The organism is Tolumonas osonensis, from assembly GCF_014202415.1.
In the GTDB taxonomy this organism is placed as follows: Bacteria; Pseudomonadota; Gammaproteobacteria; order Enterobacterales; family Aeromonadaceae; genus Tolumonas; species Tolumonas osonensis.
This window is the reverse complement of the sequence record NZ_JACHGR010000003.1, coordinates 1-115,343: the sequence shown is the minus strand read 5'-3', so window position 1 is coordinate 115,343 and position 115,343 is coordinate 1. Positions and strand designations below refer to the sequence as shown.

Annotated in this window: 106 protein-coding genes, 4 tRNA genes, 1 pseudogene and 2 CRISPR repeat arrays (1 of these 113 running past the window's edge); of the genes and pseudogenes, 71 read left to right on the top strand and 40 right to left on the bottom strand. The window is 50.6% G+C overall.

From position 1 onward, the window contains the following. Window positions 1-452, bottom strand: partial view of an SPFH domain-containing protein gene (locus HNR75_RS05020; RefSeq protein WP_188025917.1) — the 5' portion only. 472 nt of this gene lie to the left of the window's left edge; 452 of the gene's 924 nt are visible here — the first part of the coding sequence; the start codon lies at window positions 450-452; its stop codon lies off the left edge, out of view. Window positions 453-554: 102 nt separating this feature from the next. Between HNR75_RS05020 and HNR75_RS05015 the strand changes: the two genes are divergently transcribed. The 5 genes from HNR75_RS05015 (at window position 555) to cysC (ending at window position 5,674) form a co-directional block, all read left to right on the top strand. Next, window positions 555-890, top strand: a complete 336-nt coding sequence (locus HNR75_RS05015; RefSeq protein ID WP_188025916.1) for a DUF1289 domain-containing protein — start codon at window positions 555-557, stop codon at window positions 888-890. A 150-nt stretch (window positions 891-1,040) separates the two neighbouring features. Then, window positions 1,041-2,447: a siroheme synthase CysG gene (cysG, locus tag HNR75_RS05010; protein WP_188025915.1), complete on the top strand. Its 1,407-nt coding sequence runs from the start codon at window positions 1,041-1,043 to the stop codon at window positions 2,445-2,447. 54 nt (window positions 2,448-2,501) lie between these two features. Next, window positions 2,502-3,410, top strand: coding sequence for a sulfate adenylyltransferase subunit CysD (gene cysD / locus HNR75_RS05005; RefSeq protein ID WP_188026132.1), 909 nt, complete (start codon window positions 2,502-2,504; stop codon window positions 3,408-3,410). Window positions 3,411-3,447: 37 nt separating this feature from the next. Further along, entirely contained in the window at window positions 3,448-4,863 is a 1,416-nt protein-coding gene (cysN, locus tag HNR75_RS05000; protein ID WP_188025914.1) for a sulfate adenylyltransferase subunit CysN, read from the top strand. A 211-nt stretch (window positions 4,864-5,074) separates the two neighbouring features. Further along, window positions 5,075-5,674: an adenylyl-sulfate kinase gene (gene cysC, locus HNR75_RS04995; protein WP_188025913.1), complete on the top strand. Its 600-nt coding sequence runs from the start codon at window positions 5,075-5,077 to the stop codon at window positions 5,672-5,674. Window positions 5,675-5,990: 316 nt separating this feature from the next. Here the strand turns inward: cysC and ppa are convergent, their stop codons facing one another. Beyond that, the gene (gene ppa, locus HNR75_RS04990) at window positions 5,991-6,524 is read right to left on the bottom strand and encodes an inorganic diphosphatase (protein WP_188025912.1); all 534 of its coding nucleotides are present in this window, start codon (window positions 6,522-6,524) and stop codon (window positions 5,991-5,993) included. A gap of 155 nt (window positions 6,525-6,679) precedes the next feature. Between ppa and mpl the strand changes: the two genes are divergently transcribed. Both mpl and HNR75_RS04980 read left to right on the top strand, forming a co-directional pair. Next, entirely contained in the window at window positions 6,680-8,050 is a 1,371-nt protein-coding gene (gene mpl / locus HNR75_RS04985; RefSeq protein ID WP_188025911.1) for a UDP-N-acetylmuramate:L-alanyl-gamma-D-glutamyl-meso-diaminopimelate ligase, read from the top strand. Window positions 8,051-8,052: 2 nt separating this feature from the next. Further along, window positions 8,053-8,655: a flavin prenyltransferase UbiX gene (locus tag HNR75_RS04980; RefSeq protein WP_188025910.1), complete on the top strand. Its 603-nt coding sequence runs from the start codon at window positions 8,053-8,055 to the stop codon at window positions 8,653-8,655. 79 nt (window positions 8,656-8,734) lie between these two features. On the opposite strand, the gene HNR75_RS04975 is transcribed toward HNR75_RS04980, so the two are convergent. Beyond that, entirely contained in the window at window positions 8,735-9,232 is a 498-nt protein-coding gene (locus tag HNR75_RS04975; RefSeq protein WP_188025909.1) for a hypothetical protein, read from the bottom strand. Window positions 9,233-9,352: 120 nt separating this feature from the next. On the opposite strand from HNR75_RS04975, the gene HNR75_RS04970 reads away from it, so the two are divergent. Then, window positions 9,353-9,835, top strand: coding sequence for a GNAT family N-acetyltransferase (locus tag HNR75_RS04970; RefSeq protein ID WP_188025908.1), 483 nt, complete (start codon window positions 9,353-9,355; stop codon window positions 9,833-9,835). A gap of 8 nt (window positions 9,836-9,843) precedes the next feature. Here HNR75_RS04970 and modF read toward each other — a convergent pair whose 3' ends face one another. From modF to HNR75_RS04955, 3 genes are all read right to left on the bottom strand, one after another. Then, complete coding sequence (modF, locus tag HNR75_RS04965) at window positions 9,844-11,295, bottom strand: molybdate ABC transporter ATP-binding protein ModF (protein ID WP_188025907.1); 1,452 nt, start codon at window positions 11,293-11,295, stop codon at window positions 9,844-9,846. A 324-nt stretch (window positions 11,296-11,619) separates the two neighbouring features. Further along, window positions 11,620-13,044 (bottom strand): DUF1254 domain-containing protein, encoded by a 1,425-nt coding sequence (locus HNR75_RS04960; RefSeq protein WP_188025906.1) that lies wholly within the window; start codon window positions 13,042-13,044, stop codon window positions 11,620-11,622. 118 nt (window positions 13,045-13,162) lie between these two features. Continuing rightward, window positions 13,163-13,933, bottom strand: coding sequence for a DUF3313 domain-containing protein (locus HNR75_RS04955; RefSeq protein ID WP_188025905.1), 771 nt, complete (start codon window positions 13,931-13,933; stop codon window positions 13,163-13,165). Window positions 13,934-14,258: 325 nt separating this feature from the next. Between HNR75_RS04955 and HNR75_RS04950 the strand changes: the two genes are divergently transcribed. Together HNR75_RS04950 and HNR75_RS04945 are read left to right on the top strand one after the other, a co-directional pair. Next, on the top strand, window positions 14,259-16,028 hold the full coding sequence (locus HNR75_RS04950; RefSeq protein WP_188025904.1) for a PAS domain-containing sensor histidine kinase: 1,770 nt from the start codon (window positions 14,259-14,261) through the stop codon (window positions 16,026-16,028). Beyond that, complete coding sequence (locus tag HNR75_RS04945) at window positions 15,994-16,629, top strand: response regulator transcription factor (RefSeq protein ID WP_188025903.1); 636 nt, start codon at window positions 15,994-15,996, stop codon at window positions 16,627-16,629. The genes HNR75_RS04950 and HNR75_RS04945 overlap by 35 nt, the downstream gene beginning before the upstream one ends. A 28-nt stretch (window positions 16,630-16,657) precedes the next feature. Here the strand turns inward: HNR75_RS04945 and HNR75_RS04940 are convergent, their stop codons facing one another. After that, window positions 16,658-17,515 (bottom strand): hypothetical protein, encoded by an 858-nt coding sequence (locus HNR75_RS04940; RefSeq protein ID WP_223157780.1) that lies wholly within the window; start codon window positions 17,513-17,515, stop codon window positions 16,658-16,660. Between the two features lie 229 nt (window positions 17,516-17,744). On the opposite strand from HNR75_RS04940, the gene HNR75_RS04935 reads away from it, so the two are divergent. The 9 genes from HNR75_RS04935 to HNR75_RS04895 all read left to right on the top strand — a co-directional run bounded on the left by HNR75_RS04935 (window position 17,745) and on the right by HNR75_RS04895 (window position 26,775). After that, on the top strand, window positions 17,745-18,125 hold the full coding sequence (locus HNR75_RS04935) for a response regulator transcription factor (RefSeq protein ID WP_188025902.1): 381 nt from the start codon (window positions 17,745-17,747) through the stop codon (window positions 18,123-18,125). Between the two features lie 63 nt (window positions 18,126-18,188). Then, window positions 18,189-18,587 (top strand): YidH family protein, encoded by a 399-nt coding sequence (locus HNR75_RS04930; RefSeq protein WP_223157779.1) that lies wholly within the window; start codon window positions 18,189-18,191, stop codon window positions 18,585-18,587. A 140-nt stretch (window positions 18,588-18,727) separates the two neighbouring features. After that, window positions 18,728-19,321, top strand: a complete 594-nt coding sequence (locus tag HNR75_RS04925) for a hypothetical protein (RefSeq protein ID WP_188025901.1) — start codon at window positions 18,728-18,730, stop codon at window positions 19,319-19,321. 55 nt (window positions 19,322-19,376) lie between these two features. After that, the gene (locus HNR75_RS04920) at window positions 19,377-19,724 is read left to right on the top strand and encodes a hypothetical protein (RefSeq protein ID WP_223157778.1); all 348 of its coding nucleotides are present in this window, start codon (window positions 19,377-19,379) and stop codon (window positions 19,722-19,724) included. Window positions 19,725-19,818: 94 nt separating this feature from the next. Then, window positions 19,819-21,210 (top strand): anaerobic sulfatase maturase, encoded by a 1,392-nt coding sequence (locus HNR75_RS04915; protein WP_223157777.1) that lies wholly within the window; start codon window positions 19,819-19,821, stop codon window positions 21,208-21,210. A 147-nt stretch (window positions 21,211-21,357) separates the two neighbouring features. After that, window positions 21,358-22,098, top strand: coding sequence for a hypothetical protein (locus HNR75_RS04910; RefSeq protein WP_188025899.1), 741 nt, complete (start codon window positions 21,358-21,360; stop codon window positions 22,096-22,098). A 223-nt stretch (window positions 22,099-22,321) separates the two neighbouring features. Continuing rightward, complete coding sequence (locus tag HNR75_RS04905; protein ID WP_188025898.1) at window positions 22,322-23,491, top strand: hypothetical protein; 1,170 nt, start codon at window positions 22,322-22,324, stop codon at window positions 23,489-23,491. Beyond that, the gene (locus HNR75_RS04900) at window positions 23,488-24,486 is read left to right on the top strand and encodes an Lnb N-terminal periplasmic domain-containing protein (protein ID WP_223157776.1); all 999 of its coding nucleotides are present in this window, start codon (window positions 23,488-23,490) and stop codon (window positions 24,484-24,486) included. Before HNR75_RS04905 ends, HNR75_RS04900 begins: the two co-directional genes overlap by 4 nt. 66 nt (window positions 24,487-24,552) lie before the next feature. Beyond that, the gene (locus tag HNR75_RS04895; protein WP_188025897.1) at window positions 24,553-26,775 is read left to right on the top strand and encodes a patatin-like phospholipase family protein; all 2,223 of its coding nucleotides are present in this window, start codon (window positions 24,553-24,555) and stop codon (window positions 26,773-26,775) included. 76 nt (window positions 26,776-26,851) lie between these two features. Here HNR75_RS04895 and HNR75_RS04890 read toward each other — a convergent pair whose 3' ends face one another. The 3 genes from HNR75_RS04890 to HNR75_RS04880 all read right to left on the bottom strand — a co-directional run bounded on the left by HNR75_RS04890 (window position 26,852) and on the right by HNR75_RS04880 (window position 29,029). Continuing rightward, window positions 26,852-27,163 (bottom strand): DUF2845 domain-containing protein, encoded by a 312-nt coding sequence (locus tag HNR75_RS04890; RefSeq protein ID WP_188025896.1) that lies wholly within the window; start codon window positions 27,161-27,163, stop codon window positions 26,852-26,854. A 119-nt stretch (window positions 27,164-27,282) separates the two neighbouring features. Then, window positions 27,283-28,425, bottom strand: coding sequence for a guanitoxin biosynthesis MBL fold metallo-hydrolase GntH (gene gntH / locus HNR75_RS04885; RefSeq protein WP_188025895.1), 1,143 nt, complete (start codon window positions 28,423-28,425; stop codon window positions 27,283-27,285). Window positions 28,426-28,516: 91 nt separating this feature from the next. Then, window positions 28,517-29,029 carry a glycine zipper domain-containing protein gene (locus tag HNR75_RS04880; protein ID WP_188025894.1) on the bottom strand — a complete coding sequence of 171 codons (513 nt, stop codon included), beginning with the start codon at window positions 29,027-29,029 and terminating at the stop codon, window positions 28,517-28,519. Between the two features lie 384 nt (window positions 29,030-29,413). On the opposite strand from HNR75_RS04880, the gene HNR75_RS04875 reads away from it, so the two are divergent. Beyond that, complete coding sequence (locus HNR75_RS04875; RefSeq protein WP_188025893.1) at window positions 29,414-31,780, top strand: arylsulfatase; 2,367 nt, start codon at window positions 29,414-29,416, stop codon at window positions 31,778-31,780. 154 nt (window positions 31,781-31,934) lie between these two features. Next, the gene (locus tag HNR75_RS04870; protein ID WP_188025892.1) at window positions 31,935-32,702 is read left to right on the top strand and encodes a bestrophin-like domain; all 768 of its coding nucleotides are present in this window, start codon (window positions 31,935-31,937) and stop codon (window positions 32,700-32,702) included. Between the two features lie 94 nt (window positions 32,703-32,796). On the opposite strand, the gene HNR75_RS04865 is transcribed toward HNR75_RS04870, so the two are convergent. Both HNR75_RS04865 and mltB read right to left on the bottom strand, forming a co-directional pair. After that, window positions 32,797-34,215: a DUF2252 domain-containing protein gene (locus HNR75_RS04865; RefSeq protein WP_188025891.1), complete on the bottom strand. Its 1,419-nt coding sequence runs from the start codon at window positions 34,213-34,215 to the stop codon at window positions 32,797-32,799. 100 nt (window positions 34,216-34,315) lie between these two features. Then, window positions 34,316-35,443 (bottom strand): lytic murein transglycosylase B, encoded by a 1,128-nt coding sequence (gene mltB, locus HNR75_RS04860; RefSeq protein ID WP_188025890.1) that lies wholly within the window; start codon window positions 35,441-35,443, stop codon window positions 34,316-34,318. Window positions 35,444-35,873: 430 nt separating this feature from the next. Between mltB and HNR75_RS04855 the strand changes: the two genes are divergently transcribed. From HNR75_RS04855 to HNR75_RS04835, 5 genes are all read left to right on the top strand, one after another. Beyond that, window positions 35,874-37,097 (top strand): tyrosine-type recombinase/integrase, encoded by a 1,224-nt coding sequence (locus tag HNR75_RS04855; RefSeq protein WP_188025889.1) that lies wholly within the window; start codon window positions 35,874-35,876, stop codon window positions 37,095-37,097. A gap of 37 nt (window positions 37,098-37,134) precedes the next feature. Then, window positions 37,135-38,052 (top strand): hypothetical protein, encoded by a 918-nt coding sequence (locus tag HNR75_RS04850; protein ID WP_188025888.1) that lies wholly within the window; start codon window positions 37,135-37,137, stop codon window positions 38,050-38,052. Between the two features lie 71 nt (window positions 38,053-38,123). Beyond that, entirely contained in the window at window positions 38,124-38,303 is a 180-nt protein-coding gene (locus HNR75_RS04845) for a helix-turn-helix transcriptional regulator (protein WP_188025887.1), read from the top strand. 160 nt (window positions 38,304-38,463) lie between these two features. Next, window positions 38,464-38,958, top strand: coding sequence for a helix-turn-helix domain-containing protein (locus HNR75_RS04840; RefSeq protein WP_188025886.1), 495 nt, complete (start codon window positions 38,464-38,466; stop codon window positions 38,956-38,958). Window positions 38,959-39,376: 418 nt separating this feature from the next. After that, on the top strand, window positions 39,377-39,775 hold the full coding sequence (locus HNR75_RS04835; protein WP_188025885.1) for a hypothetical protein: 399 nt from the start codon (window positions 39,377-39,379) through the stop codon (window positions 39,773-39,775). Window positions 39,776-39,800: 25 nt separating this feature from the next. Here the strand turns inward: HNR75_RS04835 and HNR75_RS04830 are convergent, their stop codons facing one another. Beyond that, entirely contained in the window at window positions 39,801-40,094 is a 294-nt protein-coding gene (locus HNR75_RS04830; protein ID WP_343043255.1) for a type ISP restriction/modification enzyme, read from the bottom strand. A gap of 233 nt (window positions 40,095-40,327) precedes the next feature. On the opposite strand from HNR75_RS04830, the gene HNR75_RS04825 reads away from it, so the two are divergent. The 10 genes from HNR75_RS04825 (at window position 40,328) to HNR75_RS04780 (ending at window position 57,918) form a co-directional block, all read left to right on the top strand. After that, window positions 40,328-41,164, top strand: coding sequence for a BrxR family transcriptional regulator (locus tag HNR75_RS04825; RefSeq protein ID WP_223157775.1), 837 nt, complete (start codon window positions 40,328-40,330; stop codon window positions 41,162-41,164). Window positions 41,165-41,334: 170 nt separating this feature from the next. After that, window positions 41,335-43,914: a CRISPR-associated helicase Cas3' gene (cas3, locus tag HNR75_RS04820; protein ID WP_343043254.1), complete on the top strand. Its 2,580-nt coding sequence runs from the start codon at window positions 41,335-41,337 to the stop codon at window positions 43,912-43,914. A gap of 3 nt (window positions 43,915-43,917) precedes the next feature. Then, on the top strand, window positions 43,918-45,441 hold the full coding sequence (gene casA / locus HNR75_RS04815; protein WP_188025883.1) for a type I-E CRISPR-associated protein Cse1/CasA: 1,524 nt from the start codon (window positions 43,918-43,920) through the stop codon (window positions 45,439-45,441). A 13-nt stretch (window positions 45,442-45,454) separates the two neighbouring features. Continuing rightward, complete coding sequence (gene casB / locus HNR75_RS04810; RefSeq protein WP_188025882.1) at window positions 45,455-46,021, top strand: type I-E CRISPR-associated protein Cse2/CasB; 567 nt, start codon at window positions 45,455-45,457, stop codon at window positions 46,019-46,021. Then, a complete protein-coding gene (cas6e, locus tag HNR75_RS04805) occupies window positions 46,014-46,661 on the top strand; it encodes a type I-E CRISPR-associated protein Cas6/Cse3/CasE (protein ID WP_188025881.1) in 648 nt (215 codons plus the stop codon). The genes casB and cas6e overlap by 8 nt, the downstream gene beginning before the upstream one ends. 31 nt (window positions 46,662-46,692) lie before the next feature. Beyond that, on the top strand, window positions 46,693-47,727 hold the full coding sequence (gene cas7e, locus HNR75_RS04800; protein WP_188025880.1) for a type I-E CRISPR-associated protein Cas7/Cse4/CasC: 1,035 nt from the start codon (window positions 46,693-46,695) through the stop codon (window positions 47,725-47,727). An 11-nt stretch (window positions 47,728-47,738) separates the two neighbouring features. Next, a complete protein-coding gene (gene cas5e / locus HNR75_RS04795; protein ID WP_188025879.1) occupies window positions 47,739-48,455 on the top strand; it encodes a type I-E CRISPR-associated protein Cas5/CasD in 717 nt (238 codons plus the stop codon). A gap of 6 nt (window positions 48,456-48,461) precedes the next feature. Then, window positions 48,462-49,331: a type I-E CRISPR-associated endonuclease Cas1e gene (gene cas1e / locus HNR75_RS04790; RefSeq protein ID WP_223157774.1), complete on the top strand. Its 870-nt coding sequence runs from the start codon at window positions 48,462-48,464 to the stop codon at window positions 49,329-49,331. Beyond that, window positions 49,309-49,590 carry a type I-E CRISPR-associated endoribonuclease Cas2e gene (cas2e, locus tag HNR75_RS04785; protein WP_188025878.1) on the top strand — a complete coding sequence of 94 codons (282 nt, stop codon included), beginning with the start codon at window positions 49,309-49,311 and terminating at the stop codon, window positions 49,588-49,590. The genes cas1e and cas2e overlap by 23 nt, the downstream gene beginning before the upstream one ends. Window positions 49,591-49,643: 53 nt before the next feature. After that, window positions 49,644-56,687: direct repeats of the CRISPR family, unit length 28 nt; unit sequence GTCGTCCCCACGCCCGTGGGGGTGTTTC. 68 nt (window positions 56,688-56,755) lie between these two features. Further along, window positions 56,756-57,918, top strand: a protein-coding gene (locus HNR75_RS04780) for an IS3 family transposase (protein WP_188025877.1) whose coding sequence is annotated in 2 segments (ribosomal slippage) — window positions 56,756-57,011 and window positions 57,011-57,918 — 1,164 coding nt in all. Because the reading frame shifts where the segments join, the coding sequence is not laid out codon by codon here. Window positions 57,919-57,961: 43 nt separating this feature from the next. After that, window positions 57,962-60,247: direct repeats of the CRISPR family, unit length 28 nt; unit sequence GTCGTCCCCACGCCCGTGGGGGTGTTTC. A 189-nt stretch (window positions 60,248-60,436) separates the two neighbouring features. Here HNR75_RS04780 and fis read toward each other — a convergent pair. The 7 genes from fis to aroQ all read right to left on the bottom strand — a co-directional run bounded on the left by fis (window position 60,437) and on the right by aroQ (window position 66,594). Next, window positions 60,437-60,736 carry a DNA-binding transcriptional regulator Fis gene (gene fis / locus HNR75_RS04775; RefSeq protein WP_024871317.1) on the bottom strand — a complete coding sequence of 100 codons (300 nt, stop codon included), beginning with the start codon at window positions 60,734-60,736 and terminating at the stop codon, window positions 60,437-60,439. 18 nt (window positions 60,737-60,754) lie between these two features. Next, window positions 60,755-61,723, bottom strand: coding sequence for a tRNA dihydrouridine synthase DusB (gene dusB, locus HNR75_RS04770; protein ID WP_188025876.1), 969 nt, complete (start codon window positions 61,721-61,723; stop codon window positions 60,755-60,757). 169 nt (window positions 61,724-61,892) lie between these two features. Then, window positions 61,893-62,771: a 50S ribosomal protein L11 methyltransferase gene (prmA, locus tag HNR75_RS04765; RefSeq protein ID WP_188025875.1), complete on the bottom strand. Its 879-nt coding sequence runs from the start codon at window positions 62,769-62,771 to the stop codon at window positions 61,893-61,895. An 86-nt stretch (window positions 62,772-62,857) separates the two neighbouring features. Continuing rightward, complete coding sequence (locus HNR75_RS04760) at window positions 62,858-64,177, bottom strand: PTS sugar transporter subunit IIB (protein WP_188025874.1); 1,320 nt, start codon at window positions 64,175-64,177, stop codon at window positions 62,858-62,860. Window positions 64,178-64,305: 128 nt separating this feature from the next. Beyond that, window positions 64,306-65,646 carry an acetyl-CoA carboxylase biotin carboxylase subunit gene (gene accC / locus HNR75_RS04755; protein WP_188025873.1) on the bottom strand — a complete coding sequence of 447 codons (1,341 nt, stop codon included), beginning with the start codon at window positions 65,644-65,646 and terminating at the stop codon, window positions 64,306-64,308. A gap of 11 nt (window positions 65,647-65,657) precedes the next feature. Beyond that, complete coding sequence (accB, locus tag HNR75_RS04750) at window positions 65,658-66,104, bottom strand: acetyl-CoA carboxylase biotin carboxyl carrier protein (protein WP_188025872.1); 447 nt, start codon at window positions 66,102-66,104, stop codon at window positions 65,658-65,660. 31 nt (window positions 66,105-66,135) lie between these two features. After that, window positions 66,136-66,594 (bottom strand): type II 3-dehydroquinate dehydratase, encoded by a 459-nt coding sequence (aroQ, locus tag HNR75_RS04745; RefSeq protein WP_188025871.1) that lies wholly within the window; start codon window positions 66,592-66,594, stop codon window positions 66,136-66,138. 314 nt (window positions 66,595-66,908) lie between these two features. On the opposite strand from aroQ, the gene glyA reads away from it, so the two are divergent. The 9 genes from glyA to HNR75_RS04700 all read left to right on the top strand — a co-directional run bounded on the left by glyA (window position 66,909) and on the right by HNR75_RS04700 (window position 74,176). After that, entirely contained in the window at window positions 66,909-68,162 is a 1,254-nt protein-coding gene (gene glyA, locus HNR75_RS04740; protein WP_188025870.1) for a serine hydroxymethyltransferase, read from the top strand. Between the two features lie 115 nt (window positions 68,163-68,277). After that, window positions 68,278-68,727, top strand: a complete 450-nt coding sequence (gene nrdR / locus HNR75_RS04735; RefSeq protein ID WP_188025869.1) for a transcriptional regulator NrdR — start codon at window positions 68,278-68,280, stop codon at window positions 68,725-68,727. Then, window positions 68,728-69,846 carry a bifunctional diaminohydroxyphosphoribosylaminopyrimidine deaminase/5-amino-6-(5-phosphoribosylamino)uracil reductase RibD gene (gene ribD, locus HNR75_RS04730; protein WP_343043247.1) on the top strand — a complete coding sequence of 373 codons (1,119 nt, stop codon included), beginning with the start codon at window positions 68,728-68,730 and terminating at the stop codon, window positions 69,844-69,846. 2 nt (window positions 69,847-69,848) lie between these two features. Next, window positions 69,849-70,508, top strand: a complete 660-nt coding sequence (locus tag HNR75_RS04725) for a riboflavin synthase (RefSeq protein ID WP_188025868.1) — start codon at window positions 69,849-69,851, stop codon at window positions 70,506-70,508. Between the two features lie 17 nt (window positions 70,509-70,525). Beyond that, a complete protein-coding gene (gene ribBA, locus HNR75_RS04720) occupies window positions 70,526-71,632 on the top strand; it encodes a bifunctional 3,4-dihydroxy-2-butanone-4-phosphate synthase/GTP cyclohydrolase II (protein WP_188025867.1) in 1,107 nt (368 codons plus the stop codon). Window positions 71,633-71,723: 91 nt separating this feature from the next. Then, window positions 71,724-72,194: a 6,7-dimethyl-8-ribityllumazine synthase gene (gene ribH, locus HNR75_RS04715; RefSeq protein WP_015879565.1), complete on the top strand. Its 471-nt coding sequence runs from the start codon at window positions 71,724-71,726 to the stop codon at window positions 72,192-72,194. Between the two features lie 13 nt (window positions 72,195-72,207). Then, window positions 72,208-72,624 (top strand): transcription antitermination factor NusB, encoded by a 417-nt coding sequence (gene nusB / locus HNR75_RS04710; RefSeq protein ID WP_188025866.1) that lies wholly within the window; start codon window positions 72,208-72,210, stop codon window positions 72,622-72,624. 87 nt (window positions 72,625-72,711) lie between these two features. Then, window positions 72,712-73,698, top strand: coding sequence for a thiamine-phosphate kinase (gene thiL, locus HNR75_RS04705; RefSeq protein ID WP_188025865.1), 987 nt, complete (start codon window positions 72,712-72,714; stop codon window positions 73,696-73,698). Continuing rightward, complete coding sequence (locus HNR75_RS04700; RefSeq protein WP_188025864.1) at window positions 73,673-74,176, top strand: phosphatidylglycerophosphatase A family protein; 504 nt, start codon at window positions 73,673-73,675, stop codon at window positions 74,174-74,176. The genes thiL and HNR75_RS04700 overlap by 26 nt, the downstream gene beginning before the upstream one ends. A gap of 53 nt (window positions 74,177-74,229) precedes the next feature. Here HNR75_RS04700 and HNR75_RS04695 read toward each other — a convergent pair whose 3' ends face one another. Continuing rightward, the gene (locus HNR75_RS04695) at window positions 74,230-74,616 is read right to left on the bottom strand and encodes a type IV pilin protein (RefSeq protein WP_188025863.1); all 387 of its coding nucleotides are present in this window, start codon (window positions 74,614-74,616) and stop codon (window positions 74,230-74,232) included. A gap of 124 nt (window positions 74,617-74,740) precedes the next feature. Here HNR75_RS04695 and HNR75_RS04690 point away from each other — a divergent pair, with 124 nt between their 5' ends. From HNR75_RS04690 to HNR75_RS04655, 8 genes are all read left to right on the top strand, one after another. Next, the gene (locus tag HNR75_RS04690) at window positions 74,741-75,250 is read left to right on the top strand and encodes a GspH/FimT family pseudopilin (protein WP_188025862.1); all 510 of its coding nucleotides are present in this window, start codon (window positions 74,741-74,743) and stop codon (window positions 75,248-75,250) included. Next, a complete protein-coding gene (locus tag HNR75_RS04685) occupies window positions 75,232-75,975 on the top strand; it encodes a PilW family protein (protein ID WP_188025861.1) in 744 nt (247 codons plus the stop codon). Before HNR75_RS04690 ends, HNR75_RS04685 begins: the two co-directional genes overlap by 19 nt. Beyond that, the gene (locus tag HNR75_RS04680) at window positions 75,959-77,167 is read left to right on the top strand and encodes a pilus assembly PilX N-terminal domain-containing protein (protein WP_188025860.1); all 1,209 of its coding nucleotides are present in this window, start codon (window positions 75,959-75,961) and stop codon (window positions 77,165-77,167) included. Before HNR75_RS04685 ends, HNR75_RS04680 begins: the two co-directional genes overlap by 17 nt. Window positions 77,168-77,176: 9 nt before the next feature. Continuing rightward, window positions 77,177-79,237 (top strand): type IV pilus modification PilV family protein, encoded by a 2,061-nt coding sequence (locus HNR75_RS04675; RefSeq protein WP_188025859.1) that lies wholly within the window; start codon window positions 77,177-77,179, stop codon window positions 79,235-79,237. A 424-nt stretch (window positions 79,238-79,661) separates the two neighbouring features. Beyond that, window positions 79,662-81,413 (top strand): dipeptide ABC transporter ATP-binding protein, encoded by a 1,752-nt coding sequence (locus HNR75_RS04670; RefSeq protein ID WP_188025858.1) that lies wholly within the window; start codon window positions 79,662-79,664, stop codon window positions 81,411-81,413. An 18-nt stretch (window positions 81,414-81,431) separates the two neighbouring features. Further along, window positions 81,432-82,988 carry an ABC transporter substrate-binding protein gene (locus HNR75_RS04665; RefSeq protein WP_188025857.1) on the top strand — a complete coding sequence of 519 codons (1,557 nt, stop codon included), beginning with the start codon at window positions 81,432-81,434 and terminating at the stop codon, window positions 82,986-82,988. A gap of 67 nt (window positions 82,989-83,055) precedes the next feature. Continuing rightward, window positions 83,056-84,033 (top strand): ABC transporter permease, encoded by a 978-nt coding sequence (locus HNR75_RS04660; protein WP_188025856.1) that lies wholly within the window; start codon window positions 83,056-83,058, stop codon window positions 84,031-84,033. Window position 84,034: 1 nt separating this feature from the next. Further along, a complete protein-coding gene (locus HNR75_RS04655; RefSeq protein WP_188025855.1) occupies window positions 84,035-84,970 on the top strand; it encodes an ABC transporter permease in 936 nt (311 codons plus the stop codon). Window positions 84,971-85,057: 87 nt separating this feature from the next. On the opposite strand, the gene HNR75_RS04650 is transcribed toward HNR75_RS04655, so the two are convergent. Next, window positions 85,058-85,864, bottom strand: coding sequence for a DUF1189 domain-containing protein (locus HNR75_RS04650; RefSeq protein ID WP_188025854.1), 807 nt, complete (start codon window positions 85,862-85,864; stop codon window positions 85,058-85,060). A gap of 184 nt (window positions 85,865-86,048) precedes the next feature. On the opposite strand from HNR75_RS04650, the gene HNR75_RS04645 reads away from it, so the two are divergent. The 3 genes from HNR75_RS04645 (at window position 86,049) to arsC (ending at window position 87,813) form a co-directional block, all read left to right on the top strand. Next, window positions 86,049-86,984 carry an AEC family transporter gene (locus HNR75_RS04645; RefSeq protein ID WP_188025853.1) on the top strand — a complete coding sequence of 312 codons (936 nt, stop codon included), beginning with the start codon at window positions 86,049-86,051 and terminating at the stop codon, window positions 86,982-86,984. A gap of 72 nt (window positions 86,985-87,056) precedes the next feature. Further along, a complete protein-coding gene (locus tag HNR75_RS04640) occupies window positions 87,057-87,365 on the top strand; it encodes an ArsR/SmtB family transcription factor (protein WP_188025852.1) in 309 nt (102 codons plus the stop codon). Window positions 87,366-87,387: 22 nt separating this feature from the next. Continuing rightward, window positions 87,388-87,813 (top strand): glutaredoxin-dependent arsenate reductase, encoded by a 426-nt coding sequence (arsC, locus tag HNR75_RS04635; RefSeq protein ID WP_188025851.1) that lies wholly within the window; start codon window positions 87,388-87,390, stop codon window positions 87,811-87,813. A 63-nt stretch (window positions 87,814-87,876) separates the two neighbouring features. On the opposite strand, the gene dxs is transcribed toward arsC, so the two are convergent. The 3 genes from dxs to xseB are packed head-to-tail and all read right to left on the bottom strand — an operon-like array spanning window position 87,877 to window position 90,917. Next, window positions 87,877-89,760, bottom strand: a complete 1,884-nt coding sequence (gene dxs, locus HNR75_RS04630) for a 1-deoxy-D-xylulose-5-phosphate synthase (RefSeq protein WP_425506760.1) — start codon at window positions 89,758-89,760, stop codon at window positions 87,877-87,879. Continuing rightward, window positions 89,760-90,650, bottom strand: a complete 891-nt coding sequence (gene ispA / locus HNR75_RS04625; protein ID WP_188025850.1) for a (2E,6E)-farnesyl diphosphate synthase — start codon at window positions 90,648-90,650, stop codon at window positions 89,760-89,762. The genes dxs and ispA overlap by 1 nt, the downstream gene beginning before the upstream one ends. Continuing rightward, window positions 90,651-90,917, bottom strand: a complete 267-nt coding sequence (gene xseB, locus HNR75_RS04620) for an exodeoxyribonuclease VII small subunit (RefSeq protein ID WP_188025849.1) — start codon at window positions 90,915-90,917, stop codon at window positions 90,651-90,653. Window positions 90,918-91,071: 154 nt separating this feature from the next. On the opposite strand from xseB, the gene thiI reads away from it, so the two are divergent. Both thiI and manA read left to right on the top strand, forming a co-directional pair. After that, window positions 91,072-92,529 (top strand): tRNA uracil 4-sulfurtransferase ThiI, encoded by a 1,458-nt coding sequence (gene thiI, locus HNR75_RS04615; RefSeq protein ID WP_188025848.1) that lies wholly within the window; start codon window positions 91,072-91,074, stop codon window positions 92,527-92,529. A gap of 189 nt (window positions 92,530-92,718) precedes the next feature. Further along, window positions 92,719-93,918 (top strand): mannose-6-phosphate isomerase, class I, encoded by a 1,200-nt coding sequence (gene manA / locus HNR75_RS04610; protein ID WP_223157773.1) that lies wholly within the window; start codon window positions 92,719-92,721, stop codon window positions 93,916-93,918. Between the two features lie 20 nt (window positions 93,919-93,938). Here manA and msrA read toward each other — a convergent pair whose 3' ends face one another. After that, entirely contained in the window at window positions 93,939-94,583 is a 645-nt protein-coding gene (gene msrA / locus HNR75_RS04605) for a peptide-methionine (S)-S-oxide reductase MsrA (RefSeq protein ID WP_188025847.1), read from the bottom strand. A gap of 168 nt (window positions 94,584-94,751) precedes the next feature. Here msrA and rpsF point away from each other — a divergent pair, with 168 nt between their 5' ends. From rpsF to HNR75_RS04580, 5 genes are all read left to right on the top strand, one after another. Next, window positions 94,752-95,129, top strand: a complete 378-nt coding sequence (gene rpsF / locus HNR75_RS04600; protein WP_024871282.1) for a 30S ribosomal protein S6 — start codon at window positions 94,752-94,754, stop codon at window positions 95,127-95,129. Window positions 95,130-95,155: 26 nt separating this feature from the next. Beyond that, window positions 95,156-95,386 carry a 30S ribosomal protein S18 gene (gene rpsR / locus HNR75_RS04595; protein WP_024871281.1) on the top strand — a complete coding sequence of 77 codons (231 nt, stop codon included), beginning with the start codon at window positions 95,156-95,158 and terminating at the stop codon, window positions 95,384-95,386. Between the two features lie 40 nt (window positions 95,387-95,426). Continuing rightward, entirely contained in the window at window positions 95,427-95,876 is a 450-nt protein-coding gene (gene rplI, locus HNR75_RS04590) for a 50S ribosomal protein L9 (RefSeq protein ID WP_188025846.1), read from the top strand. 71 nt (window positions 95,877-95,947) lie between these two features. Beyond that, a complete protein-coding gene (queE, locus tag HNR75_RS04585) occupies window positions 95,948-96,625 on the top strand; it encodes a 7-carboxy-7-deazaguanine synthase QueE (RefSeq protein WP_188025845.1) in 678 nt (225 codons plus the stop codon). Between the two features lie 85 nt (window positions 96,626-96,710). Beyond that, on the top strand, window positions 96,711-97,628 hold the full coding sequence (locus tag HNR75_RS04580) for an AEC family transporter (RefSeq protein WP_188025844.1): 918 nt from the start codon (window positions 96,711-96,713) through the stop codon (window positions 97,626-97,628). Window positions 97,629-97,668: 40 nt separating this feature from the next. On the opposite strand, the gene HNR75_RS04575 is transcribed toward HNR75_RS04580, so the two are convergent. From HNR75_RS04575 to rsgA, 7 genes are all read right to left on the bottom strand, one after another. Further along, a complete protein-coding gene (locus HNR75_RS04575) occupies window positions 97,669-98,712 on the bottom strand; it encodes a GMP reductase (protein ID WP_188025843.1) in 1,044 nt (347 codons plus the stop codon). Between the two features lie 111 nt (window positions 98,713-98,823). Beyond that, the gene (gene frdD, locus HNR75_RS04570; RefSeq protein WP_188025842.1) at window positions 98,824-99,174 is read right to left on the bottom strand and encodes a fumarate reductase subunit FrdD; all 351 of its coding nucleotides are present in this window, start codon (window positions 99,172-99,174) and stop codon (window positions 98,824-98,826) included. Between the two features lie 14 nt (window positions 99,175-99,188). Then, complete coding sequence (locus HNR75_RS04565) at window positions 99,189-99,593, bottom strand: fumarate reductase subunit C (protein ID WP_188025841.1); 405 nt, start codon at window positions 99,591-99,593, stop codon at window positions 99,189-99,191. A 2-nt stretch (window positions 99,594-99,595) separates the two neighbouring features. After that, entirely contained in the window at window positions 99,596-100,336 is a 741-nt protein-coding gene (locus HNR75_RS04560; RefSeq protein ID WP_188025840.1) for a succinate dehydrogenase/fumarate reductase iron-sulfur subunit, read from the bottom strand. After that, window positions 100,336-102,105, bottom strand: coding sequence for a fumarate reductase (quinol) flavoprotein subunit (frdA, locus tag HNR75_RS04555; protein ID WP_188025839.1), 1,770 nt, complete (start codon window positions 102,103-102,105; stop codon window positions 100,336-100,338). Before frdA ends, HNR75_RS04560 begins: the two co-directional genes overlap by 1 nt. A 348-nt stretch (window positions 102,106-102,453) precedes the next feature. Next, the gene (gene asd / locus HNR75_RS04550) at window positions 102,454-103,329 is read right to left on the bottom strand and encodes an archaetidylserine decarboxylase (RefSeq protein ID WP_188025838.1); all 876 of its coding nucleotides are present in this window, start codon (window positions 103,327-103,329) and stop codon (window positions 102,454-102,456) included. Window positions 103,330-103,402: 73 nt separating this feature from the next. Continuing rightward, window positions 103,403-104,437, bottom strand: a complete 1,035-nt coding sequence (rsgA, locus tag HNR75_RS04545; RefSeq protein WP_343043245.1) for a small ribosomal subunit biogenesis GTPase RsgA — start codon at window positions 104,435-104,437, stop codon at window positions 103,403-103,405. A gap of 77 nt (window positions 104,438-104,514) precedes the next feature. Here rsgA and orn point away from each other — a divergent pair, with 77 nt between their 5' ends. From orn to HNR75_RS04515, 6 genes are all read left to right on the top strand, one after another. Continuing rightward, on the top strand, window positions 104,515-105,060 hold the full coding sequence (gene orn / locus HNR75_RS04540) for an oligoribonuclease (RefSeq protein WP_188025836.1): 546 nt from the start codon (window positions 104,515-104,517) through the stop codon (window positions 105,058-105,060). A gap of 103 nt (window positions 105,061-105,163) precedes the next feature. Continuing rightward, window positions 105,164-105,239, top strand: a tRNA-Gly gene (locus tag HNR75_RS04535). Window positions 105,240-105,265: 26 nt separating this feature from the next. Beyond that, a tRNA-Gly gene (locus HNR75_RS04530) sits at window positions 105,266-105,341 on the top strand. A gap of 27 nt (window positions 105,342-105,368) precedes the next feature. Further along, a tRNA-Gly gene (locus tag HNR75_RS04525) sits at window positions 105,369-105,444 on the top strand. 25 nt (window positions 105,445-105,469) lie between these two features. Then, window positions 105,470-105,545 (top strand) — tRNA-Gly (locus tag HNR75_RS04520). Window positions 105,546-105,770: 225 nt separating this feature from the next. Beyond that, entirely contained in the window at window positions 105,771-107,705 is a 1,935-nt protein-coding gene (locus tag HNR75_RS04515) for a tyrosine-type recombinase/integrase (protein WP_188025835.1), read from the top strand. A gap of 37 nt (window positions 107,706-107,742) precedes the next feature. Here HNR75_RS04515 and HNR75_RS15595 read toward each other — a convergent pair whose 3' ends face one another. The 3 genes from HNR75_RS15595 to HNR75_RS04505 form a co-directional block, all read right to left on the bottom strand. Beyond that, window positions 107,743-108,324 (bottom strand): Dyp-type peroxidase, encoded by a 582-nt coding sequence (locus tag HNR75_RS15595; protein WP_281364924.1) that lies wholly within the window; start codon window positions 108,322-108,324, stop codon window positions 107,743-107,745. Window positions 108,325-108,349: 25 nt separating this feature from the next. Next, window positions 108,350-108,703 carry a Dyp-type peroxidase domain-containing protein gene (locus tag HNR75_RS15590; protein WP_223157772.1) on the bottom strand — a complete coding sequence of 118 codons (354 nt, stop codon included), beginning with the start codon at window positions 108,701-108,703 and terminating at the stop codon, window positions 108,350-108,352. 169 nt (window positions 108,704-108,872) lie between these two features. Then, window positions 108,873-109,526 carry a substrate-binding domain-containing protein gene (locus HNR75_RS04505; RefSeq protein WP_012112376.1) on the bottom strand — a complete coding sequence of 218 codons (654 nt, stop codon included), beginning with the start codon at window positions 109,524-109,526 and terminating at the stop codon, window positions 108,873-108,875. Window positions 109,527-109,688: 162 nt separating this feature from the next. Between HNR75_RS04505 and HNR75_RS04500 the strand changes: the two genes are divergently transcribed. After that, window positions 109,689-110,729, top strand: a complete 1,041-nt coding sequence (locus tag HNR75_RS04500) for an IS630 family transposase (RefSeq protein WP_011882900.1) — start codon at window positions 109,689-109,691, stop codon at window positions 110,727-110,729. A gap of 24 nt (window positions 110,730-110,753) precedes the next feature. After that, window positions 110,754-111,047, top strand: a complete 294-nt coding sequence (locus HNR75_RS04495; RefSeq protein ID WP_012112375.1) for a helix-turn-helix domain-containing protein — start codon at window positions 110,754-110,756, stop codon at window positions 111,045-111,047. Window positions 111,048-111,070: 23 nt separating this feature from the next. Here HNR75_RS04495 and HNR75_RS04490 read toward each other — a convergent pair whose 3' ends face one another. The 4 genes and pseudogenes from HNR75_RS04490 to HNR75_RS04475 all read right to left on the bottom strand — a co-directional run. Then, the gene (locus HNR75_RS04490) at window positions 111,071-111,961 is read right to left on the bottom strand and encodes a LysR family transcriptional regulator (protein WP_113934390.1); all 891 of its coding nucleotides are present in this window, start codon (window positions 111,959-111,961) and stop codon (window positions 111,071-111,073) included. A 186-nt stretch (window positions 111,962-112,147) separates the two neighbouring features. Next, window positions 112,148-113,665 carry a thymidine phosphorylase family protein gene (locus HNR75_RS04485; protein ID WP_046482877.1) on the bottom strand — a complete coding sequence of 506 codons (1,518 nt, stop codon included), beginning with the start codon at window positions 113,663-113,665 and terminating at the stop codon, window positions 112,148-112,150. After that, window positions 113,662-115,020, bottom strand: coding sequence for an MBL fold metallo-hydrolase (locus HNR75_RS04480; protein WP_046482875.1), 1,359 nt, complete (start codon window positions 115,018-115,020; stop codon window positions 113,662-113,664). The genes HNR75_RS04485 and HNR75_RS04480 overlap by 4 nt, the downstream gene beginning before the upstream one ends. Before the next feature lie 35 nt (window positions 115,021-115,055). Beyond that, window positions 115,056-115,343: pseudogene (locus HNR75_RS04475) on the bottom strand (phosphoketolase family protein); the annotation flags it as partial.

Sequence of the window (115,343 nt, the reverse complement as noted above, 5' to 3'; positions counted from 1 at the left end):
TTGGTTGCCGCATCGACGGTTATCAGCAGCTTTTCGTTGATGGTGTCACGTTGTGACAGCATATGATCCAGCTCCATCGCGCCTAATACGGTACGGATATTGGTCATGGTCAGATTGCGGATCGCCAGCATCAGGTCATTGACTTCATAGGCGGCTTTGTGTGCCTCGATCACCTGTACAAAACTCACGGCGTCAATGGTGACGTTCGCGTTATCGCGGGAGATGACCTCCTGTGGCGGAATATCGAGCACCTGTTCCATCATATTGATTTTATGGCCAATACGATCGATAAACGGGATGAGCAGATTCAAGCCGGGAGTCAGCGTGCGCGTGTAGCGGCCAAAACGTTCAACCGTCCAGTTATAGCCTTGTGGAACCACCTTGATGATCGAACTGAGCGTCACGAATACCAGTACGATAAAGACAAAAAGCAGCAATAAACTTAAATCCATAGCGATCTCCCTGAAGTTACTTTCTGATTATATTTTTTCACATACAATCAAAAGTATAGAACATTAGCATGACGGACGAATTGATATGAACAGGAAGGTTGTATGACAGTGGGGTCGCCTTGTCGTGGCATCTGTCAGCTTGATGCTGGCGGAAAATTCTGCACGAGTTGCCAGCGGACGCTGGACGAGATTGCCGGCTGGCCGCAGTTCGGTGAAGAAGAAAAGCAACGGATATGGGCCCGGCTGCTGAGTCTGCCGTTACCGGTCAAAGAAAAATCCTGTTCACAGTGTGGACAGCATTTTGTGTGTGGCAGTGGTGGCAAACAGGGTGGATGCTGGTGTCAGGATCTGCCAAACCAGGCACCGCTGGCGGGCAGTATCGGCGATTGTCTGTGTCCTGATTGTCTGACAAAAGCCCTGCATGAAACAACCAAATGAGTCCGTTTGTCATTCAAAAAATCACATCATTTTCTATATCTAATAATCAGATATACATATTACTTTTTAGCCATAGAAAGTGCCTTTTTAGTATTTTACATCTTATACATACATGTCTATATTCACATTTCAGAAATAGGGGGAATCATCATGGATTATCTGCCGTTATTTGCCAGATTAAATAATCGTGCGGTACTGCTGGTCGGCGGTGGCGATATCGCCCTGCGCAAAGCACGTTTATTGCTGGATGCCGGCGCCCGTCTGACCGTGGTAGCTCCTTCGCTGCACGAAGAGCTGACTGAATTGCTGGTTGGACATACCTATATTCCATCCCGTTTCCATGCAGAACATTTAACGAACCAGATGCTGGTTATTGCCGCAACGGATGATGAACAGGTGAATGCCGATGTCGCCGCTGCTGCCGACACCGCGAATATCTGGGTGAACGTGGTGGACGATCCGGATCGCTCCAGCTTCATTTTCCCGTCGATTATCGATCGTTCACCGATCATGGTGGCGGTATCGAGCGGCGGAAAGGCACCGGTACTGGTGCGCATGCTGCGCGAACGTTTAGAAGCGCTGCTGCCAAAACACCTCGGTGCACTGGCTACTTTGTCCGGTGAATGGCGCGACCGTATCAAAACCACGTTATCGCATATCACGGCCCGTCGCCGTTTCTGGGAGAAAGCCTTTGCCTCGCCGCAACTGGCTACGTTACTGGAAACCGAACAGCACGAAGCGGCAGAACAGTGGATGGCGCAGCAACTGGATGCGGAAGATTACGCCGGTGGCGAAATTGTGCTGGTAGGCGCCGGTCCGGGCGATGCCGGCCTGCTGACGCTGAAAGGGTTGCAACAAATCCAGCAGGCCGAAGTGGTGCTGTATGACCAACTGGTATCGCCGGAAGTGATGAATCTGGTTCGCCGCGATGCCGAACGCATCAGCGTCGGTAAAAAAGCGGGCGCACACAGTGTGCCGCAACATGAAATCAACGAATTGTTATTAAGCCATGCCCGCGCCGGTAAACGCGTGGTGCGTCTGAAAGGCGGTGATCCGTTTATGTTCGGTCGCGGTGCGGAAGAGCTGCAGGCTGCGAGAGCAGAAGGTATTCCGTTCTCCGTCGTGCCGGGCATTACCGCAGCGGCAGGGGCAACGGCGTATGCCGGTATCCCGCTGACCCATCGTGACAGTGCGCAAAGCGCCGTGTTTATCACCGGCCACTGCAAACAGGATGGACAGGAGCCGGACTGGGCGGCACTGGCCGCCAGCAATCAGACTCTGGTGATTTACATGGGCCTGATTGGTTCGCCAACGATCACAGAACGACTGATCGCGCATGGCCGTCGTCCGGAAACACCGGTGGCGCTGATTGAACGTGGTACGACCGTCAGACAACGCGTGTTGCGCGGTACGCTGCAGGAATTACCTGAACTGGCCAAAGATGCACACAGCCCATCACTGATTGTGATTGGTGAAGTAGCAGCATTGGCTGACACATTAAGCTGGTTTGGTGGTGCTACCGCCTCCGGTAAAGAACATTTGATCAATCTTGCCTGATCACTGTCTGCACTGTCAGGCAAAGGCGTAAACAGGAGTAGTAAGCATATGCAACTGGACACCGCACGATTAACCCATTTAAAGCAGTTGGAAGCGGAAAGTATCCATATCATCCGTGAAGTTGCCGCCGAATTTCAGAATCCGGTGATGCTCTACTCCATTGGTAAAGACTCCTCCGTCATGCTGCATCTGGCTCGTAAGGCCTTCTATCCGGGGACCTTGCCATTTCCGCTGCTGCACGTGGATACCACCTGGAAATTCCGCGAGATGATCAAGTTTCGTGATGAGACCGTGAAAAAATACGGTCTGGAATTGCTGGTGCATATTAACCCGGATGCGGTTGCGATGAACCTGAACCCGTTTGAACACGGCAGCTCGAAACACACCGATATCTGGAAAACCGAAGGCCTGAAGCAGGCGCTGAATAAATACGGCTTTGATGCGGCTTTCGGTGGTGCGCGTCGTGATGAAGAGAAGTCGCGTGCGAAAGAGCGTGTGTACTCCTTCCGCGATAAAAACCATGCGTGGGATCCGAAAAATCAGCGTCCTGAACTGTGGCGTCTGTATAACGGTCAGGTGAACAAAGGGGAGAGCATCCGCGTATTCCCGTTGTCCAACTGGACCGAACTGGATATCTGGCAATACATCTATCTGGAAAACATTGAAATTGTTCCTCTGTACTTCGCGGCGAAACGGCCGGTGGTGGAACGCGATGGCGTGAAGATCATGGTGGATGATGATCGTATGCCGCTGAATCCGGGCGAAGAACCCAAACTGGAGTCTGTGCGTTTCCGTACGCTGGGCTGTTACCCACTGACCGGGGCGGTCGAATCTGAAGCCTCAACCCTGCCGGAAATCATCGAAGAGATGCTGGTGTCCACGACCAGTGAACGGCAAGGGCGTCTGATCGACAGCGATCAGGCCGGCTCGATGGAGCTGAAAAAGCGTCAGGGTTATTTCTAAGGTTTGCGGGTTACAGAAACGGATTAAGGAACAGAAAATGAATACAACTATTGCCGAAGCAATCAAAGAAGAAGGTATCGAAACCTACCTGAAAAAGCAGCAGCACAAGAGCCTGCTGCGCTTTCTGACTTGCGGTAGTGTGGACGATGGCAAAAGTACGCTGATTGGTCGTCTGCTGCATGATTCCCGTCAGGTGTATGAAGATCACCTGAATACGCTGAAATCAGAGAGCCAGAAGATTGGCACCACCGGTGAGAAACTCGATTTCGCGTTGCTGGTTGATGGTCTGCAGGCTGAACGTGAGCAGGGCATCACCATTGATGTGGCGTACCGTTATTTCTCCACGGCAAAACGCAAGTTCATCATTGCCGACACGCCGGGCCATGAGCAGTACACCCGTAACATGGCGACCGGTGCGTCGACCTGTGATCTGGCGATCATCCTGATTGATGCGCGCCGCGGTGTGCTGGAACAGACCCGTCGTCACAGCTTCATTGCCAGCCTGCTGGGGATCCGTCAGTTCATCGTGGCGGTGAACAAGATGGATCTGCTTGGTTTCGACGAAGCGGTATTCAACCGGATCAAAACAGAGTATCTGGAATTCGCGGCCGGTTTGCCGAAAATCGACATCAAAGTCGTGCCAATTTCAGCACTGGATGGTGACAACCTGGTTAGCAAGAGCGAGCAGACACCTTGGTATGACGGTGAACCGCTGCTGACATTGCTGGAAAACGCCGAAGTCGGCACCCGTGATGCTGATCTGCCATTCCGCATGCCAGTGCAACTGGTATCGCGTCCTAACCTCGACTTCCGTGGTTATATGGGCACGATTGCGGCCGGTGTGGTGAAACCCGGTGATGTGGTCAAGGTGTTGCCGTCCGGCAAAGAGAGCAAGGTCAAACGCATTGTCACCTTTGATGGCGATCTCGATTACGCGCTGCCGGGCGAAGCAGTTACCATCACGTTGGAAGATGAAATCGATATCAGCCGTGGTGATCTGCTGGTGGCACCGGATGCGGATACGCAGGTTACACAGCGTGTGCTGGCCAATGTGGTCTGGATGACCGAAGAGCCGTTGCAACCACACCGTCAGTACGACATCAAACTGGCTACCCGTAAAACCCGGGGCCATGTCGATGCCATTCGTCACCGGATTGATGTGAATACACTGGAACATCATGAAGCGACCGAACTGAAACTGAATGAAATCGGGCTGCTGGAATTGTCACTGACCAACGCAGTCGGCGTGGATCCTTATGATGCAGTACACGATACCGGCAGTTTTATCATCATCGATCGCCTGAGTAACGTCACCATTGGTGCCGGTATGGTGGTCGACGCGCTGGCAGATAAAACCACCAAAACCCAGTTCAGCGAATTTGAGCTGGAGCTGAATGCACTGGTGCGGAAACACTTCCCGCACTGGCAGGCGCTGGATATCAGCAAGCTGTAATGTTCGAAGAGGTAGCCAATCTGGTTACCTCTTTAGTTTTAATGATTGGAATTAGAGAGGATAAGGGGAATCATTCTGGAGGCCCTCCGCGTCATGGATGACGCGGCGGAGCCCCCATGGATGGGTTTACGGCGTGCCGGAAGAATGAATCTCCTTGTCCGTATTCAACGTGGTTAACTTGCCTCAGTTGCATTGAATAGGTTCGGAAAGAATGAACAAAGATATCGTCTGGCATGAACATGCCATTGATAAAGCGGCCCGGGCAGAACAAAAAGGCCATAAAGCATTTCTGCTGTGGTTCACCGGCTTGTCCGGCTCCGGCAAATCCACCATCGCCGGCGCACTGGAACAGGAACTGTTCCGCCGCGGGGTGCATACCTATCTGCTCGATGGCGATAACGTCCGTCATGGCTTATGCAAAGGGCTGGGTTTTTCTACTGAAGATCGGCAAGAGAATCTGCGTCGCGTCGGTGAAGCGGCCAAACTGATGGTGGATGCGGGGTTGGTGGTCCTGGCGGCGTTTGTTTCTCCTTACCGCGCCGATCGTGATGCCATCCGTGCCTTGTTCCCGCAAGGTGAATTTGTCGAAGTCTTTGTTGATACACCTCTGGCCGAATGCGAGCAACGCGACCCGAAAGGCTTGTATAAGAAAGCCCGCGCCGGGGAGATCAAGCACTTTACCGGTATTGATGATCCCTACGAAGCGCCGGCACAACCCGAAGTACATATTCACAATCATGGCCGCTCTGTTGACGAGGCTGTTGCCGAGTTGTTGACTCAGTTGCAGGCGCGTGGACTGTTATCAGTATGAGTTGCTGAATCGTTCTGGCCAGGCTGTGAGTCAGATCAGCAATTAACAATAGTCATATTAACTGTACGGATAGAGTTAACAAAATTGTTATGCTATTGTTAACCGGTAGGCCAGCTGCGAGGTCTGCGAGGATGTAGCATAATGAAAAATGACAATAAGATGCCGAAGACAAAATTACTCGTTTTGCTGCTGGTGTACATTGCGCTGGTAATCGGGTTAGCGGTTTATCTGTATTTGTAACAACACATGATAATTAAAGGATCTTCAGGTCCTGAGACAAAAAAGCCATGCAATGCATGGCTTTTTGTTTTAACAATTATTTGCTTTCTTCGTAACGAACTAAAGACGCCTGGATTTCAGCGATGGCTTCAGCTTTGTCGCCCCAGCCTTCTACTTTAACCCATTTGCCGTGTTCCAGTTCTTTGTAACGCTCGAAGAAGTGTTTGATCTGGCCTTTCAGCAGTTCTGGCAGTTCGTGTACGTCAGTGATGTGATCGTACAGTTTGGTCAGCTTGCTGTGCGGAACCGCAACCAGCTTCGCGTCCTGACCTGCTTCGTCGCTCATTTTCAGAACGCCAACAGGGCGGCAACGGATCACTGAACCAGGAACCAGCGGATACGGAGTCGGAACCAGTACGTCAACCGGATCACCATCCAGAGACAGGGTGTTGTTGATGTAACCGTAGTTGCATGGATAGAACATCGGAGTTGCCATGAAACGGTCTACAAATACAGCACCTGACGCTTTGTCGATTTCATATTTGATTGGATCAGCGTTCTGCGGAATTTCGATGACAACGTAGATATCTTCCGGCAGATCTTTGCCAGCAGGAACCAAATTCAAGCTCATGGCGTTTCCCTTTTAAAAGTAATAGTAAGTTGCAGCGCTCTATTATAACCACGCCGCGATAAATCGCTACCAACCAGCACCGCAGAGTGATGGCACAAAAAGCATTGCTTCATTAGAATCAGGGTTTTAGTTTCCTTAAATTCAGGTAGTCCTGTATGCATATTCACATTCTGGGCATTTGCGGTACCTTCATGGGCGGTATTGCGGTGCTGGCAAAACAGTTGGGTCACAAGGTAACAGGCTCAGATCTCAATGTTTATCCGCCGATGAGCACTCAGTTAGAGGAGCAGGGGATTGAACTGATTCAGGGGTATGATCCATCCCAGCTGGATCCGGCGCCAGACATGGTGGTGATCGGGAATGCCATGAGCCGGGGTAACCCTTGTGTGGAATATGTGTTAAACCGGAATCTGCCATATACTTCCGGTCCGGAATGGCTGCGTGACAATGTCCTGCAGCAGCGCTGGGTATTGGGTGTTGCCGGTACGCACGGCAAAACGACGACAGCCAGTATGGTGGCGTGGATTCTGGAGCATGCCGGTCTGGAACCGGGTTTCCTGATTGGTGGCGTACCGGGCAACTTCCCGTTTTCCGCGCGTCTGGGGAAGGCGCCATTTTTCGTTATTGAAGCTGACGAATATGATTGCGCCTTCTTCGATAAGCGTTCCAAATTTGTGCATTACCGTCCGCGCACACTGATCATGAATAATCTGGAATATGACCATGCCGATATCTTCCCGGATCTGGCAGCCATTCAGCGTCAGTTCCATCATCTGGTGCGAACGGTACCGGGTAATGGTCGTATTCTGATGCCGGCGCATGATCCGGCACTGGCCGAAGTGCGTACTATGGGATGCTGGAGCGAAGTTGAGCTGGTAGAAGGCGACGGTGCCAATTGGCAGGCAAAACTGCTGAAAGAAGACGGTTCTGCATTTGAAGTCGTACTGAATGGGGAAGTGCAGGGCGAAGTGCACTGGAGCGGACTGGGCCGTCACAGCGTGCATAATGGCCTGATGGCGATTGCCGCGGCGCGGCATGCCGGTGTCCGGGTTCAGGATGGCATTGCGGCTCTGAATGAGTTTGTGATGCCGAAACGTCGCATGGAACTGCGGGGCGAAGTGGCCGGCATCAAGGTTTATGATGATTTTGCCCACCATCCGACCGCCATTGCCACGACCATTGCCGGCTTGCGGGCGAAGGTCGGCACCGCCCGTATTCTGGCTGTACTGGAACCCCGCTCGAACACCATGAAAATGGGCGTGCATCAGGGTGAGCTGATCAAGAGTCTGGTACAGGCGGACAAGGCGTATATGTTTGCGCCGACCGGACTAGGCTGGGACATTCATCAGCTGGCGCAGAAAGCACCGATCCCGACCTCGGTTCAGCACGATATTAATCATCTGGTGGATATGCTGGTGGCAGAAGCCAAACCGGGTGATCAGATCCTGGTAATGAGTAATGGTGGCTTTGAAGGCATCCATAACAAATTACTGGATAAATTAACCAAGCAACATCCACAGGAGTAAATATGACACAGGCGATCACATTGGCGATGACCGGCGCCTCCGGTGCCATCTATGGTGTTCGTTTGCTGGAACAATTACTTCAGGCGGGCTGCCAGGTGCATCTGCTGATGTCTTCGGCAGCCAAGGTCGTGCTGGCAACGGAACTGGATCTGGCCTGGCCGGCAGATCCGCAGGCCTGTCAGCAATATCTGATCCGGCAATATGGTTGTGATGAAAAACAACTGCGTGTGTATGGCAAAGAAGACTGGTTCTCGCCGGTCGCTTCCGGCTCTGCCGCGCCCGGACAGATGGTTATTTGCCCCTGTTCCATGGGGACCCTGGCCGCGATTGCCCACGGTATGTCAGATAACCTGATTGAACGCGCCGCCGATGTGGTATTGAAAGAGCGGGGACATTTGCTGCTGGTTCCGCGCGAAACACCTTATTCCGCCATTCATCTGGAAAACATGCTGAAACTCACTCAGCTGGGAGCAACAATATTGCCTGCCTCTCCCGGTTTCTATCATAAGCCGACGAGTATCGATGAGTTGGTTAATTTTATGGTGGCCCGGGTGCTGGATCATCTGCAAATCCGACAATCCATCTCTCCGCGCTGGGCAGAATAACGGTTGAAAAAATAAAGGCTTGGCGTAACTACATATCGAGTTACGCCATTGCTGTTTTTATTTTACATTCAGCCGGGAATTAATAGTTTGGCGGGGCCACTTCCAGATACTGGCCATCAGGTGTGTGCCGGTAATAACGGCCGTTCTGCACATAATAACGGGTACCGTTAACATCGACGACATTCATGACTGAACCGGTATTGGCGATGGTGGTGGTGGTAGCACCGTTATTAATGATGGTGACATTGCTGGTGGCGGGTGCAGCAACCTGTTCATAAGCACCGCCATGCATACGGTACCAGAGTTCATTCAGGACGAAATAAGTCACACCGGCAGCAATCACGGTCTTATATCCCGGTGGCATGATGGTGTAACGGGCCGGCGCATGGACATGCACAGGAGCCGGATATACCCGTACCGGACCTGGGTAATAAACCCGTCCGTAATCACGGTGATGGTGTTTTCTATGTTCCCACCGATGATCATCGTCACCGTCAAAATGAGGTCTGGCCTGGGCTTGAGCCAGAGGCAACAGCGCAGCAACCATAAACAACGAAATGATCCGACGGTATTTCATAAAAGCTCTCCAAATCGCCTTTTGGCAGGTTCACACTAAGTATAAATCGTCACAAATTTATGTGAAATATGTGGCAAATTGTGTCAGCTTCAACAGCAGAATTTGTCCTGGAGATAAGTAATGTTAAAGATTCAATATGTTGACTACCACGATGAGCAGCAGGTGTCTGATTTGCTGATGTTACTGGATCTCTATGCGCAGGACCCGATGGGGGGCGCCGAACCTTTATCTGCCGAATGCCGCCAGCAATTGCCGCAAACCTTACAACAATGTCCGGCCGCCATCTCATTGCTGGCCTATCAGGATGGTCAGCCGGCAGGGCTACTGAATGCTTTCCAGACGGTTTCTACCTTCGCAGCCCGCCCGCTGATTAATGTGCATGATCTGGCGGTGGCGCCGGAATACCGGGGGCAGGGGATCGCGACCGCACTATTGCAACGTATCGAACAGATAGCCCGCGAACGCGATTGCTGCAAGTTAACGCTGGAAGTGTTATCCGGAAACCAGACGGCACAGCGCACCTATCTTCGCTGCGGCTTTGCCGGATACGAACTCGATCCGGCACAGGGACAGGCATTATTCTGGCAGAAAAAGCTCGGCTGAATCCTGAATTAAAGACGGGTCTGTTCATAGCGATAGTGACCATCCGGTTGTGCCACAAATTGCAGACGGTGAGTCATGCACTGCGGAACATCTTCGGCGTGATGCGACACATACAGCAACTGACTGCGGCTGTTAGCCACCAGGCGATCAATATACTGCAGCACCAGATGCCGGTTCAGACTGTCCAGTCCCTGCAACGGCTCGTCCAGAATCAGCAGCGGCGGATGTTTCACCATGGCCCGGGCAATTAACAGCAAGCGTTGTTGCCCGTAAGACAGTTGCAGAAATGCACTCTGTTCCATCTTTTCCATGCCCAGTAGTTTCAGCCATTGCCGGGCCAGCGCCAGCTCCTGATCGCCGGGTTGCTGATAGAGCCCGATAGAATCATAAAAACCCGACAGGATCACCGTCAGCGGTGTACCCGCAACACGGTATGACATATGAAACGCCGGGCTGACAATGCCCATATTCTGTTTGATATCCCAGATACTTTCGCCGGAACCACGGCGCTTGCCGAATAGCGTGACTTTGTTGCTGTAACACTGCGGATGATCGCCGGTGATAAGGTGCAGCAGCGTGGTTTTGCCGCAGCCGTTCGGGCCGGCAATATGCCAGTGCTCGCCGTTATTCACTTGCCAGGTTAAGTCATGCAATATCGTGCGCTCTCCGTAACTGACCTGTATCTGCTGCAAATCAATCAACGGATCGGTGAATGCGGTATTTCCGCCAGACTGCAGTGGTGGCGGGAGGGTGATGTCGTGGTCTGAGGCACAGTGCAGCAGCTGTTGTGTCAGTGGATCGGCAAAAAATGCCTCCCGGCTGCGCTGTTGTGTGAACTGGCAATCCAGTATCCAGCCCAGTTTCTGTGCAAAGGCGGGAAGTTCATCCGGACGATTGACGATGATCACCAGCGCCATCCCCTGTTGCTGTAACTGCGCCAGTGTAGTCATCAGTTGTGTACGGGCGGATACATCCAGCCCGTCAAACGGTTCATCCAGAATCAGCAACTGAGGTTTTGACATCAATGCCTGCGCCAGCAGGACCTTGCGACCTTCTCCGCTGGATAAAGCGGTAAAGGGTTGCTCCAGAAGGTGAGTAATACCAAATTGCTGTGCCAGTTCCTGGCAATAAACATCATCATGCCGGTGTTGCTGAATAATCGCGGCAGCCGTCGCGGCTATTTCTTCTTCCGTGCCCAGCATATCGGTATTGGTCCGTTGCCATTCATCGTCATACAGTTTGAGCTGCTTTTCAAAAGAGACCAGTTCCGGGCGCAGATTACAGGCATATTCACCTGATTCGGCCTCCAGTTCCTGCGCTAGTGCGCGCGCCATCATGGTTTTACCGCTGCCGTTGTTACCGATAATGGCGCAGCAGCTTCCTGCCGTCAGATAAAAAGAAGAGATAGTTAGCTTTTTATCGGTTCCAAAAGAGAATGTTGCTGAATTTATGGATAACATGAATACCTCGGGAAAGGAGATAATGCCCGGTAGAAATTACGGGTAGGGTAGTGGTCAAAATTTTGTCTCATTTCATGAAACTATAACCTAAAGAGATGACTCATGACCAAGCCAACTTTCGACATGGATGCTGCTCAGTTATTGAAATTGGCCGAGGTTCGATTTCCCATTTCATAACCAATAAAATCAGTAAATTATAGATTTCCCCCTTCTCGGTTTTGCGCATTTTTCAGTTTTTCGTACTTGCTGGCGTAATTACAGATTGCTCCGGTTCAGCGGCGGCATAATGTCATCCGCTGAACCGGTTGTTAGCTGGCAAAGATTCTACTGAACCAGTTCGATCTCGCTTAGTTTCCAGGTTTTATCGAACCAAGGCTCAAACGGGCCGTACAGCCGGAACAGCATGTTCCAGCCCTTGCCGGGAATGGTCTGAATCCAGTTTGGTTCCATACCTGACGGGGTTTTTGGTCCGAAGTAAACGTCTACTGACCCATCCTGATTGACTACCAAGCCTTGATCCAAACTGCTCACTTGAGGAAAGTCTTGGTCGGTCTGGAGCATGGAGCGGGTCTGGTTGTCATACACTATTGCTGACCAGAAATCCTTTACTGGAGCGTTAGGCAATACACGCAGCCGATAGGTTTTGCCACCGTCCAGCGGATTGCCCTGGGAATCCAGAAGTCCGACGGCATACTGGGAACCTTGACCCACCATCTTGGCTTCCATGGCTGGTGTGACGCCTGTGGCATAGAAGTAGAAAAAGGCGGCGGCATCGAGATGGGCGACACCGGGCTGCGACTGGAACTTGTATCCGCCGAGCCACTGGCGCCAGGTGCTGTTCGGATAGTAGAAAGCCTCAGGTATGCGGCTCTGATAGGTGAGAGTGCGAGCGGTAGCGTCGCCCACCGCAGCAGCCTCAGTCAGTATCTTCTTCATGCGCTCGTCAGGTGCAAACAGCTTGCCTTTCTCAATGCCGATCGAGGCAAAGAAACCGAGCGTGATCGGGTCAAGCGACTCGACGGGTTCATTCTGAACGACGTAGTTAAGCAGTTCCCAAAAGCGGTAATCTGCTGGTGCTACCGTTGAAAAATCCCGATCAGACACGTTGACGAAGGTGTTGGCTGGCGGATTAGCGACCTGCGACAAGGGATAAATGCGCGTGTTCTTGTGCAGCCTTTCGATCGCTGGCTTGATGTCTCCTTGCACTGGCATGTTGCGCCACACGAGGATGGACTCGAACGTGGGCACGCGCACCACCATGTATCCTTCGGGCGCGTCGCCTTCGTACCCCGGAGGCAGCAGCAGGTATTTGCCGCCTTTACCCTTGTCCGGGCCGACGATGCCGATGTCGGTTACATACTTGAACCAGAAGTCATCAATCATGCCCAGTGTCATAGGGGGCACTTCGACGACCAGAGGACCTTTATGCAGATCGATCCAGATCCATGTGTAGGGTGTTGTTGCATTCGGCGTTAGAAAGATCGACCGGGCGTTCAGGTTTTCTTCAAATGTTGGGATCGTGACATTTGCGGGGCCGACGGTCAGCAATCCCTCGCGCAACCCAGCTACGTTCACCGGTGCCAATGCCAGCAAGTAAGCCTGAACCGCGCGCTGGAAGTCGAGGTTGTCGTAAACTTTATTGACGGTTTCCTGGTCCGGAAAACCATCAAAAAAGTTCAGCGTGCCCAGCCGCGTTTGCACTGTGTTCGGTGAAGCAACCCCAGCCGGAATGTCTGTAGTCATCTTCATTTTTATCCCCTTTTCGATATCGTACTCAGGTAACCTTCTGATTCAACTAACTGTTTATTAAGTTGAATTATTCTGCATAGCGTTTCTGAATAAGCATAAATAGCGGAATGCATGATACTTATTTCAATTGAGCTGCAAGTGTTCCGGTTCCCTTGGCCCAGCTATCCAGTACTGTTTTGAGATTCTCGACTTGTAGTTGTTGTTTGTCGTCAGGCAGTTTCTCACCAGTTCCCTTACGAACCGCTTTGACCAATGGTTCTCCGGATAGTGAGTCTTTAGTGATACCTTCTACGTAGACAGCAACAACCTTATCCCGTTTACCCAATGCGGCGGTAGCACCTGCATAGACAAGGGTAACTGGTGTGACTTCATAAATTTTCAACCCCTCAAGGGAGGTTTCCACGCCAGTGATGGCAACTGAAACTTCAGCCGTATCGCTCCCTGGCTTGTCGGTTAATACAAAGTTTTTTCCAAGCTCAAGTTTGACTCGCTCGGTCAGGTAACTGGCAATCTTATCGAGGTTTGCCTGGGTGATTTGCTCGTTGGTTTTGGGATATGGATAGTAGGTTACTGGCTTGATGATTAATTTGGAGTATTTACCTTTCACCAGATCTGGTTTTACCCAACGTAGTACTTCATTTTTTTCACTATCCATTACCGTTTTCATATCGGAATAATTACCGAGGAAACCGGAATACATAGCGGTATTACTGCTTGTTTGCGGGGTTGACGCACAAGCACCCAGCAAAATTGCCGAAACCAGAACCATTGCTTTACTTATTCTCATGCCGTTTCTCCTTGGTTTATAAGATAAATCCGTATTTATGTTCACCATATCGTTTTGATTAAATTCAGCACAATTGATGCTAGCAGCAACGATGTGTTGCATATGAAACATGTCTCACATATATGATAGATAATTGACGCGCTGGGGGATGTCCTGTGCCGCTCTGATGAATCTTCGATTGGAAATCTTGTGGCTTTGTGACCTGCAACCCCGAAATTGCCCGATTTTGGAGCAGTGATGAAGGTATACTCGTACTGGTTAAACTTAACCAGGCTCTGAAGATGGATTCGCTGAATATTGGTTATGGTGTTTGTATTAGCGACGTTAGTTATTGTATTTCATCAGATTAATCTGTCTGGTAAAGCGTTAACTGTGGTTGGCAAGTTGAGTTTTTCAATGCTCATATTATTTCGCCGTGGATGGATACATGATGTACGGTCTTCGTAGTACCCGCCCTGAACTTCACCATGCATTGGTTGTTTCAGGCAGTTATCTCTTTGTTATTGCCTCTGTGGGGCTTATTGCGCTGCTGATTTACAGGGGTGCAATACAGGCTGCCTACGTGTTTGGTTTTTGCCTGCTAGTTGTAATAGCTGCAATCGGTTTTAAGTTGTCAGTGGGCATGATTCGGTCTGCGAAGCTTGTACATCAACTCCGGATGGCAGAAGCGGAATTACGCCAAAGTGAGCAACGCATGGCTCAGGCAGCCAGAGCCGGAAAGTGGGGCGTTTGGGAATGGACTGTAGGTGCCGATAATATTTGGGTTACGGATCAGATACGGACGCTCTATGGTTTTGCTCCCGCAGAGCAGATTAGTTTTAACCGTATTTTAAGTGTGGTGCATGATGATGATCGAGACATGGTCCGGACCGGTGTACTGCAATTGATGGAAAATGGCGGTGAGTTCTCACGCCAGTACCGGGTTGTGTTGCCCGGTGGGCAGGTACGCTGGATAGCTGCCCAGGGTATTGTTGACATTGCTGCTGATAATAAAAAGAAGATACGCGGTGTCTCTTTTGATATCAGTGAGCTCAAACGTAGTTCCGATTTGCTGAAACAAGAGAAAGCATTTCTGAAACAGTTAATTGATATCAACCCGAATCTGATTTTTACTAAAGATCGGCAGGGCAGATTTACACTGGCTAACCAGGCCGTAGCCAATATTTATGGCACCACTGTTGATGACTTAATAGGCAAGACAGATGCTGACTTCAATACCAGTGCAGAAGAAGTGCAATGGTTTCATCAATCAGACACAGAAGTATTAGATTCTTTGCAAAAGCAGGTGATTCCGGAAGAACGAATTACTGATGCGAACGGAAAAACTCGTTGGCTGGAAACGATCAAATTGCCTGTATTTGATTCACATGGAGTTGTCAGCCTCGTGCTTGGTACGGCTATTGATATTACCGAACGCAAAGAAATGGAGCTGGATCTGGCTCAGCAGCGACAGGAACAGGCTCATCGTTCCCGGGTGATGATGCTGAGTGAATTATCCGGCTCACTCACTCATGAACTGAACCAGCCGTTGGCTGCAATTCTCAGTAATGCACAGGCGGCATTGCGTTTTATGGCGCAGGATTCACCGGATCTTGGTGAGGTTCGTGAAATTTTGCAGGACATCGTCAGCGATAATAAACGAGCCAGCGAAGTGATCCAGGGAATGCGTCTGTTATACAAAAAAGGCTGCATGCAGTTTGAACTGACAGATATGAACTCGGTGGTCGGAAATACTCTCAATTTGCTACGCAGTGAAATGATGAATGCCGGCGTTCTTTGTAAAGTAAACCTTACTCTGGATCTGCCTGAAATTAATGCAGCCCGGGCACAGATTCAGCAAGTATTGATTAATCTGATTATGAATGGCTGTGATGCTATGGCCGGCATTGTGGAATCAAACCGCTTACTTTTGATCACTACAGAGATGGATCCGCAGCAGGGCATCCGGATTAGTGTAAGTGATCAAGGTCACGGCATCCCGGCTGAAACAATAGATCGGATTTTCGAGCCATTTTTTACAACAAAACCACAAGGACTTGGGTTAGGGCTGTCTGTCTGTCGCAGGATAATTATTGCGCATGGCGGCCATTTGTGGGCCTCCGGTAATGCGAACGGCGGTACAACCTTTTTCTTCACCGTACCTGTGTATGAGGGATCGAAGAATGAACAATCATGGAGCAAGGGTAGCGATAGTTGATGATGACAGTTCTGTGCGCAAGGCCATTGCACGCCTGTTGCGTACAGCTGAATTAGAGATATTGGTCTGTGCATCAGCACAGGAATATCTTGAACAATATGATCCGGATGTTCCTGGCTGTCTGGTGTTAGATGTAAATATGCCGGGGATCGGTGGGCTTGAGTTGCAGGATGTACTTACTACGAAAGGTGTTGTTTCACCTATCATTTTTCTCTCAGGTCAGGCCACTGTCCACGATAGCGTGCAGGCACTTAAACATGGCGCGGTTGAATTTCTTACCAAGCCAGTAGATGAGGATGAGCTGCTGAAAGCCGTCTTCAGCGCTATTGAAAAAGATCAGCTTGACAGATCAATGCGTGCTGAGCTGGACAGGATTAAAAAAACCGTGGATATGCTTACGCCCCGGGAGAAACAGGTGTTCAGCTATGTTGTTGCCGGCAAACTGAACAAACAGATAGCCAGTGAACTTGGCACAGTAGAAAAAACGATCAAAGTCCACCGTGCCCGGGTCATGGAAAAACTACAGGTCAGATCGCTTGCGGAACTGGTCATGCTGGCTGTAAAGGCTGGTGTCGCCGGTCACTCGCCTCTCGGGCAGTAGCCGGAACCAGCCTGACCAGCGGTTATTTTTATTTCGGGAACAGGAGCGTAACCGAGAACCGCAGTCCCCAATCCGGGCCACCAGTCGGACCTTCAACATATGAACGGGTACCGAGTGCGAAGCTGACCGGTTGCTTACCGAACTTCACTAATTGACTTACGCTCAGGTTGATCGGTACAAGCCATTGCTCGTTTTTCCAGTCGTAGGTGGACTCGGTATTTACACCGATAGTCGTATAGGTTTTGGTGGTATACGACAGGAAAGGCTGAAGGAAGGTTGTGCTGATATCACTTCGTTGGTCGCTGCCTGCGACCGACCAGATATGATTGGCAAGAATACCGTATGTCCAGCCATTGGTCTGTCTGAGCGCAACCAGGGTCGGGCCGGTTCCCCATTTTTCGCTTCCGACCATATCATTGGTGGCTGAAGGGATGAGCAGCACTGGTCCGCCGCCCCAGATCCAGCCATTACTGGTCGGTGCGTTAGGTGAAAAGAAGAAGCTTTGCGTGATGTCCCCCAGACCTGACTCATTGCTACCGCCTGCCACCGGCGATTCTGCGTCAATAAATGGGACGATCGTGCGAGAGATCAGATTCCAGTTCTGATTCAGGGTAACAGGGATAACTGGCTGAATAACGTAAGTGGAGCGATCCGCATCTTCCGGCCCAATACCGGTATCCCAGTCGAGTTTCACAGGCACACTGAGCAGGTTTGCGATTGGATTTGCCAGTTTCTTTGCCAGTTCAGCGCTGTCATCGGCTGCCACTGATTGCTGTACCACACCGCAGGATATCAGCGCTGCTAATGCTGGTGCCAAAGCCTGGCCTGACGTGAGCCATTCTCCATGTTTAATCGCTTTTTTTTCACTGGGATCACTGAATATCATAAGTTTATTCCTCCGGAGTTGAAGTCAACGTCGGGGAGAGTCAGTCGGCTTCCTATCCAAATCGTAGTAGATCCACAATAAAGTGGTAATTGGCCTTTAGTCTATGTTCTTCCGCTTTCGTGAACGCACCTGCATTTAGCGATATTCCTGCAGTTCTATTTGTGTGTTACAGTAAATATTGGTCCAAAGTCCAATACCAGGACCGCCTTGAGCACACTAGTTTACTATTATGAATAGAACATCACCCTTAATTGCCGTTGTTGACGATGAAGAGTCTGTACGCAAGGCGCTGGAGCGGCTTATTCGCTCAGCCGGAATGCATGTTAAGACTTTTCAATCAGGCGCTGAGTTTCTTGATGCCGGGCTGACGTTGTCTATCGACTGTGTGATTCTTGATGTGCTCATGTCGGAGACAAATGGCCTGGATGTTCAGGCTCAGCTGATTAACGCAGGCAAGTTACTGCCAGTAATTATTATGACAGGCCATGATATGCCTGAGTGGGGTGTTCGTGCGCGCGGTGATGGCGCGGTTGCCTACCTGCTAAAGCCTATTGACGAGCGGGTTTTATTTGATGCGATTGGATCAGTTGTATCTGTAAAAAACAGCTGAAAGCAGCGTAAGTGTATCGCGCTACAGATACTGTGATGTTTTTTTGATTGAGGAATAGCTGATATGACTGACGAAGTAAAAATGTCATCCAATGAACTGGCTCAGATACGGACATCATTGGCTGCAAAACGTTCTATGATGGCTGCAGATCGTACATTAATGGCCTGGCTGCGCACTTCACTTTCATTGATTAGTTTCGGATTTACAATTTATAAAGTTCTTCAGGGCATTGAAAGTGCAGGTGGTATGCTGCCAAAAACACATACCCCCGAGAGTATAGGTTTATTTCTTACGGGGATGGGTACTGTCGCCATGGTGATGGGTACAATTGAGTACTGGATATCAATCAAAGAGTTACATCAGTTTAATGTGCGATTTAAGCGAAGCACAATTGTGATGGCGATAGTGATGGCTACAATTGGTCTTGTTACGTTCATCAGCATTGTCACCAGATTGTTCTGATATCGGGCATCAAGATGATTGAAACCGCCGTGATTGTACTACTGCTTACTGCGACGTTCCTGGCCGGGGAGTATGTGCATCCTTTTAAACAGCTAGTTCATGATAACCGAAGTCTGGTTTCTTTTGGGTCTGGAATGGCTGTGGCTTATGTTTTTATGCAAATCATGCCGGAATTGCAGACGGTACGCAGTCTTTTCGTGGCATCCGCGCCTGTGCCATTGTGGTTTGAAGGGAAAGTCATTTATCTGCTGGCTCTGCTGGGCTTCCTGCTGTTCTACGGTCTCAATAACCTGTCTCATAGTGTGTCGGAAACTGGATATTCAAAGCAGGAAAGGTGGAAATTACAGCTGCATATCGGAAGTTTAGCCGCTTATGTCTGGCTGATAGGTTATATGCTGGTACAGCGACTCGATCCGGAAGATTCGCTCGTGTTATACGCAATGGCAACAATATTTCATTTTTTGGCAATATCACACGAATTGCCGGAGAAATATGGCGTCTTGTACGGACTGCGTGAGCGTTTCATTCTTGCTGGCATGTGCATGCTTGGCTGGGCCGCGGGACAACTATTTGCACTGCCTCATATGGTTCTCGCTCTGATGGTTGCATTCATCTCGGGCGGGATCATCATTAACAGTATCATCATGGAATTACCTAAAGAAAAAGATGGGCGTTTTCTGCCATTTGTGGCTGGCGGCGTGTGTTATGCGTTGATTCTGTTACCGCTAGGGTGAGTCGTTTTTCTGACATAAGAGGGCTAGGGATATGCACGATATATGGCTGCGGATTATGGAAAATATGGTTGACAGGATCAGCGGACCATTGCATTTCAGATTGCTGCTACAACCGGTAATGGCGGCAATCTTTGCCATTATTGCAGGATTGAAAGATGCCAGAGAAGGTCGGGCACCGTATTTCTGGTCTCTTTTCACCGATCCGGTCAATCGGGCGGAAATGTTAAAAGATGGCTGGAAAGGTGTTGGCAAGGTATTTGTTCTGGCGATAGTCCTTGATGTCATATTCCAGATCAAAGTGCTGCATTTCGTGTATCCGGGGGAGGCAATCATCGTAGCGATTGCACTGGCGATCCTGCCGTATCTGATCCTGCGTGGACTGGTTACGCGTATCGCCCGTTAAATGAGTATTAGACCAAGGTCCAATAGCGACCCCTATATACGCTTGTTAAGGTTTTAGCATTTGTTTGTCAGCTACTGCTGCCAGGAGAAACCCAGTGTTGAATCGGTCGCCAGAATTCAGTAAAGAATCACGCTCTAATGCGCCGCCTGGGTTTCACTTACTGGCTAAACCGAGTGGCTCGACATGCAACATTGACTGCACCTACTGCTTTTTCTTATCCAAAGATGCGCTGTATCCGAATGAAAAAAAACGGATGTCAGAGCAAACTCTCGAAACTTATATCCGTCAACTATTGGAGTCTCATCGTTCATCTCAGGTCACAGTTGCCTGGCAGGGGGGGGAGCCCACGTTGATGAAATTGGCTTTCTTCCGCCATTCGGTTGAACTGGTCGAAAAGTATCGTCGTCCACAGCAGGAGATACTGCATACCTTCCAGACAAACGGCATTCTACTTGATGATGACTGGTGTGCTTTCTTTAAAGAATACAATTTCCTGGTTGGCCTCAGTGTTGATGGCCCGCGTGAGCTACATGACACTTACCGTCTTACCCGCCAGAAAAAGGGCACCTTCGACAAGGTAATGGAAGGCTGGCGCTGCCTGCAACGGCATGGGGTCGACGTCAACATTCTGTGCACGGTTAACGCCGCCAATCAGCATCATGGGCGAGCGGTCTATCGCTTCCTGCGTGACGAGCTGGGGGCAACCTGGATGCAATTCATTCCCATCGTCGAGCGTGCCACGGCACAGACCATTGATATTGCGAATCAGGGCTGGAGTGATCAACCTGGTCGCCAGCGGCTGCTCTACACGCAGACCGGTAATCTGGTGACTGAGCGTTCCGTCGATAGCAAACAATACGGTCGTTTCATGATTGATATCTTCGAAGAGTGGGTGCGTCATGATATTGGCGAGGTATACGTTCAGCTCTTTGATGTAACGCTGGAGGCTTATTTCGGTAGTCATCTGCTGTGCATTCACGCCCCCACATGCGGCTATGGCCCGGCACTGGAATATAACGGCGATCTATACTCTTGTGATCACTTTGTAGAGCCGGATTACAAGCTGGGCAACATCCATGAAACGCATATGCTTGACCTGATTGTTTCGACTAAGCAGCAAAAATTCGGGCAGGATAAATTTGATACCTTGACGGCACAATGCAAAAGCTGTGCGGCGAGGCCACTGTGCAATGGCGGCTGTCCAAAAGACCGGTTTGCACAATCTCATGATGGTGAACCAGGCCAGAATTATCTTTGTGCTGGTCTTGAACTATTCTTTACTCATACACAGCCGGCAATGCGGACTATGGTGAAGTTATTGCAGCAAAACCGTTATCCCGCAGATTTAATGGCGATAACGTTGGCTGAGGATAACCGGCGAGGACTTCATCACTCATGTCCTTGTGGTAGTGGCCGGGAATTGCAATCTTGCCATGGAGATATCAGTCCGGATTCATCCGTCAATGAGGTCGCACCACAATGGTAGAAATATTCTATGTTTTATAGATGCAGTGGGGTCACCTGGATTGTTTGAATGTTGAAGTAATGATGGTCTGGTTCAAGGAACATCTACTTTAATAAATGTAATCAAATGGACCTCGTGATCGAATTTAACAGGGACAGGGGAAATAAAATGAAAAACAGCATGAAAACAAAGGCTTCAATACTTGGTTTGTCATTGATGGCAGCATCTGCTATGCCTGCAAGTGCTGCAGAGCAAAGTGACTGGAAGTTCGAGTTCACGCCTTATTTGTGGGCCGCCAGCATGAAGGCTGATGTTGAAGTCAGAGGTCACTCCGGATCTGTGGATGCAAGCTTCAATGATCTGATGGATAAAATGGATGCGTCAGCCGCCTTTCTGGGCACTGCACAATATAAGTCTTGGGTAACCTGGGTACAATTTGATTATATTAATCTTAATTTTGATCTGGCTGGCCATAAACATACCGGAGCACTGGATATTAAACAGACCATGGGCACCTTTGGTCTTGGTTATCAGTTCTCTGGCTGGAAAGAAGGACAAACTGTCGATGTATTGCTCGGTGTCCGCACAATGACGCTTGAAAATGAACTGTCTATTGATTCAGTGGGTACATTTAGCAAGGATAGCGATTTTGTCGATCCAGTCATCATTGTTCGGCCAAGCTTCCAGATTTCGGAAAAATGGCGCTTCAATCCAACCTTATCCTATGGCACTGGTGGTGACTCAGAAGAAACCTGGGAATTACAACCACAGTTCCAGTATCAAGCCTGGGAAAATACCGCATTCCGTTTCGGTTACCGGAAACTTCATTACAAAATTGAAAATGAGAACGGTAATTCTTTCGATGGATCGTTTGAAGGACCGATCATTGGTGTAGGTATCACTTTTTAACCTTTAGCCGAACTGTTATTCAGGTGGCGGCCGTTGTAATACAGCGGCCGCACTATTTGAGTTTTTAAGAACGGGTGTTCATACATCCATTAAGTCATTTCTGAATAGCTGGAGAGCTCAATTTTATTTGATTATTAAGGAGTCTTACCCCAAGGTCCAATAGCTGCCGGCTGATCCTATTGCTATATTTTATAAGTGATTATTGGTGTACACGGGGGATCAGATGATGGAACGTCTTGAGAAAAATGGAAACAGCAGCTTTTCGTTGCTTGGTGGTCCTCTGTATCGCGTTGGTTGTTATACAGGACTCATCCGTAGCGGAACAGACTCCGTTCCACTGGGCGTTGCGATCGGCGTCTTTTTCTGGTTAGGCTTGGTGGCCGTGACCCTGGTACAGGGTGTTACTGATCAATTATTTACCTTCTCACTAGTCGGTGATCATGTTCGTCTATTAGTTGTTATTCCCCTGTTATTTTTGTTCGAATCAATGCTGAATCCCCGCTGTGCTGATTTCGTGAACTACCTTGTGCGTTCGAAGATTATACCTGAGGGTGCGCTTCCGGCGTTGGAGGCAGCAATTATCCGTACCCGTCGCGGAGTAGACTCCTGGCTACCTGAAGCCGTATTTCTGCTGAGTGCTATTATTTTTTCGCTGCTACACCTGGCAACACCGTTGCTTGGGGTTTCAACAAATAATGATCCAAATGTTTCCGTACATATCACGCAGGCAGGTGACTGGTATTGGATTGTGAGCATGTCATTGTTCCGTTTTCTGGTACTGCGCTGTTTGTGGCAATTGGGTCTATGGGTGTATTTCCTCTGGCGCTTATCGAGATTGCCTCTGCATCTGATACCGACGCATCCTGATGGTTTTGCTGGTCTGGGTTATCTGGAGGTAGTTCATGTTAATTTTTTACCTCTGGTTATAGCTATTTCATCGGTGCAATGTTCGGCATTCGCAGAAGTTTTTATTGGCGGAGAAATGGCCTTTGAGGCTGTCTATGGCGTGTTTCTGGTCATATTGCTGATTGATGCCTTTCTGTTTATCGGGCCGTTATTTTTATTCTCGCCTAAGCTCTGGGACTGTAAAGTCCAGGGGCTGAATGAGTATATGGATTTTGCGGCACATTATGTCGAAGACTTCGAGAAAAAATGGATAGACTCAAAAGGCGTTAGCGATGAACCACTTCTGGGTACTGCGGATCTGCAGTCGCTTGCCGATCTGGGTAACAGTGTTGATGTTATTCGCGAGATGGGGTGGGTGCCAGTGAGCAAACGGTTACTACTTAGCTTCACTGGAGCTGCGTTGCTGCCATTATTGCCTCTGGCTCTGTTCAAATATTCTTCTTATGAATTGATGATAAATATGTTCGAGGGGTTGTTTGGCCTATGAAAGTCATCATGCGAATCTTCGGACTACTGATACTCATATTACTGATAGCGGTAAGTGGCTGCTGGGCAATTCTTGCGCTCATTAATGCAGGTCCGTACAGTGAAATGGTGCGTAACATTCTGGCAGCAAGTTTTGCTGTGGTTCTGTTAGCCGTGCTGCTTGCCATGTTTTTCCGTTCCTGGCGCAGTTATGCCATAACCGGATACATCATGTTGTTTGCTGTTGTGCTGGTCTGGTGGGGTAGTATGGAACCATCAAATGAGCGCGACTGGCAAACTGATGTGGCAGTACTTCCTTCGGCGACTATCGACGGTGACATGGTCACTCTGCATAACATCCGCAACTCCGAGTACCGCAGCGAAACGGACTACACACCTCATTATTACGATAAGCGTGTCGATTTGCGTGAACTGACAGGTGTGGATGTGATCGCCGTTTACTGGATGGGGCCGGCCATTGCCCATGTATTTTTAAGTTTTGAATTTAACCACAACGACCATATCGCTATTTCGATTGAAACACGTAAAGAGAAGGGGGAAGACTACTCCTCAATTAAGGGTTTTTTCCGTCAATACGAACTATTTTATGTGGTTGCTGATGAGCGTGATGTTATCCGCTTGCGCACAAACTATCGTCAAAACCCGCCTGAAGACGTTTATATCTATCGGGCAAAAGGAGAGCTCGAAAGCGGGCGTCGCTTATTCCTCGAATATGTCCGTCGCATCAATGCGCTGACAACCGAGCCTGAATTTTACAACACGTTATTAACAAACTGTACTACTAGCATATGGATGTCAACGCGGGTTAATCAGCAACACATACCTCTTGATTGGAAAATTCTGGTTAGCGGATATTTGCCTCAGTACCTTTATGAGCAAGGACGGCTCGAAGCTAATGGACTGAGTTTTGATGAACTTAAGCAGCGCTCATATGCCAATGTTCGGGCCCATGCTGCAGACAGCGCTGCGGATTTTTCCCAGCTAATCCGTAAATAAGACGGAAATACTGTCCAGGTGATTAAGGCGACCATGATGCAGATAACTATAAAAAGGTGTTGGTATATGAGTACATGGATTTTACGGGCACTGCTCATGGTGCTTTCTATTACAGCGTTCTCGGTCAGAGCTGAAGATGCTGTGCAGAACACCGATCCACACAAACGCCCTAAAATATGCCTGGTGTTGTCCGGCGGTGGTGCTCGTGGCGCAGCGCATGTTGGTGTTCTCAAAGTGCTGGAACAATACCGCGTGCCGATCGATTGCATCGTTGGTACCAGTATGGGTTCGTTGGTCGGGGCAGCCTATGCGACAGGTACCACATTGCCGGAAATGGATAAAATTCTTTCAACTATCTCTACTGAGTTGTTGTTTAAAGAAGATCCGCCTCGCCAGCAATTGACTATGCGTCGCAAGCAAGACGATAACTCGATTTTATTTACGCCCGAAGTGGGCCTTTCTAATGGTGAAGTTAAGGTTGGTAAAGGTTTGGTCTCGGGTGTGCAACTGGAAACCGTGTTACGCCGTCTGGCCAAGATAAAGGGCTACTATCAGTTTGATGAGTTACCTATACCTTATCGTGCTGTTGCAACCGATCTTGTAACTGGTAAGGCAGTGGTTTTCAGTGAAGGCGATTTGGCGTTGGTGATGCGGGCCAGTATGTCGGTTCCCGGTGCGGTATCGCCAGCTGAGTTTAATGGGATGATGCTGGTGGATGGCATGCTGACCAGTAACTTGCCGGTGCAGACTGCACGGGAGATGGGCGCGGATATTATCATTGCCGTGAATGTGGGCACGCCATTGCTGAAACGGGAGCAATTAACCGGGATATTTGGTGTATCGGGTCAGATGCTTAGTATCCTGACAGAGCAGAATGTGCAAGAGTCGCTTGCCCTGCTGGGGCCTGACGATATTCTCATTTCCCCGGAGCTTGGTGATTATTCGACCGGTGACTTTGATCACCTGACTAAGATTGCCCCTCTTGGCGAAGCTGCAGCACTTAAAGTATCGGGAAAACTGACAGCGCTCTCCATGCCTGCTGAAGAATATGCAGCGGTGCGCAGGAAGCAGCAAGTAGTCGCTGTTGCAGATACCCGGCCAGTCAATGAGATCCGATTTGATAACTTAAAACGTGTAAATCCGGCATCTGTTCAGGCGACAATGAAGACAGAAGTTGGCAAGCCAGTTGATCAGGCAACCATTGATAGTGACATGCGGCGCATCTATGGCACCGGCGATTTCGAACATGTGAATTATCGCTTCCTGGAAGAACCCAACAAGCGGGTATTAGCCGTTGAAGCTGTGGAAAAATCGTGGGGACCGGACTATTTGCGGTTTGGTCTGGGCTTATCAAGTGATTTTAGCGGTGACGCTTACTACAATTTGCTGGTGAGCTATCGTCAGACATGGCTTAACTCATTGGGCGCTGAGTGGCGGAATGATCTTCAATTAGGTCGCACCAGCAGCATAGCAACAGAGTTCTATCAGCCACTTGATGAAGAAAGTTATCTGTTTGTCGCCCCGCATGCAAAATTTGAACAACGATCTACTAACCTGTATGCAGGTAATAACCGTATTGCCAGTTATGACGTACTCAGCACACTTGCAGGTGTGGACTTGGGTTCACAGTTTAACCGGTATGGTGAATTACGGCTGGGGGTTGTGGGCGGTTTACTCAATCCGACACTGGATACAGGCCCGCAAGCCTTATCGCCAGGTGAGTCCGAAATCAAGCAGGGTGCTTATACGCTGAAATTACGCTTCGATCAGTTGGATAGTGCGCAATTTCCGAGATCAGGATGGCGTAGCGGTGTGAATGTCTTTAACTCCAATGCAAGTCTCGGTACAGATCAACCGTATACAAAATGGGATGTTGACGGCACGTTTGTTATCTCCTCTGGTGATAATATATTCAACTTTTCGGCTAAAGCAGGTGGCAAATTTGGTGACGATCCACTACCAAGATATGACCAATTTCAATGGGGTGGGTTCCTCCAGCAATCAGGGTATTCCACAGGTCAATTAGTTGGTGAAAGTTTGCGGTATGGCCGGGTTATGTATTATCGCAGAATAATGCAGGGAACCTTTCTGGATGGTGCATACGGTGGTGTATCACTTGAGGCTGGAAAGGTTGGCGATCCACTGATACCCGGCTATTTCGACGAAGTACTCAAATCCGGTGCCATTTTTATTGGTAGTGATACCCCTCTTGGCGGCGCGTATCTGGGGTATGGGTATGCAGAAGATGGCAACAGTGCTCTGTACTTCTATCTTGGGAGACCTTTTTAAATAGAAAAAGGGAATATCATGTATCCGGAAAGAAAATGGTCGGGATTTTTACCCGACCATTTATATTTCTATATCGCTAGTCATTGCGAGGGCCGTTCTCTATCTCTTTAATCACGCCATCTCTTATGGTCACTAACATCATAATTTTATTTTTACCCATATCTACCATTAAGGTCTCACTGTCGGTAACCATTGATACAGAGCCATTAGTATTTTCAACGAGTGATGACTTACTTTCTACAACACTTACTGCTGTTCCACATTTCATAAGTAGTTCAGCTTTGGTATCGCCAACAGAGATAATTGAACCGCCACAACGCAGAGAGTTGTCAGCAAATACAGAGGTTGAAAGTAACATTCCTATTAAAATTAGTCCGTGTGTTTTCATAGTTCTTCTCCGGGGATATTCAGCATTAAACCCTTTGTTACAATTGCTGTATAAAAGGTTCTGATAGCTACTGCTAATCAGAACCTTTTGCCTTGCATGTCTTTGTTACCGTTTACCTGTTAGTCGAAATGGATAAGCGCTTCCGCCCACCATTCAGGCGGCGGTACCGCAACGGGTTTGAAGGTTGCGCTCTGCTTGCCCGGAATCGGCGGCAACTGATTCGATACCTTGGCCTGACGGGAGACAACAGCTTCCCGGGTGATGTTGATCACCGTTAAGTCCTGAGTCTGGAGGGTTGGACCGTCATATACTGCGTTCAACTCCGCAAATATCATTGGCACCACCTGAGGCGATAGCAGCGTGTGCCAGAGGCAAGCCAGGCGAGGTTTTACGAGCTGGAATACCTTACCGGCAGCTTCTGGGGAGGTATGCGCGGCTGTGAGTGCGATCGTTGCCCGTTCGATAGAAAGACCCGATGCCGCCGCCAGTGCAGCTGCCGGAGGGAAGCATTCGTGAATGAGGACGTCGACGCCTTCACAGGCGCGCACGAGCGGCCAGCACGGACGTGTATCTCCGGAGTAGGCGAATGATAACCCAGCGAAATCGAGGCGGTAGCCGACGGTACCATCGATGCAGTGGACGACAGGAAATGAAGTCACCTTCACGCCATTAGCCTCGTAGACGACCTGGGTCTTGCTGAAGTCAGACTCGTTTGCCACGATCCTCATGCTGTCCGGGTTGATTGCACCATTTCCGGCGGCAGTATCCCAGGCCAGCGCTTCTTCGATCGCTTCGACGAAGTGACGAGTGCCCAAACGTGGCTCAGATCCGCTGGGACCCCACACAGAAACAGGGCCGTCTGCCCGGCCAATCTTCGAGAAGCTGCCGCTGAGTGTGAGCAGATCGCCCATGTGGTCGGCGTGCAGATGGGTCAGGAATACCTTATTGAGTTTGTTCACCGGCAGCTTCAGGCTTGCATAATTCGAGAGGGAACCAGTCCCCAGATCGAAAACGAAGACGTCGCGCTCGGGGTTGCCGACTTCGACGAGGATGCTCGCCGAGGCCTGGGCGCGTGTAGGCCAGGGATTGCCACTGCCGAGTATCGTCACGCGCAGTTCGCCATCTTCAAGAGCTTCCTCGCCCGGGATGAACGTCTCAGCATACTCCCGTTGTGGTGTACCGACGATCGGCGTCATTGTTATGGCTTTTGTTCCCCCCTCATAGGAGAGCGCCGGCAATGCTGTAGATTGGCTGTTTCCCATTTATTTTGTTTTCCTTCTGCTGTCTGCCTATGGGCTCATGATGAGTATAGTAATCCCGTTTTTGGAATGCCAAGTCAGGGTATTGGTGCTGCTATTTGACGGTATATCCTCTCCCTTCCATGCATGCTCCATAAGACACATAGAACGTATCAATTTTCTGTTGCTGCTGCTGTTGCGCCTGTTGTTGCTGTTGCTGTGCCTGCTGCTGTTGTTGCGCTTGCTGCTGTTGCTGCTGGCGAGCCTGACGTCCGCCAGCCATAGTACCCACAACTGCGCCGATAGCTGCGCCTTCGCTTGCATCATCATTCGCGATTTCACCGATGATCGCGCCACCGGCTGCGCCACGTAATGCACCTTTAACGCGCTGACCTCCTGCTGTGGAAGTCGTTGTCGTAGTTGTTGTTTGAGGAGGTGGCGTCTGTGCTATTGCAGCCGGATCGATACCGGTAGTCTGTTTAGCCCAGGTATAACATTCACCATCGTCCTTGCTCTGCTGCTGCGAACTTTGTCCTTTTGCCGGATAGATAACAGGTTTTTGTGCCATAGCAGTGGAGGCAATGCACATTGTTGCGGCAACTATGGCAATTCGTTTGAGATTATTCATATTCAGACTCCTTTCAGGCTTGCTTGATTCAGACTTGTTTGACTAAGGGCATGTCTGCCGCAAGCGACACTACATCTCCGGATATCCGGGATAAACAAATGTACTAATCAGTGGAAACAGAGACATGGGGAAATATTTCCATGTGAACATTAAGTTAAAGGTATTTAAAAATTATAGCGCGTATAGAGATATGGAGAATTGGACTTTGGTCCCATTTATAGAGGTCATTGATTCGTAATTTGATCAAATCAAAGTGTGAGGTCAGTGTCATTTGCCGAATTAAACACAGGTGGGGGGGAGGAGTAGGACCAAAGTCTAATGGCAGCTGATGAATCTGGCATCTAGTATAAATAAACAACAATGGAGTAATACAGGAGCAATTCCATGAGCGACGGAAAGAAACATCGTTCCCATCTTCCGATGCCGAATACAGAGAAGCCTTCATTCATTGCATACGATGCAAAGGATCCTGACAGTAAATTTCCTCCCATTGAACAATTGCGGCCACCTAGAGGCGCACCTAATGTACTGCTGATCCTGATTGATGATGCCGGGTTTGGCTCTTCCAGTGCCTTTGGTGGGCCATGTCAGACTCCTGCTGCAGAAAAACTGGCAGAAGAGGGACTAAAATACAACCGATTCCACACAACAGCATTGTGTTCACCAACACGGCAGGCATTACTCACAGGCCGTAATCACCATTCAGCGGGCATGGGTGGCATCACCGAAATTGCAACCGGTGCACCGGGTTACTGCTCAGTTCTTCCTAACTCTATGTCACCACTGGCAAAAACACTGAAACTCAACGGATATTCTACGGCGCAGTTTGGTAAGTGCCATGAAGTGCCTGTGTGGCAGACAAGCTCTGCCGGCCCGTTTGATGCGTGGCCAACCGGTGGCGGTGGGTTTGAATACTTTTACGGGTTCATAGGTGGTGAAGCCAACCAGTGGTACCCAACCCTTTTCGAGGGTACGACACCTATTGAAGTGAAGAAAACCCCGGAAGAGGGTTATCACCTCATGGAAGACTTGGCTGATAAAGCGAACGGCTGGATTTCACAGCAGAAGGCATTAGCGTCTGATAAGCCGTTTTTTGTCTATTTTGCGCCAGGTGCAACACATGCTCCGCACCATGTACCGAAAGAGTGGGCCGACAAATATAAAGGCCAGTTTGATCAAGGCTGGGACAAGTTACGTGAAGAAACGCTAGCACGTCAGAAAAGACTGGGCGTTGTTTCGCCAGATTGCCAGCTCACGGCGCCTAACAGCGAAGTGCCTGCATGGGATTCAGTACCTGAAGATATGAAGCCAGTACTGCGCCGCCAGATGGAAGTTTACGCTGGCTTCATGGAATACACCGACTACCATATTGGCCGCGTGATCGATGGTCTGAAGAAACTCGGCGTCTATGAAGACACGCTCATTTACTACATTATCGGTGATAACGGTGCTTCCGCAGAAGGTGGCGTTAATGGCTGTTTCAACGAAATGAGCTATTTCAACATGCTGCAGTTGTATGAGACACCTGAATACCTGACTGAACGGCTTGATAAGCTTGGCGGGCCGGAATCGTATAACCACTTCTCGGCGGCCTGGGCGCTGGCGATGAACACTCCTTATCAGTGGACTAAACAGGTTGCATCACACTGGGGCGGAACACGTAACGGTACCATTGTATCCTGGCCTAATGGGATCAAAGCTAAAAATGAACTGCGGATGCAATTCTCGCATGTGATCGATGTTGCGCCGACCATTCTGGAAGCGGCTGGCATTCCTCAGCCTGTATCTGTTGATGGTATTCAGCAAGACCCGATTGAAGGTACCAGCATGCTCTATTCGTTTAACGAAGAGCAGGCACCGGACCGTCACGAAACGCAGTATTTCGAAATGTTCGGCAACCGGGGTATCTATCACAAAGGGTGGACTGCAGTTACTAAGCATCGCACGCCGTGGGCTCCAATGGGGGCTGAAGTTCCTGCTTTTGACGACGATATCTGGGAGCTCTATGAACCGGGTGACTGGAGCCAGGCAAACGACGTTGCTAAAACAAATCCGCAAAAATTGCTCGAGTTACAACGACTTTGGTTGATTGAAGCAACACGATACAAAGTATTACCGCTTGATGATCGAATGATCGAAAAAATTAATCCGGATACAGCCGGCCGGCCTGTGCTGGTCAAGGGTAAAACGCAACTGTTGTTCGGTGGAATGGGGCGGTTATCTGAGAACTGCGTTCTGAACCTCAAGAATAAGTCGCACTCGGTCACCGCTGAAATTGTGGTGCCTGAAAAAGGCGCTGAAGGGGTGATTATCTCCCAGGGGGCCAATATTGGTGGCTGGGTTCTGTATGCGAAAGACGGCAAGCTCAAGTACTGCTACAACTGGGGTGGTTTGAAACTCTTTATGGTGGAATCTGCAGATCGGATCCCAGCAGGAGAACACCAGGTTCGTATGGAGTTTGCTTACGATGGTGGCGGAATGGGTAAAGGTGGCATGGCTACGCTTTTCATTGATGGCCAAAAAGTCGGCGAAGGCAGGATCGATGCAACACTGGCGATGATTTTCTCCGCAGACGATGGTTGCGATGTTGGCGAGGATAGCGGTGCGGCAATTTCTCCTGATTATCCACCGGGACACAATTCGTTCAACGGTAAAGTGAAAGGTGTATTGCTGTCGATAGCGGAAGACGAGGGAGAAGGCCATCAGGTTGATCCGGCGTTGGCTATTCAGATGGCATTGGCGCGGCAATAGTGAAGGATTGGGGGAGGTGATGAGCCTCCTCCCAATACAGATCCCCATGATATGGAGGAAATAATGAAGTCATGGGCGCTTAACAACTTAAATTGGCGTTCGGGTTAATCTCAGAACATCCAGATTTCTTATTTTGCGATATGGAGGTTTGGCGATGATTTTCTTTAAGGATTACCCGTTTATTGTCTTTATCATTTCCTTTTTCTTGCTGTGGTTTTCGGCATTGTTCGGCGCATTTGTGCTCAGGAAATGGCGGGCGCCGGATACTGTTACACGGGAAGATTTCAGCATTGTTCAGGCCTCTACGCTGAGTTTATTAGCGCTTCTCATCGGTTTTAGTTTTTCGATGTCGATTGGTCGTTACGATCAACGCAAAAACTATGAAAAGGAAGAGACGAATGCGATTGGCACAGAATATCTCAGGGCTGAACTGTTGCCAGCGAATGAAACCGTGAAGTTGAAAGCGATGCTGAAAGATTATCTTGATCTGCGCATTCTGTTTTATACAACGAGCAATAAACAGGAACTACAGCAGATCAACAAGCGGACAGCTGCATTGCAGGCAGATATGTGGGCTGTGGTGCGTGAGCCGGCTAAAGCACAGCCATCACCTATCGGTTCTTTAACTGTGTCAGGTATGAATGATGTGCTGAATTCGCAAAGGCATACGCAGGCAGCCTGGTTAAACCGGATCCCGATTGCAGCAACGGTGCTGATGACACTGATTGCGATGTTCGGTAATGCCATGCTGGGTTATTCTTCGCGAAGTCCGGAATCAGAACGGCGACTGTTTCTTCTTCTGCCAGTGATCGTGTCGATCGCGTTTTTACTCATCATGGATATAGACAGTCCCAGCTGGGGGATTATTCGTGTTGTTCCTGATAACCTGATCAGTCTCGCTGAGTCCCTGCGTGGGCAATAAAGCAGAAATGAACCAGAATATATCTTCTGTCGATATCTGTAGTGGCCGGGCTGGTCACTACAGATAAAGGAATGAAAGAGAAAGGCGTTATTCACTAAACGGATTCGTTCGATGCTTCCAGCTTACCCTGTCGGATGGCTTTGACAAATGCCTTGTAGTCCTTTTGAACCTGATCTGCATATTCGATAGAGAATTCACAGATAGCCTCGTCAAAGACATTGCTGGTCCCCATATAACCAGCAATGAGTGCCGCATCGCCTGAGCGGGCATGCGCTCGGGCGAGTGCCCACGCACATAGCTGGCCATAGCCAGACAGCATTTTTACATCCCATCCCTCAATGATGGCACTTATTTTCACGTCCCTGAGCTGTCGGAAATATAAGTGCTTGCCATTTTTAGCGATAGTCCAGCCAAGGAATATATCACTGGCGGCCTGCATCAACCGCTGACCTGCAATGACGCGTTCTCCATGATTTGTATACTGGCTTGCTCCTGCATAGGGTTCAAGCACGGAGGGGCGGGCCTCCTTGATCTGCAGGAATAATGGATCATTATCGGCGGCCATAAACAGGGACACGAAACAGTATGTGCCAACGCTGCCAACCCCCACGGCCTTGAAGGCCACATCACAGAAATGGAAACGATCAAACAGCACCCGGACATGTTCTGGCAAAGAAGCCCGATATGCGGCAATCACGTCTCTGTATTGGGTTTCGTACCCGGGAGTCAGCTCTTTATCCGGATGAAAGATAAGAGGAGGGTTATCTTTTATCCGCGGGCTGACACCATCGTATTCGGCCAGTTTCGGGAATATGGCCTCGGTGGTGCTGTCGGATCGGGCTTTTTGTACACGTTTCAATACCTGCGCCCGGAGTTCATCGTTAGGCAATCTGGCGAGAAACTTGTCGAGCGTTATCATGTCATACCAGACATCCAGTGCCCGCATGGATGAATAGTCCAGCATTTGTTCCCGATACGCACAGGCTGTCGCTTTAACTGCCTTGACCGCTTCGCTTTCGGATAACTCAATATGTCGGGCTGCAACGGCGATACTTGCCGTTAAACGTTTAAGATCCCACTCCCAGGGAGCAGGCAGTGTTTCATCAAGGTCATTAATGTCAAAAATAATCTGGCGTTCCGGCGTGGCAAATCCGCCAAAGTTCATCAGATGCGCATCACCGCAGGCCTGTACGCGGGGGCCAGATACCGGCGTATTTGCCAGATCGGCTGCCATAAGGGCCGCAGTACCACGATAAAACGCAAAGGGGGATTGCAGCATCCGACCAAACCGGATCGGAATCAATTCCGGCACGCGGCCGGCGTTTGATTCAATCAGTATTTCAATAGGATCTCTTCGATCTTCAGGTGGAGCCCAGCCACTATGTGACTCCCGGGGAACCCGGGTACGCAAAGCTTTGCCCTCTGACCGACGTTGTTCGGCAGACAGGACTTCCCTGTTGTTTTTGATGGCATCGTCTTTGTCTGTTGCAGGTTCAGCTTTGCGCTTGCTCATTTTATCTTCCCTGAAAACACACATTTACATTTAGTGTAGATGTAATTTGACTAGGGAATCAGCGCCACAAAAAAGAAATTTAGCGCGGTATTTTTCGTCGCTATTCGCTGCTTGCTAACCGGAGCGGAGAGCCTGAAATTCGGGCTTCCTGTTTCACGGCTTCACCAAGTTGCCAGACGGCCATCGAGTAATGAACGCTCTTGTTATAACGTGTAATGGTGTAGAAGTTTGTCAGACCATACCAGTATTCATAGCCTGTACCGACATCCAGACGCAGCACACTGGCTTCCGTATGATTACCAAGACTCCGGGTTGGTTTGAGGCCGGCAGACATCAGCGTTTTTACCGGATAGCGGTTTTCAAAGCCATATTTCAGACCCGGAGCCTGGCCCATGCCACGAATGGCAATGTCGTCTCCCGGTGTCCAGCCATGCGCCTGGAAGTAGCGGGCAACACTGCCGATTGCATCTTCCGGATCCCACAGGTTGACATGACCATCCTGGTTGAAATCGACGGCATAACTTTTATAGGAAGAGGGCATGAACTGGCAATACCCCATGGCACCGGCAAAAGAGCCGCGCAGTTCATGAGCATCAACATGCTCGTCACGTGCCATCAGCAGGAAAGTTTCCAGTTCTTTCGTGAAATAGGCGGCGCGACGCGGATAGTTGAATGACAAGGTAGCCAGCGCATCCAGCAGACGGGTCTTGCCTGTGACACGTCCCCAGCGGGTTTCCACACCGATGATGCCAACAATAATTTCCGGTGGTACCCCGTATTGCTGATACGCCCGATCCAGTGTTCCGGCATATTGATGCCAGAAATTCACCCCATTACGGACATTATCCGGCGTAATGAACTGCTTGCGGTAACGTAACCAGGCCCCTGTCGGGCCTGAAGGTTTGGTGCTATAACTCGGCGCCTGACGATCCATCAGACGGAGCACCGAATCCAGGCGTTTAGCCTGACCGAGCCAGTATTCCAGTTGACGGCGATCGTAGTTGTGCTTTGCCGCCATGTAGTCGATAAACCGCTGAGCGTCTGCGTTGTCTTTAAAATCACCATGGGTGATTCGGGCTTCACCTGACAGGCTGTATTGCTGGGATGCAACCATCCCGCTGTTACTCTGCGCTGAAGTACGCTGAGACTGCTGGTCAGCGTTACCATCGTTGCTACTGCAGGCTGACAGCAGGAAAGAAAGAGTCAGTAAAGGAATCAGATTGCGCATTAGAATTTCCATCTCTTTATCGTGAAAACTGAACAAGGCATCCCGCCTTTACTGGTTAGTTGGCTGCACCGCGACGGGAGAGAGGAATTTACCGCTGAAAGCCGGTTAATGGAATCTTTAAAAGAGAATTCGTTGATTGAATGGGTGGGGCGACGTTATTGCCTGAAAACAAAAAGGCACTACCCAATTAAGGAAAGTGCCTTTTATTTCAATGAACTAGCGAAGAGCTGTTAGTTCATGCCGTATTAACAAAGTATATATTTCCCAATGTTTTCTTTTGTGTCTCAATGATATTTATAACATATTGATTAAAAAGAAAAACCGTCTTTTTTTGTTCTTATTGTTTCTGGTTATTTTCCTCAAATTCGCATAGATACTATACTATGTGTATCACTGGGTGTATCACTTTTAATTTGCTATAAGGCGTTGTATGGCAACAAATAAGCTGAATGACAATAAGTTAAAAGCACTGCTAAAAAACTTACCAGAAAAGGAAACATGGATTGCTGATGGTGAGGGGTTGGCTTTACGGATGCAGAGAGGGGGTAATCTTTCGTGGTACTTTCGATACAGGCTAGGGGGAAGAAATAGTAAGCTGGAACGACTTTTTATTGGTAAATATCCTGACCTTCCACTGGCAGCGGCTAGAAAGCTAAAAGACAAATGCCGGAATTGGTTGGCTGATAACAAAGATCCCCGTTTTATGCTGGACAGGATCACTCAGGAGGCATTAAAACCTGTTACCGTAAAAGATGCTTTGGAATATTGGCTGAATAACTACGCAGTACACAACCGCAAAAACCACGAAAAGCACCGGTCCCAGTTAATAGCGCATATATACCCAAAGATTGGCGCCATGCCGTTAAGCATGGCTGAGCGTAGGCATTGGCTGGATGCTTTAGAGAATATTAGCCGTAAAGGTTCACCAGTGGCAGCAGGTTATGTACTCCAAATGTGCAAGCAGGCTCTACGCTATTGTGATCGCAGAGGTTACGCCACCAGCACTGCTTTGGAAAGATTAACAATTCCTGATGTGGGTAAAAAACAGGAGAAAGATGATCGTGTTTTAACTGATTCGGAATTAAGTGATCTCTTGAAATGGCTTAATACGAACAGGATACAGCCGTACTATCGTGATTTAATCAAGCTGATGCTCGTATTCTGTGCCAGAACAAAAGAAGTTCGCTTGTCCACCTGGGATGAATGGGACTTTGACGCCAAACTCTGGACGGTACCCAAAGATAACAGCAAAAACGGAATACGTATTACCAGACCTATTCCAGATCGCGTTATACCATGGTTGGTGGATATGCGTCAGCACAATAATGGTCCTTTCATCCTTGGTGAATTTAAAGAGGGTACGACGGTGAGTCAATACGGCAGAATATTATGCAAGCGTCTGAAGCATAAAGAGCCTTGGACGCTTCACAATTTACGACACACATTCATAACTAAAAACGCTGATTTAGGCGCAGCACCACATGTGGTCGAATTATTAGCGGGACATGAATTGGGCGGTGTGTTCAGTATTTATAACAGAGGAGAGTATTTGTCTGAAAAATTGCAAGTATTAAACTGTTACCTTGACCGTTTAGAACTACTCGCAGAACCACAGAAAAATGTTATAGCCGCAACGTTTATAAGAGCACTATAAGCAATAAGCCACTCAGTGAAGCATAAAGGACTATGTTATGGGTAAAAAAGTATCGTCATTATTACCAATAGAGTATTGTCAACTGGATAGGGCGACTCGACTCCTTAAGTGTGAGTTTGCAGATATAATTCATTGGTTTTCTATAGGGGCGATAGAGCTTTGTGTGAAAGATCCTGGTGAAGGAATAATTAGGGTTTTCCGAGAGGATGGGAATGGTGTCGACTATAAGGCAACAAAAAAATTAATTACAGATGTGTATATAAATGAAGGTGTTAGTTTCACTAAATACACATCTGCTGAAAAATCAAGATATAACAATGAATCTATCGATGAAATTAATGATATGCCGGCAGAAGATGTTTGGCCTACTTCTGTTCAGTTAACAGGTTTCTGGAGTTTACTTTGGATACCAGAAGATAGTGGACCTGAAACTGACATCACTTCATTCTGCGACATTTATCCATATGGAGAGACAATATCAATCTCTGCTAGACTCCATTCTGTTGATAAAGCTATCAGTTGCTTTATCAACGATACGCCGAATGACTATGCAGAAATAAAAGCTAAAGACCTCTGGATTATGAAACCAGACTTAGAGCGTCTTTATGAGGCCATTGTAAGTAAAATGCCATTAAAAAATATATTTAATAATACTAATTTGGCGGAGATGAAAAGTAGCAGAGAAAAATTGGCTGTTCAAAATCAAAATGAGCCAAGACCAAGAGTTACAACCACACAAATAGATATGGTTATAGGATTAATGGCATTACATCCTGAGATAGGACGCGAATTACTATACAACCCATATAAGCTTTTTGATTTACTTGAAGAAATGTTTGCTAGGAATGGTATGAGATGCCCAGTGAATACCGGGGATACAATAAAAACATGGATAGAACGTCAAACAATAATTTCTTTGGTAGATAAGCTTATCTCGGACCGAGATAAGCCTTAATTCGGATTGTGACTCTTTCCAATCAGCAAAAATGCTCCTGAAACAATCAATAGCATTCAGGAGCATTGTCTATGAGCAACGATGTAAAAAATCGCCTTTTAACATTCCACCAAGTACAGCCACAGGTTCAATTAAGCCGTGTAACTATTTGGCGTTGGGAGAGGGAAGGTAAATTCCCCAAACACATCAAACTAGGCCGTTCTATTCGCTGGCGTGAATCTGATATTCAAGCTTGGATTGATGGTCTGTAGACAATGTGAGGGGGGATTTATGACTGTAAAGAAAAAAAGTCCAATCCCTGCAATGGATCAAACCTTTACTATACTTTCATCGGCTGATCGCAAAGGTGTCACCAAATTAATATTGCTTGACATCTTCAGTGATTATCAGCTGGTTCATTAGGGGGACAGCATGAGTTCGCCTAGTGTTCAAAGACGAAAGAATAAAAACGCATCACAAGGACAGTTGTGGAAGGATTGGAAAAATAACGGAGGTATTTGTCAGATCCCAAGACAAGTACTGATGAGTGAGGACTATATCAGTCTCAATCATGCATCTGTCCGTGTGTTGATGGCTTTAGTTAGCCAATACAATGGTGCAAATAATGGTGATCTGTGTGCAACGCAGAGTGAAATGGCAAAACATGGGATAAAAAGTCCAGACACTTTAACTCGGACACTTAAGGAGTTATTACAAAGAGGCATGATTGTTAAAACACGTTCTGGTATATCAGGTGTTAATGGTCATCGCTTATGCACCTTGTATGCGCTTTCATGGTTAGCCGTTGATGAGATCGGAAAAAAATTTGGATCGAAGTGGATGACAGAAATAAGAGGAACTAAAACAGCACTCCGATTAGATTTTTCAAAACCGCATGATGGGGAATTTAAGTACCAAACAGCCTGAATGTCTTATCTAATAACCAGAGGCCCACTACCATTATGGCGTGGGCTTTTTTGCTTATAGCGATCTTTAAAAAAACACTGAATTTCGATTTTTTCCCACAACGATAATCGTAATGATTTACTACGATAATCGTTGTAATTGAGTTCGTTTTGCGGGATTGGTGATTTTTTTTAATCAAAATCACTACGGTTATCGTAGTAAAAAGGCTGCTTTTGGCCTATCCCACACTACGACAATCGTAGCACTTTATAATATTACCAGATCTACAGGGTTTAATTTCTGATTAGAAAAGGGCCTGTTTAACGTGAATGGGCACAAAGCATGCGAAGAGTGATGAAGGTTTGAGGTGGTTTGAAATCGCAATAATGACACTCTAAAATCCATTTTTGCCTGATTCAATCAAGTGAGGATTCGCAGTATGGCTAATGGTTGGGGTGGTCGTAGAACAGGTGCTGGAGCGCCCAAAGGTAATAATAATGCAGTTCAGCATGGTGATTATTGCCGTCCCAAGGTAGATGTTGACTGTTCCAGCACAAGAGAATTGCGTGTAATGAATGCTGCGATTTTGCGAATCCAGTTTTCTTTGCCTGAGATGGGCAAAGGTACCCCATCTGAAGTGAGAGAATATCTACGACTGAATGGCATGTCTGGCTGGGTTACTGACAAAATTATTCAGGCTACACGAAAAAAGTCGAAAGATAGACTCAAAGACATCGAAGCTAAACGAAGAGAGGCGAAGACTGAACTGCTGGAAGCTAAAGCACGACTGATAGCGGCTAAACATCAATTCCGGTTGAGAGTGAACACTTCTGACTGATTTACTAAAATCAAAGTCTATCTCCCTATAGCAGCAACTGGGATGCCATCTTTACTATTTTTGTCGCCCACACGTTGGCATCGCTCTCAATGCCACTATCTGTATCGGTTTTGACATACTGACGTTCCATTACCCAATCAATAGCTGGTTTGCCATTAACCACATAGAGATAAGCATCTGACGGTATATTTTTAATGGTAATCCGGCCGTTATAGATGATCGTGGACTTATCATTCACATTCTTACCATCTACCTTAACTTTCGGATGTCTTATCTTTTCAACACAATAGTGTGTGTCTTCCTTGGCATTACTCTCAATAGTTGCTAAATAAAGTTTGGAATAGATTGCTATAGCTATCAGTTGTATGAGTGATCATAAATTGATAAATGATCAGTAATCGTTTTTGAAAAAATCAGCAGAATACAAATTAGATCAAAATAATAGAGGTTATTTATTTGAGAGACCTCAAGATTGTTTATATAAATTTAGTGTAAAAATGAGTCCTGCTGTGGGTGAATCCGGATGAGATATCAGTATTCCATGGAGGGTGTATGAGTAGTACCAAACTACCCTATGAGCGATTAGCATTTCTCGAAATGCTCACTTTTTGGATGGGAGAAGTTCGCAACAAGGACCTCGAAACCCAGTTTGGTATTACCCGTCAGCAGGCATATAAAGATTTTGCCCTTCACCAGCGATTGCACCCCGCACATCTCATCAAACTGGATAAAGCCTGCTACGGCTTTGCCGATGACCGACAACCTCAATACTTCCATGGCGGACTGGATGAATTTCTCGTCTGGCTCGAAACAGGTCACTTTGCTTTATCTCATCCCTTACCCAATACCTGTGCAGCCCGGCTTGAATTGCCTGAGCGCAATATTTCCCGCCGGATTATCGCAACGCTGGTGAAAGCCATCCATCAGCACGCACGGGTAGAAGTAAATTATGTGTCACTTTCCAATCCCGAAAATGAAGGTCGGATTTTCAGCCCGCACAGCCTGGTCAAAGCAGGAACCCGCTTTCATGTCAGGGGATATTGTGAGAAATCGCAGGGATTTCGCGATTTGGTGCTGAGTCGTTTTCGTGGCGAAGCTGAAATAGAAGGACCATCACCTCACTCCATCGACAAAGATGAAGCCTGGCAAACCAGTGTAACCCTGATTTTATCGCCCGATCCTCGTTTAAGCCCCGCCCAGCGTGATGTTCTTGCCAATGATTACCAGATGAAAAATGGCACGCTCCACATCAAAACCCGCGCCGCACTCGCCGACTATCTGCTTAGAGAAATGCAGGTGAACATCAAATATCTCGATGGCAAACCCGAAGCGCAGCAACTGGTGCTGGTAAACAGAGATGACGTCAAGCAGTGGCTTTTTAATAGTTGACGGCTCCGGTAGCATCCCATAGGTAATCTGAGTTAACCTGTGCAAATTTACAGGATTGAGAACGATTTTGATAAGTTGCACGCTGGCATACCAATGACAGGGTTACGCAAGGATGATTAAAATTGCGACGATTTACAAATAAAGCATCACAAACCGACATAACAGCATCAGTGATTCGTTTCGAAAATTGTCCTGCGAAAACTTGGAGGCGGGACGATGGAACCTTAGTACAAGGTCGTTCGGTACTGAGCCACTGTCAGATAGTGGGTGAAATCGCTCGTTGTTTGATGTCTCGTTTCCCTGAATCGATGCGTATCCACTTGTTTCCACAAGGCAGTGAAATGGCTGCAGGTGGCCATGACATCGGCAAGGTCAGTCCGACATTCGTGGCTAAAATTCTCGCTGCTTGCGGTATCAACTACAAGACTATGCCTGAGTTGGCCAGGGTAAGTCCTGATCTTGAGAAACAATGGGGAGGTCATGCTGGGGTCAGTCAGGCCACAGCAGAAGATATCGGGACGCCCAAATATGTTGCCGAAATTCTCGGCCAGCACCATGGCTATAACCCTCAGGTTGATGACAAACGCGGAGATGCCGAATCCTTTGGTGGTGTTCCTTGGTTCGAGGAACGCAAAAAGCTGGTGGCAGCTTTGAAAGAGTGCCTGCAAGCAGACTGGCCAAATTTTGAGTTTGCAGCGCAAGCCCGTGTGGTTGCAGGATTAACTTCGGTAGCCGACTGGATTGGATCTGGTGAGTTTTTTGAAAACCCAGAAGAAGACTGGGAACCGAATATCACAGCGGCCTTGAATGATGCTGGGTTTATCAAGCCTGTTATTCGTAGTGGATTATCTTTTACTGAAGTCTTTGACCCCGTGAATCTCATCATGAAACCACGTGAACCTCAGTCTCTGTTTATTGAGCAGGTTTCGGGGCCGGGTGTGTATATTCTCGAAGCCCAGATGGGTATGGGGAAAACTGAGGCGGCCTTATATGCCGCTTATCAGATGCTGGAACAGGAAAAGGCCACAGGCATTTACTTTGCGCTGCCAACGCAGCTGACTTCTAATAAGATTTACGATCGCTTTAATGCCTTTCTGGGACAAATTGTCAGCGCAGAAACGCCCAAACGGAGTTTACTGCTGCATTCTGGTGCCTGGTTGCTTGATACGGAAATGGGTGAAGAGGGTAGCCCAGGCGGGGCATGGTTCAACCAGAATAAGCGCGGTTTATTGGCTCCCTTTGCTGTTGGCACGATTGATCAGGCCTTGATGGCTGTAATGAACGTCAAACACGGTTTTGTAAGAGCTTTTGGTCTGGCTGGCAAAGTCGTGATTCTGGATGAAGTGCACAGTTATGATCTCTACACGGGAACCATTTTGAATGAGCTGGTGGCATTTCTGCGTCAGATCGACTGCACCGTAATTATTCTAAGCGCTACGTTGAATCAAACGCGACGAGAGGCCCTATTAGATCAGGTAACAACCAACAAGGCTTACCCCTTGATTACTGCTATACCTGTCGCCGAAATAGCATGTAAGCAGATGTCGCGGCTAAATGAAGTGGGAGTACCAGCAGAGGATGGTGCTCCCGTCAGTCTACGATTATGTGATAAAGATGAACCTGCGGTGGAAGAAGCTCTTAAGCGAGCAGCTCAGGGGCAGCAAGTATTATGGATTGAAAACACCGTCGCTGAAGCCCAACAGCGATATCTTGATATCGCCAGTCGTGCGGTTCAGGCCGGGTGTGAAGCCGGCTTGTTGCATTCTCGTTTTACCCCTCAGCATCGAGCTGCTAACGAGGAGCGTTGGGTAGCACTGTATGGGAAAACTGGCTGGTCTGAACGTGCGAAATGCGGGCGAATTTTGGTGGGTACACAGGTACTGGAACAATCGCTCGATATCGATGCTGATTTTCTGGTCAGTCGCTTTGCCCCCACTGATATGTTATTGCAGCGTCTTGGTCGCTTATGGCGGCATGCAGACGCCCCCCGCCATGCCAGTGCTAGAGCAGAATGTTGGTTACTGGCCCCAACACTAGAGCAAGCATTGGCTACACCTCACTCTGCCTTTGGCCTGAGCGCCATGGTGTATTCGCCCTATGTGTTGTGCCGTAGCCTCGAGGCTTGGCAAGAGCTTTGGTCAATCCGGTTACCGTCGGACATTCGCCCCTTGATCGATCAGACCTATGCGGAACGTCCGGAAACTGAGCAATGGGCCAGCCTGTTACACGAATTGAAAAATGGCAGCCGTTTCCGCACAGGCGAACAAGCCCAACAGGCGCTAGCCAAACTGACTTTGTCCAAAGGCGGTAAGACCTTGCCTGAGCACAAGGCCGAAACCCGTTACAGCGATCAGGATACTCACGACCTGCTATTGCTTCGCAGTTTGCGCTCGCAGGATGGCGCTACACAAATCCGTCTCTTTGATGGCCGAGAATTAACCCTTCCTCATGGTCACCATCGTCTAACCAAAGCTGAGTGGCGCAAACTAGCTGCGGTGCTTCATCAGCAGTTGGTGCGAGTTAGCCCGGCTTATTGCCCGGTCAAAATTGCCAAACATGAACTGGAAAAACTACATCTTCACGAAGTGTTTTATCTTGGCCGGCCAGAAGATGACGAGGCGCTGCTACGTGTGGCTATCGTCAGCCCGGCGGGGGAACTGCTAACTCTGGACGGTCACTCAGCTGGTGATAAATATACCCTTGAATACCGTGAAGACCTTGGCTTCCGGGCCATTTCCAACAAGGAATAAACTATGGAAAACCGCTTTAACCTGATCGATGAACCCTGGATACCGGTCGCGGATATTGGCCGGGTCAGCCTGAAAGAGATTTTCAGTAATCCGAATTTACGTGCATTAGGCGGCAATCCGGTGCAGAAAATTGCGCTTACTAAACTGTTATTGGCTATTGCTCAGTCAGCTGCTACGCCGCAAGACGATGACGACTGGAAACGTATGGGCTGGCAAGGCATGGCAGATAAGTGCCTGAGTTATCTGCATCAATGGCATGACTGCTTTTATCTGTATGGTGATAAACCTTTTTTGCAGATGCCAGCTATTCGGGCTGCTGAAGTCAAATCGCTTGGCGTATTGTCGCCAGAGGTCAGTACCGGCAACACGACCGTATTGACTGAAACCCAACAAGAGCGGAAAGCCAATGATGCTGATAAGGCTATTACAGTTATCGTTCAGATGGGATTTGGTCTCAGTGGGAAGAAAACCGATAACTCGGTCATATTGACCGCAAGTTATCAAGGTAAACAAAACGATAAGGGCAAACCTGCCAGCGGCAAAGCTGGTATTGCTGTTGGCCATATGGGTTTATTGCATTCATTCTGGCTGGGTGACTCTGTTGCCCACAGCGTCTGGCTGAACCTGTTTACTCACGAGGATATTGCTGATCTGATGATGTATCCGACACTGGGGGTAGCGCCTTGGGAGCAGATGCCTGCTGGTGAAGACGATGACATTGCCAGAGCCTTGCAAGAATCTCTGATCGGTCGCCTAGTGCCCATGGGCAAGTTTTGCCTGCTGGCTGATGGCGGTATCCACTACACCGATGGGATTGCCCATGCTGGTTATCTGGAAGGCAAAGCTGATCCGACGGCATCGGTGGATTTTGCCCAGAAAAAGCCCAAGGCGCTTTGGGTTAATCCAGACAAGCGACCATGGCGAGAACTGACTTCGTTATTGCAGTTTATCGAGCAAGGTAAAACCGGTGGAGTGGAAACTCCGCAACTGAAACGCACCCTGAAGCGAGTGTGCCGCAGCACCGATCAATTCGCTATTTGGTCGGGTGGACTCCGGGTCAGTAGTAATGCGGGGGAACAATACGCCTCAGGTACAGACGACTATGTGCAGTCTGAAATCTGGCTGGTATCGGAACTGCTAGGCAGTCTGTTTCTGGAGCAGATCAAGCAGGAAATGGCGCAACTAGAAGCCATGCAGAAACTTCTCTGGGGGGCAGTTGTTCGGTATTTCCGCCAGTTGTCCGATATCGATAAATCCGGCTCTGGTAAGGCTCAGCCCTTTGTGGCCAACCAGGCTGAAAAAGCGACCGGAACATTCTGGCAGCTCTGCGAACGTCAGTCACAGGCACTGATCGATGCCTGCGACTCGACCGAAGAAGCTAAGTTACAACGCCTACAATTGCGCAAAACCTTCGCAGCCTATGCCACCCAAGTATTTGACCAAATATGCCCCAACGACAGTGCCCGCCAAATGGACGCATGGGCCCAGGCGCGCCCCAATTTTTCCAAATATCTGAAAGCCGATTAAGGAGAGAGTTTGTATGGATCAGCAATCTGCAGTCGCCACTGCCGAAAGCACTGGCAAGTTATCCAGGGCTGAACGATTTGTCGGTTATGTGATTGAACGTATCAACAAGGACAACGGCTTTGCCGCTCGTCTTAAGCGGGCTGACAACCCTGCCACCGAATATCAGAGTTGGGAGTTATTGGCCGGATTTGGTGTTGACCTTGAAAAGGAGTGGGAGCGCCTACCATTTTGCACTGTAGGCGCTGCACTGGCACGAGCTAAACCTGTAACAGATGGCAAGTTACCTTTGGGCAGTGCGATTGCAGCCTGCTTTGACGATGGCAACCAATCTGATCAGGCTAAAGCTCGTTTACGCCGCTTGTTGGCTTGTACCAGTACCACTGAAGCTTGCCGTATTTTGCGGCCATTGCTAACGCTGATGGCGAGTCGTGGTGTGACACCGGATTTCAGCCAGTTGCTGGAGCAACTTCTGTGGTACTCCGGCAATGGTCAGGAACGGATTCGGGCTCGGTGGGCACAAGAATTCTATCGTCGCACCACTGACGCTGATGAGAACGTTACGGAGGCCGTGCATGACTGAGTTATACGCAAGCGCTCTGCACCTTGATCGTGCGGCTGTCAAAGCACTGAAAATAACCGATACCTATTCGCTGCACCGGGTGGTCTACAGCCTGTTTCCGGATGTGCGTAGCGAGCATGAAAAGCAAAGTCATATCCAGAGTGGCATCGTCTATGCCGATCAGGGTGGCGACTTTCATGGTCGCAAGGTACTGATCGTCTCGGATCGGCAGCCACTGGCGCAGGTCGATGATCAACACGGTGAGGTGATCTGTAAGCCAATTGCCGAATCGTTTCTGGGCTATCCGCGCTATCGCTTCAAGGTGCAGGTGAACCCGGTACGCAAGGATAAACAGAGTGGTAAGCGAGTGGCGGTCAAAGGCCGCGCCGATACCGCCAGCTGGTTTATGCAGCGTGCAGTCAAGAGCTGGGGCTTTGAGGTTGACCCGCAAACCTTGCAGGTTGACACCATTGAAGTGCTGCAATTCAAAGACAAGATCGGTCGCCTGGTAACCCTTGGCAAAGCCCATATTCAGGGGCAACTCACCGTGACCGACCTGCAGCAATTTCACAACAGTTTTAAAAACGGCATTGGCAAGGGGCGGGCGTTTGGCTGCGGCTTGTTGCAAATAGTGCCCATCATCGACAACCCGTTTGCCTGATTTTCACCGAATCTTTTTCAAGGACAAGAACATGACTAACGCATTTAAAAACACCCGTATCGAATTCCATATCCTGCAGTCTTTCCCTGTCACCTGTTTGAACCGTGATGACGTTGGTGCGCCCAAGTCCGCCATGATCGGTGGTGTGCCACGCGCACGTGTGTCGTCACAGTGTTGGAAACGCCAAGTACGCCTTGCCATGCCCGATTTTGGTATTCGACTGGGTGTGCGCAGCAAAAAGATTGCCACCATGCTGGCTAATGAATGTCTGGCACTGGGTGCTAGTGAGGCTCAGGCGACCAGCTGTGGCGAGACTATGGCTGCATTTTTTGCCGACGATACCTTGTTGTTCCTGAGTGATACCGAAGCCAAAGCCTTTGCTGCCTATGCACAGGAAAATGGCTTTGAGGCGTCGAAATTGAAAGACAAGGAGCTAGTGAAAGTTTCCAAAAAAGTAGTTAACAAAACTCTTGATGCTCTGGATATCGCGTTGTTTGGACGCATGGTCGCTAAAGCTCCTGATATGAATGTTGAGGCGGCAGCTTCATTCGCACATGCTATTTCAACCCATAAAGTCAGCAACGAAGTGGAATTTTTCACGGCAGTGGATGATTGCAAAACGGAAGATGAAAGCGGTTCTGCACACATGGGTAGTTTGGAATACAACTCAGCTACTTACTATCGTTACGTGAGCCTTGATCTGGGGCAACTGGAGCAGACCTTGGGTGAAGGTGCTGACTTGAAAACTGCGGTCGATGCGTTCGTGAAGGCATTGTATGTTGCCGTACCTGATGCCCGACAGACCACACAATCTGGTGCTTGTCCATGGGAATACGCCCGCGTACTGGTGCGTAAAGGTCAACGTCTGCAAGCGTCTTTTGAGCAGCCAGTGAAGAGCAAGGGTGAAGGCTTCCTCAACCCGAGCAAAGACGAACTGAAATCCTGGCTCGACAAAAAAGAGAAACTCTCTGGTTCGCTGTTTGGTAAGCAGGGGGATTATGAATGGGGCGATAACCTGGAATACAGCATTGACAGCTTGATTGCTGACTTACAGTCTCACCTGTAAGGGAGATGGAGATGAGCAAATCTACCCAATATATGCTTCTGTGGCTCGAAGGGCCGTTGCAAGCCTGGGGGCACGACTCAAAGTTTGGGGTGCGGGACACACTGAACTTCCCGACCCGTTCAGGCATCCTGGGACTGCTTTGTTGCGCTCGGGGTGCTGGTGGCCCCGAAGTTGAATGGCTGTCACAAATGAATAGCATGAACATGGAGGTACGGGCTTATGCCCGTACCGATAGTAACGGCCGGCCGCACCTACGTGAACCTGCATTGTGTGATTTTCAGATGGTTGGCAGTGGATACGATGACAGTGATCCTTGGCAAAATCTGCTGATACCTAAAACGTCTGATGGAAAAAAGGCGGTCGGTGGCGGCACTAAAATGACCTATCGCTATTACCTGCAAGATACTGTTTTTGCCGTGGTAGTGGAGGTGCCTAATGAACAGTCTGACATGCTGGCCAAAGCGTTGCAGAATCCGGTTTGGGATCTGTACTTAGGGCGTAAAAACTGCGTGCCAACGGAGCTGATTTATCAGGGGCTGTTTGATAATACCGAGTCTGCCTGGCATCGTGCAGGACAATTGGCTGAGAACAAACAGCGGATTCACAGTTACTCAGTCGTTGAAGGTGAACAAGATGGCGAAGTCATCACTCTCAACGATGTTCCTATACAGTTTGGTGAAAGTAAACGTTATCGGGATCGACGAGTGACTCTGGTGGAGATGGAGTAAATAGCTATGGGAGAGCGCCTGTTTGTCAAAGTGACACGTGAATCACTGCCTCAGGTAAAGGACAAATATCCTTTTTTATATCTGGAGCGAGGACGTCTGGAAATTGATGACAGTAGCGTTAAGTGGATTGATTCCGATTGCAATGTAGTGCCTATCCCTGTCGCAACCATAAACACATTACTACTAGGCCCCGGCACTACAGTGACGCATGAAGCAATTAAAACTGCTACGGCAGCTAACTGTTCTGTGAGCTGGGTAGGAGAGGATAGTTTGCTTTTTTATGCGGCTGGTTTTCTTCCTACTGCCGACACGCGCAACCTTAAATTACAGATTACGCTGGCTACCGATGAGGAGTCTTCGCTTAAAGTCGCCAGGGCAATGTTTGCTAAACGTTTTCCCGATACAGAGCTTGATGGTAAGAGTCTAAATAGCATGATGGGGATGGAGGGGAATCGGGTTCGGGCTTTGTATCAGCAAAAAGCTGAAGAGTATGGAGTCGGCTGGAAAGGGCGTCAGTTCACACCGGGCAAGTTTCAACTGAGTGATTTGACCAATCAAGTACTAACGTCCACGAACGCAGCGCTTTACGGCATATTGTGTTCGGCTGTTCATGCAATGGGATATTCCCCCCATATTGGCTTTATTCATTCTGGTAGTCCGTTACCGTTTGTGTACGATTTGGCTGACCTTTACAAGGAACAGCTTTGTATTGATTTGGCATTCTCCCTCACCCGGGAAATGGCTGGCCGATATGACAAACACAAAGTATCTGACGCATTCAGAAAGCGAGTTATTGCCATAGACTTGCTCAATCTGGTAACGGCTGATGTTGATGAGTTGATGGGGGTTAAGCATGCTCGTCGTACTCGCCAATGACTTACCGCCTGCAGTTCGCGGACGAATGAAACTCTGGTTCGTGGAGCCGCGCCCGAATGTGTTTGTATCTGGTGTTAACGATTCTGTCGCACAAACAGTTGTTGAGTACTTGATGCAGCATTGTCCAGCCGAATCTGGTCTGATGTTGTTCAGAAGCATTCCTCAACCACCTGGTTACGAAATTCGCTACAAAGGTGAGGTAAGAAAGCCGATTATCAATATCAGCGGATTACAGCTAATTATTGAAACCCTAAAATAGCTATAACCATCATATATGGGGTTTTAATTATCGCTCTTTCACAATATATTGGTGTCGTCCCCACGCCCGTGGGGGTGTTTCTGGTATAGCGAGATGTCGCTGATGCGCCTTCTTGTCGTCCCCACGCCCGTGGGGGTGTTTCCATTGAACTTATTTCATAGCGTTGTGCTGGGGAGTCGTCCCCACGCCCGTGGGGGTGTTTCCCACCACATTCCCTTCCTCGTCTTTTTGCTCTGGTCGTCCCCACGCCCGTGGGGGTGTTTCCGCAGAATAATGGCTAGTTTCGTTTATGACTACGTCGTCCCCACGCCCGTGGGGGTGTTTCCGAAACAACATTGTCTATCAGTGGTGTGGCTTAGTCGTCCCCACGCCCGTGGGGGTGTTTCTCCGTTACACCGTTTCTGCTGCGCAGCCACTGGGTCGTCCCCACGCCCGTGGGGGTGTTTCCAAGCTAAAAGCTAACTCAACGGCAGCCGCAGAGTCGTCCCCACGCCCGTGGGGGTGTTTCCACCAGAAGAAAAAGCGGAGTGGTTGCGTGAAGGTCGTCCCCACGCCCGTGGGGGTGTTTCTGACCGAAGCGTTTCAGACCATATACATAAAAGGTCGTCCCCACGCCCGTGGGGGTGTTTCTGAAGCCCTGCTTCACCAGCCGTAATGCTGGCAGTCGTCCCCACGCCCGTGGGGGTGTTTCTGGTAAGTCATTGTTTTATTTTAATGAAAAAGAGTCGTCCCCACGCCCGTGGGGGTGTTTCTAAAACGATTCGGTGAGTATATCAGTTCAATTCGTCGTCCCCACGCCCGTGGGGGTGTTTCTAAACAACAAGATAACAAATGCTACCTGCACGTGTCGTCCCCACGCCCGTGGGGGTGTTTCTGCTTGCGCAGTGGCATATCACAGAGCGAAACGGTCGTCCCCACGCCCGTGGGGGTGTTTCTTCAAGTGTGATGAAAAAATAAAGCCAGAGTATGTCGTCCCCACGCCCGTGGGGGTGTTTCTGTACGCATTGAATGCAGCCTGGGCACGTTTAAGTCGTCCCCACGCCCGTGGGGGTGTTTCCTGGCAAGCGTTGCATATTCACTGCATTAGCCTGTCGTCCCCACGCCCGTGGGGGTGTTTCTTTCTTCTTGTAAAGCTTTGTATTCGTCTGTTTGTCGTCCCCACGCCCGTGGGGGTGTTTCTAACGGGCAGCCTGGGGTGGCAGAACACTGGTTGTCGTCCCCACGCCCGTGGGGGTGTTTCCCGATACAGACCGCATGAGCGATACATACGGGGGTCGTCCCCACGCCCGTGGGGGTGTTTCTCTGGCATGATGATTTATACGCAACGCGCAATAGTCGTCCCCACGCCCGTGGGGGTGTTTCTTCATGCCAGCATTTAGCTTCCCATGCCACGCTGTCGTCCCCACGCCCGTGGGGGTGTTTCTGGGCGTTGCATTCCGCTCCGCCGTGATGGATGGTCGTCCCCACGCCCGTGGGGGTGTTTCTACTTATCTACAAAGAACTGCCCTGCAGCTTGAGTCGTCCCCACGCCCGTGGGGGTGTTTCCATATCACGGGGTAGGTTGATTGCGGTATCTGGGTCGTCCCCACGCCCGTGGGGGTGTTTCTAGATTTCAGCCTGTTTTAAACATTCTGGGCCTGTCGTCCCCACGCCCGTGGGGGTGTTTCTCCAGTGGCGCCAGAAAGCTTTGCTTATAGTGTGTCGTCCCCACGCCCGTGGGGGTGTTTCCTACTGCTTTACAGCGGAGAGGTAGGTAAGTTCGTCGTCCCCACGCCCGTGGGGGTGTTTCCTGTATATTCTCCAGCGTTTGTTTCACTAGAGTGTCGTCCCCACGCCCGTGGGGGTGTTTCTATCTGAGGGCAAAAGTTGATCATTATTGTGGGGTCGTCCCCACGCCCGTGGGGGTGTTTCTTAAAACATTAATGCATTACGAATTGGAAGATTAGTCGTCCCCACGCCCGTGGGGGTGTTTCCTACCGGTTTTAGTATCAACAATGATATAATCCGTCGTCCCCACGCCCGTGGGGGTGTTTCTTCTTGCAGAGCCTGGTAAATTGTGCCACCTTGGTCGTCCCCACGCCCGTGGGGGTGTTTCCTTCCCGTCTACCGGCTATCGCTTCCCATTCCAGTCGTCCCCACGCCCGTGGGGGTGTTTCTATATGACCATTAAAAAGCAGGTTAATCAATGAGTCGTCCCCACGCCCGTGGGGGTGTTTCTGAGTGACTATGAATTCACCATGCCTTGGCCGCGTCGTCCCCACGCCCGTGGGGGTGTTTCTCGCCCAACGACTTGCTGGCAATATCTGTAGCAGTCGTCCCCACGCCCGTGGGGGTGTTTCCGTGGCACATCTGGACAGCTTATTCACCATTCAGTCGTCCCCACGCCCGTGGGGGTGTTTCCTGCGCGATGTCATGCGCAAGGCTATCGACGAAGTCGTCCCCACGCCCGTGGGGGTGTTTCTTGAAAACATTTCGTTAGTAAGGTTTTTGACTAGTCGTCCCCACGCCCGTGGGGGTGTTTCCGGTGATATCATGAAAACTATGACCCTGAAAACGTCGTCCCCACGCCCGTGGGGGTGTTTCTTAGCATATGATTGGCTAGCCTGTAATTCCCGTGTCGTCCCCACGCCCGTGGGGGTGTTTCCTAATGATTCTTTATATTTGATAAGAAAGGCAAGTCGTCCCCACGCCCGTGGGGGTGTTTCTTTAAATCGTTTGATGTTGATGGGCTTGGGTTGGTCGTCCCCACGCCCGTGGGGGTGTTTCTTCAGCGTCACTTGTTGATATTGCTATAACCGGGTCGTCCCCACGCCCGTGGGGGTGTTTCTGATTCTGTGAAGTTTTTATGCTGCATTTTAAGGTCGTCCCCACGCCCGTGGGGGTGTTTCTTGCGTCAGCAAAACGCGCTAAGGAGTTACTATGTCGTCCCCACGCCCGTGGGGGTGTTTCTAGTAGGCCTGCTAGTTCTTTTTGGTTCCCCCGGTCGTCCCCACGCCCGTGGGGGTGTTTCTTGATCCATGTGTTAAACATGATGCAGTCTGCAGTCGTCCCCACGCCCGTGGGGGTGTTTCTTGGTGCGTATTGTTCCATCTGGTAAGCGATTAGTCGTCCCCACGCCCGTGGGGGTGTTTCTTCTTGATGAAGTTGGACAGGTTCGCGGCCCTCGTCGTCCCCACGCCCGTGGGGGTGTTTCCTTGAGCAATCAATGACTCCGGTACAGCAATCGGTCGTCCCCACGCCCGTGGGGGTGTTTCTTTCAGGACACCAGAAGTATGGATGGATCTGAAGTCGTCCCCACGCCCGTGGGGGTGTTTCTGGCTATGCACTACAACGCAGATCCAGAAGTGCGTCGTCCCCACGCCCGTGGGGGTGTTTCCTATCACAGGTCTTTCTATTGGCTACCGTCTTGGTCGTCCCCACGCCCGTGGGGGTGTTTCCTGATCGAAGACTTAAAAAGTTATTACCAGGACGTCGTCCCCACGCCCGTGGGGGTGTTTCCTTATCAGTGAAGTGGATAAGCTTGGTGGGCAGGTCGTCCCCACGCCCGTGGGGGTGTTTCTCTTAAATCTGCCACTGCACAGGCAGAAAAAGAGTCGTCCCCACGCCCGTGGGGGTGTTTCTTGTCCCGACTTCTTCGCCTGGGCGAAGGTCGTGTCGTCCCCACGCCCGTGGGGGTGTTTCTGATCATAAGATGATTTTAAGCCACCTTGTTTGGTCGTCCCCACGCCCGTGGGGGTGTTTCCCACCTGATGTGTACGTAGTAAACGCGGTGCCAGTCGTCCCCACGCCCGTGGGGGTGTTTCTCTTTTTGATCCTCTGACGGAAAAGGGACTTCCGTCGTCCCCACGCCCGTGGGGGTGTTTCTATGAGGTTCAACCTTGCGTACGTTGAAAATGGGTCGTCCCCACGCCCGTGGGGGTGTTTCTGGCGGAAGAAGTGCAAAGTGCAGTTAGGCATAGTCGTCCCCACGCCCGTGGGGGTGTTTCCATTAAAAACTTCAGACTTTACAAAAACATATGGTCGTCCCCACGCCCGTGGGGGTGTTTCTTCAGCCAGAAGATGTTCTGATAGCAGTAAATTGTCGTCCCCACGCCCGTGGGGGTGTTTCTTGCGCCATGTCGTGCCGTTGCTGTTTGTCGATGTCGTCCCCACGCCCGTGGGGGTGTTTCCGCTGAGGTGCCGCGCGCTTTGATGGTCATGTCGTCGTCCCCACGCCCGTGGGGGTGTTTCTTGGTGCTGGCGTATATGTCGGCATGGGCCAGTGTCGTCCCCACGCCCGTGGGGGTGTTTCCCGAAGCCTTTTTTGTGGTTGTCGTGGTTCTCGGTCGTCCCCACGCCCGTGGGGGTGTTTCCCACTGGCATCAACCGTGTAATGGCCGGATTATGTCGTCCCCACGCCCGTGGGGGTGTTTCTTAAAGTAATGCTTCAGGAAGGCTTGAAAACAGGTCGTCCCCACGCCCGTGGGGGTGTTTCTGGATCTGCCTGATTTTGGTCAGTCAAAATACGGTCGTCCCCACGCCCGTGGGGGTGTTTCTTCGTATTCGTGCCACCAGTGGTCTTCATCTGGGTCGTCCCCACGCCCGTGGGGGTGTTTCTAAAAAAGCCGCTGATCAGAGCTGCTTAGTTGTGTCGTCCCCACGCCCGTGGGGGTGTTTCTCGTTGATGAGATTGTTATTTTTAATAAATTCTGTCGTCCCCACGCCCGTGGGGGTGTTTCTCAGCCAGCGCCATGTTTAATGCCAGTGCAGTTGTCGTCCCCACGCCCGTGGGGGTGTTTCTGATGCAGCAAGCGCAGGATCTTGGCTTGGTTAGTCGTCCCCACGCCCGTGGGGGTGTTTCTCTGCGCGCAGAAGATCACAAAGAAGTCATCAGGTCGTCCCCACGCCCGTGGGGGTGTTTCTCACAGGAGCGGGGCCAGAGGCAACGATAACAAGTCGTCCCCACGCCCGTGGGGGTGTTTCTCAACCACTTGGCATCTTTCTTTGTAGCACAGAGTCGTCCCCACGCCCGTGGGGGTGTTTCTGGGTTGAAACCGACATTGTGTCATCATCACGGGTCGTCCCCACGCCCGTGGGGGTGTTTCCATCAACAAAGTGAGCTGAAAATGAAAACCTTCGTCGTCCCCACGCCCGTGGGGGTGTTTCTTATATTTCTTTACATTTCATCGCTTCTATGTTGTCGTCCCCACGCCCGTGGGGGTGTTTCTAGATAAGTTACTTTATACTATTTATCATTTGCGTCGTCCCCACGCCCGTGGGGGTGTTTCCTTTTACTGCTTTGGCTGCTTTAGTTTCACGGAGTCGTCCCCACGCCCGTGGGGGTGTTTCTCACATGACCTTTCCCCAGCGTATAGCGCTCTGGTCGTCCCCACGCCCGTGGGGGTGTTTCCCACTGGAACTGACCAGATATTAGGCTCCGATGGTCGTCCCCACGCCCGTGGGGGTGTTTCTGGCCTCCTGCATCATCTGGCCGATACCTTTACGTCGTCCCCACGCCCGTGGGGGTGTTTCCGACAGCAAGAAGTTAGCACAGGTAATCAGGGCGTCGTCCCCACGCCCGTGGGGGTGTTTCTTCATTTTATCCTCCTTAAATTCTTAAAGTAAGGTCGTCCCCACGCCCGTGGGGGTGTTTCCCGGGAGGTTAGTGATCGGGTCAGTGCCCGTCGGTCGTCCCCACGCCCGTGGGGGTGTTTCCTACGGAGATGCTTATTGGTGTTGCGCTCGTTTGTCGTCCCCACGCCCGTGGGGGTGTTTCTGGTCCACACGGGCGATCTTGTTTCTTTGTTGCGTCGTCCCCACGCCCGTGGGGGTGTTTCTGCTTTCATGTTACAGACCTCGCGTTGGTTGACGTCGTCCCCACGCCCGTGGGGGTGTTTCTCTAACGTCGGGATTTCTTGGAAATGCTCATAAGTCGTCCCCACGCCCGTGGGGGTGTTTCCCCTTCCTGCATCAATTTCCCGCCGATTGTATTGTCGTCCCCACGCCCGTGGGGGTGTTTCTAAAGATATTAAGTTACACATCGAAAAGAAATGGTCGTCCCCACGCCCGTGGGGGTGTTTCTTAGCAAGAGTTTAATAGACCTTTACATAAGGGGTCGTCCCCACGCCCGTGGGGGTGTTTCTCATTATTGCAGGTGAGTGGGCTGGAAAAGGAAGTCGTCCCCACGCCCGTGGGGGTGTTTCTTTATAAGACGGAGTATTTATTCCCAGAATATAGTCGTCCCCACGCCCGTGGGGGTGTTTCCCGATAGAAAGAGCTTAGCAGCAGCTACAAAGAGTCGTCCCCACGCCCGTGGGGGTGTTTCTTACAATTACAGCTCCTGCTTTGGTTATTCTTAGTCGTCCCCACGCCCGTGGGGGTGTTTCTGAAAGATCTTTCCGATCTGGCAAAGTTAAATTGTCGTCCCCACGCCCGTGGGGGTGTTTCCGCGACTAGCCGTGACAACTTTGTTGCCAATCAGTCGTCCCCACGCCCGTGGGGGTGTTTCTGTCTATGACCAGATGGTCATCAACGACAACACGTCGTCCCCACGCCCGTGGGGGTGTTTCCTTCATCGGCAGGATACATAATCCCATTCATGAGTCGTCCCCACGCCCGTGGGGGTGTTTCTATGCTACACCGTCTCGAATATCTGTTAGTGAAGTCGTCCCCACGCCCGTGGGGGTGTTTCCAAGGCGGACTTAAATCATCTTATGAGCATTTCGTCGTCCCCACGCCCGTGGGGGTGTTTCTTACGGGGATGCTTATTGGTGCTGTACTCGTTTGTCGTCCCCACGCCCGTGGGGGTGTTTCTATAAGCAACTTTTTCTAGATCGTCATCACACCGTCGTCCCCACGCCCGTGGGGGTGTTTCTTCAAAGAACGCTCTCAGGGTTATCCTGAGACGGTCGTCCCCACGCCCGTGGGGGTGTTTCTCCTATAAAAGTCTTATGCAATATCTCTGCCAAGTCGTCCCCACGCCCGTGGGGGTGTTTCCAACGGCGCGGATCAGGGTAGCAGGGATAGAAGGTCGTCCCCACGCCCGTGGGGGTGTTTCCAGATTGGCGTAGCACTTCATAGCATCACCTCGGTCGTCCCCACGCCCGTGGGGGTGTTTCTGTAGTGGTTTAATGAACCCGGACACCATTTAAGGTGGTAAAGTCTCCACCAAAGAAAGAGGTGTTCCATGGCAAAACAACGTCGTTCATTTTCCGCAGAGTTTAAACTTGAAGCGGCATCCCTAGTGCTTGATCAAAATTACTCATTCCCTGAAGCAAGTCGTTCTTTGAATATCGGTGAAACGGCTCTGAGACGATGGGTCAAGCAGCTTGAAGATGAACGTAATGGCTGTACACCATCATCCAAAGCATTAACGCCTGAACAACAGAAAATCCAAGAACTTGAAGCTCGGATCAATCGGCTGGAAAGAGAAAAAGCCATTCTAAAAAAGGCTACAGCTCTCTTAATGTCCGAAGAATTCGAACGTATGCGCTGATCGATCAATTGAGAGAGCAAGAATCTGTTGAAATGGTCTGTGCAGTCTTCGAGATTTCTTCGTCCAGTTATTACGAATATTGCCAGCGTAGACATCATATTGATGTGGAACGAGTGCATCTCCGTAGCGAAGTGAACCGATTATTTACACTCAGCAGAAACTCGGCAGGAAGCAGAACACTGGTCGATATGCTGCGTGAATTGGGATATCCGGTTGGACGATTTAAAGTCCGTCGCTTGATGAAAGAAGCTCAACTCATCAGTAAACAGCCAGGCTCTCATCACTACAAACACGCAACGGTTGAGCGTCCTGATATACCAAATCATCTGAACCGTGAATTTGATGTTGATGCGCCCAATCAAGTTTGGTGTGGCGATATGACCTATGTTTGGGCAGGGCAACGCTGGTGTTATCTTGCTGCTGTCATTGACTTGTTTAGTCGCCGAGTTGTCGGTTGGGCCATCTCAGAAAAACCGGATGCAGCATTAGTAACAAAGGCATTATCCATAGCCTATGAGCAACGAGGCAGACCTCAAGGCGTGATGTTTCACTCAGACCAAGGCTCCCAATATAGCAGTCGCCAATTTCGACAACATCTATGGCGCTATCGCATGATGCAAAGCATGAGTCGTCGAGGAAATTGTTGGGATAACGCGCCAATGGAAAGGTTGTTCCGAAGTCTAAAAACGGAATGGGTCCCAGCGACAGGTTATACGTCTTTAGCAGAAGCAACCCGAGATATCAGTGCTTACTTAATGGGCTATTACAACTGGGAAAGACCGCATAGTCACAACAACGGTATTTCACCTGCGAAAGCAGAAAACCGACTTAATTTACTGTCCGGTATTAGTTGACCGCTACATTCTGTATGTTCATTAAAAATGAAAAAGATTCTCCTGTCGTCCCCACGCCCGTGGGGGTGTTTCTACGGCAAAGTCTTTCTGGATAAGTCACCGTTCGTCGTCCCCACGCCCGTGGGGGTGTTTCTAACTCATCGAAGCGCGACACACGACGCAACGAGTCGTCCCCACGCCCGTGGGGGTGTTTCCAAAAAGAAGCCAAGCAGATGCTTGCACAATGGGTCGTCCCCACGCCCGTGGGGGTGTTTCTGACTGGGCGATCATCATTGGTATTGTCTGCACGTCGTCCCCACGCCCGTGGGGGTGTTTCTATATGACGCCTGAGTGGTTGTCTCTGCTTTGGGTCGTCCCCACGCCCGTGGGGGTGTTTCTGGCTGGCTTTTTGTTTTCCGCTTGAGCCGGAAGTCGTCCCCACGCCCGTGGGGGTGTTTCCCTTCCTCGCGGCTGGATGGACATCGCAAAATGGTCGTCCCCACGCCCGTGGGGGTGTTTCTGGCGCATCCTTGGGGCCGATGCGAAAGCCAAAGTCGTCCCCACGCCCGTGGGGGTGTTTCTTTTTCAAGCCAACGTGCCCGAGATTTTCTATCGTCGTCCCCACGCCCGTGGGGGTGTTTCTCTTACGCACAGATGATTGCGACGAGCAATAACGTCGTCCCCACGCCCGTGGGGGTGTTTCGAGATCCGCTTGCTGACTGGGATGTAAGAATATGTCGTCCCCACGCCCGTGGGGGTGTTTCCATCGCGGTAGCGGAGCCAGTACCCACGGCAATGTCGTCCCCACGCCCGTGGGGGTGTTTCTCCCTTTGTAGCCCGCTATCAGTGCCCCTATGAGTCGTCCCCACGCCCGTGGGGGTGTTTCTACCGCGCGGGCAGACCAAGGAGAAGGCGACAGGTCGTCCCCACGCCCGTGGGGGTGTTTCTCGATCCTTCTTTGTTACTCGATAGCCACCTCCGTCGTCCCCACGCCCGTGGGGGTGTTTCTCCACATGATGCTCCATGATCAGCCACATCTTGGTCGTCCCCACGCCCGTGGGGGTGTTTCTGAGTCATGCTTGCATTCCTACGGTAAAAGGCCGTCGTCCCCACGCCCGTGGGGGTGTTTCCATAGAAAGGATCTGTGAGCGTTTTGATCTTAGGTCGTCCCCACGCCCGTGGGGGTGTTTCTATTGCAAGCAGACGGAACCGGCGTTAGTATGCGTCGTCCCCACGCCCGTGGGGGTGTTTCTGGGTCACGTTTTGAATTCGCTTCATATTCAAGGTCGTCCCCACGCCCGTGGGGGTGTTTCTAATATAACATCCAGATTATGTTATATTCGGATGTCGTCCCCACGCCCGTGGGGGTGTTTCTTTAGCGAGGCCATCCGCACCCATCTGGTAAGCGTCGTCCCCACGCCCGTGGGGGTGTTTCTGCAAACCATTGAATACACGGATGAACAGCGCGGTCGTCCCCACGCCCGTGGGGGTGTTTCTCAATTCACAGGTGAACAAGAGATTGGTGAAACGTCGTCCCCACGCCCGTGGGGGTGTTTCCGCTATCCTAGCGGGTAAAGCTAAAATCGATTTGTCGTCCCCACGCCCGTGGGGGTGTTTCCATAGCGCGGATCTGTGAGCGTTTTGATCTTAGGTCGTCCCCACGCCCGTGGGGGTGTTTCTCGTAATCTGTCATGCCTGTCTGATTGAGTGCGGTCGTCCCCACGCCCGTGGGGGTGTTTCTGTCACTCATGGCGGTATTCCTTCTCCAGCAGGGTCGTCCCCACGCCCGTGGGGGTGTTTCCCGATTGACATCTGAAGAGATTGGAGCTATCCAGTCGTCCCCACGCCCGTGGGGGTGTTTCCAGCTTCGGGCGTCATATTAACCCTCAGAACGAGTCGTCCCCACGCCCGTGGGGGTGTTTCTTATGAAATTGATCCTGATTTCTCAGATGATGAGTCGTCCCCACGCCCGTGGGGGTGTTTCTCGATGTCGGGATACTGGATGTTATATTATTCGGTCGTCCCCACGCCCGTGGGGGTGTTTCTTACCAACTAACAGACAGGAAATCATCAATCGGGTCGTCCCCACGCCCGTGGGGGTGTTTCTAATTTAATAAGTTACGCATAAATAAGCTATCTGTCGTCCCCACGCCCGTGGGGGTGTTTCCCACAAACCGTTATCACGCCTTACAATGCCTTGGTCGTCCCCACGCCCGTGGGGGTGTTTCTGAGCTGATCACCGATGAACGGGTGACACTGAAGTCGTCCCCACGCCCGTGGGGGTGTTTCCTGGAACAACGGTTCGAATGCCGGGGTGTGGGCGTCGTCCCCACGCCCGTGGGGGTGTTTCCGACATCGGCGGGTTCGCGTATCTGGTGGAGTGGTCGTCCCCACATCTGTGGAGGTGAGCAAGAGCTAAAATTCCGCAAAAATGGCAGACAGATCTCATCGTATATCACTAGGTGTATCACTGGAAAACAAAAAGGCACTAACCAATAAAGGAAAATGCCTTTTATTTCAATGAACTAGCGAAGAGCTATTAGTTCATGCCGTATTTTTTCAGTTTCTTGCGCAGTGTACCGCGGTTGATACCCATCATGATTGCAGCACGGGTCTGGTTACCACGGGTGTACTGCATGATAATGTCGAGCATTGGGGCTTCAACTTCGCTCAGAACCATATCGTACAGTTCAGTAACGTCCTGACCGTTCAGTTGCGCCAGATAGTTACGTAAAGCCTGCTGTACGGAGTCACGCAGTGGACGCTGAACAGGTTGATGAGTTTGTGCGTGAGTGACGGTGGTTACCAGTGCCTCAGAAGTCAGGGTTTGATCCAACATAATTTTTTCTGCTCTTCATTATGCAATTGCGTTACTAAAAAACAGCTCCAGTGCGTCAAGTTGCTCTTCAGCACTTGTTAGCGCATTGAAACCTCTGCGGAAATGCTTTGCTGACTCGTATCTCTCCAGATACCAGGCAACATGTTTTCTGGCAAAACGCACTCCTTTGTATTCGCCATAGAACTGATGCAAAGCTGCAACATGTTCCAGCACTATCGTTCTGACTTCATCCCATGCCGGCGATGGCAGATCCGAACCGTGCATCAGGAAGTGGCGGATGCGTTGGAACAACCAGGGTTGTCCTTGTGCTGCCCGGCCAATCATGATGGCATCGGCACCGGTGTACTCCAGTACAGCCTGCGCTTTCTGTGGAGTGTCAATATCACCGTTCGCTATCACAGGAATAGAAATATGCTGCTTGATTGCCCGGATCGTATCGTATTCGGCCTGACCATTGAATAAACACGCACGGGTACGCCCGTGAACAGTCAATGCCTGAACACCACAGGACTCGGCTATTTCAGCAATTTCTACACCATTGCGATGTTCTGTATCCCATCCGGTTCTTATCTTCAGGGTCACAGGTACATCTACCGCAGCGACGACGGTTTGCAGGATCTCGCGCACCAGCGCAGGGTCTTGCAGCAGAGCTGACCCGGCCAAACGACGGTTAATCTTTTTGGCTGGACAACCCATATTGATATCGACAATCTGTGCCCCTTCAGTCACTGAGCGGCGGGCGGCATCAGCCATCCATTCCGGTTCAGCACCTACAATTTGCACAGCGCGTATGCCTGGCTCATCAGCCAAATACATTCGCTTAAGTGACTTGTCGGTATCCCAGGTATCCGGGTTTGCCGACATCATCTCAGAGACCGCCATACCAGCGCCCATTCGCAGACACAACTGCCGGAAGGGCTGGTCTGACACACCGGCCATCGGTGCAACGATCACCGGGGCTGGTAACGAATAAGGTCCGATTTGCATGGCGTTCGCCCCCTAAGCTTGAGGGCGCGTATCTTACGGCTTTTTCACCACGCTGAAAAGGTTAGAAATTGAGCGTAACGTGAAAAAAATGCTTGTATTTTCTGATGAAAATCCTTGCCAAATCGTTTCGCTAACAAGATCAGACAAATACCGGTCTGATCGGCAACCATCAGCCTTTCTTGATGCCATCAAGACGGCACCATTCTTCGCGTTCGGTAGCCGGATTCATCTCAAACCACTGGCTGTAAACTTCCAGCAGTTCCGGTGCCTGACTTTCCAGAATACCGGAAATCGCCATGCGGCCATGTGGTTTAACCAGACCACTGATTAAGCCGGATAACTCGCGCAGCGGACCGGCCAGAATGTTGGCCACCACAATATCCGCCTGCAGATTTTGTGGCTGATCTTCCGGCAGATACAGTTCCAGCTGATCACTGACCCCGTTACGCTGGGCATTGTCACGGCTGGCTTCAATCGCCTGCGGATCGATATCGATACCGATGACGCGTTCCGCGCCGAGTTTCAGCGCTGCAATCGCCAGAATGCCGGAGCCACAGCCAAAATCGACCAGCGTTTTGCCTTTCAGATCCAGGCTGTCCAGCCATTGCAGACAAAGCGCGGTAGTAGGGTGGGTACCCGTACCAAACGCCAGACCCGGATCCAGCAATACATTCACTGCCGTCGGGTCAGGAACATCACGCCAGCTCGGACAAATCCACAAACGTTCGCCAAACTGCATAGGCTGGAAATGTTCCATCCATTCGCGCACCCAGTCCTTATCTTCCAGCAACTCGACCTGATAAGGCACATCTTCACCAAAATGCGTCTGGAAGAAGGCGACAATCGGTGCCGGATCCACCTCCGCGTCAAACAGACCGATGCAGCGGGTATCGCCCCATAATTTGGTTTCACCCGGCAAGGGCTCATAGACAGGCGTATCCTGCGCGTCCATATAGGTAACAGCCTGCGCACCAAGACCCATCAGCATGTTGCTGACTTTGTTCGCGGTCTTGGCAGTGGCATTGATTTTGATTTGGATCCAGGGCATGGCAGTACATCAGGTTATACAAAAAAGTGCGCTATTCTAACATCCGCCGGTGAACGGATAGAATCATCATTTTCCGCTGACGGAAATTAGTCCATGCGAAATGGCATTAGCGGATGAACTTCTCTCGGCGTCAAATCCAGCGACTGGCGTTTCGCCAGATTATGAATCCGGCTTTCCAGCGTGAGTGCGATTGGGCCGGTTAACAATTCTGCCCGCTGCGTAGACACAATCTTGATCGACATCACGCCGAGCTGGTGCAGGCGATCCCGATCCAGATCCGCCACCGTTTCCACATCGGCAATCAGTCGCGTCAGATCGGCCCGCAGAGAAACCAGATTATCTAACCCACCCATGGCTTTCAGATAACTGATGGTCAGATAGTCCACATCCAGCAACAACTCCGGTTCGCTGCTTCGCATCACTGCCTCCGGGGTTGCCATTGCCGCATTGGCAAACTGGATCGGATGCTGGCTGATATAACTGCGTAACTCATACAGCAGAATACCGAATAGCGACATCGGGATGGCAAACCAGACTGCCGGCAACCGGATACTGGAATAAGCAAACTGTTCTTCCTGCAGCCAGCTGCAGCCGTTATTGATAAATCCGAGCACAAGCAGGGCATAGATACAATGCTTCGGTGCCCAGAGCAGTAATAGCAGCAGCAATGGCTGCGCCTGACCTGACGCGATCATCAACAAACTCAGGATACCGTTGAGCACCAGTTTCTGGATTTTTGTTCCCTGAATATTGATCAACGCTTTCTGGAAAATCCAGGAGATACAAAGCACTACCAGCCAAATATACGGGGAGGACAGAAAGGATTGCCACTCGGTGGTGGTCAGATGCAATTTGGCGATGGTGCCGCCGGACAACAGCACCATCGGTTCCAGCCAGAGTAACAATTCGGTGGTCTGGTTCTGGATTAAAAACTGACTGAACAGATTGAGCAGACCTGCTACCGGCAGCGACAGCAGCATGCAGAAAAAACCATTACACAACAGGACAACGGCATCACCCTGGAAAGCCCGTAGCCAGGATGGTAAACGGATTTTCTGTGTATGCGGGGTTGCCCAGACAACCGCATAGCCACTGATCAGTGCCGCAATAATATCGGTTGGAATACTCTCCGGACCTAGGGTATGCAGCAGTTTAGCCAGTAAGACATAGCTCAGACAGGCATTCAGCGGTTGCATATCATACTGATAACGGGTGCGGCTGATAGCCACCGCCATTGCCAGTAATAAGGGCGCAGCCTGTTGTAAGCCATGGAAGATGGTCAGCCAGAGATGTCCGGTATAATCAATATTCGCAATGATGACTTGTGGCATATGTGCAAAAGTCAGCAGCAGAATAGGCAAGACTAACAGGCGCTGTTGATTGTCATCTGACTGGATGGATACCATAACACTTAAAAAATCTGTGAGCGTTGTGGCATTTTAGCTCATAACGAGAAAAATATCAGGATAAATTGTGAGCTTTATCGCATAAAAAAGGCCGCATGTGAGTGCGGCCTTGAAGAAACGAGGCGGACTTACAGTCCTAACTTCTTGTGTAAATAGTGGATATTGGTACCACCATTGTGGAAGTTTTCGTCACGCAGGATTTCTTTGTGCAGCGGAATATTGGTTTTGATACCTTCCACCACAATCTCGTCCAGCGCCTGACGCATACGGGCAATCGCGATATCGCGGTTTTCACCGTAGCAAATCAGTTTACCGATCATCGAATCATAATGCGGCGGTACGGTATAGCCGGAGTAGATATGGGAATCCCAGCGAACACCTAAACCACCCGGCGCATGGAACCACTGGATCTTGCCTGGTGCTGGCAGGAAGGTTTCCGGATCTTCCGCGTTGATACGGCATTCAATGGCATGACCACGAATACGGATCTCGTCCTGTTTGATAGACAGTGGCTGACCGGCTGCGATTTTCAGCTGTTCCTTGATCAGATCCACACCGGTGATCATTTCGGTCACAGGGTGTTCTACCTGAATACGGGTGTTCATCTCGATGAAGTAGAACTCACCGTTTTCATACAGGAATTCGAACGTACCGGCACCGCGGTAGTTGATTTCGATACAGGCCTGAACACAACGCTCACCGATATAACGGCGCATCTCTTCAGTGATGCCCGGCGCTGGCGCTTCTTCAACGACTTTCTGGTGACGGCGCTGCATAGAGCAATCACGTTCACCCAGATAAATCGCGTTACCCTGGCCATCGGCTAAGACCTGGATCTCGATATGACGAGGATTTTCCAGATACTTTTCCATATAGACCATGTCGTTGCCGAAGAACTGACCTGCTTCGGACTTGGTCAGTGCAATGGAGTTCTCCAGATCTTCTTCCTGGCGAACCACACGCATACCGCGACCACCACCACCACCGGCAGCTTTAATGATCACCGGATAGCCGATGCGTTTGGCAATGGCTGCGTTCTGCTTGGCATCATCACCAATCGGACCGCCTGAACCAGGAACACACGGTACACCGGATTTTTTCATGGCATCGATAGCTGACACTTTGTCACCCATCAGACGGATGGTTTCAGCACGCGGACCGATGAAAATAAAACCGGATTTTTCTACCTGTTCGGCAAAATCAGCGTTTTCAGACAGAAAGCCGTAACCAGGATGAATAGCTACTGCACCGGTGACTTCTGCTGCCGCGATAATAGACGGTACGTTCAGGTAAGATTCTTTCGCTGCTGGTTTACCAATGCAGATGGTTTCATCGGCCAGTTTGACGTGCTTCAGATCCCGGTCGGCAGTGGAATGCACAGCTACCGTTTTGATACCCAGTTCTTTGCATGCACGCAGGATGCGCAAAGCGATCTCACCACGGTTAGCAATGACAACTTTATCCAACATAACAAGCTCTCTTATTCGATGATAAACAGAGGCTGATCAAATTCAACGGTATCACCGTTCTCAACCAGAATGCTTTTCACCACACCCGCTTTATCTGACTGGATCTGGTTCATCATCTTCATTGCTTCTACGATGCACAGCGGGTCACCCACTTTCACCGTCTGACCAACTTCAACAAACGCTTTGGCGTCCGGGCTGGAAGAACGGTAGAAAGTACCCACCATTGGTGAACGCAGGGTATAGCCGCTGACCACTTCAGCTGCCGGTGCTGCTGCCGCTACAGGTGCTGCTGCCTGTGGCGCTGGCGCCTGAGGTACTGCGAAATTGACCATAGGTGCAACCTGACCGCTGATTGCACGGCTGATGCGAACAGATTCTTCCCCTTCGGAGATTTCCAGTTCAGCAATGCCGGATTCTTCTACCAGCTCGATCAGTTTTTTGATTTTACGGATATCCATTTGCATTCTCAGTTCAACTTCTTCTGCTTGTTTAATTACGGGATGACCGTTCCAGATGGCGGACGGCCGCTGTGAGTGCGAATTCATACCCATCGGCACCCAGACCGCAGATCACACCTTTGGCTACATCAGACAGATAGGAGTGATGACGGAATGGTTCACGGGCATGGACATTCGATAAATGAATTTCGATAAATGGAATAGCAACACCCAACAAGGCATCACGGATGGCGACGCTGGTATGGGTGAAGGCTGCCGGGTTGATGAGGATGAAATCGACTTTCCCCATCGCCTGATGAATGGTATCGACCAGTTCATATTCCGCATTGGATTGTTTATGCGTTATCTCAACACCTTGCTCGGTTGCCTGTTGTTGTAACCGGCTGACGATATCGTCAAGTGTTGCGGCACCATAGATGCCTGGCTCACGTTTTCCCAGCAAATTCAGGTTAGGGCCGTTAAGCACCAAAATACGGAATTTTGCAGTCATTGAGTCGCTATCCTCTGCAAACATGCAGCTATCTTTCATTTTAATCATTTTCCGGACAGTTCTTGTTTAAAAATTATTCGGAAGATGGTTGTTTTTACGCTGACTGGCAAGATTACCGTAGATTCTTGTACGTTGTCAGCATTTTCATTGGAAAAATAGCAAAAAATGACCAGTGACGCCTCTGTTGTGTGGGACAACGGACCGATCTTGCTCTCTTTGTAAAAAGAGTCGCTTTATTGATGCGTCAAACGGTCAGTCAGGGTAGAATATAACAATACCCTAACATGACGCCATGAGTCAGGAGACACTTAAGAATGCTGAAGCGTGATATGAACATCGCCGATTATGATCCGGAGCTGTGGGCTTCAATCGTGGAGGAAACACAGCGTCAGGAAGAACATATCGAACTGATTGCTTCTGAAAACTACACCAGCCCGCGTGTAATGCAAGCACAGGGATCACAATTAACCAACAAATATGCCGAAGGTTATCCGGGCAAACGTTATTACGGTGGTTGTGAGTTTGTTGATAAAACTGAAACTCTGGCCATTGAACGCGCTAAAGCACTGTTCGGTGCTGTTTACGCAAACGTACAGCCACACTCAGGTTCTCAGGCAAACGCTGCCGTTTATATGGCTCTGCTGAAACCAGGTGATACTGTTCTGGGTATGAACCTGGCACACGGTGGTCACCTGACTCACGGTTCACCGGTTAACTTTTCCGGTAAGCTGTATAACATCGTTCCTTACGGTATTGATGCCAGCGGCAAAATTGACTACGTCGAACTGGAGCGTCTGGCTCTGGAACACAAACCAAAAATGGTTCTGGGTGGCTTCTCTGCGTACTCAGGTGTGGTTGACTGGGCAAAAATGCGTGAAATCGCTGACAAAGTAGGTGCGTACCTGTTTGTTGATATGGCGCACGTAGCAGGTCTGGTTGCTGCCGGTGTTTATCCAAACCCTGTTCCGCATGCTCATGTCGTGACTTCTACTACCCATAAGACACTGGCTGGCCCACGTGGCGGTCTGATCCTGTCTGCGGTCAATGATGAAGAACTGCATAAGAAGCTGAACTCTGCAGTATTCCCAGGTACTCAGGGTGGCCCGCTGATGCATGTTATCGCTGGTAAAGCGGTAGCGTTCAAAGAAGCGATGGAACCTGAATTCAAAGCGTACCAGCAGCAGGTTGTGAAAAACGCCAAGGCAATGGTCGAAGTATTCCTGTCCCGCGGTTACAAAATCGTTTCCGGCGGTACTGAAAACCACCTGTTCCTGGTTGATTTCACTGATCGTGAACTGACTGGTAAAGAAGCTGACGCAGCACTGGGTCTGGCCAACATCACTGTGAACAAAAACTCAGTACCAAACGACCCACGTTCACCATTTGTGACTTCCGGTATCCGTATCGGTTCTCCATCCATCACTCGCCGTGGTTTCAAAGAAGCTGAAGCGAAAGAACTGGCTGGCTGGATCTGTGACGTGCTGGACAATCACACTGATGAAGCGGTCATTGCTGCTATCCGTACCAAAGTACTGGATATCTGCAAACGCTTCCCTGTATATGCATAATTTGTAACAGATTATGTGATACGAACAGCCGGCTTTATGCCGGCTGTTTTTTTATTGGCGTTTCGGGGATCTCTGATAAACTGGCAAAACCGACAGATTTCAGGATTAAGCACAGATGCATTGTCCATTTTGTAATGCCGATGACACGAAGGTTATTGATTCGCGCCTGGTAGCGGACGGGCATCAGGTACGCCGCCGGCGGGAATGCCTGGTTTGTCATGAGCGTTTTACTACATTTGAGATGGCCGAACTGGTCATGCCCCGAGTAATAAAAAGCAATGGTGTCCGCGAGCCCTTTAACGAAGATAAATTGCGTAATGGCATTCAGCGGGCACTGGAAAAACGGCCGGTCAGCACCGAGCTGATTGAACAAAGTATCAACCGGATAAAATCAAATCTGCGGGCCACCGGCGAACGCGAGATCATGTCCAAGATTATCGGTAATCTGGTCATGGAAGAACTGAAGCAACTGGATAAAGTCGCTTATATCCGGTTTGCCTCTGTCTATCGCAGTTTTGAAGATATCCGTGAATTTGGTGAAGAGATCGCACGTCTGGAGAAATAAGTGTTTTCTGCCGAAGATCATCTGTATATGAGCCGCGCTTTGCAACTGGCAAAGCAGGGGTGCTTTACCACTTCTCCGAACCCGAATGTGGGTTGTGTGATTGTGTCTGACGGGGTGATAGTCGGTGAAGGCTTTCATCTGCGCGCTGGCGAACCGCATGCGGAAGTCCATGCGTTGCGGATGGCGGGCGATAAGGCGCGGGGTGCAACAGCCTACGTGACGCTGGAACCCTGTTCCCATTTTGGCCGGACGCCCCCCTGTGCGGACGCGCTGGTCAAGGCGGGCGTTGCCCGTGTAGTCGCGGCAATGGAGGATCCGAATCCGCAGGTTTCAGGCCGGGGTATGCGCCGGCTGGCCGAGGCTGGTATTCAGGTTCAGTCGGGGTTGCTGCAACCGCAGGCAGAAGCACTGAATCCCGGCTTTATCAAACGGATGCGTCATGGCTTGCCGTATGTCCGGCTGAAACTGGCCGCCAGTCTGGATGGCCGCACCGCATTGGCCAACGGACAGAGCCAGTGGATCACCTCGCCGGCTGCCAGAGCCGATGTGCAGCGCTGGCGGGCACAAAGCAGTGCCATTCTGACCGGGGCGGACACCGTGCTGGCAGATGATCCTTCACTGAATGTCCGCTGGACGCAATTCCCTTCATCCTTACAGGAAACATATCCTGCAGAAAACATTCGTCAGCCGGTGCGCGTCATTGTCGATTCGCAGCAGCGCATTGAACCATCCGCAAGGCTGTTCTCCATTTCCGGCGAGATCTGGCTGGCACGACAGGAAGCGCAGGGGCAATGGCCGGAGCAGGTGCAGCAACTGATCGTCCCTCTGGCAGACTCGGGCAAGCTGGATCTGACTTCGCTGATGCAGATACTGGCACAACGTCACATGAATGAGATCTGGGTCGAAGCGGGTGCCACACTGGGTGGCGCTTTATTACATGCCGGACTGGTCGATGAACTGATTGTTTATCTCGCCCCCAAACTGATGGGAAATCCTGCGCGGGGTCTGGTCAATCTGCCTGAGTTTCAGCATATGTCTGAAGTTACCGGCTGGCAGTGGCAGGATGTCCGTAAAGTCGGTAATGACTTGCGCTTAATCTTACGTCCGAATAAGGAATAACGATGTTTACCGGAATTATTGAAGCGGTAGGTACACTCGCGGCGATACAACCGAAAGGTGAGGATGTTTCTGTCCGGGTAAAAAGCGGTAAGCTGGATTTATCAGATGTGAAACTGGGCGATTCAATCGCTACCAATGGTGTGTGTCTCACCGTTGTGGCATTAACCGGCGATGGCTATATCGCGGATTTATCGCTGGAAACGCTACAGCGCAGCAGTTTTGCCTTCTATCAGGCCGGACAACAGGTCAATCTGGAGCGGGCGCTGACACCCAATACCCGCTTGGGCGGACATCTGGTTTCCGGACATGTTGATGGTGTTGGTGAAATCGTGGCGGTCAAACAGCTTGGCCGGGCGAAAGAATACTGGATCAAGGCGCCAGACGAACTGGCGAAATACATTGCAGAAAAAGGTTCAATTACCGTTGATGGTATCAGTCTGACGGTAAATGCGATCGACGGTGCGCGTTTCAAGCTGACCATTGTGCCACATACCAGCGGTGAGACCACGGTCGATGAATGGCAGACCGGCGTGAAAGTTAATCTGGAAGTGGATGTGATTGCACGTTACCTGGAACGTTTGTTGCTGGGTGACAAAGCCGCACAATCCACGCAAAGCAACATCACCATGGAAATGCTGGCAAAGAACGGTTTTCTGCGATAACTGACTAAGGGGATGTCATGGCTATCAGTAAGATTGAAGAGATTATTGAAGATTTTCGTCAGGGTAAGATGGTTATTCTGATGGACGATGAAGATCGGGAAAATGAAGGCGATATCTTGATGGCAGCATCCATGGTGCGCCCTGAAGATATCAACTTTATGGCGCGTTATGGCCGTGGGCTGATCTGTCTGACACTGTCGAAAGCCCGCTGTCAGCAACTGGATCTGCCGTTGATGGTCGATAAAAATGAAGCGCAGTTTTCCACGGCATTCACCGTGACCATCGAAGCGGCGGAAGGGGTGACCACAGGTATTTCCGCAGCGGATCGCGCCCGTACTATACAGGCCGCTGTCGCACCGGATGCCAAGCCAAGCGATGTGGTGCAGCCCGGCCATATTTTCCCGCTGATGGCACAGGATGGTGGCGTTCTGACCCGCAATGGGCACACTGAAGCTGGCTGTGATCTGGCGCGTCTGGCTGGTCTGGAACCTGCTGCCGTGATTGTCGAGGTTCTGAATGAAGATGGCACCATGGCGCGCCGGCCGGATCTGGAGATCTTTGCCGAAGAACATGGAATCAAGCTGGGTACCATTGCCGATCTGATCGAGTACCGCAATCAGCATGAAACCACCATTCAGAAAGTATCCCAGTGTCATCTGCCGACCGAATACGGTGAATTCGAACTGACCACATTCCGTGATACCATTGATAATCAGCTGCATTTTGCATTGAGCAAGCCCCAGAAAGATCCATCCAAACCCGTACTGGTGCGTGTACATCTGCATGACTACCTGAATGATGTTCTGAATAGTCAGCGTGGTAATCCGCGCAGTTGGCCGCTGGATAAGGCGATGAGCCGGATTAATGCAGAAGGTGGTATCGTCGTTATCATCGGTCATGAAAACAGTCAGGAAGAGTTGCTGGGCCGGCTGGAACATTACGCTGCCGTCGATGCTGGCCAGACGAGTGAAATCTGCAAACCGGGCATTGCTTCCCGCCGGGTTGGCGTTGGCTCGCAGATCCTGAAAGCAATGGGCGTGAAACAGATGCGTCTGCTTAGCTCACCGAAACGCTATGTACTTTCCGGGTTTGGCCTGGAAGTCGTGGAATACATCAGTGAATAACTGATCTTGTGGCGCGTGTTTTGGTCATGCGCTGAATGTGATAGAATTATCAGGTTTTGTTTATCTGACATAACAGATTATAGGATTACCCATGAAAGTGATTGAAGGCGTCATCCCGGCTCCACAGGCCAAAATTGCGATCGTAGTGTCTCGCTTTAACAGTTTCATCAACGACCGTCTGGTAGAAGGTGCACTGGATACGTTGAAACGTCAGGGTCAGATTGCTGACGAAAATATCACTTTGGTGAAGGTGCCTGGTGCCGTTGAACTGCCTCTGGCGGCAAAACGTCTGGCCAAGAGCAAACAGTTTGATGGCATCGTTGCACTGGGTTGCGTTATCCGCGGTGGTACTGCTCATTTTGAGTATGTATCCGGTGAATGCGCCAAAGGTCTGGCTCAGGTTGCACTGGAAGCTGAAATTCCGGTTGCATTCGGTGTATTGACTACCGAAAACATTGAACAGGCTATTGAGCGCGCCGGTACCAAAGCGGGCAACAAAGGCGTTGAAGCTGCACTCAGTACTTTGGAAATGATTAATGTCATGAACGCCCTGGGCGCATGATAGGAGAGAAAGATTGAAACCTGCTGAACGCCGTAAGGCGCGCCAGTTAGCGCTGCAAGCTGTTTATCAGTGGCAGCTGACTCAGGACAACGTAGCCGACATCGCAGAACAGTTTAAACTTGAGCAGCCAACCAAAGGCGTTGATCTGCCATATTTCGAACTGTTGCTGACCGGTGTTGCCACGAACGTATCCAACCTGGACGCCACCTTTTCCCCATTCCTGTCTCGTAAGCTGGACGATCTGGATCAGGTAGATAAAGGTGTGTTGCGTCTGGCCTGTTACGAACTGATGTATTGCAAAGATGTGCCGTATAAAGTTGTGATCAATGAAGCAATTGAACTGGCAAAATCATTTGCAGCGGATGACAGCCATAAGTTCGTGAATGGTGTACTGGATAAAGTGGTTAAACAAATGGGACTGCGCCAGTAGTCTGCGTTTGCGTTAACACATACATCATGAAGATCCCCGTTTTTTCTGCTGGAAGGACGGGGATTTTTGTTATCAGAGGAATAATTCATGGGTGAGTTTGAACTGATCCAGCATTATTTTGCTTCACAGGCTTCAGTCCGTGATGATGTGGAACTTGGCATCGGTGACGACTGCGCCTTGCTGAATATCCCTGCCGGGGAATGTCTGGCCGTGACCACGGATTCGCTGGTCAGTGGTATTCATTTTTTCGCGGATATTGATCCTTTCGCACTGGGACATAAGGTCCTGGCGGTCAACCTTTCCGATTTGGCAGCCATGGGGGCTTACCCGCGCTGGGTGTCGCTGGCGATTACACTGCCTGAAGCCAACGAGTCCTGGCTGGCTGAATTTGCCCGTGGATTTCATGCGCTGGCGACAAAGCATAATGTGGCGCTGATCGGCGGAGATACAACCCGCGGACCGCTTTCTGTTACTGTTTCCGCAAAAGGTACCGTGCCGGCCAGGCAGGCCTTGCGCCGCAGCGGTGCGAAAGCCGGTGACGCTGTTTATATCAGCGGTAGCCTAGGGGCGGCGGCATTGGCCGTGCAGCAACGGATTCATAATCTGCATATCCCTGATGACGCGTTACAGACATGCCAACAGCGAATGGATTATCCGCAGCCTCGCTGTGAGCTGGGCCTGGCTTTGCGGGATATCGCGAGTAGTGCACTGGATCTATCTGACGGGCTTTCCGGTGATCTGATGCATATTCTGCGTGCCTCTGGTGTGGCGGCCGAAATCGAGTTAAGCACGCTGCCTGTGGATCCGGCGGTGGTGCAGAGCGTAACCCCCGAGCAGGCATTGCAACTGGCTTTGGGCGGAGGGGATGACTACGAGCTTTGTTTCACAGTGCCGGCGGAACATGAAAACAGACTCCATGAATTGGCTACGTCACTGACACTACCGTTGACACGAATTGGTGCTATCACCGCCGGTACCCCTCATATCACCTGGTATCATCAGGGCAAACCTGTCGAATTACATATCAATGGCTGGGAGCATTTTCACCATGGTGAAACTGGAAAAACATCATAAAAGCCGTGATGCGTTGGAGAAGTTAAACTGGCGTAATCCGCTGCACTGGCTGGCGACAGGTTTTGGTTCCGGATTATCGCCGGTGGCGCCCGGTACGTTCGGCACACTGGCTGCCATCCCGTTTTACTGGTTGATGATGGATTTACCGTTAGCGGTCTACATTGCGATCACCGCTATTGCAGCCATAGCCGGCATCCGGATTTGCCAGTCAGCCACGAACGCCATCGGCCAGTCGGATCATGGTTCGATCGTCTGGGATGAATTCGTGGGTTTCTGGATCACCATGATCGCCGCTCCCAAAGGCTTACTCTGGTTACTGACGGGTTTTCTGCTGTTTCGCCTGTTCGATGTGATCAAGCCCTGGCCAATCCGCTGGCTGGATCGTTATGTCAAAGGCGGTCTGGGTATCATGATCGATGATGTGCTGGCAGGGGTATTCGGTTTGATCGTGATGCAGATATTGGCACATTTCTTTTGAGTTATGTGGCGCATACCAAAGAAGTATGCGCACGAATCCTTTATGATGGGACTTTATTCCCAGCAGGAAGCAGATGGGCCTTTAACATCGGCATTGGTTATGGTTAATGTCGGACAGTCTGAATCTGCTGTTTGGCTGCCTGCAGCTGATGCGGTCAAGGTATAGGTTGGTACACCACTGCTGCTAACAGAAGCTGAAAAATTATAATAAGTGCTTGATGGACTTCCAATATTACTCATCGTGCTGGTATATGAACCGTTTTTTACCCGCCATTCTTCCTGCCGTAACTGGGCAGACAGAAGTCCTTCAATTGCTTCAGCACGGTGTGACCGTAATATAAAGTTCTGATAACTCGGGTAGGCTATGGTAGCCAGAATGGCAACAACAGCGACGACTATCATAAGTTCCAGCAAGGTGAAGCCTCTGGAATTATTTTTCATATTTACCTACCTCTTTCAGAGTACGATTTAAACTAATAAGAATGGTCTTGTTTTATTCTGGTTGAAAAAGACCTCAATGCCAAGGAGAGAGCACGTGAGATCGCAAATTTCCGGTTTTACTCTAATGGAACTGATCATCACCATACTGGTGATGACGATTCTGCTGGGTATAGGAGTGCCGAGTTATCTGCAGTTTAAGGAGGATAATACCCTACAGGGTGCTGCTCAGGCGCTGTACGCAGATATTCAGTTTGCCCGTAGTGAGGCGATTAAACGCAACACGGATGATATAACCGTTTCCTTATTCCAGACAGGTGACAACTGGTGTTATCAGGTTTCTGATAATCCGGATTGTGGCAGTTGCGGAGATACTGATTGCGATATCCATGATGATGGTATAATGCGTGGTGTCAGTTGGAGCAGCTACCCCAGGGTCAGCATGACCAGCAATACCTCCAGCGTTACGATTCAGTCTCAAAGAACAATCATGAATACTAACCGAATCATATTTTCTTATGGTGAGACAGGGAAAGAAATAGAAGTGAGAACAACATCACTGGGACGGGTTTTTATGTGTACGCCTATCGGTAAAGCTGGTTTGACGGGGGTGGATAAATGTCCATCATCACCTTAAAAAAGAGCCTCCTGACAATGAAGAAAATGAAAGGTTTTTCATTGATAGAACTGATGGTTGCCATGGTGGTTGGCTTATTTGTGGCGGCGATTGTGGCTACTATGTATGTCAGCATCATTCGTGCTAATTCGACGACAGTGCAGGTATCCCGGTTAAATCTGGATATGCAGGCGGCTCTGGATATCATCGCCCGCGATATTCAACGCACCGGGTATGCCAGCGGTGCAGAAGCTGCACTGGAAAGAGATAGTACAGGCAATCCGACCAGCAGCGCGGCTTCTAATGCTGTTCATACCGCAATGTTTTCTGCTTATGCGTCAGATGGTTCAACACTGGACTTGCAGAATAACTGCATTTTGCTGCGATATGATGCAAACGGTGATGGTTCAATTACCGGAGGTGCCAATCCACCGGAAATTATTGCATACAGTTATGTTTCTGGTGCCAACTCAGTTGTATATCGGGAATTTAACACAGCAGGTTCTCAATCGTGCACTGTAGATAATACATGGCAGGTATTAGCTGGTGGCGATGGTCATCTGGATATTACAGGTCTCACTTTTGTTCTCGATCCGGTAAGTAGTGGATATGCGACTAGTGGTGCCTACAACACTACGGGCCAGCGTTTTGTCCGGATACGAATTGCAGGTAGAAGTAGCACAAACAATGACATTCAGCTGAGGCTTGATCGTATAGTGAGGTTACGCAATGACCAATTTGAATAAAGAGTCAGGCTTTATAACCTTAACGGTTGTGTTAATTATTGTTCTGCTGATTACCGCGTTGTCATTGATGACCGGAAAAATGCTGATGGGTGAACAGCGTTCGGCATCAAATCAGGTTCGTTATCATGAAGCCATGAATGCGGCGCAGGCCGGGCTGGATAAAGGTATTGCTCAGCTAATGAGTGATTTTGACAATCGGGCTGATTTAAAACATCAGACAGCAGTTCCCTATTATCAGGTTTCTTTTGGCAACGTTTCTGAGATTGCGCTGGGTGATAATATCATTAGGTCTGTGACTATTCGTTCTGTTGGTACTGCAGGTTATTCGGCCAGTTCGGCTACTTCTACAGATGCTGAATCACGAGTGGCAGTCAGTCAGCAGGTTATAGAAATACCCACTCTTTCCTCACTTCCTGATGCTCCTCTTACGGTTGCTGCAGGGACTGCTATTGGTGGTAACCTGGCTATTGTGGCAAATCCTAATGGCGGGGGAGCTGGTGTTCCTTTGTCAGTCTGGTCAAGAGAAGTGGTTGATATCGGCGCTTCTTTTGCATCTTGTGGCAGAGAGGAATATGATTATACAGGTAACAGCGGTTGTAAAACCGCAGCATATAGTTCTAATAAAAATGGTAAGCAAGCAGATATTGTTGAAGATGATAAGATTAATTTTCCCCCGGATAGTGCATCCTTATTGGCCTATATTTTTGCAGGAAGCTCGACGGTAGAAGAGGTAATTTCGGATACAATCCAATCTAATCCAACGGATTATGAAGATAGGGTCGGTGTAAATAAAACTGGGTTAGCAGATTGCAGCAGTTTGAATGCGTCATCCAGTGGGCGATATATTATTAATGGAAACTGTGCTCCCTCTGGTACTGTTGGTAGCAAAGATCATCCAGTAGAATTATTAGTTGTGGATGGTGATTTAACATTAAATGCAAATGCTATTATATATGGATTGGTTTTTGCCTTTGATACAGCTAATAGTCCAGATTATCCATCAACAGCGACCTATGATATGAAAATTAATGGTACAGCCTCTGTTTATGGTGTGGTTGTCTCTAATTATAAATTAAAAATTAGTAATGGTGGTTTTAACGCAGTCTATGATCCTGATGTGTTAACAAATTTGAGTAATAAATCAAAAAGAATCGTTGCAATAGTGCCTGGTAGTTGGCGGGATTGGGAATAGGAGGCCTGAATGAAAAGTTTTAATAGGCAAAATGGTGTCGCTTTACTTGAGGTGCTTATTGCATTTGTCATTGTTATGGTCAGTGTTGTTGCTTTATTTCAATTACATAATAAATATCTGCAAAATGAAATAGCATCCAGCACTCGTTTAACAGCGTTGAATCTGGCTGAAAGTAAACTGGATGATTTGAGAACATTTGGCAGTTTAACTGTGAGCTCGGGTGTTCCTGCATATGATGATATTCTGAGTGACAAGGGCGGCACGATAGTTAGCGGAGCGGTATCTGTTGGAAACTTTAATTATAATCTCCATTGGACATCCACTGATGCAGGTGATGGAAGCAAAGATATCAAGGTAACAGTCAGTTGGAATAATGGTAATGATGAAGTTAGTCTATATGGTAGCATAGCTCGCGCAGATCGCATCAGTGAGGCAAAACTAATCAGTACTGGCTCTATTAAAGAATATAATCCTCAAGTTGTTTATACACCAGGGATTGCTCCTGATATCGTTTCAATTACACTTCCCGATGGCAGTAAAAAAGAAACTACCAAACCATTGCCGACGATTAAAAATAGCGATAATGGCTTAATGAATGTGAGTTTTGAAACTGTCACATATAAAAACAGTAATACACAAGTGCTGGATGATTATGCAACCGTATCCTGTGATTGCTCTTATACAGATCCTGCAATAGCTTTTAACCCTGCAGAACCAACATTAACAGATGATGGTTTATTATATTGGAAATTTGGGACTAAGTCTTCATCCACTAAAAGTCGGGGTACATCAACAACATCTACTTTATGCAATACTTGTTGTCAAAACCATTTCGATGGAAATAAAAGTAAATTTGAAGAGGTTTATAATCGTTTAAATGTTGGTGGAGATAAATATAATATTACTGGCAGCGTATATCCGCCAATATATACTTCGACTTCTTCAGGGAAATATTATGATTCTTGTCGTTTAATGCGGATTGATGGTTACTATAAGCCACTGCCAGATTGGAACTTGGTGAAGTTGGTTGTTATGAGCAAAGATTTCCTTACTGTAAAAGATGAAAATTTAACCAATTATCAAAATTATGTTTCCTATGTTGTCATGAAATATGTTGAATGGCAGCGATCTAACTGGTCTTCAAGTTGGCCTGTAGGTTCACTTTCAGATGTTAATATTTTGGATTTTGATGCTTGGTATGATGCTAATCCAAATAGTAATAGAGATGCAAACGGCGATAAGATGGCGTTATCGTTAAGCGTAACTGATAATAGTATCCAATTAATATCTAGAGGCATCTTTGTTGACAATCTGTCACCTGACTGGTTAGAGGAGTATCATGCATCTACTGTTGATATCAGTAAAGTTCCTTTTTACGATATTAATATGACGCTCTTAACTCGTTGGCATCCAAATGACACAACAAATAATGATGATGACGTTAGTAAAATTCGAGTCTTAAATGAGGCTATGAGTGGTCCGCAGAATAAGGCAACTGGTTCTTATTATTCAGATTATTATCGAAGAGGTGTTCTTACTCCTGTGACTCCTGGTGGTCCATATCAAGTGACTGCAGAAGCGTATTACGGTAATTCAGCTATTTCTGCATATATTCAAAACCCTAAAAAAGACGAGGTCAGTGTATCCGATCCTACTCAAGCATCAATTAAAGGAATATTGAATGTTACAGTGACTGGTTCTACTACAAAATATAAGGTCCGTGGACGGGTATATTGTTTTGATAGCTATAACTCAAATTCTAATAAATATACTCTTTGTAGTGGAAGTTCCCCGGTCATCTCAATTACACCTGACTCAACCTGTTATCTCGAGCCTAAAGAAGGTTCGACAGATAGTGTGTATAAATATCAAGTGTATGAATGTGATATTAATCCTGGTGCCTCAATCACAGCATCATTTTCTATTAACCAAACTGATTATGACTTTGTGCCTAACCCTGCAAGTATTACTACCACTGCAACACAAAGTATTACCAATGGTGGATGTGTGGTTTTTTACAAACAGGGCATTCCAAATCCAAATTTAACATGTCCTACAACTGCACCTTGAAATTTGAAGAGGGCGGCAATAGCCGCCCTCTCTGTTTCCATCTCTGTACTTTCTTTCCGTTTGCCCATTCATATGTCATCTGCACTAAAACAGAACATTATCAATGGCATCCCTGTTTTCAGTTTGTTACAAATCTGAGTGTTTTTGGTTAAAATCGACGGTAAAGATTGATGCGGATTCAATATTATCCTTTTCAAATTTCGGACTCAAACTGCCATTTTGTGTTGGTTATTTCAGAATGTGCGCAATTTTTTGCCTTTTTTATTTAATTTTGTGAAATAGCTAGTCTTCTGGAATCTAATTCTGTTTTTTATTGTTTCTCTGAACATATCTTCCTTATAAGATAAATCTCTTGTCCTGGCCTGAAGTGTGCACTTCTGGTCTCTCAATACCGTGTTTTCGTTACTAGACTAGAGGTCGACGGATGTCCCTGCTGGAAGTCAGAAATTTAAGAATTGAATATCCCTCCCGTCATGGGGTGATGGCGGCAGTGAAAGATCTGTCATTCTCGATTGAGAAAGGCGAAATTCTGGGGGTGGTCGGCGAGTCTGGTGCCGGCAAATCAACCATTGGTAATGCCATCATTGATTTGTTAAGCCCTCCGGGCCGCATTGCCCGGGGTGACGTCTTTCTGAATGGTGAAAAAATTTCCGGGTTGTCGCCGGATGCTATCCGGGAAATCCGTGGTGCCAGAATCGGTTTTATTTTTCAGGACCCGATGACGTCGCTGAACCCGCTGTTTACGGTGGAACAACAGCTGGTCGAAACCATGCTGGCGAATACCGAACTGAAACCGGACGAAGCGTATGAAAAAGCGCTGGAACTGATGGAGGCGGTGGGTATTCCGCAACCGGAACTGCGTATCAAACAATATCCGCATCAGTTCTCCGGTGGCATGCGGCAGCGTGTGGTGATTGCGATTGCACTGTGCTGTGATCCGGATTTGATCATTGCTGACGAACCGACAACGGCACTGGATGTCTCCATTCAGGATCAGATCCTGCAACTGATTAAAAAGCTGTGCAAAGAGCGTCAGGTTGGCTGCATGCTGGTCACCCATGACATGGGGGTGGTGTCGAACATCACTGATCGCGTCGCGGTGATGTATCGTGGTGATCTGGTAGAAATCGGTACCACCGAACAGGTCCTGGGTGCGCCGAAACATCCTTATACCCAGAGTCTGATTTCTGCAGTGCCGCGTTCCGATGTTAAACTGGTGCGTTTCCCGCTGGTCTCTTATATCGAATCCGCTGAACAGCCGGTGTCGATTGATCTGAAAAATCACTGGCTGGGACAACAGCAGGAACACCGGGAATATCAGGGTGCTCTGCTGCAGGTGAAAGATATCAGCCTGCGTTTCCTGACCAAGGATTCTATTTTCCCGTCGCGCCGTGAATATGTGCAGGCGAATAATCACGTCAGTTTTGAAATCAATGAAGGTGAAACCTTCGGTCTGGTCGGGGAGTCCGGTTCCGGCAAATCAACGATTGCCCGCGTGATCACCGGTTTGTACCCACCGCACGAAGGTCAGGTCATCTTTGAAGGGATTGATCTCACGGCGCTAAAAACGGAAAAAGAGCGTCGCCCGTTCCGCCGGGCGATGCAGATGGTATTTCAGAATCCGTACTCATCGCTGAATCCGCGCATGAAAGTGGCGGATATTATTGCCGAGCCTATCCGTTTCCATCACTTGGCGGAAAATGAACGTCAGATCCAGGATATCGTCGGCGATCTGCTGGATCACGTCGGGCTGGGTCACAAGGCCGGCGTGAAATATCCGCATGAGTTCTCTGGTGGTCAACGCCAGCGTATTTCCATCGCCCGCGCACTGGCGACGCGTCCTCGTTTGCTGATTTGTGATGAACCAACCTCCGCGCTGGATGTATCGGTACAGGCGCAGATCCTCAACCTGCTGAAAGATCTGCAGCAGGAGCTCAAACTCACCATGTTGTTCATCAGTCACGATTTGCCGGTTATCCGTCAGATGTGTGACCGGATTGGTGTGATGCAAAAAGGAACTTTGCTGGAAGTGGCGAAAACAGAAGATCTGTTCTTGTCACCACAGCATGAGTACAGCCGTAAGCTGATATCACTGATGCCGGAATTTAAAGGCATGAGCCGCGCTGGTCTGCAGATTGCGGATGAATTGGCAGCCGTGAATCAGTCTTCAAATTAATAAAACAGGGAGCTTTAGATGAAAACAGGAATAAGCAAAATTACCGCTTTGTTACTGGCTGCCGGCATCTCTATGCCGTTGTATGCTGCTGATGTCAAAGTTGCTTTAGATGCTGATCCGGAATCGCTGGATATCTATGAACAACTGTCCGGCGGTATTCTGCAATACGCTCACATGTCTTTTGATCCGCTGGTGCGTTTTACCAAAGACATGAAATTTGAAGGCCGTCTGGCTGAGTCATGGGAACAGGTGGATGCCAAAACTGTTCGTTTCCATCTGCGTAAAGACGTGAAATTCCACTCTGGCAATGCGTTCACTGCGGACGACGTGGTGTGGACTTATAACCGTATTATGAAGTCAGAAGACTATAAAGGTCTGTTTGAAGTTTACGACGGCATGAAGAAAATCGACGATTACACCGTTGATTTAGTGGCTAAAGTGCCATATCCGCTGGTACTGCAGAACGCGACTTATCTGTTCATCATGGATTCCAAATTCTATACCGGTAAAACCGAAGACGGTAAAGACAAGGATGAAATCGTCAAAGCGGCCAATACCTACGCGGCGAACCATGTTTCCGGTACCGGTCCGTTCAAGCTGGTTTCCCGTGAACAGGGCGTGAAACTGACCCTGGAACGTAACAAGGATTACTGGGATAAAAAGTCACCAGGTAACGTTGATAAGCTGACGGTAGTGCCAATCAAAGAAGATGCGACCCGCGTAGCAGCACTGTTGTCTGGCGACGTGGACATGATCGCACCGGTGGCGCCGAACGATCAGAAACGTGTTCAGTCTGACTCAAATCTGCAGATGGTCACTGAAACCAGTAACCGTATCGTGATGTTTGAGCTGAACCAGAATGTGGTTCCTCAGTTCAAAGATCAGCGCGTACGCGAAGCGGTGAATCTGGCGGTTAACCAGAAAGGTATTGTCGACAAGATCATGAAAGGCTTCGCAACTCCGGCAGGCCAGATGAGCCCTGAAGGTTATCTGGGCCATACTCCGGATCTGGTGCCCCAGTATGATCTGAAGAAAGCCAAAGAGCTGATGCAAGCGGCGGGTCAGGAAAAAGGCTTCGAGATCACCATGATCGCGACCAACAACCGCTATATCAATGATGCTAAGATCGCTGAAGCAGTGGCCAACATGTTGTCCAAAATCAACATCAAGGTCACGCTGAAAACCATGCCTAAAGCACAATACTGGCCTGAGTTTGATAAGTGTGCTGCGGGTATGCAACTGATCGGCTGGCAGTCAGATACACAGGATTCCGGAAACTATTTCGAATATCTGGTACAGACCCGTAACGATAAAACCGGTAAAGGTCAGTACAACTGCGGTGGTTACTCCAATGCCGAAGTGGATAAGCTGATTGCTGAATCCAATGGTGAAGTGGACGTTGCCAAACGTACCGCCATGCTGCAGCAGATTGAAAAAATCCTGATGAAGGATGCAGCTTACCTGCCTCTGGAATGGCAAAACCTGTCCTGGGCGGCGAAATCCAAACTGGACATCAAACCTATCGTCAATGGTCTGGATTTCCCATACTACGGCGATCTGAAAGTAAAAGAGTAATGTGATGCGGAGCCGGCGATAGTACCGGCTCCAAATCCTTTTTTATTAAAATGCAGGATCTTCGTGCATGCTGACTTTTTTGTTTAAACGACTGGTGCAGGCCATTGTCGTGATGTTGGTGATTAGTCTGGTAGCATTCGCTATTCAGGATAATCTGGGTGATCCGTTGCGTGAAATGGTCGGACAAGGTGTGTCTGAAGCGCAGCGTGAAGTATTGCGTAACCAGCTGGGATTAAATGATCCGTTCATGGTTAAGTATTCCCGTTTCCTGGCCAATGCGCTGCATGGTGATTGGGGAACATCCTTTATTTTTAAAAAACCGGCGCTGGATATTATCCTCGGTAAGCTGGTGGCGACACTGGAGCTGGTGTTTGCCGCTACGTTTTGGATCATCTCGATCTCGATCCCGGCCGGCGTGTATTGCGCCATTAAACCGCGCAGTATGGGCACCAAGCTGATCATGGGTGTCAGCACCATCGGTATTTCCGTACCGGTCTTCCTGACTGCGATTCTGCTGATGTATGTCTTCTCGATCGAACTGGGCTGGCTGCCGTCTTATGGACGGGGCGAGACGGTTAATCTGCTGGGATGGGAATCCGGTCTCTTTACCATTGATGGCTTAAAGCACCTGTTACTGCCTTCCATTGCGCTCTCTTCCATCATGTTGCCGCTGTTTATCCGTCTGGTGCGGGCTGAGATGTTGGAGGCACTGAGTGCCGAATATGTCAAATTTGCCTGGGCGAAAGGGCTGGATAAAAACAAAGTGTGGTTCCGACATGCGCTGAAAAACACCATGCTGCCGGTGATCACAGTGGGTGGTGTGCAAATCGGCTCAATGGTGGCGTATACCATTCTGACGGAAACAGTGTTCCAGTGGCCAGGCACCGGCTTCCTGTTTCTGGAAGCCATCACCCGCGTGGATACACCGCTGATCACGGCTTATGTCATTTTTGTCGGACTGGTGTTTGTGGTGACCAATACGCTGGTCGATCTGCTGTATGGTCTGATCAACCCAACTGTCAAACTGACGTCCAAGGGGAGCTAAGATGTCACAACAAGCAACAATGACTCGCTGGCAACGCTTCCGTCAGTCAGATCTGGTTTACTATTTCCTTAAAGACAAGGTGGCGATGACCTGCTTTGTCATCTTTGTGCTGTATGTGGTGCTGGCAACGCTGGCACCGTGGCTGGCGCCACATAACCCGTATGATCCATCGACCTATGACATTATGGATGCAGAAATGCCACCGTCATGGATGGAAGAGGGGGATGCCAATTTCCTGCTGGGTACCGATAACCAGGGCCGCGATATTTTAAGTACTATCCTGTACGGTTCACGGGTATCGCTGATCATTGGTCTGTGTGCCGTCGCGTTACAGCTGGCATTCGGGGTGGTGATTGGTCTGGTTGCGGGCTATGCCGGCGGTCGGGTGGATAACCTGCTGATGCGTATGGCGGATATCCAGTTGTCATTCTCGACCATGATGGTTGCCATCATCGTTTCTGCTATTTTTCAGGCGATGCTGGGCGGTGAGTTCTACTCGCAATATGCCATCCTGATGCTGGTGCTGATCATCGGTATCTCTGAATGGCCGCAGTATGCCCGTACCGTGCGTGCGTCTGTGCTTTCCGAGAAGAAGAAAGAGTATGTCGAAGCGGCACGCGTGATGGGCTTTAAGGCGCCGCGTATCATGTTCCGTCATATTCTGCCGAACTGCCTGTCACCTATTCTGGTTATTTCCACTGTGCAGGTAGCGAATGCCATCATGTCAGAAGCGGCATTATCATTCCTCGGTCTGGGTATGCCGGTAGATAAGCCATCGCTCGGCTCACTGATCAGCATTGGTTTTAACTACATCTTCTCCGGCTCCTGGTGGATCACGGCATTCCCAGGGATCTGTCTGGTGGTGCTGGTGCTGGTTATCAACCTGCTGGGTGACTGGCTGCGCGATCTGTTCAATCCGAAGATTTATAAAGACTGAGTCTTATCAGGATCAGACAGAAATAAAAAAGGGAAGCCAGAGTCGGCTTCCCTTTTCGTATCTGTATTTCTCTTTTTTGTTTACGCGTTATGCGATGATTGAGCCTTCATCATTGCGTTGATCCGGCGGCAACTGGCAGACACTCTGAATGGCGAAACGGACATACATCACTTCCAGCGCAATAAATAACAGTCCGGCAAAAGGCAGTGTTAATCCCAATACACCGATCAGCATATCCATGATCATGGCGGGCGTCAGCGCAACCGCACACAGGCGGACAAACGAGTTATAACGCAGTGTCACGCCTTGTCTTCTGGCCAGCCATCCGGCAAGTAGGGCATACACCATCGCCTGACTAAAACGCCAGAACCAGGCAACGGCGATCAGAATGACATAGACCAGTGGCAGTACAAATTTACCTGTCGTGGTCAGGAAGGTTTCTATTGATGAGCGATCAATGGTCATATCGCCTAGATCGGTAAAAGAATAAGACTGTGAACTTACATCATCCTTGCGGATAGAAATCTGATCTGCAGTGATCAGTATGGCCGCTGAGGTCTGGTCTAAATCCGTATATTGCCCGGTGGTATCCACAACAATAAACGGCTCGGTAGTCCCGCTTTCATTGATAATATAGGGGCGCTCTTCCGGTGTTGAAGCCAGACCATTCTGAATGGTTAACTCAGGCAATTCGTCCAGATAAAGCGGCAGTTCATCTTCGGTAAATGCAAGATAACCTTCCCGGATCTGCATGGTAACGGGCATGACGACTAAAGCAGAGACAATCAACAGGTACAATGACCCAATCCCTTGCCACTGGCGCGCAACAGACTGATATAACGTTCGGGAAAAGAATGATAGCCAGAGCGCCTGCCACCAGGGAAATTTATGCATGACCTGAAACTCCTGTGTTTCAATCGGTTTTTCTTTGTTTTCTCTAGCATATCAGGTTGTTTATCAGAAATCAGGCAATGCACTAAATGATGAATTTGCCTATTTCGTTTGAAAGTTAACATGGCGCAATATTTGTGATGTTCGTCATGCTAGACTTTGTCTCCCGTTGTCTGATGGTGGTGCCATGTCTGCGTTATTACATCAAATCTATCTCTCAACCCCATTGTTTATTCTGGTATTTATTGGCTACGGTGTGATGCGTTGGGCGCACTGGCCTAAAGTGATGTCAGAGTCGTTATCCCGTTTTGTTTTCTCACTGGCATTGCCTGCGATGCTGTTCCATCTGATGAGTGATTTCTCAAAACTGCCGCCGGTTGATGCCCGTTTATTGATCGCTTTCTTTGGAGGATGTTTCATTGTCTTTATCCTCGGCCGGTTACTGGCCTGGAAAGTCTTTAAGCTGGATGGTGTTTCCCAGTCGGTGTTTGCGTTAGGCGGGATATTTTCTAATAACTCCATGCTTGGATTGCCACTGGCAAAAATGATGTTGGGTACAGCGGCGTTACCTTCGGTTGCACTGGTATTGGTTTTTAACTCATTGGTTTTATGGACGCTGGTTACCATGTCTGTGGAGCTGGCGAAGCATGGCAGTTTTTCCTTTCGCGGCTTTTTCAAAACAGTCAAAAGTGTACTGAAAAACCCAATCGTATTTGGCATTCTGACTGGTACTGCCTGGGGGTTGACCGGCTGGAAGCTGCCATTAATGATTGATAATACCGTTAGTATGATCAGTGGTGCGGCAGCCCCTATGGCGCTGTTATCGTTAGGTATGGGGCTGGCCGAATATGGCATTGGCGGTAACTGGGGGCAATCGACCAGCGTATGTCTGCTTAAACTGGTTGGCCATCCGCTGGCAACCTGGGGAATTGCGCGTCTAATCGGCCTGCCAACCATGGAAACACAGGCCATTGTATTGCTGGCTTCCATTGCCACCGGGGTCAATGTCTATCTGATGGCGCGGCAGTTCAAGACGATGGAAGGCGTGATGGCGACCAGCTTGTTACTCTCTACTGTTATCGCAGCCGTGACGACCCCCTTGTGTGTCATGCTATCAGGATGAGTTTTATCGGCCAGCACGTCATGCTGGCTTTTTTTCGCTTGATTACTTCAACTACTCTTGTAGTATCGAATTATGAAAAAAGAATCCGCGACACTCATCTTTGAATCATTGGCATCCGGTATCCGACAGGATATTTATCGTTTGCTGGTGAAATGTGGTCAGGAAGGCATGGTCGCCGGACAGATTGCGACTACGCTCGGTCTGCCACCGAATAACCTGTCTTTCCATCTGAAAGCGATGGCGCACACGGGCTTGTTATCAGTAGTGCAGGAAGGGCGCTATCAGCGCTATCGTGCGAATGTTCCGCTGATGCTGGAACTGATTGCCTATCTGACTGAAGAGTGTTGTGGCGGCAATCCGGAACAATGTATTCCACGTTAATGATCATGAAAGGGAAATGGCCATGTCTGAAGTGACGATTTATCATAATCCAAAATGCGGAACCTCACGTAATACGCTGGAAATGATCCGCAATGCCGGTATCGAACCGAATGTGATCCTGTATCTGGAAACACCGCCAACCCGCGATACACTGGTAAAACTGATTGCCGATATGGGGATCTCTGTACGCGAAGTCCTGCGTCAGAAGTGCGATCCTTATGTTGAGCTGGGCCTGGATGATCCGAAATGGACGGATGAACAGTTGCTGGATTTCATGATGCAGCATCCAATCCTCATCAACCGTCCGATCGTCGTTACCGAACTGGGCACTAAACTGTGCCGTCCATCGGAGTTAGTGCTGGATATTCTGCCTGCCGCGCAGCAGGGCGCGTTCACCAAGGAAGATGGTGAAAAGGTAGTCGATACGGATGGTAAGCGTCTGATCTGATAAAAACTAAGGCTCCTGAAAAGGAGCCTTAAATTTGCCTGCTAATACCGAAAACGCTACGGTTTATGCCATAAACTCGCGGATCTGCTGTTCAATACCAGCACTGTTCAGCCGGAGATCGTGATAAATCTCTTCCTGCGTACCCTGTTCGATAAAGCGATCCGGCAGACCGATATTCAACACCGGCTTCAAGACGCGTTGCGTCATCATCCATTCGTTCACGGCCGAACCGGCACCGCCCTGTATCGCGTTTTCTTCGATAGTCACCAGGACATCATGCTGAGCAGTGATCTCTTTCAGCAATTCGGTATCCAGCGGTTTGACAAAACGCATGTCGACCAGGGTGGCATCCAGTTTTTCGGCTACCGCTTTTGCCTGGTGCAGTAAGGTACCGAAGCAGAGCAGGGCAATGCCTTGTCCCTTACGTACGATCTGCCCTTTACCGATTGGCAGTGTGTTGAATCCGGTACTGACAGGGGTTCCACATCCTGAACCTCGAGGGTAACGGACTGCGGCCGGCTGATTTAACTGATAACCCGTGGTCAGCATCATCCGGCATTCGTTTTCATCTGACGGCGTCATGATGACCATATTGGGAATGGTCCGCAGGAAGCTGATATCAAAAGCCCCCTGATGCGTCGGACCATCAGCCCCCACCAGTCCGGCGCGATCGATCGCAAACAGCACCGGCAGATTCTGAATAGCCACGTCATGAATGATTTGATCATACGCGCGCTGCATGAAACTGGAGTAGATGGCGACAACCGGTTTCATGCCTTCAATCGCCAGCCCAGCGGCAAAGGTCACGGCATGCTGTTCGGCAATGGCGACATCAAAATAACGTTCCGGGTACTGCTGAGAAAATTCAACCATGCCGGAACCTTCGCGCATCGCCGGGGTGATCCCCACCAGTTTGTTGTCCGCTTTGGCGGTATCGCATAGCCACTGGCCGAAGATATTCGAGAAGGTCGGTTTCCCGCCTTTTTTCTGCGGCAGGCAGTCATCTTCCGGATTAAACTTCGGCACGCCATGATAACCGATAGGGTCTTTTTCGGCAGGTTCATAACCTTTGCCTTTTTTGGTCATCACATGCAGCAGTTGCGGACCTTTTAACTGCCGCATATTTTTCAGGGTGTTGACCAGCGCTTTGATGTCATGGCCATCAATCGGGCCAATGTAATTAAAGCCCAGTTCCTCAAACAAGGTTCCCGGAATTACCATACCTTTAATATGTTCTTCAGCCCGGCGGGCGAGCTCTTTGACCGGCGGCAGGCCAGACAGTACCTTTTTGCCACCTTCGCGCAGCGTGGTGTAGAGAGATCCGGAAAGCCACTTCGCCAGATGATTATTCAGTGCGCCGACATTTTCTGAAATCGACATTTCGTTATCGTTCAGAATCACCAGCATGTCTTCATGCAGATCACCGGCATGATTCATAGCTTCGAATGCCATGCCCGCGGTCAGTGCGCCATCACCAATGACTGCCACCACTTTATGGTCCAGTCCCTGCCGTTTGGCGGCAACAGCCATGCCTAAAGCGGCACCGATGGAGGTGCTGGAATGGCCAACACTCAGCGGATCATATTCACTCTCTTCCCGCCACGGGAACGGATGAATGCCATCTTTCTGGCGGATCGTGTCCATCCGGTCTCGCCGACCGGTCAGAATTTTATGCGGATAGGCCTGATGACCGACATCCCAGACCAGTTTGTCCAGCGGGGTCTGATAGACATAATGCAGGGCTACCGTCAGTTCTACTACGCCGAGGCCGGAGGCCAGATGGCCGCTGCTGCGGCTCACTGAGTGCAGCAAAAAAGTCCGCAACTCCTGACATAACTGGGGCAGCCGCTCTTCCGGGACTTGTCGCAGATCCGCCGGTGAATTAATTAATGCCAGTGTCGGGTATTCGGTCATATCAATCGTCATGTGTTTTTTATTATCCGACATTAATATGTGCGCTCAATGATGTAATCAGCAAACGCAGACAATATTTCAGTATTATAAGGCAGTGATTTTAGCGCAGCTAACGCCTGTTGGTGCAGATCCTGCGCCATCGCCCGGGCGGCATCCAATCCCAGCAGCGCAGGATAAGTACTTTTATCCAGTGCCTGATCAGAGCCCTGTGGTTTACCCAGGGTTTCGGTATCGCCGGTCACATCCAGAATGTCATCCTGCACCTGGAATGCCAGTCCAATTGCCGCCGCGTATTTTTTCAGCGCCTCAATGGTTGCGGTATCTATATTTTCTCTGCAGAGCGCGCCGAGCATTACTGCGCATTCAATCAGCGCGCCGGTTTTATGCCGGTGGATTTGTTCCAGTGCCTGCAGGCCGACATGCTGACCTTCTGCGGCCAGATCCAGCGCCTGCCCGCCACACATGCCGGCATAACCGGATGCTTTAGCCAGAACGCTCAGCATTTTCACCTGCTGAGTACGCAATGCATCCGGGAATGCATGATCAGCCAGAATGGAAAACGCCAGAGTCTGCAGGGCATCGCCGGCCAGAACTGCGGTCGCTTCATCAAAGGCCTTGTGGACCGTCGGGTGACCACGACGCAGATCATCATCGTCCATAGCCGGCAAATCATCATGGATCAGCGAGTAGGCATGAATACATTCGATGGCGGCAGCCGGTCCGTCCAGTAACGCTTCTTCCACGCCCAGCATTGAACCCGTCGCGTATACCAGAAACGGACGCACCCGTTTGCCACCCAATACCAGACCATGACGCATCGCCGCTTTCAGGTTGGGAGACAATTCAGGTAAAGCCTCAATATGCTGTAACAATAGCGCGTCGATACGCTGCCGGTAATGCTGTGAAAAGGTCTGTAGTGACACTTACTCTTCCTCTGCGGCCTGGTCTGATGTCTGTTCTACAGAAAAGGGAACCAGTTTCTCCTGACTGCCTTGCTGCAACAGTATCTGCACCTGTTGTTCCGCTTGTTCTAGTTTTTGTTTACTTACCCGGGCCAGCTGAATACCGCGTTCAAATTGTTTCAGCGCTGATTCCAGCGGTAAATCGCCCTGTTCCAGCTGTTGCACTATCTGCTCCAGCTCGCCGAGCGCAGCATCAAAACTTAATGATTCGGTTTTTTTCGCAGCCATAACGAGTTCTGATCATCATAGGTAGATAATTTACATATATTACCACTGTCTGACCTTATGGCGTAGAAACTCTGTGATCTCTTGCTGCAAGGCTTAGCTTCTGCGGCCGGGTGGATTATAATGCGCCACTTTTCGCCAGCTAAACGAGCGTATCATGAAGTTCATCATCAAACTGTTCCCGGAAATCACGATTAAAAGTAAATCTGTTCGCCAGCGTATGGTGAAGGTTTTACAAGGCAACATCCGCAATGTGCTGCAAAAAGTGGATGAAACCGTCACGGTCCGTAATGACTGGGACAAGCTGGTGGTGTCCAGTAAAAATGATGCACCGGAAAATCGTGATCGGCTGGTGGAGCGTCTGAGCTGTATTCCGGGGATCCAGGCATTTCTGGAAGTAACCCAAAAACCCTTTACCGACTTGCATAGCATTTACGAGCAAACAGCGGCCGTATACGGCCATACACTGGTCGGTAAAACCTTTTGTGTCCGCGTAAAGCGCAAGGGTAAACATGAATTCTCTTCCATCGAAATCGAACGTTATGTCGGTGGTGGGCTGAACCAGAATTTCCCGTCAAATGGCGTGAAGCTTTCGCATCCGGATCTGCAAGTCAACCTGCAGATTGAAGACGATCAGCTGTATCTGGTGACCGACATTCATAAAGGTCTGGGCGGTTATCCGCTGTCCACACAGGAAGATGTGCTGAGCCTGATCTCCGGTGGTTTTGACTCTGGTGTAGCCTCTTATCAGTTCATCAAACGTGGTAGCCGCGTCCATTACTGCTTCTTCAACCTGGGTGGTGCGGCGCATGAAATTGGTGTGAAACAGGTATCCTATTACCTGTGGAGCAAATATGGTCAGTCGCACAGAGTTAAATTTGTCTCTGTGCCTTTCGAGCCGGTGGTTGGTGAAATTCTGGAAAAGATTGACAACGGTCTGATGGGCGTCGTGCTGAAACGTATGATGATGCGGGCTGCCTCCCGTGTGGCGGAGCGTCTGGGTATCGAAGCGCTGGTGACTGGTGAAAGTGTTGGTCAGGTTTCCAGCCAGACCGTGACTAACCTGTCGGTCATTGATCGGGTCACTGATACCCTGATCCTGCGTCCGCTGATCGTCAGTGATAAACAGGATATCATCGATCAGGCACGGGCTATCGGTACCCTGGAATTTGCCGAAACCATGCCGGAATATTGCGGTGTGATTTCCAACAAACCGAATGTTAAAGCGCCGTATGATGACGTGCTGGCTAATGAAGCCAAATTCAATTTCGATGTGCTGGAAAATGTGATTACCAGCGCCAAAGTGATCGACATTCGCGATATTGCCAATGAAACCGCAGCACAGGTCCAGGAAGTTGAAACGACAACGCAACTGGCGGATAACGAAATCATCCTTGATATCCGTTCACCGGATGATCATGAAGACAAACCTTTCGAGCCGGAAGGCATGACCGTCATTCATTTGCCGTTCTATAAACTGTCGACGCAGTATGGCGATCTGGATCAGAGCAAAACGTATCTGCTGTATTGCGAGCGTGGCGTCATGAGCAAATTACAGGCGCTGTATCTGAAAGAACAGGGCTTTAACAACATTAAGGTTTACCGCCAGAATTAATCCATAGCAAAAAACGGGCTGGGTATTTATGTTCTAATAAACTGCTCAGCCGATCCAAATGAAAGAAGCGTTTGCGTCAAGTTCTGTGTAGTGGGGGGCACTCATGGAATGTGACCGGCACATTGAGGTTGAAATAACATTCGGGTCATCCCGTGATGTCGTTAATAAACACAGTAGAAGGGACACATAATGAGTTTTTCCTCCACCCGCATCTACCGGATGCAAAACCCTGTCCAGAACTATGCCTGGGGTAGCAAGGACGCCTTGCATGACATGTATGGTGTTGCAAACCCGGAAGGCAAACCGCAGGCCGAAATCTGGATGGGCGCCCATCCGAATGGGTGTTCTTCGCTGATTGATGAAAATGGCGAAATCCAGCGTCTGGATGCCTTTATTGCTCAAGATACCGCAGCTGTTTTAGGCGATGCGTATACGAATTTTGGTGAATTGCCATATCTGTTCAAGGTACTGGCGGCTGCAGAGCCCTTGTCGATTCAGGTGCATCCTGACAAGGCCAGCTCCGAGGCCGGATTTGCGGCGGAGAACGCGGCCGGTATCCCGCTGAATGCAGCGCATCGTAACTTCAAGGATCCCAACCATAAACCGGAACTGGTATTCGCGCTGACACCGTATCGGGCGATGAATGGCTTCCGTGAGTTTGGTGAAATTGTCGCGCTGATTCAATCGCTGACGTTACCTGCCTTGCAGACAGAAATTGACGCATTTTGTCAGCATCCGGATGGCGAGACACTGCAAGCACTGTTTGGTGCTTCACTGAGCCTGCAGGGGGAAGCCCGTCGTCAGACCGTGACCACGTTGCTGGACACGGCCCAGAAGCGTCAGCAGGAAGACGCGTTTGCTGAGATATTGCGTCTGGCGGCGTTCTATCCGGAAGATATGGGTCTGTTTGCACCGCTGTTGCTCAACCTGATCACATTGCAGCCGGGTGATGCCATGTTCCTGTATGCCCGGACCCCACATGCCTATCTGCAGGGTGTTGGTCTGGAAGCCATGGCCAGTTCCGATAACGTATTACGTGCCGGTTTGACGCCGAAGCATATGGATATTGATGCGTTGCTGGCTAATGTGGATTTTGTCGCCAAGCCGGCGACCGAATTGTCGATGCATCCCATGGTGCTGGGTCCGGTGAGTGATTATCCGATTCCGGTCACGGATTTTTCCTTTACCGTGGTAAATCTGGCGCCGGAGCCGCTGGAGAGTGAAACCTCAACGGCCTTGATCCTGTTTTGTATCACCGGGAATGCCGTCATCAGCAGTGGTGAACAGGTCTTGACATTACAAGCCGGCGAATCCTGCTTTGTGCCTGCCGCCGTAGGACACTTTGCTGTCAGCGGCGATGGTCAGTTAGTGCAAATCGGGTCACGTTAAACATTTTCAGGGCGCGTATATCAGGCGCCCTGATTCTGTTCTGGCAGACAGATGCCTGTGCCACCCAATCCACAATAGCCGCCCGGATTTTTGGCCAGATATTGCTGATGATACTGTTCGGCAAAATAAAAGGTTGTTTCAGGAACAATCTCGGTCGTAACCAGTCGGTTATCGTTATACCTACCCATGGCTGCCTGATAGCTTTCCCTGCTTTCTGTGGCCTGACGCAGTTGTTGTTCTGTGCCGGTAAAAATGACGGAGCGGTATTGTGTACCGATATCATTCCCCTGACGGAACCCCTGTGCCGGATCATGATTTTCCCAGAATATTTTCAGCAACGTACGGTAACTGATCATGCCGGGATCATACACAACACGGACGCTTTCAGCGTGGCCTGTATAGCCGCTGCAGACCTCTTCATAGGATGGATTCGGTGTAAAACCACCCTGATAACCGACGGCGGTCGCATAGACGCCGGGTTGCCGCCAGAACAATCTTTCCGCGCCCCAGAAACAGCCCATGGCAAAATGGGCAATCTCCAGACCAGCGGGGTAGGGCGGGACTATGCTGACCTTGTTCACGTAATGTGATGGGTCAAATTGCATGGGGGTTGGCCGGCCCGGCAATGCTTCCGCCGGAGTGATCATGCGGATTCGTGTATACATGCCTGACCTCTGCATTAATTCATCCGGGAAACAGCAAAATCTGATTGCTATTAAAGTATACGCTGCATAGAATACAGCCCTTCAAAAATCAGTCACTTTTTTTAAGTTCCTTGCCTTCGACGGTTTGACTGAGCCATCACGAAGGCTATAACCCGTAAGGAGCAACTCATGCGTCACTACGAAATCGTATTCATGGTTCATCCGGACCAGAGCGAACAGGTTCCAGGCATGATCGAGCGTTATACCGGCGCTATCAAAGCTGCTGGTGGTACAATCCATCGTCTGGAAGATTGGGGCCGTCGTCAACTGGCTTACCCAATCGACAAACTGCACAAAGCTCACTATGTTCTGATGAACGTAGAAGCTGAGCAGAGCGTTATCGACGAACTGGAAACCAACTTCCGTTTCAACGATGCGGTTATCCGCAACATGATCATGCGCACCAAACACGCTGTGACTGAAGCATCTCCGATGCTGAAAGCACGTGAAGAGCGTCCACGTCGTGAAGATGTGCGTGAAGAAGCAGCTGAAGAAGCAGCTGAATAATTCCAGTCATATAGAGGATAATCGTCATGTCACGTTATTTCCGTCGTCGTAAGTTCTGCCGTTTCACTGCTGAAGGCGTAACTGAGATCGATTACAAAGATACCATTACCCTGAAAAACTACATCACTGAATCTGGCAAGATCGTACCAAGCCGTATCACTGGTACCCGTGCTAAATATCAGCGCCAACTGGCACGTGCTATCAAACGTGCTCGTTACCTGGCTCTGCTGCCGTACACCGATCTGCACAACAAGTAATCGGCACTTGGCCTAACTCAACCTAAACCGAGGAAAGGTAATGGAAGTTATTCTGTTAGACAAAATCGCTCATCTGGGCGGTCTGGGTGACAAAGTTTCTGTTAAGAGCGGTTTTGCTCGTAACTACTTGTTCCCACAGGGCAAAGCTGTAATGGCTACTAAAGACAACCTGGCTGCTTTCGAAGCTCGCCGCGCTGAACTGGAAGCCAAACTGGCTGACGTTCTGGCTGCTGCTGAAGCTCGTGCTGCTCAGCTGTCTGCACTGACCGACGTAACCATCGCGACCAAAGCGGGCGACGAAGGTAAACTGTTCGGTTCTATTGGTACCCGTGATATCGCTGACGCGATCACTGCTGCCGGTGTTCCTGTTGCCAAGAGCGAAGTTCGTATGCCGAACGGCGTTCTGCGCAGCGTGGGTGAATACGACATCGTTGTTCACCTGCACACTGATGTAAACACTACTGTTAAAGTAGCTGTTGTTGCTGAATAATTTTATTCGGTAGGCATCTGTTGAATAGGCCAATCCTTCGGGGTTGGTCTTTTCATTTCTGGTAAGTAAACATGCAGAGTCATCATTATCCTATCAATGAAATATTCCAGAGCATTCAGGGGGAAGGCTATTTCTCCGGTGTTCCTGCAATTTTTGTACGTCTGCAAGGATGCAAAGTCGGCTGTTCCTGGTGCGATACCAAGCACTCGTGGGAACTGGATGCAGAAAATCTGATCCCTGTCCGGCAATTATTTACTGAGAAAAAACCTGAGGCAGGCTGGAGCTGGTTTAGTCCCGAAGAGATCCTGACCTGTTTTGCGGAACAGGGTTACACCGTTAAGCATGTCGTGATTACCGGCGGTGAGCCATGTGAATATGATCTGACGGCCTTATCACAAACCCTGATTGCCCATGGTTACCGTGTTCAGATCGAAACCAGTGGTACGCAGCCAATTCGGGCTGATGATCATTGCTGGGTGACCGTCTCACCGAAAATCAAAATGGCTGGCGGATACAGCGTATTACCCGAAGCTTTGAATCGGGCCAATGAAATCAAACATCCGGTCGCTACGGAAAAACATATCTATCAACTGGATGCGCTGCTGGCTGATATTGATATATCAGACAAAGTGATCTGTCTGCAGCCGATCAGCCAGAAGAGCAGAGCGACTGAATTAGCCATGAAAGTCTGTATCCAGCGTAACTGGCGTCTTTCTGTTCAGTTGCATAAATATCTGGATATTGAATAAAAACCGTTTTTTGTCAAAAGCATAAAGATAATGTTACCGGTATACTGTGCATGTTTGTTCCTATCACTGATCGCCGGAGGGCGGCATGCAAACCATCAGTTTCCTGTTTTTTAACATTATCTTGCCCATCTTTATTCCTATCGGCGCCGGTTATTTATTACAACGTAAATTTCCTCTGAATGTGGCCACCTTAACCAAGGTACAGTTCTATATTTTCATTCCGGCGCTGTTATTCACCACCATTTATCAAACTGAATTGAATAGTGCACTGTTACGGGATCTGATTCTTGCCAATCTGGTGTTATTTGTTCTGTTATGGATCGCGTGTCTTGTCTGTGCCCGTATGTTGAAGCTGGATGCGGGGAAACGCAGTGCATTTATCAATTCTGTTTGTTTTTATAACAGTGGTAACTACTGTATTCCGTTAATTCAGCTGATGTATCACACGGCATTTGCCTTCTCGATACAAATCATCGTGATGCTGATTCAACAACTGCTGACCAATACCGTCGGCGTGATGAATGCCAGCAGTACGGATCGTTCATGGAAAGGGGCATTACTGGAAAATTTCAAAATGCCGATGACCTATGCGGTACTGATTGCATTGCTTTGTCGCTGGCTGAGCATTGATGTACCGAAACCGCTCTGGACGTCGATGGAACTGATGGCGCAGGGGCTGGTGCCTACGGCATTGATTACGCTGGGGGCGCAATTAGCCAGCACCCATCTTTATCTGCGCAATTTCCGGGTGCTGGTATCTAACGCCATGCGCTTGCTGGTTGGACCGTTACTGGCTGCCGCAGTTTGCTGGATATGGGGAATCAGTGGCGTCGTAGCGCAGGTGATGGTGATTTGTGCCGCTGCGCCATCGGCAGTCAACACCGTGTTACTGGCGATAGAGTACCGTTCCGATCCTGAATTTGCCTCACAAACAGTGTTTTTATCGACGCTGCTGAGCGCGTTAACCATGCCGGTGGTGATTGCACTGGTGCAATATCTCTGATGAATTAAAACGATGAACGGGGCGCATGCCCCGTTTGTCATTATTCCTGTCCGTAGACCTGATTTTCCTGTTCACTGACCCGGATAAACGTCGTACGCTTGGTGAGCTCTTTCAGTTTGGCAGCTCCGACATAGGTACAGGTAGAGCGGACACCACCCAGAATATCCTGAATCGTTGCAGATACCGGCCCCCGGAATGGCAGCTCCACGGTTTTCCCTTCTGATGCCCGGTAGTGGGCAACGCCACCGGCATGCTGATCCATGGCGGTAGATGAACTCATACCGTAGAAGCGCATGAAAGTTTTTCCGTCGCGTTCGAATTTGTTACCACCGGATTCCTCATGAGCGGCCAGCATGCCACCGAGCATGACGAAATCAGCGCCGCCACCAAACGCTTTGGCGACATCGCCAGGGCAGGTACAGCCACCGTCTCCGACGATTTGTCCACCCAGGCCATGGGCTGCATCAGCACATTCAATGATGGCGGAGAGTTGCGGATAACCGACGCCAGTTTTTACACGGGTAGTACAAACAGATCCCGGACCGATACCGACTTTGACAATGTCTGCGCCCGAGAGAATCAACTCCTCCACCATTTCGCCTGTCACGACATTGCCGGCACAGATGACATGCTGCGGGAACGTTTCCCTGACAATTTTCACAAAGTCGGCGAAATGTTCTGAATAACCGTTAGCCACATCCACACAGATAAAGCGCAGTGCCGGTGACAACGCCAGAATCCGCTGCAGTTTCAGAAAATCATTATTCGAAGTACCGGTCGAAACCATACAGTACTGCAATAAAGGATCGCTGCTGTTTTGTACAAACGTCTGCCATTCCTGTTCTGTATAGTGTTTGTGGATTGCCGTCATGACATCAAAGCTGGCCAGTACTTTTGCCATCGCAAAAGTGCCGACAGTATCCATATTGGCTGCGATGATCGGGACACCTCGCCATGTTGTCTGGGTATGGCGGAAGCGGAATTCACGGTGTAATTCGACCTGAGAGCGGCTGCTCAGAGTCGAGCGTTTCGGGCGGAACAGGACATCTTTAAAACCGAGTTTCAGATCTTCTTCGATACGCATGGGTCATTTGCCTCAAGTTATACTGAAAATCGGGCACAAAAAAACCGGCAGGTTTTTAAGGCCTCCGGTTTTGGACATCATACGCCGGTTAAAGCGATATTCAATAGCTGCTTACTGGATTTGTATCAGTAATGTTAACGCTGCAACAGATACCAGAAAGGCGAAGCCGTAGAACAGGTAATGCAGAAATTTAACCGGATGAATACCCAGATCGTGCAGTCCGTGATACATGCGGTGCATAGCGTGATAGATAGGCAGTGCAATCGCGGCCAGCAGGATCGGTGCACCCCACCAGGAGGTTGCCAGCGCATGCATCTTTTCATAACTCAGCGTATCTGTATCCAGAATTCCGAGTGGTACCAGAATACCGGAGATCAGGATCAATACCGGCAGCAATACTGCAGCGACAACACCGCCAGCGCCAAATAACAACCAGTAAATGGGTTCTTCAGAACGTTTCATGGTGATGTTCCTTATCAGGCCAGTAGAGCGACAAGCAATACAATCACGCTGACTGCTGCCAGACCAATATATTGCGCCATAATAATCGGTTTCTCAGGGAGCAGTTCTTCACCTTTAAAGATACGAACCGCTTTAGGAGCGAGAGAGAACCAGGTTTTAGCATGAAACAGGCATGCTGCCAGTGCAACCAGGTGGAACAGTATCGCCCATGGGCTTTGCAGTCCTTCCAACCAGCCGGCAAACGCTTCAGGGCCCTGGGTCAGACGTAGCAATCCGCAAAGCAGGATAACGGCATAAGCACCAACGAAGATACAGGTTCCTTCACGCAGCATGTAACCGGTATAGAAGCTATTGCGTAACCACCAGCTCTTTTTCATCTGACGCACATAAGGTTTGCGCTTGCTTTGTGACATATCCATGATTAGTCCTCCGGCTTGAACATAGCGATGACGTAATCTTTGGCACTTTCAGCCTTGTACAGCTGAATAGCCGCCGCAGGATCAACGCCTTTCGGACAAACGTCAGAACAGGCGCCGACAAAGGTACAGCTCCATACCCCTGATTCCTGGTGTACCAGCTTCATTCGTTCTGCTTTGGCGCTGTCACGGCTGTCTTCGTTGTAACGGTACAGCAGCGCCAGTGCCGCAGGCCCCAGGAACTCTGGTTTCAGGGCATACTGCGGGCAGGCTGCGTAGCACAGACCGCAGTTGATACACATGGAGAACTGACGGTATTTAGCCAGCTGTTCCGGTGTCTGCAGGGTTTCACCATTGCAAACATCCAGTTCTTCTTTTGGCACAATGTATGGCTTGATCCGTTCCAGTTTTTCCATGAAGTCGGACATATCCACGACCAGATCGCGTTCGATCGGGAAGTTGGCCAGCGGTTCCAGCCGCATTTTACCGTCCGCTTTGTAATCACGCAGGAAAGTTTTACAGCCAAGTTTAGGTTTACCATTGACCATCATGCCGCAGGAACCACAGATTGCCATACGGCAGGACCAGCGGTAACTCAGGGTAGAGTCCAGGTGATCTTTGATATAGGTCAGTGCTTCCAGCACGGACATTTCATGGGTAAACGGTACCTGATAGCGTTGAGTCCACGGCTCGTTGTCTTCTTCCGGGCGATAGCGCAATACTTCAATTTCAATCATATCAGCCATTATTTGGCCCCCTTGTCTGCTTCTGCGCCATAAACTCGTTTCGCTGGCTGAGATTTCGTAATAGTCACCGGACTGTAATCAATGGTCGGCGCACCGTCAGTGTTGAAGAAAGACAGTGTGTGCTTCATGAAATTCACATCATCGCGTTCTTCATAACCATCAAGACGCTGGTGAGAACCACGGGACTCTTTACGGTTGATTGCAGAGTGGGCTACTGATTCAGCGACATCGAGCAGGAAACCCAGTTCGATGGCATACAGCCAGTCCGTATTGAAAACAGAGGATTTGTCTGCAACGCGAACGCGTGTGTAGCGTTCTTTCAGCTCTTTGATCTTGTCGATCGTGCCTTGCATCAACTCTTCTGTACGGTAGATACCCACGCCTTTTTCCATGGTGTCACCCAGCTCGTTACGGATATCAGCCGGATTTTCGGTTCCACCGTTTTCCATCAGTGACATGGCTTTAGCGACGACTTCCATTCCCTGACGGTAGAGAATATTACTGTCGATATGGTCGTGTGCCTTGGCAAACTCGGCGGCTTCCTCACCGGCTACACGGCCGAATACCACCAGTTCACACAGGGAGTTAGAACCCAGACGGTTAGCACCGTGCAGACCGATAGAGGCACATTCACCAACGGCATACAGACCCGGCATACGGGTTTCACACTTCGCGTTGGTTTCGATACCACCCATGGTGTAGTGAGCAGTTGGACGAACCGGGATCGGTTCTTTCACCGGATCCACACCGACATAAGCGCGGGCGAGTTCACAGATGAACGGCAGACGCTCCATCAGTTTTTTCTCACCTAAATGACGCAGGTCGAGGTGAACAACATCGCCCATCGGGCCTGGGATCGTGCGGCCTTTCTGCTGTTCCTGCCAGAACGCCTGAGACAGACGATCGCGCGGGCCAAGCTCCATATATTTGTTCTTGGTTTCACCGATCGGTGTTTCCGGGCCCAGGCCGTAATCCTGCAGATAACGGTAACCATCTTTGTTCAGCATGATTCCGCCTTCACCGCGGCAACCTTCGGTCATCAGAATGCCACATCCCGGTAAACCGGTCGGGTGATACTGAACGAATTCCATGTCACGCAGCGGTACGCCATGACGATAGGCCAGTGCCATACCGTCGCCGGTTACAATGCCGCCATTGGTATTGAAACGGTAAACACGGCTGCCGCCACCGGTTGCAATGATCACAGACTTCGCCTGAATCAAACGGGTGACACCATTCTGAATATCAAAACAGACCACGCCTTGTACGCGACCATCATGTACCAGCAGATCTAAAACAAAATGTTCGTCAAAACGCTTTATTGAAGGGTATTTAATGGACGTCTGAAACAGGGTGTGCAACATGTGGAAGCCGGTCTTATCGGCGGCAAACCAAGTGCGGGGGATTTTCATACCGCCGAAAGCTCGCACGTTAACGTGACCGTCCTGCTTACGACTCCATGGGCATCCCCAGTGTTCCATCTGTACTAATTCTTTGGTCGCATTCTCAACGAAATATTCGACGACATCCTGTTCACACAGCCAGTCACCGCCTGAAACGGTATCGTGGAAATGGTTTTCGAGACTATCGTCATCACGAACCACACCAGCAGCGCCACCCTCGGCTGCTACAGTATGACTGCGCATCGGATAAACTTTAGATATCAGGGCTATTTCCAGCTCCGGATTTTTCTCTGCAATTGCGATCGCAGCCCGTAATCCGCCGCCTCCTGCTCCGACAATCGCGACATCGGTCTTGATAATGTCCACTTAGGCCTCCTCTGGCTCATAAATCCAAGCGTTCGTTATGCGACTTCTAGATGATCTAATTAACAATAGACTCAATCTATTCATTCATCATCTGCGAATTTATGAATGCAAATTATGCAGATAATGTTTAATTTTTAACGTGTTAAAAAATTGTAATCAAAGCACACGAGTAAAAATGAGAATCAGCTCTCTTTTATCCGGATGGTCATCCTGACACGCGCGATATTTTGCCAGAAATGACGCGTCAGAATCTTGTTTATCATCAAAGCGTTGTGAATACAGCGATCGGGAAGGGGATTTGAGCGGAAAACAGCAGACCCGGAGGATGGGTCTGCTGTACAGGGAAGATTACGCTGGTTCAGCAGAATTCAGCGTTGCAAAAATTTCACCCATGCGGGTTTCGGTACCGGGTTGCAGATGTTCAGCAAATTCAAGCATTGCCGGAGGGAACAGACATACGACTGTACTTCCCAGCTTGAACAGACCCATTTCTTCGCCTTTTTTCAGAGTAATTGGCTCGTTGCCATGAAAATCCCAGCGTTTCACCATTTTTCCGGCTGGTGGTGTGATCGTGCCTGCCCAGACTGTTTCAATACTGGCAACGATAGTTGCTCCAACCAGCACCAGCGCCATCGGGCCGGAAGGTGTTTTAAAAACACAGGCAACACGCTCATTGCGGGCAAACAGGTTAGGCACATTCTGCGCAGTCAGCGGGTTGACCGAAAACAGATCGCCGGGAATATAGACCATGCTCTGCAGTTCGCCATCGAGTGGCATGTGGATACGGTGATAATCGCGGGGAGAGAGGTAAATTGTGGCAAATTTGCCATCCTGAAATTGATCCGAAAGATCTTTATCGCCACCCAGTAATTCGCGGGCACTGAAATCATGGCGTTTAGCCTGGATGATCCGGCCATGTTTGATGTCACCCAGCTGGCTGACGCAGCCATCTACTGGCAATGCAACCGCATTGCTGTCGGCAACAACAGGACGCAAGCCATCTTTCAGTTTACGGGTAAAGAACGCATTGAAGGTTTTATAGTGCGCCGGATCTTCCTGTTCCGCTTCACTCATATTGATGTTGAAACGTTTGATAAACGCTTTAATCAAAAAGGTAGTCAGAGAACCGGCTTCTGCAGCAGCCAGATAACCAACCAGTCGGGACACCGCATGTTTTGGTAACAGATATTGGGTTGCTATTTTCAGCATATCCAGCAATTTCATGTTGAGCCTCAAGCTAATTCATTAATAAATAAAAGGCGCGAATTCTACGCTACCTCAGGATAAAGAGTGAAAATTATTCGCGACTGACATGCCGCATGTTACGCGCATCCTGCATGGACTCCAGGATCCGGTGGTAATTATCAAAGCGTTCCCGAGCGATTTCGCCTTTTTCTACCGCATCGCGGATCAGGCAGCCAGGATCCGTACCATGTTTGCAATCGCGGAACTTGCAGCCACCGAGATAATCCCGGAATTCCTTGAAACACCAGGTGACCCGTTCATTTTCCAGATGCCATAACGAAAATTCACGAACGCCCGGAGAATCAATCAGCGTGCCACCATTTGGAAAGCGATATAAACGGGATGCAGTGGTCGTGTGCTGACCTAAACCGGAACCCTCTGATATATCACCGGTCAGTGCTTTCGCCTGCGGATAGAGCGCATTAATGAGTGTGGATTTACCAACGCCAGACTGACCAACAAACACGTTGACCTTGTCTTTCAGGTGTTGCTGCAGCTCCTCAATCCCTTCACCGGTCGTACAGCTGACACAGAGCAGGGGGTAATTCAGCTTCCGGTAAATATCCAGCTGGGTTTCCAGTAATGCCCGCAGCGCATCATTCAGTAAATCAATTTTATTCAGCACCAGCAGCGGCGGAATTTCGACATGCTCGGCGGCAACCAGATAGCGGTCGACAATATTGGTCGAAAACTCGGGTAATACCGAAGAGACGATAACGATCTGATCAATGTTGGCAGCAACGGGTTTGATCCCGTCATAGAAATCGGGCCGGCTGAGCACCGATTTGCGCGGATGCACTGCTTCGACAACGCCACTAATACCTTGCAACGCATCGTTACCGGCACGCCAGACGACGCGATCACCGGTGACCACACTTTCCAGCGTACGACGCAGGTTACAGCGATGGATCTCGCCATGTTCGTCTTCAATGTCCGCATGTTTGCCGAAGCGGCTGATAACCAGTCCTTCCTGAGCAGGACCTAACAGGTTGTCATCAATATCAGCTTGCGGCTTATTCAGTCGTTTCTGATGGTTGGCATGTACCCGGCGTTGCTGGCCGTGACTCAGTTTCGGTTTTTTCGCCACAGTGTCAATTTCGCAATAATAGAGAAAGTAGCTATGATACACCTGATTACTGATTTTCCCGATAACAAGGACATACGATGAGCCAAAATGAACAGAATCTGATCTGGGTAGACATGGAAATGACCGGTCTGGAACCAGAAATCGACCGTATTCTGGAAATTGCCATGATTGTCACCGACAAGGAACTGAATGTACTGGCGGAAGGTCCGGTCATCGCAATACATCAATCCGATGAAGTTTTGGCTGCAATGGACGAATGGAATACCCGCACCCATGGTGAATCTGGTCTGGTTGAGCGAGTCCGCACCAGCCAGTTCGATGAAGCGAAGGCTGTGGCACTTTGCCTGGAATTCATGAAAGAGTGGGTACCGGAACGGAAGACCCCGATGTGCGGTAACAGCATCGGCCAGGATCGTCGCTTCATGGTGAAGTATATGCCTGAGCTGGAACGTTATTTCCATTACCGCAATGTTGATGTCAGCACAGTAAAAGAACTGGTGAGCCGTTGGAAACCGGAAATTCTGGATGAGTTTACCAAAACCGGAACCCATCAGGCATTAGACGATATTCGTGAGTCTATCGCCGAAATGCAGTTTTACCGTCAGCGTGTGTTTACAATTTAAACGCGCTGATCACGAAATGTGCGGTTAATCGTTCTTTTTGAAAAAGCTCTTGCATTTGAAGTCGTCATCCCTATAATGCGGGCCCTGTGCAAGAGCACTGATTGCGGGAATAGCTCAGTTGGTAGAGCATAACCTTGCCAAGGTTAGGGTCGCGAGTTCGAGTCTCGTTTCCCGCTCCAAATCAGCTTCTTACACATTTTGCGACGCGGGAATAGCTCAGTTGGTAGAGCATAACCTTGCCAAGGTTAGGGTCGCGAGTTCGAGTCTCGTTTCCCGCTCCAAAATTCAAAAAATGATTCAGACATTGTGCGGGAATAGCTCAGTTGGTAGAGCATAACCTTGCCAAGGTTAGGGTCGCGAGTTCGAGTCTCGTTTCCCGCTCCAATATCTTGAATCTACATCATGCGACGCGGGAATAGCTCAGTTGGTAGAGCATAACCTTGCCAAGGTTAGGGTCGCGAGTTCGAGTCTCGTTTCCCGCTCCAAATTATGATCTACAGACTTCCACTGGGGTCTGTAAGTCGTTGAAAAGAGGAGCTTCGGCTCCTTTTTTCATTCCAGCAAAAGCCACTGGAATCCACCGACAGCCAGCGTTTTTGAGGCCAAAAACAAGGCCAAAGAATGCGGGCGGTGCCGGTTCCGGTTTGTTGCTGGGGTTGGATCGGGATGACCAGCAGCATCGGGCCTAAGTCCAAGACTTAGGAGCTTCGATGATGGCACTCTCTGATCTGACTGTGCGGCAAGCCAAGGCCGCTGACAAAACCTACAGCCTCCCCGATACCGATGGCCTCGGCCTGGTGGTCGCCCCTACCGGCGGCAAATCGTGGCACCTGCGCTACTACTGGCTCGGCAAGCAAAAGCGCATCTCCCTGGGCAACTACCCCGAGATCGGCCTGCGTGAAGCGCGTACCTTGCGCGACGAAGCCCGCGCACTCTTGGCTAGGGGCATCAACCCTCACACCGACCGCAAGCAGAAACGCCATGCCGTGAAGCTGGCGGCCGACTACACGTTCAAGGCGGTCTTCGATGCCTGGGTCGAGCATCGGCGCAAGGAACTCAAGGAAGGCCGTCAAAGCACCCTCTCGCAGATCCTGCGGATTTTCGGCAAGGACGTGCTGCCCGCCCTCGGGAAGATGTCGATCTACGACATTCGCCGGCCCCAGCTTCTGGGCGTCCTGGCAAGAATCGAGGAACGCAAGGCTTTCACCACGGCAGAAAAGGTCCGCACCTGGTTGAGCCAGTTGTTCCGCTATGCCCTCGTGATCGTCGAGGGGCTGGAGGCCAATCCGGCTTCTGACCTGGATGTGGTGGCGGAGCCCAAGCCTCCGGTGAACCACAACCCGTACTTGCATTTGCCCGAGCTGCCGGAATTCCTTCAGAAGCTCCGGCTCTACAACCCGCGTGGCTGGCAGACCCAGCTCGGCATCCGGCTGCTGTTCCTGACCGGGGTGCGAACCGGCGAGCTGCGGCTGGCGACCCCGGATCAGTTCGACCTGGACCGCGGCCTCTGGATCATTCCACCCCAGATCGTCAAGCAGCTTCAGGATGAGATGCGCAAGGCCGGCAAGCGCCCCCAGGATGTGCCGCCCTACATCGTACCGCTGTCCCTTCAAGCCATCGAGATCGTGAGCTACCTTCTGGGGGTGATACGGCCGGCCCAGCGCCACCTGCTGGCGCACCGCAGCGAACTCAAGAAGCGCATCAGCGAGAACACCCTCAATGCCGCCTTGAAGCGGATGGGCTACGAGGACCAACTGACCGGCCACGGCATCCGGGGAACGATTTCGACGGCGCTCAACGAGATCGGCTACCCCAAGATTTGGGTGGACGCGCAGCTCTCGCACTCCGACCCGAACAAGGTGAGTTCGGCTTACAACCATGCCAAGTACGTTGAGCCGCGCCGCCGGATGATGCAGGACTGGGCGGATCGCCTCGACCTGCTCGAACATGGCCAGGTGGAGGCGGCCAGCGCGCACCTCACCATTCACATCGAGGGCGTGCCGGCCATGGCAGAGGAGGACAAGCCCGACGCCATCGTTGCAGCGTCCTCTGCGGCACCCGTTCCGTCGATGGTGACCGCTCCCATCGTCGTGACGCCGAACGACGGGAGCATCACGTTCCAGCGGCTGTCGCAGGTGCCGCCGCCTCCGACGCATGCGCCAGAACCGGAAGTATCTGCCATCCAGCGCGAGCGCGAGGAAATGCTGGCCATCTATGAATCGCCGAGCAGCCTGCCGGTCCCCCTGTTCGGCAAGTTGGCCGGGAAGTCCAAAGACCAGATCAACCGCGAGTTGAAGGCCGGCAAACTGCTATCCGTCAGCTTGGGCAACCGGGGCCAGCGAGTTCCCGATTGGCAACTGGTGCCGCTCAAGCACAAGCTGGCCCAGGTGCTCATGCGCCAGTGTCCGCAAGCGGATTCGTGGGAGCTTTACCGCATGCTGACCCGGCCACACCCGGACCTGGGCGATCGCGCGGCCATCGATTTGGTGACGCCAAGCAATCTGGGCATGGTGGTCCAGGTCATCGCAAGCGGCCAGTTCCATGCGAATGCGCCAGAGACAGTCCCACCGCGGCCTATCCCAGAGGAGGTGCGGCAGAGCGTTCGCCGAATGGTGGACAGCGCCGTGGTTCTGGACGGCGCATAGGGCTACCAGCCCTTGCGGGCGCCTTGCGGCCCCCGCGCTACGCTTGTACAGCCTGCACGAGTTCGCTCAGCGTGCGCGGGGCGGACGCAAAGAACACGGCACCAGTGTGCGCCGTCGAGAAATCGAGCAGGCGGTCGTTCATGCCCGGCGGATCGCCGAGGAACATGCGCTTCAGCATCTTCTGCGTGACGCACAGATGCCTGGAGTAGCCGATGAAGTAGGTGCCGTATTCGCCTTGGCCGGGGCGGCCAAAGGGCATGTTGTCGCGCAGGATGTCGTGCTCGGTACCGTCAGCACCCACGATCGTGGCGAGGGTCTTGTGCGACTTCTGGCCGCTCGTCGCATCGGGCAATTCGATATTGCTGACGATCTCCCGGCCGATGATCTGCTCTTGCTGGTCCTCGGGAAGCCGAGCCCACGGCTGCATTTGATGCAGATACATCTGCACCACCACGTAGCTCCCGCCGGCGAATTCCTGATCCTCACTGCCGACCAGCGTGGATGCGCCGATTTCGTGCCCGGTCGGATTGGCTGTGCCATCGACGAAGCCAAGGAGATCGCGGGAGTCGAAATAGCGAAAGCACGCCACCTCGTCGGCCACCGTCACGCTGCTGCCCAATTGGTCCAACAGCAGGCGCTCGAATTCAAAGCAGAGGTCCTCGCCCTCGGCCCGGATATGAGCCGGGCGTGGCCGGCGCGGTGTGCTTCGCGCCCTTGATGGGTGCGAAGGGACGCAGTTCTTTCGGGCGCCTTCCGGCCTGGAAACGGTCCCACAGCGCCGATCCCAGGGCGGTGATGCACGACAGCCGGCCGTTGAGATCGCGAAGAAAGCCCACCGTCTTGATCAGGTCGTCCAGGCCGTCCAGGACGCCGGCGACCGCCTGCAGGGACTCTCGGCCCTCGGCGACCGTCAATGTGAGAAACACCGCCGCGCGCGACAGTGGCGCATCGATGCTTTGCGAGTCGATGGGTACTCGGTCCCAACTACTTCCAACCATTGGCATCTCCATAAGGCCGGTTTAATTCGTCATGTTGCCAGAGATGAAAACGCGATGCTGGCGCATTGACAGCGCGTGCCGTTGCAATTACCAGGAAGCAGTGAATTCCCGCGCCGATTACGGATGCCTGGCATCGGCATCTGAGTGGAGAGCACGCAGCGCGAGTGAGCTATCGGGTATTCGAGTAGGCCGCGCTATCTTTGGCAACCTGCATCGCCCTGCGCTCGAACAGCTCAGAAATGGCGCTGGCTCGCTCCCTGGGCCGCTGCAGATGTGTCACGACCTCGTAGGGAGCATCAGAAAGCGGCCGCATGGTGATGCCCCAGGCATGGGCGCGCTCAATACGCGATTGCGCAGAGATCCCGACGCCATAGCCAGCGGCGACCCATAGCGCCAAAATCTCAAACGAAGTGACATGCTGCATGCTCTGCTCGCTCAGCGGCGGGAAGGAGGACAACCGCTGATCCAGCAGCGGGCAGGTCTCTGCTTGCCAGCGAAACCCGGGGTAGTCCAGAACCTCGGCGGTCGTGAGCGTTGCCCGGCCAAGCAAGGAAGACCGCAATGGCATGGCGACAGCCATGTTATCGATCCACAAAGGCTGGCTTCTCAGGAACGGAGCACTCACGTGCCGAAGCGATATTCCTGCGTCATAGCGGCCTTCTTCAAGGCCGATCACCAGGTCGTCACCCGAGGCTTCAAAGAAGGCGATGGGGGTGTCCGGCTCTTCCGTGCGCTGCAGGGCGAGAAGCGTGGAGAGGCATGAGGACGGCACCCCGGGTGCTATAGCAAGCCTGAAATGAGAAAACTGGCTGGTGGCATGCATGAGGACCCCCAAGAAGCGATCTGGCCAGGAAGGCGAACCAACATCGTGGTTAAGAGTGAAGTTTAACGTCGTTAAAAATAACGTGGTTAATTTTGGAAGATTGTTTGACGCTTCTGCTATTAACCCGGCCCTTAAATAGGCTGTTTTCTCTATAATGTGTGCATGGAAAAGATCGATGCACGCAAGCTGGGTCCTGAAGGGCGCGAGACGCTGCGCAAGATGGTGCTGCGCCTGAATACGCAGTCTGGAATGAACGGCGTGGAGCTGGCGAAGATCGCCGGCGTCCATGTGCGCACGGTGCAGGCGTGGCTGAGGAAGGCGCGCAGGGACGGTGCCGGGGCGTTGGTCGAGAAGACGCGAGGCCGTCCCTATGGGGCCTGCCGGAAGCTGACGATGGCGCAGGAGGTTTGGGTACGGCAGCGCATCGTGGCTGCGGTGCCCGAACAGCTGAGCTTGCCTTTCGCCCTGTGGACTCGGCGGGCGATCCAGGCCTTGGTGGAGCAGCAATTTGGACTGCAGTTGTCCGATCGCCTCGTGGGCAAGTATCTGAAGCGCTGGGGCTACACCGCCCAGCGCCCGGTCAAGAAGGCGATGGAGCAGCGCAACGATCTGGTCCAGGCTTGGCTGCGCGAGCGCTACCCGGCCATTGCCGCGCGCGCCAAGGCCGAAGGCGCGGTCATCTACTGGGCCGATGAAACGGCGGTCAAGGAGGACACGAACTGGATTCGAGGCTTTGCGCCGGCCGGCCGCACGCCCGTGCTCGAGGCATCGGCCCGCTGGGCCAAGCTGTCGATGATCTCGGCCATCACCAATCGGGGCGAGATCGCCTTCCAGATCGTCGAGGGCACGATCAACGCCGAACGTTTCATCGAGTTTCTCGAGCGACTGATCACCAGTGCGGCGAGCAAGGTGTTCCTGATCGTCGACAACCTGCGGGTGCATCACGCCAAGCTCGTCCGGGCCTGGGTCGAGCCGCGTGCCGCGCAGATCGAGCTGTTCTACTTGCCACCCTATGCGCCCGAGTCCAATCCGGACGAATACCTGAATCACGACTTCAAGACCGCGCTGCGCCTGGAGCCGCCCAGCCGCGATGATTCGCAGCTCTTGAAGAAGGCTCACGCCATCATGGACCGCATCGCCTCGCTCCCCGAGCGTGTCCGGTCCTACTTCCAGCACCCGGCCGCTGCGTATGCTGCGCAGTGAATATATTTAAGGGCCGGGTTAATAATGCAGAAATCAACAATCCAGCCAGGCCGCCCTACTGGCACATCAACGTATGAATCCGAGTCGGCGTTGGCCTTCGGACAGGCCGTGCGCGCTGCCCGCGTCGCTCAGGGAGTCGCGCAAGACGAGTTCGCGTCTCGGGCAGTCATCTCGCGCTCGCACATGGGCAAGATCGAGCGCGGTGAGCACGTGCCCACACTGCCTCTCATACTGAGAATTTCTACGGCGCTCAGGATAAGCGCGGCTGAACTGATGACGGCGACCGAACGCAATCTGCGTGCCGAAACCGATCCTTGAGGATGTCCGCCGGCAGGACTCCGTCAACCGTCGGACGAGTCGCGTAACCGAGCGATAAACCGCTCCAGCGAAGCCGACAAACTGTTGCTTTCAGGCCGAAGCAAGTAGGTGGTGATCACCGCGGAATCCATCGCCAAGGGACGAATCACCACATCCGGCCATTGGCAGACCGGAATCTTGGTCGCCGTCATGAAGCCGACGCCATATCCTGCACCGACCAGCGTGAGCATCATGTCCAGCGAAGACACTTCCTCGACGATGTTCAGCTTGTGCTCCAGCACCTGCAAGAGCCGCCCCAATTCGCGGCAGTACCCCTCGCATGCGTGAGGGTCGCACAAGACAAGCGGATGCCCCCGGAGTTCATGAAGTGGGACCTTCTTGTGGACGAGCAGCGCGTGCCGAGCTGGCACGGCGATCACCAACGGATCCCGCCAGATGGGTTCGGCAACAATGTCGTCACCGACTTCGGCCGTGTGCGCGAATCCGATCGTGAAGTCGCCTGACCGCAAGCCGCGTAGCTGCTCGGCCAACGGCACCTCGGATAGGCGTATCTCTATCTCCGGTTCCTCTGCGCGGCAGCGGACCAGAAATGCTGACAGTCGAGGATCGATCGCACCATCGGACACTGCAATGCGCAAGCTGCCTCGCAAGCCTGAGGCGACAGCCTTGGCGTTTTCTCGTGCCTGCTCCAGGACGGTGAACAGGCGTCGAATATCCTGCAAGAAGGCAGCACCTGCTGCGGTCAGAACGGTTCCACGGCGATTTCGGTCGAAAAGTACCACCCCCAGTTCGTCTTCAAGCTCTTTGATGGCGCGAGATAAAGGGGGTTGCTCGATATGCAGGCGCTCGGCGGCCCGTGTGAAATGAAGCTCTTCGGCCAAAACGATAAAGCAACGCAGGTGTCGCAGTTCCATGAGCAATGTTCCTATTCAGACGCTGACGACCTCCTTCTATTTGCTCCACGCTATGCAGGTTGAAAACTTCTAGGCGATGTTTTTTGCATATGCTCTTTGAGCACGAGATGTAGGCGTTCAACTTTTCCAAACGAGAGGCCGGGCTGTGTTTGACTGAGCATTCAAGAGCCCTGTTTATCTACGGCGCTAAGGTTCAATCTTTACGATGTCACCAATGTCATGCACGTATGCGAGTGCATAGGCCATCTCTCCAGAGGTTTGCGCATGCAAAAACATCAATGATTGTCCGCGTGTTACCTCGTCACCTAAGCGCACTTGCAATTGAATCCCTGCGGCTGGACTCTCAGGCGCTCCGGCTAATTTGGCTAAACGGGACAGCTTACGGTTGTCGATGTGTACTGCTCGGCCTGAAGTGGTTGCCAAAAGCGGTTCGACATAGAGAGCTTGGGGCGGCTCACGAAATCCCCCCTGAGCCGCGCAGATTCTCTGAAATTTTTCCCAGGCGCGGCCACTGCTGATCGTCTCGTGAGCCAACCGAAGTCCGTCCCCTTCTTTGGCGACACCGCCAAGCTCAAGCACCGCGCCCGCGACCAACGCCACGCGGTCACATAGGTCTTGCGGCGCATCCGCCTCGTTGCGCAATACGGCCAACACGTCGCGCGCCTCCAACGCCGGGCCGATACCTCTGCCGACAGGCTGATTCCCGTCTGTAAACAGGCAACGCAATACAAGGCCAAATGACGCGGCGACTTCCGAAAGGTGATGCGCAAGATGCTCGGCAGTTTCCCGGCTGCGGACTTTTGCGGTTGGCCCAACCGGAATATCGATCACGATGTGGGTCGCCCCTGCTGCAATCTTCTTGGATAACACCGAGGCAATCAGTTGTCCTTGCGTGTCGATATCCAGTTCACGCTCAATACGCACGAAGATGTCGTCCGCGGGGCTGAGGTGCATCGCGCCGCCCCACGCCACGCATCCACCCTCTTTCTCCACGACCTTTCTGAGCGTATCCAGGTCCAGGTCTACAGGAGCCAGCGTTTCCATGGTGTCCGCGGTGCCAGCGGGAGAGGTGATGGCGCGTGATGAGGTCTTGGGCATCACCAATCCATTGGCTGCGGCGATGGCAACCACCAACGGCGTGGTGCGATTTCCCGGTAATCCGCCCACGCAATGCTTGTCCACAACAATCGGAGCCTGCCATTGCAGGTGATCTCCGACATCGACCATCGCACGGGTGAGATGGATGGTCTCTTGCATATCCAGAGGCAGTACCGCCGTTGCGGTCAGGAAGGCCGAAAGTGCGACATCGGTATAGCGACCATCGACCACATCACGGACGATCGCCTGCAACTCCGTCGTTTGCAGTCGGTGGCCGTGAATTCGCGCACGCACGGCCGACAACGATTCGAGCAGCGGAGGATGCCGAACCTGCACAAGATCGCCCTCATGAATGTCCAGGGCATCCCAGGCGGCCTCGGACAGAGCGATCTGTCCGGTTTTGAGCAGATCGCTGTCGATTTGGTACAGTAGCGCTTGCACAGTGCGGTCGCCGGCAATGATCAGTACCTGTGACCGCGGTGCCAGCCCTTCGGCACGGCAGACATGGCAATCGGTACGCATCAAGACGACGGGTTGATGCTGGGCATGCAGTCGCATGCGCAATGCTTGCAAGGCGGGTGTCTGGGGGGTGATGCGGGCACTCACAGGGCGAATTCCTGGTTTTGCATGGACACCGATGCGTGCCAATTGAGTTCGCGCTGGATACGTTCGCGCAGCGCCTCGGAGGCATCGGATTCACCGTGAACAATGAACACTCTTTCCGGTGCCTTGGTAAAGCTGCGCAGCCATCGCATCAGCTCATCGCTGTCGGCATGAGCCGACAACATCGCAAGCTCGGCGACCTCCGCCTTGATCGGCATCCAGCGCCCATGAATTTTGACTTCGCGAGCGCCCTCAAGCAGCTTGCGTCCGCGCGTACCTGCTGCCTGGAATCCAGAGAACAGCAGCGTGTTCTGATGACTGCCGCCAAACGCTTCTATGTGATGCAGCACGCGGCCACCGGTGGCCATGCCGCTGGCGGAAATAATCACCTTGGGGTAGCGATTCGCCGATAGCGCCTTGGACTCTTCAACGTCGCGCATGTATGTGACTTCTGAGAATGCCGCCTCGAAATCGTGTTGTGCGAGCTTGTGGTCGTCGGCATGGCGGTGCAGCAGCGCAGTTGCGCTGGTGGCCATGGGACTGTCCAGATAGACGGGCACGGTGCGGAGCCGACCGCGCTGTCGCAACAGCCATAGGTCATAGATCAACGACTGCGCGCGTCCAACGGCAAAAGCGGGAATCACTACGGTGCCTCCGCGGCGAGTCGTGCGCTCGATGATGTCGCCCAGCGCTTCGACGGCATCGGAACGGTCATGACGACGATTGCCATAGGTGGACTCGATGATGATGTAGTCCGCTGCCGTGACGGGTTCAGGATCAGGCATGACCACATCGTCATAGCGCCCCAGGTCGCCGGAGAACACCAAACGCTTGCCGCCAATGTCGATCTGAACCGTCGCCGCCCCAAGAATGTGACCAGCGCTGCGCAGCAGTAGACGGGCATTGCCCGGCAATTCCGTCTCTTGATGCAGCGGCACCGGTTTGAACTGCAGGAGCGCACGTTCTGCATCCCGAACCCGATACAGCGGAAGGGCTGGCTTGTGTTTGGAAAATCCTTTTCGATTGGCGAACTCGGCGTCCTTCTCTTGCAACCAGGCACTGTCGAGCAGGATGAGTTCGGCGACATCTCGCGTGGCTGAGGTCGAGAAAATCTTCCCGCGGAACCCGTCCAGCACCAATCGGGGCAGATACCCACAATGATCCAGGTGCGCATGCGTCAGTACGACCGCATCGATGTCCTTGGGTTCAACGGCCAGGCGCTGCCAATTAAGTTCGCGCAGGTTTTTCAATCCCTGGAACAGTCCGCAGTCGATCAGGATGCGGGTATTGCCATGGGTGATAAGGTGCTTGGAGCCGGTGACGGTGCCGGCACCACCCAGGCTGGTCAATGAGAGCATGTATTTGTCTCCTCTCTTGTTGGTGGGTTGTGAAATCAGGAACCGGCGCGGTCGCCGCGGACCGCGTCAGAACCACTTGAAATTCGCGCGTCGGTCGCGGCCGCAGCAACCTGCGAACTGTTCCAGCCGGTCACTTGCGCAGCCGCATAGATGGCGTCCGCCCAGGTGCAGCGGTTGGCGATCAGCATTCCAGCCACATCGAGTGTGCCGCCGCGGTTGATGTAGCCCAAAGCCCGCGTCTTCGAGGGGCCGCTGTCAATGCGGCGCAGCACGCCCAGCATCGGCTCAGGGCGGGTATGGCTCATCAACACGCGCGGCAGGTG

Coding starts and splice junctions, on each gene's coding strand:
- HNR75_RS05015 (WP_188025916.1), top strand. CDS start 555: ATGACAGTGGGGTCGCCTTGTCGTGGCATCTGTCAGCTTGATGCTGGC.
- cysG (WP_188025915.1), top strand. CDS start 1,041: ATGGATTATCTGCCGTTATTTGCCAGATTAAATAATCGTGCGGTACTG.
- cysN (WP_188025914.1), top strand. CDS start 3,448: ATGAATACAACTATTGCCGAAGCAATCAAAGAAGAAGGTATCGAAACC.
- cysC (WP_188025913.1), top strand. CDS start 5,075: ATGAACAAAGATATCGTCTGGCATGAACATGCCATTGATAAAGCGGCC.
- ppa (WP_188025912.1), bottom strand. CDS start 6,524: ATGAGCTTGAATTTGGTTCCTGCTGGCAAAGATCTGCCGGAAGATATC.
- mpl (WP_188025911.1), top strand. CDS start 6,680: ATGCATATTCACATTCTGGGCATTTGCGGTACCTTCATGGGCGGTATT.
- HNR75_RS04980 (WP_188025910.1), top strand. CDS start 8,053: ATGACACAGGCGATCACATTGGCGATGACCGGCGCCTCCGGTGCCATC.
- HNR75_RS04975 (WP_188025909.1), bottom strand. CDS start 9,232: ATGAAATACCGTCGGATCATTTCGTTGTTTATGGTTGCTGCGCTGTTG.
- HNR75_RS04970 (WP_188025908.1), top strand. CDS start 9,353: ATGTTAAAGATTCAATATGTTGACTACCACGATGAGCAGCAGGTGTCT.
- modF (WP_188025907.1), bottom strand. CDS start 11,295: ATGTTATCCATAAATTCAGCAACATTCTCTTTTGGAACCGATAAAAAG.
- HNR75_RS04960 (WP_188025906.1), bottom strand. CDS start 13,044: ATGAAGATGACTACAGACATTCCGGCTGGGGTTGCTTCACCGAACACA.
- HNR75_RS04955 (WP_188025905.1), bottom strand. CDS start 13,933: ATGCAACACATCGTTGCTGCTAGCATCAATTGTGCTGAATTTAATCAA.
- HNR75_RS04950 (WP_188025904.1), top strand. CDS start 14,259: ATGATGTACGGTCTTCGTAGTACCCGCCCTGAACTTCACCATGCATTG.
- HNR75_RS04945 (WP_188025903.1), top strand. CDS start 15,994: ATGAACAATCATGGAGCAAGGGTAGCGATAGTTGATGATGACAGTTCT.
- HNR75_RS04940 (WP_223157780.1), bottom strand. CDS start 17,515: ATGATATTCAGTGATCCCAGTGAAAAAAAAGCGATTAAACATGGAGAA.
- HNR75_RS04935 (WP_188025902.1), top strand. CDS start 17,745: ATGAATAGAACATCACCCTTAATTGCCGTTGTTGACGATGAAGAGTCT.
- HNR75_RS04930 (WP_223157779.1), top strand. CDS start 18,189: ATGACTGACGAAGTAAAAATGTCATCCAATGAACTGGCTCAGATACGG.
- HNR75_RS04920 (WP_223157778.1), top strand. CDS start 19,377: ATGGAAAATATGGTTGACAGGATCAGCGGACCATTGCATTTCAGATTG.
- HNR75_RS04910 (WP_188025899.1), top strand. CDS start 21,358: ATGAAAAACAGCATGAAAACAAAGGCTTCAATACTTGGTTTGTCATTG.
- HNR75_RS04905 (WP_188025898.1), top strand. CDS start 22,322: ATGATGGAACGTCTTGAGAAAAATGGAAACAGCAGCTTTTCGTTGCTT.
- HNR75_RS04900 (WP_223157776.1), top strand. CDS start 23,488: ATGAAAGTCATCATGCGAATCTTCGGACTACTGATACTCATATTACTG.
- HNR75_RS04895 (WP_188025897.1), top strand. CDS start 24,553: ATGAGTACATGGATTTTACGGGCACTGCTCATGGTGCTTTCTATTACA.
- HNR75_RS04890 (WP_188025896.1), bottom strand. CDS start 27,163: ATGAAAACACACGGACTAATTTTAATAGGAATGTTACTTTCAACCTCT.
- gntH (WP_188025895.1), bottom strand. CDS start 28,425: ATGGGAAACAGCCAATCTACAGCATTGCCGGCGCTCTCCTATGAGGGG.
- HNR75_RS04880 (WP_188025894.1), bottom strand. CDS start 29,029: ATGAATAATCTCAAACGAATTGCCATAGTTGCCGCAACAATGTGCATT.
- HNR75_RS04875 (WP_188025893.1), top strand. CDS start 29,414: ATGAGCGACGGAAAGAAACATCGTTCCCATCTTCCGATGCCGAATACA.
- HNR75_RS04870 (WP_188025892.1), top strand. CDS start 31,935: ATGATTTTCTTTAAGGATTACCCGTTTATTGTCTTTATCATTTCCTTT.
- HNR75_RS04865 (WP_188025891.1), bottom strand. CDS start 34,215: ATGAGCAAGCGCAAAGCTGAACCTGCAACAGACAAAGACGATGCCATC.
- mltB (WP_188025890.1), bottom strand. CDS start 35,443: ATGCGCAATCTGATTCCTTTACTGACTCTTTCTTTCCTGCTGTCAGCC.
- HNR75_RS04855 (WP_188025889.1), top strand. CDS start 35,874: ATGGCAACAAATAAGCTGAATGACAATAAGTTAAAAGCACTGCTAAAA.
- HNR75_RS04850 (WP_188025888.1), top strand. CDS start 37,135: ATGGGTAAAAAAGTATCGTCATTATTACCAATAGAGTATTGTCAACTG.
- HNR75_RS04845 (WP_188025887.1), top strand. CDS start 38,124: ATGAGCAACGATGTAAAAAATCGCCTTTTAACATTCCACCAAGTACAG.
- HNR75_RS04840 (WP_188025886.1), top strand. CDS start 38,464: ATGAGTTCGCCTAGTGTTCAAAGACGAAAGAATAAAAACGCATCACAA.
- HNR75_RS04835 (WP_188025885.1), top strand. CDS start 39,377: ATGGCTAATGGTTGGGGTGGTCGTAGAACAGGTGCTGGAGCGCCCAAA.
- HNR75_RS04825 (WP_223157775.1), top strand. CDS start 40,328: ATGAGTAGTACCAAACTACCCTATGAGCGATTAGCATTTCTCGAAATG.
- casA (WP_188025883.1), top strand. CDS start 43,918: ATGGAAAACCGCTTTAACCTGATCGATGAACCCTGGATACCGGTCGCG.
- casB (WP_188025882.1), top strand. CDS start 45,455: ATGGATCAGCAATCTGCAGTCGCCACTGCCGAAAGCACTGGCAAGTTA.
- cas6e (WP_188025881.1), top strand. CDS start 46,014: ATGACTGAGTTATACGCAAGCGCTCTGCACCTTGATCGTGCGGCTGTC.
- cas7e (WP_188025880.1), top strand. CDS start 46,693: ATGACTAACGCATTTAAAAACACCCGTATCGAATTCCATATCCTGCAG.
- cas5e (WP_188025879.1), top strand. CDS start 47,739: ATGAGCAAATCTACCCAATATATGCTTCTGTGGCTCGAAGGGCCGTTG.
- cas1e (WP_223157774.1), top strand. CDS start 48,462: ATGGGAGAGCGCCTGTTTGTCAAAGTGACACGTGAATCACTGCCTCAG.
- cas2e (WP_188025878.1), top strand. CDS start 49,309: ATGCTCGTCGTACTCGCCAATGACTTACCGCCTGCAGTTCGCGGACGA.
- fis (WP_024871317.1), bottom strand. CDS start 60,736: ATGTTGGATCAAACCCTGACTTCTGAGGCACTGGTAACCACCGTCACT.
- dusB (WP_188025876.1), bottom strand. CDS start 61,723: ATGCAAATCGGACCTTATTCGTTACCAGCCCCGGTGATCGTTGCACCG.
- prmA (WP_188025875.1), bottom strand. CDS start 62,771: ATGCCCTGGATCCAAATCAAAATCAATGCCACTGCCAAGACCGCGAAC.
- HNR75_RS04760 (WP_188025874.1), bottom strand. CDS start 64,177: ATGGTATCCATCCAGTCAGATGACAATCAACAGCGCCTGTTAGTCTTG.
- accC (WP_188025873.1), bottom strand. CDS start 65,646: ATGTTGGATAAAGTTGTCATTGCTAACCGTGGTGAGATCGCTTTGCGC.
- accB (WP_188025872.1), bottom strand. CDS start 66,104: ATGGATATCCGTAAAATCAAAAAACTGATCGAGCTGGTAGAAGAATCC.
- aroQ (WP_188025871.1), bottom strand. CDS start 66,594: ATGACTGCAAAATTCCGTATTTTGGTGCTTAACGGCCCTAACCTGAAT.
- glyA (WP_188025870.1), top strand. CDS start 66,909: ATGCTGAAGCGTGATATGAACATCGCCGATTATGATCCGGAGCTGTGG.
- nrdR (WP_188025869.1), top strand. CDS start 68,278: ATGCATTGTCCATTTTGTAATGCCGATGACACGAAGGTTATTGATTCG.
- HNR75_RS04725 (WP_188025868.1), top strand. CDS start 69,849: ATGTTTACCGGAATTATTGAAGCGGTAGGTACACTCGCGGCGATACAA.
- ribBA (WP_188025867.1), top strand. CDS start 70,526: ATGGCTATCAGTAAGATTGAAGAGATTATTGAAGATTTTCGTCAGGGT.
- ribH (WP_015879565.1), top strand. CDS start 71,724: ATGAAAGTGATTGAAGGCGTCATCCCGGCTCCACAGGCCAAAATTGCG.
- thiL (WP_188025865.1), top strand. CDS start 72,712: ATGGGTGAGTTTGAACTGATCCAGCATTATTTTGCTTCACAGGCTTCA.
- HNR75_RS04700 (WP_188025864.1), top strand. CDS start 73,673: ATGGTGAAACTGGAAAAACATCATAAAAGCCGTGATGCGTTGGAGAAG.
- HNR75_RS04695 (WP_188025863.1), bottom strand. CDS start 74,616: ATGAAAAATAATTCCAGAGGCTTCACCTTGCTGGAACTTATGATAGTC.
- HNR75_RS04690 (WP_188025862.1), top strand. CDS start 74,741: ATGGAACTGATCATCACCATACTGGTGATGACGATTCTGCTGGGTATA.
- HNR75_RS04685 (WP_188025861.1), top strand. CDS start 75,232: ATGTCCATCATCACCTTAAAAAAGAGCCTCCTGACAATGAAGAAAATG.
- HNR75_RS04680 (WP_188025860.1), top strand. CDS start 75,959: ATGACCAATTTGAATAAAGAGTCAGGCTTTATAACCTTAACGGTTGTG.
- HNR75_RS04675 (WP_188025859.1), top strand. CDS start 77,177: ATGAAAAGTTTTAATAGGCAAAATGGTGTCGCTTTACTTGAGGTGCTT.
- HNR75_RS04670 (WP_188025858.1), top strand. CDS start 79,662: ATGTCCCTGCTGGAAGTCAGAAATTTAAGAATTGAATATCCCTCCCGT.
- HNR75_RS04665 (WP_188025857.1), top strand. CDS start 81,432: ATGAAAACAGGAATAAGCAAAATTACCGCTTTGTTACTGGCTGCCGGC.
- HNR75_RS04660 (WP_188025856.1), top strand. CDS start 83,056: ATGCTGACTTTTTTGTTTAAACGACTGGTGCAGGCCATTGTCGTGATG.
- HNR75_RS04655 (WP_188025855.1), top strand. CDS start 84,035: ATGTCACAACAAGCAACAATGACTCGCTGGCAACGCTTCCGTCAGTCA.
- HNR75_RS04650 (WP_188025854.1), bottom strand. CDS start 85,864: ATGCATAAATTTCCCTGGTGGCAGGCGCTCTGGCTATCATTCTTTTCC.
- HNR75_RS04645 (WP_188025853.1), top strand. CDS start 86,049: ATGTCTGCGTTATTACATCAAATCTATCTCTCAACCCCATTGTTTATT.
- HNR75_RS04640 (WP_188025852.1), top strand. CDS start 87,057: ATGAAAAAAGAATCCGCGACACTCATCTTTGAATCATTGGCATCCGGT.
- arsC (WP_188025851.1), top strand. CDS start 87,388: ATGTCTGAAGTGACGATTTATCATAATCCAAAATGCGGAACCTCACGT.
- dxs (WP_425506760.1), bottom strand. CDS start 89,760: ATGTCGGATAATAAAAAACACATGACGATTGATATGACCGAATACCCG.
- xseB (WP_188025849.1), bottom strand. CDS start 90,917: ATGGCTGCGAAAAAAACCGAATCATTAAGTTTTGATGCTGCGCTCGGC.
- thiI (WP_188025848.1), top strand. CDS start 91,072: ATGAAGTTCATCATCAAACTGTTCCCGGAAATCACGATTAAAAGTAAA.
- manA (WP_223157773.1), top strand. CDS start 92,719: ATGAGTTTTTCCTCCACCCGCATCTACCGGATGCAAAACCCTGTCCAG.
- msrA (WP_188025847.1), bottom strand. CDS start 94,583: ATGTATACACGAATCCGCATGATCACTCCGGCGGAAGCATTGCCGGGC.
- rpsF (WP_024871282.1), top strand. CDS start 94,752: ATGCGTCACTACGAAATCGTATTCATGGTTCATCCGGACCAGAGCGAA.
- rpsR (WP_024871281.1), top strand. CDS start 95,156: ATGTCACGTTATTTCCGTCGTCGTAAGTTCTGCCGTTTCACTGCTGAA.
- rplI (WP_188025846.1), top strand. CDS start 95,427: ATGGAAGTTATTCTGTTAGACAAAATCGCTCATCTGGGCGGTCTGGGT.
- queE (WP_188025845.1), top strand. CDS start 95,948: ATGCAGAGTCATCATTATCCTATCAATGAAATATTCCAGAGCATTCAG.
- HNR75_RS04580 (WP_188025844.1), top strand. CDS start 96,711: ATGCAAACCATCAGTTTCCTGTTTTTTAACATTATCTTGCCCATCTTT.
- HNR75_RS04575 (WP_188025843.1), bottom strand. CDS start 98,712: ATGCGTATCGAAGAAGATCTGAAACTCGGTTTTAAAGATGTCCTGTTC.
- frdD (WP_188025842.1), bottom strand. CDS start 99,174: ATGAAACGTTCTGAAGAACCCATTTACTGGTTGTTATTTGGCGCTGGC.
- HNR75_RS04565 (WP_188025841.1), bottom strand. CDS start 99,593: ATGGATATGTCACAAAGCAAGCGCAAACCTTATGTGCGTCAGATGAAA.
- HNR75_RS04560 (WP_188025840.1), bottom strand. CDS start 100,336: ATGGCTGATATGATTGAAATTGAAGTATTGCGCTATCGCCCGGAAGAA.
- asd (WP_188025838.1), bottom strand. CDS start 103,329: ATGAAATTGCTGGATATGCTGAAAATAGCAACCCAATATCTGTTACCA.
- orn (WP_188025836.1), top strand. CDS start 104,515: ATGAGCCAAAATGAACAGAATCTGATCTGGGTAGACATGGAAATGACC.
- HNR75_RS04515 (WP_188025835.1), top strand. CDS start 105,771: ATGATGGCACTCTCTGATCTGACTGTGCGGCAAGCCAAGGCCGCTGAC.
- HNR75_RS15590 (WP_223157772.1), bottom strand. CDS start 108,703: ATGGTTGGAAGTAGTTGGGACCGAGTACCCATCGACTCGCAAAGCATC.
- HNR75_RS04505 (WP_012112376.1), bottom strand. CDS start 109,526: ATGCATGCCACCAGCCAGTTTTCTCATTTCAGGCTTGCTATAGCACCC.
- HNR75_RS04500 (WP_011882900.1), top strand. CDS start 109,689: ATGGAAAAGATCGATGCACGCAAGCTGGGTCCTGAAGGGCGCGAGACG.
- HNR75_RS04495 (WP_012112375.1), top strand. CDS start 110,754: ATGCAGAAATCAACAATCCAGCCAGGCCGCCCTACTGGCACATCAACG.
- HNR75_RS04490 (WP_113934390.1), bottom strand. CDS start 111,961: ATGGAACTGCGACACCTGCGTTGCTTTATCGTTTTGGCCGAAGAGCTT.
- HNR75_RS04480 (WP_046482875.1), bottom strand. CDS start 115,020: ATGCTCTCATTGACCAGCCTGGGTGGTGCCGGCACCGTCACCGGCTCC.